Source organism: Sulfitobacter sp. SK011, assembly GCF_003352065.1.
Lineage (GTDB): Bacteria > Pseudomonadota > Alphaproteobacteria > Rhodobacterales > Rhodobacteraceae > Sulfitobacter.
This window is the reverse complement of sequence record NZ_CP025803.1, coordinates 2,281,368-2,396,710: the sequence shown is the minus strand read 5'-3', so window position 1 is coordinate 2,396,710 and position 115,343 is coordinate 2,281,368. Positions and strand designations below refer to the sequence as shown.

The following is a 115,343-nucleotide window of genomic DNA, read 5'->3' as shown; positions in this document are numbered from 1 at the left end:
ACCCCAAAGCAATGGCTTCTTCTTTCAGGGTTGTGCCGTTCTTATGCGCGGTCTTGGCGACCTTGGTGGCATTATCATAGCCGATGGTGGGGGCCAGCGCGGTCACCAGCATCAGGCTTTCTTTCATCAACTTGTCGATCCGTTCGATGTTGGCCTTGGTGCCCACAACCATGTTGTCGGTAAAGCTGCTGGCGGCGTCACCAAGCAATTGCATCGACTGGATCACATTATAGCTCATCATTGGGTTATAGACGTTCAGTTCAAAATGGCCCTGAGATCCGGCAAAGCCCACAGCCGCGTCATTGCCCATCACATGCGCACAGACCATGGTCAGCGCCTCAGCCTGGGTGGGGTTCACTTTGCCCGGCATGATCGAGGATCCCGGCTCGTTCTCGGGCAAGATCAATTCGCCCAGACCGGAACGCGGGCCGGATCCCAGCAACCGCATGTCGTTGGCAATTTTGAACAAGGACGCGGCAACGGTTTTCAAGGCACCTGAAAACATCACCATGGCGTCATGGGCGGCCAGCGCCTCAAACTTGTTGGGGGCGGTGACAAAGGGCAGGCCGGTGATCGCGGCGATTTCATGTGCGACTTTTTCAGCAAAGCCTTTGCGGGTGTTCAACCCGGTGCCCACGGCAGTGCCCCCTTGGGCCAACTCATAGATATCCGGCAAACAGGCCTCGACCCGCGCGATTCCTTTGGCGACCTGATGCGCATAGCCGCCAAATTCCTGACCCAATGTCAGCGGTGTAGCATCTTGGGTATGGGTGCGGCCGATTTTGATGATGTCTTTGAATTCGTCAGATTTCTTCGCCAATGCGCCGTGCAATTTGCGCAGGCCCGGCAACAGCGTGTCACGCGCCACCATTGCGATGGCCACATGCATCGCGGTGGGGAATGTATCGTTTGATGATTGGCCCATGTTGCAGTGATCATTGGGGTGCACCGGCGTTTTGGAGCCCATCGTGCCGCCCATCATCTCAATCGCGCGGTTCGAGATCACCTCGTTGGCGTTCATGTTCGATTGGGTGCCAGACCCGGTCTGCCAGACAACAAGCGGAAAATTATCGTCAAACTTGCCGTCGATCACCTCTTGCGCGGCGGCCTGGATGGCGGGGGCCAGATCGGCGTCCAGATCGCCGAACCCCAGATTGACCTCGGCGCAGGCTTTCTTGATCACCCCCAGCGCGCGCACGATTGCGATCGGCTGGCGTTCCCACCCGATTGGGAAGTTCATGATCGAGCGTTGGGTCTGCGCGCCCCAGTATTTGTCGGAAGGAACCTCAAGGGGGCCAAAGCTGTCAGTTTCTGTGCGGGTATCGGCCATGATGCGGCTCCTCGTCTGGCAAATGTGTCAAAAGCGGTGTAGCGCCCCGCGCCAGCCTGCGCAATCAGCCGATGGTGCCCATGCAGTTCAAATTATTTGCGAAAGGAATCAAGCGACACGATCTGGGCGTCCTTGACCGGCTCTTCTTCGACTTCAAGCTCATGTTCATGGACCTGCTTCAACTCGGTGCCCTTGTCGGATGTTTTTTCGGGCGCGTCGGAGTCAGTGTTGTCCTGTTCTTCAAAGCGCAGACCAAATTCCACTGACGGGTCCACAAATGTTCGGATTGCGTCATATGGGATATAAAGCGGCTCTGGCGCATCGCCGAAATTGAGGGTGACCGCAAACCCATCCTCGGTGATCTCAAGCTTGTCGTACCAATGTTGCATCACCACGGTCATTTCGCCGGGATAGCGATCAGACAGCCAATCGGCCAGTTCCGCATCCGGATGGGTGGTGTCAAAGGTGATGAAAAAGTGGTGATTTCCCGGCAAGCCCCGCTCGGCAACGTCAAGCAGAACCTTGCGGATCAAACCCCGCATGGCTTCGTGCATCAGGTTGCCATAGTCGATGTCGCGGCCCATGTTCATCTCCAGGTTGGCATAGAACATGATCAGCATACGACATTTGTGGCCGAGGGAAAGGGGGCTTTACGTGACCATTGCAATCCCAAGGGCGGCGATTGCCAGCACAGCCATGGTGGTGACAAATCCGCGTTTTGCAACCAGCATCAGCAGGGCTGCGGCAAGCGTGAAAACGGCGGCCAGGGCATTAAAGCTTCCCAAATCAGGGCCGGGCAGGGCCAGCCACACCTCAGGGGTCACACGGTCAAATATCACATGCAGTGCGAACCAGACTGACAGGTTTGCAATAACCCCGACAACGGCCGCGGTGATGGCACGCAAGGCCCCTGCAAGTCGCGGCTGGGCTGAGATGCGTTCCAGATAGGGACCAGCAAGAAAAATCCATAAAAAGCAGGGGGTGAATGTCACCCAAAGCGCCACAAGCCCCGCCGCAATCGCGCCCATCACACCTGATTGCGCAAAACCGGCCAGCAAAGCGACAAATTCAGTGACAAGGATCAATGGCCCCGGCGTGGTTTCGGCCAGACCAAGTGCGTCAATCATCTGATCCGTGCTGATCCAGCCATAATCCTGCACCACGGTCTGCGTCATATAGGCCAAGACGGCGTAGGCCCCGCCAAAGGTCACAATTGCCAGTTTGGAAAAGAACAAGCCCAGTTGCAGCAAGAAGTCGTTGTCCATGGCCCAGAGCACCGCCAAAGGGGCGGCCCAAAGCCCCCCCCAAATGGCAATGGTGCGCGGTGCATGGCCTGCCTGGAGGGGTAGGGTGTCCACTTCCGGCGGTGCGACGTTGTGGTAAAACATGCCCCAAAGGGCCGCTGCCAGGATGATCAGGGGAAAGGGCAGGCCAACGACAAAAAGTGCCAGGAATGACAGGATGGCCAAGGTCCAGCCCTGGGCACCATGCAACGCCTTTTTCGCGACTTTGCGCAGCGCCTGAAAGACTACAACGATGACGGCTGCCTTGATGCCCAGAAATGCCGCTTGAACCAGTGGCAATTGTCCAAAATAGGCATATCCCAGCGCCAGAACCGCAATCACCAAGGCACCGGGAACCACGAACAGCAGGCCCGCCAGCAGCCCCCCCGGCACGCCGCGCATGCGCCAGCCCGCATAGGTGGCAAGCTGCATCGCCTCTGGTCCGGGCAACAGCATGCACAGGCTCAGCGCGCGCAGATACGCGGCCTCGCTGAGCCAGGGTCGTTCTTCCACCAATTCACGGTGCATCAGGGCGATTTGAGCGGCGGGACCGCCAAATGAAAAAAGACCAATACGGCCATAGACCCGCGCCATGTCCGGCCAGCTTGGTACGCTCATGATTTGCGATCCGCAGGCCAGTCGTGCCGTTCATCGGCCCCATCACGCGCCCAGCGGTACAGCGCATCATAAAGCGTCATACCGGCCTCAAGCTGTTCCAGATCATCGCGGTACTGGCGCGACAGGCCAACCGACAGGGCCAGTAAGCCCGCCGCTTGGGGGGACGTGTCATGGGTATCGGTATCGGCGGCGCGCACGACGGTTGCCAACCTGTCCAGCGCCTCTGTGTGCAGGGCAAATTCATCCAGCATCGTATCAAATGTGCACTTTGGGCCACGATGCGACCAAAACACATCCTCGACATCAAAGGGTGTCGCGCCATAGCGGTCTGCGACGCCCATGACCTCGGCGGGGGATACAAACAGGAACCGCGCATCGGGATCGACAAAGCGCCGGATCAACCATGGACAGGCGATGCGGTCAATCTTGGGGCGGTGCCGGGTCACCCAAAGGGTCGCACCCTCAACCGGGGCGGGCAGGGCGGCGGCGGGAATGCGCGGCGCGCCAGCGTGATCGCGCCAGCCATACATGCCCCCCGACAGATATTCCGCCCGCACCCCATCGGCGCGCAGCCACGCCACCAGTCCCTGGCTCAGCTTGATGCCCTTTTGACAGACAACGACACAAGGCCGCCCTTTCAGGCGCGCCTTTAGGCCTGGCAAATCCTTGTGCGGGTGGCGAAACGATCCGGGGATCAGAAACGGGTCTGCGTCAAAATCGGGATCAATTGAGATATCAACGATGACCGGCGCATCGGGGGTGCCGATCAGGCGCAACAATTGGGGAACAGTGATTTCATTTGGGGCAGCCATGGCATGCATCCTTTAAAGTTTTGGAAACATGCGAACCTCTGGCTGTCGCCTCACGGGGCGTTCGCGGTGATCCCCATGGCACCAGCATCGGTGAATTGGCGCTTAAGTCAAGCCTCAGCGGTAGAATCGGATCGCGGCGACGGCCACGTCGGCCTCAAATTCGCGACCGATGGCAACGATGCCAATGCGGCGCACTTCAGCGGGGTCAAAGGTGGCGTCGGTCTTGTGCGGGGTGATATCGCTGAACGGAATGCGGAGCGTTGTCCATTCAGGTGATGCGACAAATTCCGTGCGGAACGACTGCCAGGGCCGGGTCAGGGCGTCCGTGCGCAGACGCAGGTCATAGGCCTCTCCATTGCCAAAAACCTCTATCTCAAGCCCGGTGTGTTCAGAGGCGTCAAATCCGGTCCCATCCGACAAAAGATCAAACGCCATTTGAACAAAGCCGCCGTTGTTGTCGAGTGAGACGGCACCAGTAAGCCGGGTGGCGTTACGGCCCGCAACGTTTAGCGTACTAATCTGCCCGGTGGACACACCGCCCATCACGGTGTCGGCCACGAATTCCCAGTCAGGTTTGAGGTCCAAGGCGGTGTCCTTTGCGAATACAGGCGCGCCAATCGACAGAGTGGTGGCCAACAGAAGAGAGATAAACAATCTTATCATCCCCCAAATCTAGGGTGCACAGAGATCAAGGAAAGGTGTGAAAGTGCAGGTTTCTGTTGCCAGGTACCTGCGAACCCCGCCTTAGGTCGCTAAACGCAAGGACTTAATTTTCAGTCGTTAGTACCGCTTACGCGGCCATCGCAACTGGAGCACTATTGTTATTTGCAATTGTACTTTTTACGCCGATAACGGTGGCAGTCAGCCGAAACAAAGCAACATCTTTAGACGTTCGTCGATCCTATTTCGACCCCATGATCCCCAAATAAAGGATATTGGTGGAGTCGCCGGGTACCGCCCCCGGGTCCGAACCGCTTATTACATGCGCGTTTATGTCCATAGTCCCGAAGGACAAGATGAATATGGGGCAGAACCGGCAAAGTTTCAAGGGGCCGCTTATTTTCAAGGGGCCGCTTATGACGTGTCAGACGATGGGGCATGCACCGCAGCACTTGCCGCACGTTTGGCAAACACGTTTTGCGCCAGCGTTTGGGTCTCTCGCTCAAGTGCTTCAAGGCAATGGGCGCTGGCGTCACCGTCTTGCGCCTCAATTGCGTCGGCAATATCGGTGTGCAGTGCGATGATACGTGCGCGGTCGCGGGCGGTGAAGGTGATCATGTTCATCAATGGTTGCATGCCCTCAACCGCGCCGGCCAATTGGTAGCTCAGCACCGGATTGTCGGCACCGTCCACCAGCGCGCGATGAAACGCCACGTCTGAGGCACAAAACGCCTCATCCGTCAGGCCAGGCTGCGATTGCCGGTGAATTTCGGCGCGCATGGTTGCCAAATGATCGGCGGTACGCCGGGCCGCCGACATCGACGCGCAAGCGCGCTCTAGCGTATAGCGGGCCTCGCAGGCGGTGGCGAAACTGACCGCGTTCATCGAAATAAGGAGCGTTGAGGTGGTGATCTGCTGGGCCTGTGCCGCCTCAAAGCTGAGCCGCGCCACAAATGCGCCGCCTGTGGCCCCCCGCTGAGTGCGGATCAGTGATTGGGCCGCAAGCCGTTTCAGCGCCTCGCGCACGGTGGGGCGGGACACTTTGAATTGTTCGGCCAGTTCTGCCTCGGAGGGCAGGCGTTCATCAACAATCAGACGCCCTTCGACAATGGCATCACGGATCGCGCTGGCAATCTGTGCCGATAAATCGGCGGGATTGGTGGGGTCAATTTTCATATGTCTTACATTTAATGTTTGCCCGAAGTCTAAATGTCTGACATTAATTTCACAAGCGTGTTGAATCGGACAATTTCATGAACCCAGTTCTGCGATCTTCCCTTTGGCTGGCCTTTTTTGGGCTGGTGCTGGCGGCGTGGTGGATGATGTACGCCATGGCCATGCAGATGGACGTCGATCTGCTGGGACGTCCCGGTGAAATGGGTGAGGCGATGCGCGCCATGGACCCGCGCATGCCAATGTACATGCCGATGGCAAATTTCGGACCTTTGTTTGTGATGTGGGGCGCGATGATGGCGGCGATGATGTTGCCGACGTTGGTGCCCACGTTGCGCAGCTATGAGGACCTGATGATCAGTGCCAATGGCACGCGCGCCGGATGGCTAGGGGTGTTGCTTGGGTATTTTGCAATCTGGCTGTGCTTTGCGGCGCTGATCGCTGCGGTGCAACTGGCGCTGCTCTTTGCCGGGGTGATTGACATGCTGGGCATCGCGCGTTCCCGGTGGACTGCTGCGGCATTGTTGCTGGCGGTGGGCCTCTTTCAATTCACCCGCACAAAAGAGATTTGCCACGGCGTTTGCCATTCCCCGATGATGTATTTCATCGGCAACTGGCGCGCAGGATTTGCGGGCGGGTTGCGCATGGGCCTCGGCCTTGGGGTCTATTGCGCCTTGTGCTGCTGGGGTTTCATGGCGCTGGGATTTGCGGGCGGGGTGATGAACCTGGCCTGGATGGGGTTGGCCACGCTCTTTATGGTGGTGGAAAAACTGCCGCAGATTGGCCATCATGTAACAAAACCAATGGGTGTGATCCTGATCCTCGGCGCGTGCGTCGTAGCGGGCTGGCCCCTTATTTCAGGAGGATAAGATGCCACCAAAGAAAAGACCCGACGCGGATCGGCTGCCCATTTCACAGCGGATTGACCAGCGCATGCCGAACCCCAAGCGGCGACAATCGGCCCCGACAGAATGGGCGATCAAGGGCGAGCTTTTCCTGAACTGCTCGTGCACTGTGTTTTGCCCCTGCGTGGTGTCGCTGGGCGCGCATCCCCCGACCGAGGGGCATTGTCATGCCTGGATGGCCATTGCGATTGATGAGGGCCATTACGAAGGAGAGGACCTGAGCGGGCTGAACGTGGGCCTGCTGGTCGATATTCCCGGCCGTATGGGCGAGGGCAACTGGAAGGTCGCGGCATATGTCGATGAGCGCGCCAGTGGCAAAGCCTACAACGGCATCCTGCAGATATTTAGCGGTGCGGCAGGTGGCACCACCGGCCTCTTCACCATGCTGGTGTCCGAGATTATTGGGGCCGAACGCGCCCCGGTCGAAATCACCCGCGAAGGGAACAAGCGTTCCATCGCAATTGGCCGAAAAATTCAGGGTGAGATTGAAATGCTGGCAGGTAAAAGTCCCGATCATCCGGTGATGGTCAGCAACTCCAAATACTGGATGGGCCCCGATATCATTGCCGCCAAGGGCCTCAAAAGCCGGGTGCGCGATTATGGCCGGGTCTGGGCGTTTGACGGGTTGTCGGCAGAGATTTGCCCGATAGACTGGAAAGGCCCCAATCCATGATCGAGCCGGCCTATATTCGTACAATGGCGCGGTATAATACCTGGCAAAACAATCAGTTGATGAGCATTCTTAAGCTGATGCCTGAAGAAGAACTGATGTTGGATCGGGGGGCGTTCTTTGGGTCGATTATGAGCACGATCAATCATTTGCTGTGGGGGGATATGCTGTGGCTCAATCGATTTGATCCCACAACGGCCGCCCCTCAATGCGAACCTGCTGATGGCCACAAGATGTTTCCGACCATCGGCACCTGGAGCGCTGAGCGCTTTCGCACAGATGGTTTGATCAGGCTCTGGGCAGAGCGGGTCAAAGCGGTGCACCTGCACGGCGATCTGTCATGGTATTCAGGCGCGATGAAACAGGATTTTTCGCTGCCCCTTGCGATGTGCATCATGCAGTTTTTCAACCACCAGACCCACCACCGCGGTCAGGTCCACGCCATGCTGACAGCAACCGGGCGTGATGCCCCGGTCACTGATCTCGTTTTTATGCCAGAGGATATGTAATGGCACTCATTTCCCCGTCCCGCCGCCTGCGCCGGACACCTTTCTCCGATGGCGTTGAGGCGGCAGGAGTCAAAGCCTATACAACCTATAACCACATGTTGTTGCCCACGGTGTTCGAGAGTGTTGAGTTTGATTATCACCACCTCAAAAAAGCGGTTCAGGTGTGGGATGTCGCCTGTGAACGTCAGGTCGAGCTGCGCGGTCCGGATGCGGCCAAGCTGATGCAGATGCTGACCCCTCGTGATCTGCGTGGCATGTTGCCGGGGCGGTGTTTTTATGTGCCGATTGTCGATGAAACAGGCGGCATGCTCAATGATCCGGTCGCGGTAAAGCTCGCTGAGGATCGGTGGTGGATATCCATTGCAGACAGCGATCTGATGCTCTGGGTCAAAGGCATTGCCAACGGCTATCGGCTGGATGTGCTGGTCGATGAGCCCGATGTCAGCCCCTTGGGTGTGCAGGGTCCCAAAGCCGATGACCTGATGGCACGGGTGTTTGGCGACGCGGTGCGCGACATCAAATTCTTTCGGTTTGGCATGTTTGACTTTCAGGGCCGCCAGATGGTGGTGGCGCGGTCCGGCTATTCCAAACAAGGCGGGTTCGAGATCTATGTCGAGGGCAGCGATATTGGCATGCCGCTTTGGAATGCGCTGTTTGAGGCGGGCAAGGATCTGGATGTGCGGGCCGGGTGTCCCAATCTGATCGAACGGATCGAGGCCGGATTGCTGAGCTATGGCAACGACATGACGGACGACAACACCCCGCACGAATGCGGCTTGGGTCGGTTTTGCGACACCCAGACCGCGATTGGCTGTATTGGCCGCGATGCGCTGTTGCGCGTGGCCAAGGAAGGGCCAAACCAGCAGATCAGGCCGATTGAAATCGCAGGTGGCAAAGTGCCGGGTTGTGATCGGGCCTGGCCGGTTTTGGCAGATGGCAAGCCTGTGGGTCAGGTCAGCTCGGCGGCGTGGTCACCGGATTTTGATGTGAATGTGGCGATCGGGATGGTGCGGATGACCCATTGGGATGCCGGCACAAAACTTGAGGTGCATACGCCCGGCGGTGTTCGGGACGCGGTGGTGCGGGACAAATTCTGGCTCTGACGCGCGTTGCGACGTCGGATTTGTGTATTTTTGGAACAATGAAGCGGGGCGAAACCGCAAAAAGGAGATGACATGTTCAAGGCGTTGGTGGTGAACAAGGACGATGAGGGCAAGACACATGCGGGCGTGACCGAGATCAGCCTGGATCAATTGCCGCATGGAGACGTGACCGTTGCGGTTGAATATTCGACTGTGAATTACAAGGATGGGCTGTGCATTGGGCCGGGGGGCGGTCTGGTGCGCAATTATCCGCATGTGCCGGGCATTGATTTTGCGGGCACTGTCGAGGCATCTGAGGATGATCGCTATAACCCCGGTGACAAGGTTGTGCTGACCGGGTGGCGCGTTGGTGAGGCCCATTGGGGTGGATACAGCCAAAAGGCGCGGGTCAAGGCCGATTGGTTGGTGCCCCTGCCAGACGGGCTTGATACCCGTCAGGCGATGGCTGTTGGCACGGCAGGTTTCACCGCAATGCTGGCGGTGATGGCGCTTGAGGATCACGGGATCAAAAGCGGTCCGGTGCTGGTCTGTGGTGCTGCAGGCGGTGTGGGGTCTGTTGCCACCGCGATTTTGGCCAATCTGGGCCACGAGGTGGCAGGGGTGACCGGGCGGCCCGAGACAGCCGATTATCTGACATCGCTGGGGGCCACCCAGATTGTGGCACGCGAGGACCTGGCTGAAACCGTGAAGCGCCCGCTTGAGGGGGAAACATGGGGGGGCTGTGTTGATGCCGTGGGCGGTGCCATGCTGGCGCGGGTTTTGGGGCAGATGCAATATGGTGCCTCTGTTGCCGCTGTTGGTTTGGCTGGCGGTGCAGGGTTGCCTGCCACAGTGATCCCGTTCCTGCTGCGCGGTGTGAACTTGCTTGGCATCGACAGTGTTTTGCAGCCCTATGACAACCGGGTCCGCGCCTGGGCCAGAATTGCCAAGGATCTGCCGATGGACAAGCTTGAGGCGATGGTACAGCCCGCAACATTGAGCGACTTGCCGAAACTGGGGGCTGACATCCTGAAAGGCCAGGTCAAAGGCCGCGTGGTTGTCGATGTAAATGCCTGATGTAGCGCCCTGTGCTGTGCCGCCGGGCGCGCTGTTGCAGCGCTATGTGGGGCAGGCGGGGCATTACACCGATTGTTTTGAGACAAGGCTGCGCGATGATGTGACGTTGGATGCATTCATTTCGGCGTTCTACACCACATGGCTCTTTGGTCTTGAACGGGCGGTCCTGACCCTGGCGCTGCGCCGCCGGATCCATGACCGCGACGTTGCAGCGTTGGCATCGGGTGGCGCGGATCGGTTTGCCGCCTGGACGGTAGAATCACGTACACCTGATCAAATTCTGCTCTGCGACCTCAGGGGGGGCACGCGGTCTTATCTGGCTGTTGAGCCGCGCGCGGATGGGGGCACCCGGCTGCTTTTTGGGTCGGCTGTAGTGCCGTCCAAATCGGGCAAGCTGGGCTTTGGCGTAAAACTATTGATCCCGGTGCACCGGTTCTATTCAACCGCATTGCTGCGCGCCGCGTGTCGCAAATTGCCATGATGCCTTGAACCTCGTAAGACGACCGCGACACAACAGTGGAGGCCCCCATGAGCACCTATGACAATGACAACATCTTTGCCAAGATTTTGCGGGGGGAAATCCCCAGTTTCAAGGTCTATGAGGATGACGATACCTATTGCTTCATGGACATCATGCCGCGCAGCGATGGCCATTGTCTGGTGATCCCCAAAACACCTTGCCGCAATATCTTGGATGCGACTCCGGCACAATTGGCGGCCTGTATGGCGACGGTGAACAAGGTCGCCAATGCATGTATGATCGCGTTCGGTGCGGACGGGATCACCTTGCAGCAGTTCAACGAGGCCGCAGGCGGCCAAGAGGTGTTTCACCTGCATTTTCACATCCTGCCCCGGCACGATGGGCAACGGATGCGACCCGCCGGCACGATGGGTGATATGGATACCATCAAGGGGCATGCAGAGGCGATTGCAAAAGCCTTGGGCTGAATGCCTGATTTGCGAGAGATGCTTGCCAAGGGATGACCCAAATCATCAGCTCGATATTTTGGGGCACCAGCCTTGAAATATCGTCTGTGCAGTGCAGCTATTCGGTGTGGTGCGGCGATCAGATGACACTCATGGATCGGCCATTCGATAGAAAATTTTGGGGCTGTAGCAATGATTGATCTGTCTTCTTTCGGCCTCTCCGATGCTGTGGTGGCACTTGCCATCCTATGTCTCATGTTCGCGCTCTTTGTTTCAGAACGCTTTCCTACAGAGGTTGTGGCGATTGCAGGCGTGGCCGCGATGTTGATTTTCGACGTGCTTGCTTATGAAGACGCGCTGACCGCACTTTCAAACCCTGCGCCCTGGACCATCGGGGCGATGTTCATCATTGCCGGAGGGCTGGTGCGCACCGGGACGCTGGAATTGTTTACCCGGCTGGTCGAGGCGCGCGCCAGCACCAGTCCGGGAATTGCCATTGCCATGCTGCTGGCTTTTGCTGTGGTGGCGTCGGCGTTCATGAACAACACGCCTGTCGTGCTGGTGCTGATCCCGGTCTTTGTGCAGCTTGCCCGCAAGCTCAAGGTTTCCGCCAGCAAGCTGTTAATCCCGCTGTCTTACGCCTCCATCCTTGGGGGTACTCTGACGCTGATAGGCACCTCGACCAACCTGTTGGTTGACGGCGTGGCGCGCGCGCACGGTCTGCAACCATTCTCGATATTCGAAGTGACACCGCTGGCGGTGTTTCTTGTTGGTTGGGGCATGATCTATCTTCGGTTCGTCGCACCACGGCTGTTGCCCGACCGCGAAAGCATGGCGACACTCTTGTCTGACCACGAGAAGAAGAAGTTCTTTACCGAGGTCGCAATCCCCGATGACAGCACGCTGATCGGCGCAAATGTCACCGAGGTGGAGGCGTTTCAGCGCGAAGGTGTGAGGCTGGTTGACGTGCTGCGTGGCGATGTCTCGTTGCGGCGCGATCTGAAGGGGGTCACGATCCATGCGGGCGACCGCGTGGTGTTGCGCACCCCTATGGCAGAATTGCTGGGGCTGCAGGCGGATCCCAAGGTGCGACTGGTCGACACGCTGAGTTCGCGCAGGAGCACAACCGTCGAGGTGCTGATCACGCCGGGGGCCACGCTGGTGGGCAGGTCACTTGGCCAATCGCAGTTGCGCCGCAGATATGGTGTGTACCCGCTGGCGGTGCACCGGCGGAACAGGAACATCAGCGGCCAGCTTGATCAATTCGTTCTGCAGGTCGGGGATACGGTGCTTCTTGAGGGGGCACCGGAGGACATTAACCGCCTCGCGGATGATGCCGGTCTGGTGAACATCAACCAACCACTGGTGCGTGCCTATCGGCGCAGCCATGCGCCACTGGCCACCGCCGCATTGATTGGCATTGTTGCGTTGGCGGCTTTTGCGGTCGCACCGATCCTGTTTCTGGCGGTGATAGCGGTCGCCTTCGTATTTCTTACCCGGTGCATCGACGCTGACGAGGCTTTCTCATTTGTCGATGGCCGTCTGCTGGTGCTGATCTTTTCGATGCTCGCCGTTGGGGTTGGGCTCGAATCCTCTGGTGCCGTGGGGCTGGTGGTCAATGCAGCGGTGCCATACTTGCAGTCGATGCCACCGTTTCTGATCATCTGGTCGCTTTATCTGCTGACCTCGATCCTGACCGAGATGGTTTCCAACAACTCGGTCGCCGTGGTCATCACCCCGTTGGCGATCAGTCTTGCTGAAGCACTTGGACTAGATGCGCGACCGTTGATTGTTGCGGTGATGGTTGCGGCGTCTGCCAGTTTCGCGACACCCATTGGCTATCAGACCAACACGATGATCTATGGTCCGGGCGGCTATCGCTTTACCGATTTCATGCGGGTCGGCATCCCGCTGAGCCTGAGCGTGGGGCTTTTGGCGTCGACCCTCATTCCCTTCATCTGGCCACTTCAGGGTGTCCAATAGAGAAGCCGTGTTGGATCGAATGGCGATCGCGGTGATTGCCTGAGAGAACCGCAGACGACCAATCCAGACCTGCGAGCGAACATCCATTTCCGCGTCATGACAATTTGCGCGACTTGGGCTACCGTGGTCGCCAAGGGCGGAGGGAAATCCAATGGAATACTATGATGTCGACGTTTATGCGCGAAAGGTGACAACACATTCGCCCGAAGCGCAGCTTTGGTTCAATCGGGGGCTGGTGTGGTGCTACGCGTACTTTCACGACGAAGCGGTCACCTGTTTTCAGAATGCAATCAGCGCCGATCCCGGCTGTGCCATGGCGCATTGGGGTGTCGCCTATGCCATTGGTCCAAATTACAACATGCCGTGGGAACGGCGCGATACGGCGATGCGCCGGGAGTCGCTGGCAGCCGCCTATGACGCCACGCAGGCCGCCTTGGCTTTGGTCGATACAGTCAGCGCATCGGAACGCGCGCTGATTGAGGCATTGCCAGCCCGCTTTCCAAAACGGGAGCCTGAGAAGATAGAGGTCATGCGCGGCTGGAACGACGATTTTGCAGCGGCGATGCGGGGCGTTCACGAGGCATATCCCGAAGACCTTGATCTCAGGGCGATATTTGTCGAAGCGATCATTAACCGGACGCCTTGGAACATGTGGGATCAAACCACTGGCACCCCTGCGGAAAATGCAGGCACCCTCGAGGCGCAGGCGGTCTTGGAAAAGGCGCTGAACGACATGCCAGAGGCGATGGTCCATCCAGGCATTCTGCATCTTTATGTGCATCTGATGGAAATGTCGCCGTTTCCGGAAAAAGCGCTCAAGGCTGGTGATGCCCTGCGGGTCTTGGTACCGGACGCCGGGCACCTTATTCACATGGCATCGCATATCGACATTCAGTGCGGACACTACCGCGATGTTTTTTACTGGAATTGGCAGGCGACAAAGGTCGACAGGAAGGCGTTGGAGCGCCGGGGTGTCTATACGCTTTATACCGGGTATCGCATCCACAACTACCATTTTGCAGTTTACGGGGCGATGTTCCTTGGTCAATTCGAACCCGCCTGGAAGGCCGCACGGGAACTTGTTGAGATAACGCCGGAAGAGTTGCTGCGGGTTCCGTCACCCCCGTTCGCAGACTTTTTTGAAAGCTATATGGCGATCTGGGTTCATGTGCTGATCCGGTTTGGCCGATGGAAACAGATCATTGATGAGCCGTTGCCCGAGGACGGAAAGCTTTATGCCAACCTCACCGCGACGCTGCATTATGCAAAAGGCGTGGCGCATGCCGCGGGCGGCAATGTGGATGAGGCCGAGGCAGAAAAGCAACTTTTTATGGCTGCCCGCGACCGCATGCCAGAGGCGCGGCGCATGCACAATGTGCTGTGTCTTGATCAGCTTGCGGTGGCTGAGGCGATGCTGGATGGCGAAATCGAGTATCGGAAGCAAAACTATGACGTGGCGTTCGCCCGTCTGCGCGATGCCGTGGCGCTTGAGGATGCGCTGCCCTATGACGAGCCGTGGGGCTGGATGCAGCCCACCCGCCACGCTTTGGGAGCGTTGCTGCTTGAACAGGGGCGGGTTGATGAGGCCGAAGCGGTGTACCGCGAAGATCTGGGTTTGGGCGGCACCTTAAGCCGTGCGCAAACCCACCCCGACAACGTATGGAGCCTGCGCGGGCTGAACGACTGCCTGTCGGCCAAGGGCGGCGCGGACACACTGGAAGCCCGGCTGATTGCACAGCGTCTGGCGCTCGCGGAAAGCCGTGCGGATCGCACGGTGGGCGCGTCCTGTTTCTGCGCGCAGGCGGCTGAGTAACGGCGACCTTTCAATGTCAGGCTGGTATTGGGTCGCACTGTTTAGGACCTTCGCCCCTCACATAAAAAGCGGCACCCGTTTGCCCGGACGCCGCATTCTTTTCTTGGGATCAACGCTTACTCAGCAGGTTGTGCGCTTGCTGAGCCTTCGGGCTGGCCCGCACGGTCGCGACGACCGTCGTTATACATCGCCTTGATCAGTGAGATGACCATGCCCACCATCACGATGGTAAAGGGCAGGGCACCGATGATCATGGCGTTCTGCAGGGCCGAAAGACCACCACCGCCCGCCAGCAACAATGTCCCGATCACCAGCGTCAGGATCACACCCCAGATGATGCGGTGTTTGACACCTGTTTCCTCGGCACCGCCGGACATGATGGTGTTCATCACCAGGATGCCGGAGTCAGCGGAAGTCACAAGGAACGTCATGATCAGCACCACACACATCACGATCAGCGCCTGAAGCAAACCGCCCGAGATCATCTGTTCCAGCGTTACAAAGAGCTTCGCCGAATTAGATGCGCCAACGATGGCGGCCTTGGCTTCTTCGCTGTTCAAGGACAGATCAATTGCTGTGCCGCCCAGGATGGTCATCCATGCGAAACACACCAGCGCCGGTGCAATGACCGCGCCGAGCACGAATTCACGTACCGAACGGCCTTTGGAGATGCGCGCAAGGAACAAGCCCACAAAAGGCGAGAACGCGATCCACCATGCCCAATAGAACGTGGTCCAGCCCGCTTGCCACCCGAACAGACGGCCTTCTGTACCGGCGGCATAGGCAGCGGCAATGTCAGCCTCTGGCAAGGATTTTGCGGCTTCCGGCAAGCCTTCGGTAAAGCCTGCAAAGCTGCCCCATGGGTTTGTCGCCCCGGAATAGACCGAAGCGATGTCTTCGGCCCCAAGTGCCTGAACGGCGGCGGGGGCGTTGGCGGCAAATGCGCCTGCATCAACCGGGCTATAGGCAGAGAAGCTGATCGAGACAAAGTTGAGTATGTAGTCCACCAGCGCCGATGCATAGGTGGTCATGGCAAAGAGGAATGAGCCAAAGATCACAAACGTCAAAAGCAGGATCAGCGACAGCACCAGGTTGATGTTCGACAACCACTTAACGCCGCGTCCAACACCCGATACCGCAGACAGGATCGACAGCGCCATGATACAGGCAAGCGCCACAATCAGACCTGTTTTGGTGGCGGTTGGTGCGTCACCCGTTGTGTCCATCAACCAGCCTGCGCCAGTGATCGCATAAACGCCGTCAACCAGTTGGCTGACACCGAAACCGATGGTCACAGAAACACCAAGGATTGTGGCAACAACACCCAACACGTCGATCACGTGACCGAAAATCCCATTGGCAAATCTGCCAATCAGAGGCGTCAGTGCCGACCGAATCGTCAGCGGCATGCCGCGTGTATAGGCGTAATAGGCAAGGCTAAGGCCCGTCACCACATAGATCGCCCAGGCATGAAAGCCGTAGTGCGCAAAGGTGTAGCGGTACGCAGATTGCAACGCGTCCTCACTGTTGGGGGCCAGGTCAGAGGACAACAGAACGGGGTTCGATCCCCAAAGGCCGAGGGGTTCGGCGGTGGCGAATGTCATCAGACCGACACCCAAACCTGCACCAAACATCATCGAGAACCATGAAAAGTTGCTGAACTCGGGCTTTTGGCCCGGTGTACCCAGCACACGTCGGCCGGTGGAGGGGATGATCGCGACAACAAATAGAAAAAAGGCAAACATGCCGACCGCGAGAATATAGAAGGTATTAAAGCTCAAAAGCAGCGATGTGTTCACTGCGGAAAGCATTTCACCCGCATTCAGCGGGAAGACCAGCGCCCAAAGCACCAGCAAAACCATGCTGATCTTGGATATGAGCGCGATCGGAAGGCTGTAGCCATGATAGAAGCCGCCATCTTGTGTATTGATGTCGAGCTCCGTGAATGGAGGTTTAACTGACATTTTATTTAAGTCCCTGTTTTGTGGTCCGGTCGTTCTTTGCAACCAGATGTTGTTATCTTAGCACATTTTTGCACAAAAAATAAACACCCCGATGCGCACAGAACTCTTGGTGGATCGTCGTGTCCAAAGTGGTGTCAGGGTAAACTTTTCATCAGGTCAGTTTGGGTGGCAAACGACATCACGGGTGCGAAACCGACCTTAAACGACGATCTCGCATCGGATTAAGCAAGGGTCGAGGCTGTTTTCGATATGTCTGTTTGTGACGCGGCAATGTCCTTTTTTCGTGATCCGGAAGACCCGAGTGATGAGGCATTCACCAAGGTGAGCGGGGCAGGTACGGCGCTATCTTGACCAAGTTTGCGGCCCCGCAAAACCGGGTTGGTACCGACTGTGAGACCATCTGTAAGGGCCGTTCAGAATTGGCCCGCGTAAGGATGGCTTGATCGACGTTGTTGCCGCTGACACCACCAGGTCGCACCCTGCCGAGCAATGGGGCTGTCATGTCAAAATCAAACGCCCCGGCGCTTGCGTATCCCAGCCTTTGTCCTAAGTTGGCCCCATGACATTAGATACCGCATGGGTGCGCGCCCAATTTCCCGCATTTGCCGAACCTTCACTCAAGGGTCAGGCGTTTTTTGAAAACGCTGGTGGGTCCTATACCTGCAAGCAGGTTATTGATCGGCTGTTCCGGTTTTACACCCAACGCAAGGTTCAGCCCTACGGACCCTATGAACCCAGTGTGCTGGGGGGGCAGGAAATGGACGAAGCACGTGCCCGCATGGCGGCGATTTTGGGCGTTATTGGGGATGAGCTGAGCTTTGGGCCCTCGACCACGCAAAACACCTATGTTCTGGCACAGGCGTTTGGCCAGATGTTGGAACCCGGTGAGGCGATTGTGGTTACCAATCAGGATCACGAGGCCAACACTGGTCCATGGCGTCGGTTGGCGGATCGGGGCATTGAGATCCGCGAATGGTGCATTGACCCCGACACCGGGCATCTGGACACCGCAGACCTTGAAAATCTGCTGGATGAAAAGGTGCGTCTGGTGTGTTTTCCGCATTGCTCAAACGTCGTGGGGCAGGTGAACCCGGTGACAGAAATTACCGCGCTTTCCCATGCGGCCGGTGCATTTGTCTGCGTTGACGGCGTATCTTATGCGCCGCATGGTTTTGTCGATGTGGGGGCGCTGGGGCCGGATATCTACCTGTTTTCGGCCTATAAAACCTATGGGCCACATCAGGGGTTGATGGTCATCCGGCGCGCGCTTGCGGAACTCTTGCCAAATCAGGGCCATGTTTTTAACGGCGGTTCGCTTTACAAGCGCTTTACGCCTGCCGGACCCGACCATGCACAGATTGCGGCCTGCGCGGGGATGGCAGATTACATTGACGCGGCCTATGCCCATCATGTCGGCGGCGATGCAGGCCCGGCGGCGCGTGGCGCTGCTGTCCATCATCTGATGCGCGCCCATGAAACCGAGTTGCTGCAACCGCTGCTTGACGGGGTGAAATCACGCAATTCAGTGCGCCTGATTGGCCCCTCTGAGGCAACGGACCGTGCGCCAACAGTTGCTCTGGCCCTGAACCGCCCCGGCGCAGATGTGGCCAAGGCGCTGGTGAAACATGGAATTATGGCAGGGGGCGGCGATTTTTACGCAGGCCGCGCGCTGAGCGCGATGGGCGTCGATGCGGCCAAGGGGGTTTTGCGCCTCAGTTTCACCCATTACACAACCCACGAAGAGGTCTATCAGCTTTTGACTGCCTTGGATGAAGTTTTGTGAAACCAATGCCTTGAATGATCCGCGTCTGCCCTAGATCGTAGCAAAAGGGAAAAGGGGTCAACGGCAATGGATGACACAAAACCGATCATTTTGTGGTTCCGGCGGGATTTGCGGCTGAGCGATCATGCGGCGCTGACTGCGGCATGCGAGACCGGGCGTCCGGTGATCCCGGTGTTCATTTACGATGGTTTGGTCGAAACGCTTGAGGCAGCCCCGAAGTGGCGGCTTGGGCTCGGATTGCAAGCGCTAAGCAAAACACTTGCCGACAAGGGCAGCCGCCTGATCCTACGCCGCGACGGCAGGGCGCTGAAGGCGCTGCGCGCGCTTGTGGCACAGACCGGTGCCACCTCGATCTATTGGTCACGGCTTTATGATCCTGAGGCTGTGGCCCGCGACACCTCCATCAAAGAAGCGTTCAAGGTCGAAGGGATCGAAGCGCGGTCGTTTGGTGGCCATCTGATGTTTGAGCCCTGGACCGTTGAAACCAAAACAGGCGGATTTTACCGGGTCTACACACCGTTTTGGAATGCGGTAAAAAACGTTGGGGTGGATACGCCACGTCCTACGCCACGCGACATCCGCCCGCCTCAAGATTGGCCAGAAAGTGATACGCTGGACGATTGGCAAATGGGTGCGGCGATGAACCGAGGGGCCGAGGTCGTGCAGCCCTTTGCCCTTGTTGGTGAACAATCCGCCCAGGGCAGGCTGGGTCACTTCATTGCCGACGTCGTGGATGGCTATGGCGACAATCGCGACATTCCCGGCGTTGATGGCACCTCGGCCCTGTCCGAGAACCTTTCGCTGGGTGAAATCAGTCCGCATCAATGCTGGCACGCAGGCCAAAGAGCCATGCAGGAAGGCAAACGGGGTGCCGAAAAATACCTCAAGGAACTGGTGTGGCGTGAATTTGCCTATCACCTGATGCACCATACGCCCCGGATGCTGGATGGGAACTGGCGCGAGGAATGGGATGCGTTCCCCTGGAAAACCGACGCCGACAGCGCCCATGTGCTTGCCTGGAAACAGGGGCGCACCGGGGTCAGGTTTGTCGACGCCGCGATGCGCGAGCTTTATGTGACAGGCCGCGTGCACAATCGGGCACGGATGATCGTCGCAAGCTATCTGACCAAACACCTGATGACCCACTGGAAAGTCGGGCAGCACTGGTTTGAGCAATGCCTGATTGACTGGGATCCGGCCAGCAACGCGATGGGCTGGCAATGGGTGGCAGGGTCCGGGCCGGATGCATCGCCCTATTTCAGGGTTTTTAACCCCGATACCCAGCTTGATAAGTTTGACAAGCACCGCGATTACGTCAGCCGCTGGATTGCCGAAGGGCGCGCCGACCCGCACAAAGATGCGCTGGCTTTTTTTGATGCGATCCCGCGCAGTTGGAACCTGTCGCCGGATGATCCCTATCCAGACCCAATCGTGACGCTGGATGCCGGCCGCAAGCGGGCACTCGCCGCTTATGAGGAACGCGGATTTTAATATTTGTTAATATTGCAGGGGGCGATAAAGTTGCATCGCCTCGCATGAAAATGAACACCAAGGGGATGTGGGCGTGTATCTAACCAGCACCGAAGGACAGGCAGACCTGCCGCGCTATTTCACGCGGGTCTACGCGATGGCGCGCGACATGCAGCATGGGCGGGTCGATTTTGTCCTGCCCGATGGCCGTACGTTTCGCGCGGATGGCGCGAAACCGGGGCCGGTTGCCGAATTGCGGATCCATAACAACGACCTGTTTGCGCGTCTGATCCGTGAGGGCGACCTTGGCTTTTGCGATGCCTACCTTGATGAATGGTGGTCCACACCCGATTTGCAGGCCTTTATGGACCTGGTGCATGCGGACAACGAGGACATCTATGACGGGTTCCCCGGTATGGGTCTTGTGCGGGTGTTTGAACAGTTCCGGTTCTGGCTGCAACGCAATCACAAAACGCAGGCACGCAAGAACATCAGCTATCACTATGATCTGGGCAATGACTTTTATGGCCTCTGGCTTGATGACACGATGACCTATTCCTCGGCGCTTTTTGAGGATGGCGCGCAGCAATCTTTGGAAGCGGCGCAGACCGCCAAATATGCTTCGATGGTGGATCAGATGGGCGTCGGGCCGGGTGATCACGTGCTTGAAATCGGCTGCGGCTGGGGTGGGTTTGCCGAATATGCCGCCAAGGAACGCGGGCTGCGGGTGACGGGACTGACCATCAGTCAGGAACAGTTTAGCTATGCCAAGGAACGTATTGAAAATGCAGGGCTTTCAGACCTTGTTGATTTCAAGCTGCAAGATTACCGCGACGAACAGGGGACCTATGATGGCATCGCCAGCATCGAGATGTTTGAGGCGGTGGGCGAAAAGTATTGGCCAACTTACTTTGACACCGTCCGCGAGCGGCTGAAACCGGGCAAGGCCGCGACGCTTCAGATCATCACCGTCGATCACCGGCGCTGGGATGTTTACAAACGCGGTGTGGATTTTATCCAAAAGTACATCTTTCCGGGGGGCATGCTGCCCAGCCCAAAGGTGCTGCGTGAACAGGTGGAAAAGGCGGGTCTTGTTGTTGATAGGTCCATCGAATTTGGCAAAAGCTATGACATCACGCTGCGCCGCTGGCACGAAACCTTCAATGCGAAATGGGACCAGATCACCGCAATGGGCTTTGACGACCGGTTTCGCCGTATGTGGAATTTTTACCTCACTTCTTGCGCAGCGACATTTGACAGTGGAAATTGTGATGTAACGCAGATTACGGTGAGGCGACCCATTTAGGGTCGAATGACCGTAAGAGGAGCCTTCCCATGCCCACAGCCGCGCGTTTGGTGGCCGCCATATGTCTGGCGATCGTTGCGTTTATCGTGTCCGGCATGGTGATGCCCTTGATGCCTGAAAGCACCGATTTTGGCTATTTCGTACCACTGAACATCATCATAGGCCTTTTAGCGGGCTGGATCGTCATGGGTCGGCGGGTGGGACGCGGCACCACCGCTGCAATCAACAACGGTCTGACCGGGGTGTTTGTCATGATGCTTTGGGGGATCGGCGTGCAGGCCTGCAACGAAATGGTGCGCCTTGCGATGAAAAACCGCTATGACAACGCGATGGAGGCGATAGTCGCCATCTTTCAAATCGGAGCAGAGTTTGGCCAGATGATCGCAACGGTACCGATTGGGCTGTTTTTGCTCGTCGGGGCAGTGGTCAGCGGTCTTGTGACCGAATATGCCGGCAACCGCTGGCGCTAACCGGATGAAAAACCTGTTTTTTTATGGCACGCTGCGGCATGTGCCCTTGTTGGAAATTGTGATGGGGCGCGGGGCAGGAATGCTTGATGTGACGCCTGCACACCTGCCGGATTTTCTGGTGTCTTCGGTGGCCGAGGGGCCGTTTCCGATGATTGCACCCTCTATCGGCGACAGGGCAGAGGGTCTGTTGGTCCGCGGTCTCAGTGATGATGACATCGCGCGACTGGATTTTTACGAGGGTAGTTTTGCCTATGATCTGGTGCAGGTCGAGCTATCAGATGGGCAGAAGGCCGAGGTCTATGTGCCGCAACCGGGCATGTGGACGCCGGATGGTCCGTGGCTGTTGAGCGCCTGGGAGGCCAAATGGGCTGCCCTTTCTTGCCATGCCGCGGTCGAGGTCATGGGGTATATGGGCGTTAAAACCCGCGATGAGGTGGCGGGGATGTTCCCGATGATCCGCAGACGCGCAGGATCAAAGGTACATGCGGCGAACTCTTTACATGGGGAAAGGACGATGCATGGCAGGGTTGAGGTGATGGATCGCAAACGCAGCTATGCGCATTTCTTTGCCTTGGATGACATCCTGCTGCGACACGAACGGTTTGACGGAAAAATGACCGAACCGCTGGATCGCGCGGTTTTTTTGGGGGCGGACGCCGGGATCGTGCTGCCCTATGATCCGGTCCGGGACCGGGTGCTGCTGGTGGAACAGATACGGATGGGACCGCTTGCGCGCGGTGATGCCTCGGTTTGGCAGTTGGAGCCGATCGCGGGCCACATTGACCCGGGCGAAACACCAGAACAGGCCGTGGTGCGCGAAGCGCAGGAAGAGGCGGGGCTGAGCGTGCGTTCGCTTGAAAAAGTGGCTGAGGTCTATGCGTCGCCGGGCAATTCAACCGAGTTTCATTATATTTTCGTAGGCTTGGCCGATTTGCCGGATGTGGCACAGGGCACAGGTGGCCTGGACAGTGAGGGCGAAGACATCCGTTCGCATTTCCTGAGTTTTGAGGCGCTGATGGCATTGGTCACCGGCTATGGCGCGGGGAATGCACCGCTGGTTTTGGCCGCTTACTGGCTGGCCCACAACCGCGCGAGGTTAAGGTTGAAGGCTTGAGGTTAACTGGGGCTGCGGATACACCAAAGGCAACTTGATTTGGGGGCATCCATGCACGTCGCGAATGATCTGGCGCAGGCCATCGGAAACACACCTTTGATCCGGCTGAGAAAGGCCAGTGAGCAAACCGGTTGCGAAATTTACGGCAAGGCCGAATTCATGAACCCCGGCCAATCCGTCAAAGACCGCGCCGCGCTGTTCATTATTCGTGACGCCGTTGCCAAGGGCACGCTGAAGCCCGGCGGCACCATTGTTGAAGGAACAGCCGGAAACACCGGCATCGGCCTTGCGCTGGTTGGTGCGTCGATGGGGTTCAAAACGGTCATCGTGATCCCCGAAACCCAGTCGCAGGAAAAGAAAGACATGCTGCGGTTGGCGGGCGCAGAACTGGTGCAGGTGCCCGCCGCCCCTTACCGGAACCCCAACAATTTTGTGCGCTATTCAGAACGGCTTGCCAAAGAACTCGCACGCACCACCAATGAAGGCGTGATCTGGGCCAACCAATTTGACAATGTCGCCAACCGTCAGGCCCATATCGAAACAACCGGGCCAGAGATCTGGGAACAAACCGATGGCAAGGTCGACGGATTTTGCTGTGCCGTCGGGTCAGGTGGGACATTGGCTGGCGTTGCAATGGCGCTGCAGCCCAAGGGTGTAAAAATCGCGCTGGCTGATCCTGATGGTGCCGCACTTTACAGCTATTACACGACTGGTGAGCTGGCGAGCGAAGGCGGGTCGATTGCTGAAGGCATCGGGCAGGCGCGCATCACCAAGAACCTCGAAGGATTGAAGCCGGATTTCTGCTATAATGTCTCCGACGCCGAGGCGCTGCCGGTGGTGTTTGATTTGCTGGAACACGAGGGACTGTGTCTGGGTGCGTCATCCGGCATCAACGTTGCCGGGGCCATGCGGATGGCCCGCGATATGGGGCCGGGACATACGATCGTCACCATCCTGTGCGACTTCGGCACTCGGTATCAGTCGAAACTGTTCAATCCTGAATTCCTGGCTGAAAAGGGCCTTCCGACCCCCGGTTGGCTGGACCGCGCGCCTGCCTCGATCCCCGGCGTGTTTGAAGACGTATGAAAAACCTGCTGATCCAAGTTGTGCTGGCGATTGGGTTTGTCGTCACGCTTGTCACCGCGACATTTGCCCAGAATGATCTGAGCGAGGATCTTGAGCGCTACAATGTCCTGGCCCTGCGTGCGGAGGAATCGATCCTAAACGACTCTCTGAGCGATGAGACGTTCGAAGCCATACGCGAGAGGATCGCCGAATACCGCGCGGAATTTGATGCCGCACGAAACGCAAATGCGGACCGGATTGCGACCCTTCGCGAACAGGTGGCCGCCTTGGGAACACCGCCGGAAGGCGATAATGCGGTCCCAGAAGACCCAAGCATTGCGGCCAAACGCGAAGACCTGACTGCGCAGCTCAATGCGTTACTTGCCCCGGTTCAAAAGGCTGAGGCGTCCTTTCTTGAGGCCGATGGGCTGGTGCGGCAAATCGATCAGCTGCTGCGCGACCGACAGACCAACAAGCTTTTGACGATTTCTCCCACGCCACTGAACCCGGTGCATTGGCCGCAGGCATGGGCCGACCTGCAGCGGGCAACCGTTGAGATATGGGCGCAAAATGATCAAAAAGACGGTGCTGAAAGGTGGGATAAATTACGTGAGAATGGCCTGATTGTCGTGTTGTCGATGGTCATCGGCTTGGTGCTGATTGTGCGCGGCCGAAGCTGGGCCACAAGGATCGTGGGGCGGCTGGAACGGTTTGGCGCGCGTGGTTTTGGGATTTGGCGGTTTCTGGTTTCGCTGCTGCGTATTCTCTTTCCGTTGGTGGGCCTGTCGAGCGTTGCACTCTCCGTCGGTGTTACGGGCATTCTGGGCCAGCGTGGCAATGAGGTGCTCATGCTGGTGCCAATCATTGGCGGGTTGATGCTGGGGTTTCGCTGGGTTGCTGAACGGGTTTTCTCAAAAGCTGATGATGAGGCGCTGCTGCTGCTCAGCCAATTGGCGCGCAAAAAGGCACGGTCCTGTGTCAGTGTGATCACTGTCGCGATCATCATTGATGTGGTCCTGACCCAGATACTTGAGGGGTCCGACCCGGCACCCAGCACAGTCCCGGTCATTGCCTTGATCACCTATCTGATCATCTGTTTCGCCCTGTATCAGCTTGGCGTCATTTTGAAGGGGTACACAGAGCCATCTGAACCAGAACAAACCGGGGCGGAAGCGCGTGTGTCAACACACACCAAAGTGGTCCGCAGCATTGGCGTCGGGGCCATCGTGGTGTCCTGTCTGACACCTGTTCTGATTGGCTTTGGCTATCTCGGTGTCGCTGAGGCGATACTGCAACCCTATGTCATGTCGATTGTCATTTTTGGCCTGTTGATGACGCTGCAACGATTCCTGACCGATGTCTATGGCGCAATCACAGGGCAGGGCATTCAGGCACGTGATGCGCTGATGTCGGTCGTTTTTGGCATTGTCTTGTTGCTTCTGGCGTTGCCGGTTCTGGCGCTGCTTTGGGGGGCGCGGCCCACGGACCTTTCTGAGCTGTGGACAGCTGTTGGCCGTGGGTTCGCCGTTGGTGAAAGCCGGATTTCGCCCACCGATTTCCTGAAATTCGCAATAATCTTTGTTGTGGGCTACGTCCTGACGCGGCTCATTCAAAGCATGTTGCGCAGCAACGTTTTGCCGAAAACCAAGATAGATATCGGCGGTCAGAATGCGATTGTTTCGGGGCTGGGTTATGTCGGTATTTTTCTTGCGGCATTGGCTGCCATCACCGGTGCGGGCATTGATCTGTCATCGCTTGCAATTGTCGCTGGTGCATTGTCGGTCGGCATTGGTTTTGGCTTGCAGAACATCGTCAGCAACTTCGTATCTGGCATTATCCTGTTGATCGAACGCCCGATCTCACAAGGGGACTGGATCGAGGTTGGTGGCCAGATGGGCTATGTGCGCGACATCTCTGTCCGGTCCACCCGGATTGAAACCTTTGACCGCACGGATGTGATCGTGCCCAACGCGGATTTGGTCAGTGGGACCGTCACGAATTATACCCGTGGCAACACAGTGGGACGTGTCATCGTTTCAGTTGGCGTGGCGTACGGCACCGACACCCGGCGGGTCGACAAGATCCTTCAGGAAATCGCCGAAGCTCAGCCCATGGTATTGAGCACTCCGCCGCCGAACGTTGTGTTCATGAATTTTGGTGCAGACGCATTGGAGTTTGAGGTTCGGATGATGCTGAGGGATGTGAACTGGATGATGATTGTCAAAAATGACGTGAACCACGCCATCGCCGAACGATTTGCTGCAGAAAAGATCGAGATACCCTTTGCACAGCGTGATCTGTGGATCCGTAACCCGGAGGCGCTGACCGGGGCAGGGCCGCTCAAAGCGACAAAGACACCAAAAGGCAAGACTGCTACATGACCCGGATGCTGTTTCGCAATGATGCCTATCTGCGCGATGCCCCGGCGCAGGTTGCGGGACATACCGCAGAGGGCGGTCTGGTGTTGGACGCGACAGTTTTTTATCCAACCGGCGGTGGGCAACCCGGCGATTCGGGATGGATTGAATGGGATGGCAAGCGCCTTGTCATCGCCACCGCCGTCAAAGGGGAGGGCGATACTATTGTTCTGGTCCCGTCCGAGCCGGTCAGCCTGCCCCCGGTCGGGGCGCATGTGGTTCAGGTGCTTGATTGGGACCGGCGCTACAAACACATGCGGGTCCATACGGCGCTGCATTTGTTGTCTGTCGTGATCGCGTTTGGCGTGACGGGGGGGCAGATTTCCGCAACCCACGGACGTTTGGATTTTGACATGCCGGACGCGCCACAGGACCGCGACGCGATTGAGGGCGACCTGAATGATCTGGTGTCAGTGGACGCACGCGTCAGCGAAGACTGGATCACCGCAGCCGCCCTCGCGGCGGCACCGCATCTGGTCAAGACGATGGCTGTGCAGCCGCCAAAGGATGCAGGCGACATCAGGTTGATCCGTATCGGAGAAGGTGAAAATCGCATTGATCTGCAACCCTGCGGCGGTACGCATGTGGCGCGCACAGGCGAGATCGGGGCATTGAGGTTGGGCAAGATCGAGAAAAAAGGCAGGCTGAACCGACGCGTTTATGTTCATCTCGACAGCTGACACAGCAGGCGCAGGGCTTGTGCCGATTTCCCTCTTGCAAGTTGGCCCCGCCCCACGCTAAACCCCCGCTCACGGATCGGTGGCCGAGTGGTCGAAGGCGCACGCCTGGAAAGTGTGTAGGCGGGAGACCGTCTCCAGGGTTCGAATCCCTGTCGATCCGCCATTTGCCCTGTTTCCTTATTCCCTGTCCAAATTGCCTAAAATTTGCGGGCAATTGCGGTGGCTTGCGACACCCGTTCCCGAACACAGACGCGCCGGATCGGTCACTCTAGCTGACGGAATCCGCTATGTCTCAGTGGCCTCAAAATGGCGGTCCGCCTTTGCCTGATTTCCTTGTTACTGACCAATTTACAGGGAATTTTGCCTATCTAGTGCAATTCGACGAGGAAACCTTCGGATTTACAGCAGCTGCAAGACGGTTGTTACCAACCTCCAAGAACTCCTTCGACCAAGAGTGATACAGGCTTTCGGCGATCCCTTCGCAGCGGCACAAGGCTGCAATGCTCTCCTCACCCCGAGGGTCGACCAGGACGCCCTGGACCTGTCGCGCTTCCGTGCCGCTCCTTTGATAGCATAATGTGCAGCAAAGGAGACGAACTATGGGCACAGGAAGAACGGATGAATTCCGCAAGGATGCAGTGCGAATTGCGCTGACGAGCGGGCTGACACGGCGACAAGTTGGGGATGATTTAGGCGTTGGGCTTTCGACGTTGAACAAGTGGGTGAACGCGCACCGCGACACGGATGTGGTCTCGCCCTAGGATCGCGAGCTTGCGCGCGAGAACGAACGACTTCGTCGCGAGATCCGTATCCTCAAGGAGGAGAGGGATATATTAAACAAAGCCACCTATTACCCGACAGGCGAGTACGCAGCAATCTGCCGAGAGGGCAGTTCTTCGCGAGCCAAAAGCCATGAGGTTTCGGGTCGTTGAAGAATGAGCCATGTCGCGCCATTGGTCGGAGCGACAATGGCGAATGCGGGGCCTTCCCGATAGAGCGGCTGTGCCAGGTCATGAATGTCAGCCCGCGCGGGTTGCGGGCGTTCCGCAGCCGTCCAGCCAACCGCAGGCAGCGCATGGATATGATCGTTCTGGCGCACATCAAGAAACAGTCGCGTCTGAGCCTGGGTAGCTACGGCAGGCCCCGCATGACCGAAGAGCTGAAGGAGGTCGGCATCGATGTGGGGCCACGCCGGGTTGGGCGTTTGATGCGCGAAAAGGCGATCACCGTTGAAAGAACGCGCAAGTTCAAGGCGACCACAGACAGCGATCATACGTTCAACATCGCCCCGAACCTGCTGGATCGCGACTTCAAAGCAGATCAGCCGAACCAGAAATGGGCTGGCGACATCAGCTATGTCTGGACGCGCGAAGGCTGGCTGTATCTGGCGGTGATCCTCGATCTGCATTCCAGGCGTGTCATTGGTTGGGCCCCCTCTCATCGAAACTGCGTTTCGACTGCCGGGCAGTGGTCAGCAATCGCATGAAGCGTGACTTGGCGATCCGGGCCCTGAAAATGGCCATCGCCTTCCGAGCGCCACCCAAAGGCTGCATCTTCCACAGCGACAGGGGCAGCCAATGCTGTTAGCATGATTACCAGAAGATCCTGCGCCAACATGGCTTCAAAGTCTCCATGAGCGGTAAAGGTAATTGTTATGACAATGCGGCCGTCGAGACGTTCTTCAAAACCCCTCCTCTCGGTGAATATAATTATTCACCTACCGGGCAAGGCAAGGCCGAGCTGATCTGGCGGCGGTCATGGGCAACCAAGCGGCAAGCCGAGATGGCGATCTTCGAATACATCAATGGCTTCTACAATCCACGTCGAAGGCACTCAGCATTGGGCTGGAAAAGCCCGGTCGCCTTCGAAAGGAAAGTGGCTTAAACGAGCACCGGGGGCGGCACGGAAGCGCGGCAGGTCCACCCCTACCGGGGACACTTTGGATAGCACAGCTCTATGAAGATATGCTTGAAACAGTAGTTCGGTATCGGACCACGCGGCTTGATGGGTGAACCCTGTCGGAAATGCCATACAACAACGGAGGCGAGGCGTCAGGTCGGTGTTTGGAGCCGCATTTGAGCCGGATGGCTCAACCCATACCTTGGTGAGAACAGCAAGGTCGAGCGGCATTCTACCGAGGTGAAATGTCAAAGTGAAGCACATCCTCGCGGTGGCCGAGTTTGGTGTAAAGCGCTATTGCGGGGTCATCACCGTGATCTGCCTGAACAAAGACGACCCATCCGCCGCGCTCCCTGGCGATCGCTTTCACGGCCTCGATGAGTTGGGTTGCGATGCCCCGTCTGCGATGCTCGGGCGCGACCGCCAGATCATAGATGTAGAACTCCGAGCGTTCGCGCTCGAATTTCAGTAACTCGTAGGCCACAAGTCCACCGACAACGGTTTTGCCCTCTGTCGCAACAAGCATGACCACCTCGTCGCGTGACAGGATCTGCATGCGATAGGCCGGTCCTGGGCGGGCATTGCCATAGGTTTCAATGTCGTCAAAGACCTGCCCGAACAGGTCAAGCAGAGAGCCGAACATATCCGCGTCACCGGCCCGAAGCCGTTTGATGATGGGCAGTTGATCAGGTTGTTGCATTTGAAAAATTGTACCTTTTCGCTGGCAGGGCGACAATAACAGCGTTGTTCCGCCGTAAAACGACAGGTGCCATAGCCGCGCTACAAGTTGATTGGCAGGAGTGTCAGGTGAAGCAACAAGGGGGGCACGTCAGCACCGTTGAAAAACAACCATGCCTTGGGCCTAGCGCCCTCAATTCGATCATAAAAAATCGCAGTTGACCGAAAATGATCACCTTTGTATGATCATTTAAGAGCATTTGGGGGGTGAGTGCTTTGGAAAGCAGCAATCGGTCACATTTAGTCGGGTCTGTCCAATGAGCGAGGCCCTGGATCTGTCGGGCGTCAGACGCCGTAAAATCGCACGCATTGTCGAAGAACGCGGCTCTGTTGGGGTAAAGGATCTGTCCGAGGAATTCGGCGTGTCCGACGTGACCATCCGGCGTGATCTCAAAGAATTGGGCCAGCAGGGGGTTGTCACGCGGACCCATGGTGGCGTGATGATCAATTCAAGTATCATTGCTGACCTCTCGAACGAAGAACGCAAAACCGTCGGGCACCTTGAGAAAAAGCGGATCGGCGAAGTGGCCATCGACATGCTCTCGGACGAAGAGGTGGTGTATCTGGATGCAGGGACAACCGCGCTGGCGATTGCGGTTCAGGCCCATCGCAAACCCGGCTGTCACTATGTCACGACCTGTCTTGGGATTGCGACACAGTTGATGGAACAGGACATCAAGAGCTTTTACCTTATCGGCGGGGCGTATCGCGGCACCAACGATTCCTTTACCGGTACGCTGGCGATTTCTGCGCTGCGCTCGTTGTCGTTTGACGTCGCTTTCCTGTGCTGTTCTGGCATTGATATCGCCCGTCGGTCGATCTCAATCGGTGATGAAGTATACAGTCAGATCCAAAAAGAGGCGATTGCGTCATCTCGCCGAAACATTGTTGTGGCACATCACGAAAAGGTTTCAACAAACGGTTTCGTCCACACGGCTAATTTTGATCAGTTGGATTGCATCATCACAGGCGCGGGTCTGGATGAACACAGTCTTGCCCAACTGAAAAGCGCGGATATTGAGGTATTGCTGGCATGAACGAAAACGGTGTCTCCATCGAAGTCAAGAAACTGCGCAAAAGCTGGGGTCCCGTTGAGGTCTTGAAAGAGGTCGATTTTGGCATTGAGGCGGGTGGTTTTCTGACGCTGCTCGGCCCCTCTGGATGTGGGAAAAGCACGCTGCTTCGGTTGATCTGCGGGCTGGACGAAGTGAGCGGCGGACGGGTTTTGATTGACGGCAAGGACGTGACCAACAAGGCGGCCGCCGCGCGGAACCTTGGCATGGTCTTCCAGAACTATGCGCTGTTCCCGCATATGACCATCAAGGAAAACATCGCATATGGCCTGAAGATCCGGAAGGTTCCGGCAGACGAAAAGAAAAAGCAGATCGACCGGGTTGCTGAGCTTATGGCGCTTGGAAGTCTCCTTGACCGCAGACCGGCGCAGCTTTCGGGTGGGCAACAGCAGCGCGTGGCTCTGGCAAGGGTGCTGGTCTCGGGGCGGCCACTGGTGCTGATGGATGAACCACTGTCCAATCTCGACGCCAAACTGCGCGTCGAAATACGCAGCGAAATTCGGTCTCTGAACAAAAAATTGGGCATCACCATCGTCTATGTGACCCACGATCAAAGCGAGGCATTGTCGATGTCCGATCGGGTTGTGTTGATGAACGCGGGGGAGGTGTCGCAGATAGGGACACCGAAAGACCTTTATGAGCATCCCGCCAACACATTTTCAGCCACGTTTATCGGGACGCCGCCGACAAATATCCTGGAATCGTCCGAGGTGGCCTTTCCTGCCAATCTCAAGATCACCGGGGTTCAGGATGTGTCAGCCTGCCAGTTTGGCATCAGACCTGAAAGCCTGACCTTTCCCGGCGACGATTGCGAATTCCGGGTGAAGGCGCGTGTGCAGAGCGTTGAATACGAGGGCAAAGTTTTTCTGATCCATCTGATGACGACCGCTGGCACGCGCATGGTGCTGTCGCACCCCGGTGGATCTGTTCCCGAGGAAGGTGAGGAAATTACCGTGGGCTGGGACCGCGCATCGACGCATGTGTTTTTGAAGAGTGACGGAAAGGCAGCCGCAATCGCGCGCTGAACGACTGGGATCGGGAGTATCCCATTTCATAAACAAGGAGGAGAAAACGATGACTTTTAGACAGACTTCGGCGATGCCGTTGGTGATGAGCGCCCTGATTGCTGGCGGTGCGAGCAGCGTGCAGGCTGCTGATCTGGAATTCTATTTCCCGGTTGGTGTGAACGCACCTGCGGTTGCCACAATCGAGGAACTGACCAATGAATGGGCCGCGCAGAACCCCGAACACACCGTAAAAGCGGTCTATGCGGGCAACTACGAGGAAACAACAACCAAGGCGCTGACAGCAGCGCAGGCGGGCGAACCGCCGCAGGTTGCGGTTCTTTTGGCAATTGATCTGTTTACGCTTGTTGAAGAGGACGTGATCCTGCCGATCTCGGACATTGCCAACACGGCGGAAGACAAGGCGTGGATGGATGGCTTTTATCCCGGTTTCATGGCTGATGCGACGTTCGAAGGCAAAATCTATGGCATCCCGTTCCAGCGCTCGACGCCGGTTTTCTATTACAACAAGGATGCCTTCCGCGCAGCTGGTCTTGATCCTGAAACGCCGCCCAAAACCTGGGATGAGATGATCGAGATGGGCAAGCAGCTGGTGGTTAAGGATGCAAGCGGCAACGTGACCCAGTGGGGAACACGGATCCCGACACTTGGCCTTGGCGGGGCATGGCTTTTCGGTGGGTTGGTTGTTTCAAAAGGTGACGTTCTGTCGACCGAAACAGGGATCGAAGCCCGGCTTAACACACCAGCCACCGTCGCGTCGTTGGAATTTCTGCAGCAGCTCTCTGCGGAAGGGGTGATGGCACCGGGCGGCATTTCCTGGGGCGACACCCCAAAGGCCTTTCTGGAAGGTCAGACCGCGTCGATCTGGACGTCGACCGGCAATCTTGCCTTTATTAATGACAACGCCGAATTCGATTGGGGCGTTGGTTTTCTGCCCGGTGGTGACGGACCCGGAGCCCCCGTTGGTGGCGGTAACTTCTATGTCTTCAGTGACACAACGGAAGAAGAGCGCGTCGCGGCAATGGACTTTATCAAGTTCATGACCGCACCCGCAAATGCCGCCCGCTGGAGCATTGCAACGGGCTATGTCGCACCGCGCGCCGACACCTGGGAGACGCCGGAAATGAAGGCCTATGCCGCAGAATTGCCACAGGCTCTTGTGGCGCTTGACCAGATGCCTTTCGCCTACCGCGAATTTGCAACTTTCCAACGTGCGAAGGTCACGCAGTATCTTGTTGACGCGATCGAAAGCGTTGTGACCGGTGGCAGCACCGCCCAAGAGGCGCTGGCCAAGGCGCAGGAAGGGGCCGACGCGGTTCTGGGCGACTACAACTAAGGCGTTCTCAAAACGCTTCCCGCTTTCGCGCACCCTGATCAGCGTGCGCGAAGGCACCACCCATCCGTGAAGAGAAATGGACAGTCATGAACAAGCGTCTGCCTTTGGGCCTCGGGATTATTCTGTTGGTGTTGCCGTGTTCGCTGCTGGTGGCGTTCACCCATTATCCGGCGGTGCGCGCCTTGATAAATTCGCTTTGGAACAACGCAAGTTCGCGCCGTCCGTCAAAGTTTGTCGGGATCGAGAATTACGAGGCGCTGATCGCTGATGACAAGCTGATGCAGGTCCTGACCAACAGTGGCCTTTACGCCCTTGGGACCATCCCGCTTGCCATAATTCTGTCTATCAGCATGGCCTTGCTGGTGAATTCAAAACTGCCTGCCACGGGCCTGATGCGCTTGTCATTCTTTATGCCGACAATGTTGCCGCTGGTGGCGGTGGCAAACATCTGGCTGTTCTTTTACGCGCCGGGCATCGGCCTTGCTTCGCAGATCATGAACTTCTTTGGGCTGCCGACTATCAACTTTCTTGGCAGCACCGAAACATCACTGGCATCGATGATGGTGGTGGCGATCTGGAAAGAGGCAGGGCTGTTCATGATCTTCTATCTTGCGGCCCTCCAGGCGGTGCCTGACAACCTCAAGGATGCCGCGCGACTTGAAGGCGCGGGCCCGGTTCGGGTTTTCATTGATGTTGTGTTTCCGCTGCTGCGGCCCACCACCATCTTTGTCGCTGTGAACGCCCTGATCAATGCCTTCCGGCTTGTTGACCACATCATCGTCATGACCAAGGGCGGACCTGATAATTCAAGCGCGCTGCTGTTGTACTACATCTACGAGGTCACCTTCCGGCAACGCGATTTCGCCTATGGCGCGACGCTGACTGTGCTGATGGTGGCGATCCTCGGCATCCTCGCGGCCTTCCAGTTCTGGGTCCTAGATAGAAAGACGCATTACCAATGACCAAGGGATTGAACAGGATACTTACGACAACACTGGCCTTTGTGCTGGCAGGTCTTTGGGGGCTTCCATTTCTCTATTCGGTTTGGACAGCCTTTCACGAAGAGAAATATTCCGCCAATTTCAAATGGAACGCGCCCCTGACGCTTGAGAACTTTGTGCAGGCATGGAATGCGGCCCCGTTTGCGCTGTATTTTCTCAACACATTCATCCTGATTACCATCGTCATTATCGCAAATTTCATTCTGTGCACACTCGTGGCCTATGCTTTTGTGCGCTACCGGTTTCGATGGGCGGGCTTTGCGTTTGCCCTTGTGATGGTGCAGCTTCTGATTTCGCCCGAGATCCTCATTGTGGAGAATTATCTGACGCTGTCCCGTATCGGTTTGACCGACACGATCATCGGGATCGCGCTGCCTTATCTGAATTCGGCCTTTGGTATTTTTCTGTTGCGCCAGACTTTCATGAGCGTGCCCAAGTCGCTGGACGAAGCCGCGCAGCTTGAAGGCGCAGGGGCGTGGCGGGTCTTGTGGAACGTCTATGTCCCGCTGGCCAAACCGGTTTACCTTGCCTATGGGCTGGTTTCGATCAGCTTTCACTGGAACAACTTTCTGTGGCCTCTCATTGTCACCAATTCGCCCGAAGTGCGCCCGGTGACCGTCGGCCTCAGCGTTTTCGCCACGGTGGAAAGCGGTGTTGAGTGGTCGCTTGTAAACGCAGCGACGTTGATGACGACCGCGCCGCTGATCATCGCCTTCCTCATCTTCCAGCGCCAGTTCGTCGCGAACTTTATGCGCGCCGGGATCAAGTAAACCAACGCTTCGGTCCAATCTTCAGTGGCCGATGACGGAGACATGCATGCGATTTGCCCATCTGAGCGATCTACATCTCAGTCAACTCCCGGTGGCGGGTGTATCTGCCGACGCTGACGCCATTCTTGACCATCTTGTTCAGGACGTGCGACGGATCAGCGAAATACTCGATTTTGTTGTCGTCTCTGGCGACATGACCGACGACGCTGATCCGGCGTCATTTCGCCAGTTTGAGAACCTCTTCGCGTCAATCGGTCTGCCTGTTTATATCGTGCCGGGCAACCATGACGGCCCGGCGGGCTATTATCAGTACCGCGACGGATCGGAACAGTTTGCGGCATGGGACATTTCCAACCGGACTGTCGAGTTGCCGGATGTGCGCCTGATCGGTCTCGACACGTGTATCGAAGGGGAACCAACCGGCAGGATCGACCCCAAAGCGTTTGAATTGATCGAGCAGGAGGTCGCGCAGCGCGACGTAGCGCCTCTGGTCATCGTCATGCACCATCCGCCGGTGCCCCCCGGTCTGCACGATTTTGACGTGGTGGCGCAGCTTGACGGGTGTGACAAGCTGCTTGAGATTATTCAAAGGGCAGGGACCTCACAAATCATCCTGTCTGGCCATGTGCACCGCCCCTATCAAGGGCGCAGCCATGGGATAGCGTGTTTTGTGGCTGGCAGCCCGACCAGCGCCTACACTTCGGATGTGCCGTTCGGTGCCTCGCCGATCCGACCAAAAGGGCTGCAGGATTTTTACTTTGTCCACGAGATTGACAAGACGGGCCGCCATGTTGTCACGCCACAGCATTTTCCCTATGCGGGGCGCGACGGCCCCAGGCGGACATGACGCTCACCTCAGGACAGATTGATGATCTGATCAACGTCGTGCGCGAAACCGGCCGCCGCGAAATCATGCCACATTTTCGCAACCTCGCGCCAGACAGCGTGCAGATCAAGGCAGATATCAAGGACCTTGTGACCGATGCAGACCGGGCCGCAGAACGGGCGATTGCCACGGCCACAGCAAAAATATTGCCGCAGGCGGTCTTTGTTGGTGAAGAAGCGGTGGCCGACCGACCGGAACTTCTTGAGGCAATGGGGGACGCAGACACCAGTGTGATTGTCGATCCGATTGACGGCACTGCAAACTTTGTCGCGGGTCTTGCTGTTTTCGGAACAATCCTCGCGGTTGTTGAAAATGGCGAAACGACCTTTGGCCTGCTGTATGATCCTGTGCTGGACGACTGGATTTATGCGATCCGCGGTCAGGGTGCCTATTTCATGCGCGATGGAAAGGTCCCTCGCAAGGTGGCACCGCGACCGGAACGGCCGCTTGACATGGCCAAAGGGTTTTTGCCTTTGGACAACTATGCAGCGCAAGATCGGACAAGGGTCATGCGTGCCTTTGAACCGGTCTGCCAGATTGAGGATGTGCGCTGTTCGTGTCACGAATACCGCATGCTGGCATCGGGTCAGGCGGATTTCCTTCGCTCTGTTAAGTTGAACCCATGGGATCACGCCGCAGGGATTTTGATTTTGCAAGAAGCCGGTGGATGGGCAGAGGTCAATGGGGGTCAGGACTATACGCCGAACCTGCACAAAGGCAGCGTTATTGCCGCAAGCTGCAGAGAAGTTGGGAAACGTGTCAGGCAGCTGTCGACTTGCCTGCTCTGACGTGGCATCGCTTTGTTTTTGGTGTACGATCAATCCAAGTCGCCTGTGGCTGGGTTGGGCACTGCCGGGACGAACTGCGGAAATGCCATCCTAAAACGGCGAGGAACGAATGTTAGAAAACACGTTTTTCATTCTACTCAATCTGGCGAGTGCTGCTGCACTTCTCATCTGGTCTGTGCGCCTTGTTCGCACGGGATTTGAGCGCGCATTCGGCGGTCAATTGCGGCGCTGGCTGCAGTTGTCAACGTCCAGCCGGTTCACGGCAGCAGGCTGCGGAAGCATTGCGGCGATCCTGTTGCAAAGCTCGACTGCGGTCGCTGTCCTCATTGCCGGCTTCATGTCGGCCGGAACGATCAATGGCATTGTCGGTCTGACGATTTTGCTGGGGGCTGACCTTGGCTCTGCGATCGTGGCAAAACTTCTCAATTCGTCGCTGTCCTTGGTCGCACCTGTGCTGCTGCTGGGGGGTGTGATCACTTTCCTGCGCAGTGCTCGGCGTCGCCCCCGCCAGTTTGGCCGTATCGCCATCGGTCTTGCACTTTTGTTCATGTCGCTTGACCTGATCCGCGCGGCCAGTCGCCCGATGATCGAAAGCGCGCAAAGCCAGAGTGTCATACTCTACCTTGCTGACGAGACCGCAGCGGCCTTTCTGGTGGCAGCATTGTTTGCCTGGCTGGTGCATTCCAGTGTCGCAGCGGTGCTGTTGTTCGTGACCATGGCTGGACAGGGGATCATACCCGCCGAAGCGGCCTTTGCCATGGTGCTGGGCGCAAATCTGGGCGGGTCCTTCATCGCGCTGGTGCTGACGCTCAAGTCTGGTGTGATGGTGCGCAGGGCGGTGTTGGCAAATCTGATCTTAAGGGGCGGCGGTGCGGCAGGTCTGCTTTATTTGCTCTCGGCTGTTCCGGATCTATCGTCCTATCTTGGATCGAAACCAGCACAACAGGCGCTGAACCTTCATTTGGTCTTTAATGCGACGTTGCTGCTTGTGTGCCTGCCGCTTGTCGGCCCGCTGTTTCGCGCGGTGTCGCTTATCGTTCCGGATATTTCAGCCGAAGCCGAAGCCGCCGCGCGCGGCACAGCGCTTGATCCCGACGCGCTGGACCAACCCAAGCGTGCGTTTTCCTGTGCCCTGCGCGAGCTGGTGTATATCGGCGGACGGGTGGAGGCCATGCTTCGTAATGTCTTGCCGCTTTACAGCAGTTTTGATGAAATGGCGGCGTCGGCGATCCGGGCAGAAAACCAAGATGTCGCTGAGCGGTCGCTCAAATTGCGGATCTACCTGGCAAGCATTCGTGGCAACGACAGTGAGGACAAAATCGGAACGCGGGCCATTGAACTTGCCGGTATTGCCGCGAACCTGGAATCGGCGGCGGATATGATTTCTCGCAAGATGGTCATGCTGGCCGAAACAATGAACCAGGAGAACCTCAAGTTCTCGAAGGAGGGCTGGAAAGATGTGACCGGGTTTCACGACACGGTCTATCGCAATGTTCAGCTTTCGATCTCTGTTCTGATGAACGAGGATCCGTCGCTGGCCCGCATGCTGGTCGAGCAGAAAGAAACCGTGCGCGAGGTCGCCCAAAGGATGGAAAAGCAGCACCTCTATCGATTGAAAGAAGGCCTGTCAGAGTCCATCGAAACCAGCAGCATCCACTTGGATCTGCTGCGGGCGCTGAAGGCGGTGAATACCAGCTTTGCCATGATCGCCTATCCGGTGCTGAGCGACAGTGGTGAACTGCTGGGCAGCAGATTGGCAGCAAACTAGGGCTGCATGATCTGATGCCGATCTGAAAGGTCCGATGACGCCATCAATGGAAGGCCGTTTTTCATGACGAATACCGCGCTCCCTGATCAGCCACACCGCCGGTTCAATCCACTTAAAGGCGATTGGGTTCTTGTGTCACCACATCGCGGCAACAGACCCTGGCAAGGTCAGGCGGAAAGCCCGACACCAAAAGACAAACCAGCGCATGACCCGAACTGCTATCTATGCGCTGGCAACACGCGCGCGACCGGACAGATCAACCCCGATTACGCCGGCCCATATGTCTTTCCCAATGACTATCCAGCGCTGCTGACGGATACGCCCTTGGTCGATTTCGCTGCGGACCCGCTGTTTCAGGCCCAAAATGTAAGAGGCACCTCGCGGGTCATCTGTTTTTCAGAGCGTCATGACCTGACGCTTCCTGAGCTGTCCGTCCCTTCGATCCGCAAGATTGTTGATGTGTGGAGCAAACAATCTGCAGAGCTTGGCGCGCAATTTGCATGGGTTGCCATTTTCGAGAACAAGGGGGCCGCCATGGGCTGTTCCAACCCGCATCCCCACGGTCAGGTCTGGGCATCGAATTTCATTCCCAACGAAATTCGGACCGAGGATCTGTGCCAGAAAAATTTCCTTGCCGATCATGGCACCAACCTGCTGTTGTCATATGCGCAGCGAGAGGCGCGCCTGAACGAACGGATCGTGGTCCAGAACCCGCATTGGATTGCTGTTGTTCCCTACTGGGCGACATGGCCGTTTGAAACACTGCTGATGCCGACGCGCCATGTTGTGCGACTGACCGACCTTTCAGAAGATGAACGTGATGCCCTCGCTGATATTCTACAGCGGCTTTGTACGCGCTATGACAATCTTTTCAGCACAGAATTTCCATATTCGATGGGCTGGCACGGGGCACCGCCGATGGCCAGCGATACGGAGCACTGGCAATTGCATGCGCATTTCTATCCCCCCTTGCTCAGATCCGCGAGCATCCGGAAGTTCATGGTGGGCTATGAAATGCTGGCTGAGGCGCAGCGTGATCTCACAGCAGAAAAAGCCGCCGCTATCCTTCGCGATCAATCGGAGGTCCATTATTTGGCGTCAGGGCAGTGATAAACCGTGGCGATAAGCCAATGAGATAGCGGGGTTCAGTTCGCGCATTTTTTGAACGCCAACAGGAATTTGTCGGCGACACCGGCGGTGCGCCTATTTTGCCGCGTTCAGTATCTGCAAGAGGTCCGGTTGAGACAGCTGGAAAGGGTTGCCCTTCATGGATGATGCGGTGGCGGCGGCCTCGGCAACCTCGGGGAAGTCCGCCAAAGCCAAACCCATATCCTGCAACCCGCGAAGACCCATGTCCTGAGACCAGCGGCGCAGCTCACGTATGGGGTCTGCGGTGTTGTCTTTTGCAAAGTGGTCCGCGATTTGCTGTACCACCCATTGCAGACGGGTGTGCACATCTGTCTCCTGTTTTGCATTGCGCTGATGGGATTGCAAAACTGCAGGAAGCAGAGCACCACAGATTTCCCCATGCGGCGCATTGGTTTTTCCGCCAATCACCCCCGCAAATCCGTGCACAGCGCCCAGCCCGGCGTTCGCCAGAGCAAGGCCACCGCAGGTGCTGACCCAGGCCATGCTGTCCCACGCGTCGGGCGCATCGTTTTCAACAAGGGTGCGCAGTACACCAAGACCGGTTGGAATCGCAGCCCGGCACAGGGCGTCCGTCATCGGGTTTGCCTTGACCGAAAGGTAGGGTTCGATCACTTGCGTGACGGCATCCAGACCTGAGGCAAGAGTAACATGCCTTGGCGCGCCCTGCATCAGATTGGCGTCAATGATCGCAATGTCGGGTACCATGCGGGGATCACGAAGGCTGACTTTGAGGCCTCGATCCGGCACCGAGATGACCGCATTTTTGGTCACTTCCGCGCCTGTGCCTGCCGTGGTTGGCAGCGCGATCATCGGCACTGGTGGATGCTCCAATTGCCGTCCATCGCCGACAACCTCAAGATAGTTGCGCGGGGCACCGGGGCAGAGGATCAGCGCGGTCAGAGCCTTGGCAAAGTCAATCACCGACCCGCCGCCCAAGGCGATCACAACATCAGGCTGAAACCCCTTCAGCTGGTCCAGCGCCAGCTCAATATCCGGCAAGGATGGCTCGCGCAGACAGCTTATCGTTTTTGTCGTCAGGCCAGCGTCATTGCACGCATCAATGAGCCATTTTGCCCGCGCCGCACTGGCCCCATGCACCAACAAGACGGCGTTCCCGAAACCTGCCGCCAATGTGGGTGTCTGTTGGCTTTGACCGCGTCCAAAGTGGATTGTTTGCGGGCCACTGAATGAAAACATCTGCCTCACTTCTTGCAAAACACGCTATTCGAAAGGTTTTTCTGCGCGTCCGTATCATCCCGAACATTTGCTGCGTCTGCGAACCCGAGATTGTCGTCAAAAGCGCTTTTCGTCATTGCCAACCCTAAAACCCCAAGGTGGCCTGAACGGCCTTCTTCCAGGATGCGTATTTCGTCTCTCGTTGAATCTCGTCCATTGTCGGATTGAATTGTGTGTCCTGTGTCCAGGACGCCGCAAAGGTCTGCTGATCCGGGTACACCCCGGCGCGCATACCAGCGAGCCATGCAACCCCAAGTGCTGTGGTTTCCTGGTTCTTGGGACGGTCCACGGGGGCTGCAATAATGTCAGACAGAAATTGCATCGCCCAGTCACTTGCGGCCATGCCGCCATCCACCCGCAACGTGGGCTGAACCCCTGTTGCCTGCCAGTCTGCCGCCATCGCTTCGAGCAGGTCGCGCGTCTGATACCCTACGCTTTCAAGGGCGGCCTTGGCCATTTCGGCGGGCCCGGTCCCGCGGGTCAGGCCAAATACAGCACCGCGGCAATCAGGGTTCCAATAAGGCGCGCCCAACCCGACAAAGGCGGGCACAAGCACGACATTTTGATGCGGGTCCGCCTGTTCGGCCAGTCCTTGGGTTTCGGCCGCATCCTTGATGATCTGCAGGCCATCGCGCAACCATTGCACCACTGCACCGGCGACAAAGATTGACCCTTCGAGGGCATAGGTTGGCTTTCCATCCAACTGATAGGCGATCGTTGTCAGCAGCCGGTTCTCCGACACAACGGGCGTTTCGCCGGTATTCAGAAGGGCAAAGCACCCGGTGCCGTAGGTCGATTTCAACATCCCCGGTTCAAAGCAGGCCTGCCCGATGGTCGCGGCCTGCTGATCCCCGGCGACGCCATGGATCGGGATTTCCGCGCCAAACAAATCTGACTGCGTGTGCCCAAAATCAGCGGCGCAGTCTTTCACCTCAGGCAACATTTGCATCGGTATGTCGAGCAGTTTGCATATCGTGCTGCTCCACCGTCCTTTGTGAATGTCATAAAGCATCGTGCGCGCGGCGTTCGTGGCATCGGTGGCGTGAACCGCACCGCCAGTGAGCTTCCAGATCAGGAAACTGTCGACTGTGCCAAACAACAACTCGCCATTGGCAGCACGTTTGCGCACGCCCTCGACGTTGTTCAAAATCCACGCGAGCTTGGTGCTTGAGAAATAGGGATCAAGCAAAAGCCCGGTGCGGGCGGTGATCATCGCTTCATGTCCGCCGTCGCGCAGGGTGCGGCATTGCTCTGCGGTGCGGCGGTCTTGCCAGACGATGGCATTGTGAATGGGGTCGCCGGTATTCTTGTCCCAGACAACCACGGTTTCGCGCTGATTGGTGATCCCGATCGCGGTGATCTGTGACGCTGAAATGCCGCAGCGTTCGATCGCCCCGCGGCATGTGGCGGTGGTTGTATCCCACAGATCGTGGGGGTCATGTTCAACCCAGCCGGAGTCGGGGAAATGTTGCGGAAACTGTTCTTGTGCACTGGCGACAGCCGTCATCGTGCTGTCAAACAAGATCGCACGGGTCGATGTCGTACCTTGGTCGATGGCCAGAACATAGGTCATTTTGGATCCCCCGTTTCTTTGGGTTGCAAACAGCGGCCGCCTTGGAAAGCAGCCGCTGATCTTATCAACTGGAACAGGTCCAGCTGATAATTTGCTTCGTTAGTTATGCAATGTGTTTGGGGCCGACCGTCTGGCCCCAAACGAAAGACTTACTGCCAGGATTTGATCAGCTCGTCATAAGAGATCGTAACCGGATCTTCGTCTTCGTTTTCCAGTTTTGCCTTGGGCGAACCGGGCTGCTCAAGCCAGTAGGACGGATCCCGTTCTTCGTTCATAACCGGACCAATGTCGCCTTGCACACCTGCACGCTCCAGACGGATCAGGACTTTTTCCTGATCTGCGCACAATGCGTCGAGTGCTTCTTGTGGTGTCTTGGCACCCGACATTGCGTCGCCAATGTTCTGCCACCACAGCTGAGCTAGCTTCGGATAGTCAGGAACGTTGGTGCCGGTTGGCGACCACTGAACCCGTGCTGGTGAGCGATAGAATTCGATCAATCCACCCAGTTTTGGCGCACGCTCTGTAAAGCTCTCATGCTGGATCGTCGATTCACGAATGAACGTCAGGCCAACATGGCTTTTCTTTACGTCGACAGTTTTGGATGTCACGAACTGCGCGTAAAGCCACGCCGCCTGTGCACGATCAACTGGTGTGGATTCCATCAGCGTCCATGAACCAGCATCCTGATAGCCGATCTTGGTTCCCTCAACCCAATATGCACCATGCGGCGAAGGTGCCATGCGCCACTTTGGCGTGCCATCTTCGTTCATCACGGGCAGATCAGGTTCTACTGACGCGGCAGTAAAGGCCGTGTACCAGAACATCTGCTGTGCGATATTGCCCTGCGCAGGAATTGGGCCTGCTTCAGAGAACGTCATACCAGCGGCGGCTGGAGGAGAGTACTTTTCCAGCCATTCGATTGCTTTGGTCACAGCATAGACTGCTGCCGGGCCGTTGGTCGCACCACCACGGGCAACACAGGAACCTACGGGCTGTGAATTTTCATTCACCCGGATGCCCCATTCGTCCACAGGCAGGCCGTTCGGCTCACCAATGTCGCCGGCACCGGCCATGGAAAGCCACGCATCAGTATAGCGCCAACCCAATGAGGGGTCTTTCTTGCCGTAGTCCATGTTGCCAAAGACTTCGCCTTCGACACCAAGACGCGACAGGTCACGCCCGGTAAAGAATTCAGCGATGTCCTCGTAGGCCGACCAGTTGACCGGAACACCCAGATCGTAGCCATACTTTTCTTTGAAGTCGGCCTTGTTCTGCTCGTCGTTGAACCAGTCATAGCGGAACCAATACAAGTTCGCGAACTGCTGGTCAGGCAATTGATAGACTTTGCCATCCGGGCCAGTTGTGAACGACAGACCGATGAAGTCCGCCAGATCGAGGTTCGGGTTGGTGACAGCCGCACCGTCGCCGGCCATCCAGTCGGTCAGGTTGCGGGCCTGCTGGTAGCGCCAATGGGTGCCAATCAGATCGCTGTCGTTGATATAGGCGTCATAGATGTTTTCGCCCGACTGCATCTGGGTCTGCAGCTTTTCAACAACGTCACCTTCACCGATCAGGTCATGGGTGACCTTGATGCCGGTGATCGCTTCGAACGCAGGTGCCAGAACGGTGGACTCATACGTGTGGGTCCCAATCGTTTCTGACACAACGTTGATCGACATGCCCGCATAGGGTGCTGCCGCATCGACAAAAAACTGAAGTTCAGCTTCCTGTTCGGCGCGCGACAGCGTCGACATATCCCCGATTTCGCTGTCAAGGAATGCCTTGGCGGCATCCATGTCAGCGAACGCAGGTGCGGCAAGCATGCAAGCAGCAAGACCTATCGCAGTGGTTCCTTTAAGTCGCAAGTTCATGAGTGTTCCTCCCTTATTGAGAACAGTAAAGGCAGCCCGGTTCTTGCACACCGGCCCCCCCCTTCGATTAAACCCAGCGGAAAACCGCTATGGCGTAAAACAGACTTACAATCAGCGCACCCCATTGGGGGGCATCGAGCAGTCCGAGCCAGGCCAGATTGATAAAAGCCGAGCCCAATAGCGTGATGAACAACCTGTCACCCCGCGTCGTTTCGATCCGAAGAATACCGTTGCGCGGCACTTCGGGATATTTGATTGCCAGGATCGTAAAGGTGATCAGCGTGGCCGCGATGATGCCGAAGAAAGCGGCGGTGGGCCAAGTCCAAGCCATCCATTCCATATTGTTTTCTCCCTTTCGTTTCTTACACGCGGCCCAGGGCAAAACCCTTGGCAATGTAGTTGCGGACAAAGTAGATCACCAAGGTGCCGGGCAGGATTGTCAGAACACCCGCCGCGGCCAAGACGCCCCAATCAATCCCTGCGGCACCGACGGTGCGGGTCATTGTTGCCGCAATCGGTTTGGCATCCACGCTGGTCAGCGTCCGGCTAAGCAGCAATTCAACCCAGCTGAACATGAACAGAAAGAACGCGGTGACACCGATCCCCGAGGCTACAAGCGGCGTGAAAATCCGCAAGAAGAACCGGGGAAACGAATAGCCGTCGATATAGGCGGTCTCGTCAATTTCCTTGGGCACACCGCGCATGAACCCCTCAAGAATCCAGACCGCCAGGGGCACGTTGAACAGACAGTGCGCCAGGGCCACGGCAATGTGCGTATCAAACAGCCCAACTGAGCTGTAAAGCTGAAAGAACGGCAGCGCGAAAACTGCAGGTGGGGCCATCCGGTTGGTCAACAGCCAAAAGAACAGATGCTTGTCCCCCATGAAAGTATAGCGGCTAAAGGCATACGCAGCGGGCAGGGCGACGAGAAGTGAGATGACCATGTTCATCACAACATAGGCCATCGAATTGAGGTAGCCTGTGTACCATGACGCATCGGTCAGGATTGTCACGTAATTGTCGAACGTGAGGTTGCGTGGCCATAAGGTAAAGCTGTTCAGGATCTCCGAGTTGGTCTTGAGGCTCATTGTCAACAACCAGTAAATCGGCAGCAGCAAAAACAGCAGATAGAGACCCATGACGATGGCGTTGCCCTTGATTTTGGGCAATCCAATGCTGCGTGACTTTGGGGCGGAAACTGTAAAATCAGACATTAGTGGCCATCCCTTTTGTCAAGGTTCGTCATCACTGTGTAGAACACGTAAGAGACCAGCAGGATCACGAGGTAATACATGATCGAGAACGCCGCAGCAGGGCCAAGGTCAAACTGTCCCAGCGCCATCTTGACCAGATCAATCGACAAGAATGTGGTCGAGTTGCCGGGCCCACCCCCTGTCACCACGAAAGGCTCGGTGTAGATCATGAAGCTGTCCATGAACCGCAAAAGGATCGCAATCATCAGAACGCCCATGATTTTGGGCAGCTCGATAAAGCGGAATACCTTCCAGCGGCTGGCCTGATCAATTTTGGCGGCCTGATAATAGGCGTCAGGAATGGATTGCAGGCCGGCATAGGCCAACAGGGCAACAAGCGATGTCCAGTGCCAGACATCCATCACGATGACCGTGATCCATGCGGCATAGAAGTCTTGCGTATAGTTATAGTCGATGCCCAGTGCGGCAAGCGTGTAGCCAAGCAGGCCAATATCGACACGTCCGAAAATCTGCCAGATCGTGCCCACCACATTCCATGGAATGAGCAGCGGCAAAGACATCAGCACCAGGCACAACGAGGCCCAAACACCCTTTTTGGGCATGTTCAGCGCGACAAAAATACCAAGTGGAATTTCGATGGCCAGAATGATCGCGGAAAAGACGATCTGGCGGCCCAATGCGTCCCACATGCGTTGCGACGATAACATCTCTTTGAACCAATCAAGGCCTGCCCAAAAAAACTGGTTGTTGCCGAATGTGTCCTGCACCGAATAGTTGACGACTGTCATCAGCGGGATCACGGCTGAAAAGGCGACGAGCAAAAGAACGGGCAGAATGAGGAACCATGCCTTTTGATTGACTGTCTTATTCATGGTGCGTTCCTCTGGGCATTGTGGGCGGCAAAAGGGGGTTGGGCAGGGTCATATCAGGCCGCCTTGGGCGCGACGCGCCAGCTGTCGGAATAGACGTTGATGCCCGCCATATCGAAAACAACGCGGTTCATATCGGGGGAAATGTTTGCACTTTCCGGGGCGAGGATGTTGATCTCAGTCCCATGGAAATCGGCGCGCACGATCTTGTGGCGGCCGACATCTTCCACCCGCCTGATCGTCACTGGCAATCCTTCATCGCCAGAGCTGAGCGAGGTGAATTCAGGGCGCACACCAAGCTCGACTTTGCCTGTCGGGGTTCCAAACCCCTTGCCCAGCGAAATCTCTGTGCCTGCGACAACGGCCTTGTCGCCGTTCACCTTGGCCTCGAGGACATTCATGCCTGGCGAGCCGATGAAGTAGCCAACAAAGGTATGCTCTGGCTGCTCAAATAGCTGCTGAGGTGTTCCCATTTGCACAACGCGGCCGTCGAACATCACGACAACTTTGTCAGCAAAGGTCAACGCCTCGGTCTGATCGTGGGTCACATAGATCATCGTGTGACCAAATTCATGATGCAGGGATTTAAGTTGCGTGCGCAGTTCCCATTTCATGTGCGGGTCAATGACGGTCAGCGGTTCATCAAAAAGCAGCGCATTCACATCTTCGCGTACCATGCCACGGCCCAAAGATATCTTTTGCTTGGCATCCGCCGTCAGCCCACGCGCCTTGCGGTCAAGCGTGGCCTCCATGCCGATCATCGCCGCAATTTGTTGAACCCGGTCGCGCACATAGGCGGCATCGGCACCCCGATTGCGCAGCGGGAATGCCAGATTGTCGCGCACTGTCATGGTGTCATAGACCACGGGAAACTGGAAAACTTGCGCAATATTGCGTTGCGTGGTCGGGGACATGGTGACGTCGCGGTCATTAAACAGGATACGTCCCTGGCTTGGATGCAGCAGGCCGGAAATGATGTTCAATAGTGTGGACTTGCCGCACCCGGATGACCCCAGCAGCGCATAGGCTTCGCCATCAATCCAATCGTGGTTGAGCTCTTTGAGGGCATAGTCCTCTTCGCTCGTGGGATTTGGAAGATAGGAATGCGCCAGATTTTCGAGGGTTATTTTTGCCATTATTGAGGTCCCTCAGGCTGCGGTTGCATATGAGGCAGGGGCGACTGAAGTGCCGTCTTCTGCAAAGATGTAAACATGTTCCGGGCTCAGATAGACGTCCAATGGCGCGCCAATTTTCAAATCCTTGACCCCATGGATCAGTCCGACCCAGCTTTCGCCCTGATGATCGAGGTGGATGAATGTCTCGGATCCTGTGATTTCGGTCACGTGCAGTTTTGCACTGAATTCCAACGCATCTGCGCTCTGTTTTTTCAGCTCCAGATGGTTCGGACGGAACCCGGCGAGATAGCTGCCGTCCTCCAACCCCGCAAGCGCACCGGAAGCTGCTGAGGCCTGACCTTCCCCGAAAATGATCCTGTCACCTGATTTCCGAATTTTGAGAAAATTCATCGGCGGATCAGAAAACACCCGCGCTGTCGTGGCGTTGACGGGCTGTCTGTACACAAGCGGCGTCTTTCCAAATTGGGTGATCCGGCCTTCCCACATCGTGGCGGTATTGCCACCCAGCAACAGGGCTTCTTCGGGTTCGGTTGTGGCGTAGACAAAGATGGAGCCGGCTTCTTCAAAAATCTTCGGGATCTCGGCACGCAACTCTTCGCGCAGCTTGTAGTCAAGGTTCGCCAAAGGTTCATCCAGCAAAACCAGGCCGGCGTCTTTCACCAGCGCACGCGCCAGCGCGCAGCGTTGTTGTTGGCCACCCGAAAGCTCCAGCGGTTTGCGATCAAGAAATGCAGAGAGTTTCATAAGGTCCGCGGCTTTCTTGACAGCCACATCAATCTGATCTTTCGACTGCCCCAAAAGGCGCATCGGACTGGCAATGTTTTCATAGACCGTCATCGACGGATAATTGATGAATTGCTGATAGACCATCGCAACGCCCCGGTCTTGAACGCGCATGCCTGTCACGTCCTTGCCTTCCCAGATCACCTTGCCACGGTTGGGCACATCGAGACCCGCCATCAAACGCATCAACGACGTCTTGCCAGATGACGTTGGCCCAAGCAGCACGTTCATGGTGCCGGCCTGAAGTTCCAGATCGGTCCGATGAATATGTGTCTGGCCGTTCACGACCTTGGTCACGCCCTCTAGAACAAGTGACATTTCTCTCTCCCTTTCGCAGATTACCCTGCGTGTTGCTGCAACAGATCGGCGGTCGATTTTGCCATCCATCCATCCAGCACGTCGATTTCTTTCTTCGTGAGCCTGAGGCCCAGTTTGGACCGCCGCCAGATGATGTCATCAGCGCTGCGTACGTATTCGTTTCGGATAAGCCAGTTCACTTCCCGTTCGGTCAGATTGGCCCCAAAATCCTGCCCAAGGTCAGCTTGGGTTTTTGCATCGCCAAGGACATCAAACGCATCCAGGCCATAGGCCTTGACCAGACGTGAAACCCAGCGCGCATTCAGGAAGGGATACTGCGTTTTCAGCCGCTCCATCAGCGCGGCAACACCATCCACCGGAAAATCACCGCCGGGCAGGGGCACGCCAGCCGTCCATGGATCCCCGGTCTGTGGGAAAAACGGTGCGATCTTTTCCAGCGCGGTTTCTGCCAGCCTGCGATAGGTCGTAATCTTTCCACCAAACACATTCAGGATCGGCGCACCGGCAGATTTATCGACCTTCAGAACATAGTCGCGGGTCGCAGCCGTCGCCGAGGTTGCGCCATCATTGTAAAGCGGGCGCACGCCCGAATAGGTCCAGACGACATCGTCGGTCGTGACCGGCTTTTTCAGGTACTTGGACGCAAACTTGATCAGGTAATCCTGTTCCTCGGGGGTGCAGACCGGTTTTTGATTGACGTCTTCATGGTCGGCATCCGTGGTCCCGATCAATGTGAAATCGGTCTCGTAGGGAATCGTGAAAATGATCCGTCCGTCTTCACCCTGAAAGAAATAACACTTGTCGTGGTCATAAAGCTTGGGCGTCACAACATGGCTGCCGCGCACCAACCGCACACCTTCGGTGGAATTGATCCGAACCGTGTTGCGAATGATATCCTCGACCCAAGGGCCGCCCGCATTCACCAACATGCGCGCCGTGACCATCCGGCGTTTGCCGCTTTCGTTTTCTTCAAGTGTGATCTGCCAGGTGCCATCAACCTGTTCTGCGGAAATGACCTTGGTGCGCACATTGATCTTCGCGCCACGTGCTTCGGCGTCACGGGCATTGAGAACGACCAGTCTGCTGTCTTCAATCCAGCAGTCAGAATATTCGTAGGCTTTTTCAAACCGTTCCTGCAGCGGCGCACCTTCTGGCGTTCCCGCCAGTTTGAGCGATGTTGTGCCCTTCAGAATCTTGCGCCCGCCCAGATTGTCATACAAGAACAGACCAAACCGGATAAGCCATGACGGACGCCTCCCTTTCATCCAGGGCATCACAATACTCAGCACTTTTGATGTTGGCGTATCGCCCTCGAACCGCATGTCTTTGTGGTACGGCAGGACAAACCGCATCGGCCAAGAAATGTGTGGCATCGCCTTGAGCAGGGTCTCCCGCTCAATCAATGCTTCGCGGACAAGGCGGACTTCCCAGTATTCCAGATACCGCAATCCGCCGTGAAAAAGCTTTGTGGAGGCGGAGGAGGTGGCAGATGCCAGGTCGTTCATTTCGGCCAGCTCAACACTCAGTCCACGGCCAACCGCGTCACGGGCAATGCCACATCCATTGATGCCCCCGCCAATGACGAAAAGATCGACAATTTCCTGATTTTCACGCTGATCCAATGAAGCCCCCCGCATTCATGACCGACGCAGCCTCCCAGCTTGCGGTGCTAAATCAATCAACACCATCCCGCGGTACAAGGCAATAACGAATGTTCGTTTATTTTCGGTATTGCGTAAGGCCTTGAAAAATATGTGCCTTATTGTTCGAATATTCCCGTATTTGACCAATTCCTCCAATATCCTGCGAATCGGGCACTTGACGCTGCGTCCGGACTGCTGATTGTTTAGGCACATAAATGCCCCGCAGGTGCGCGGTTTGGGTTTGGGTGCGGCAAAGGGAAAGTGATGGTCTCGAATTTTAGACAGAAAGAGATACTCGAACTTGCGCGCAAGGAAGGTAAAGTCACGGTCGATGGTCTGGCCGGGCTATACGATGTCACTGTCCAGACGATCCGGCGCGATTTGTCCGATTTGGCGGATAGCGGTCGGCTTGAGCGTGTCCATGGCGGTGCCGTTGTCCCGTCGGGTGTGGTCAATATCCTCTATGAAGAACGCCGCCGGCTTAATGAGGCCGGCAAGAAGGCGATTGGTGTGAAATGCGCGCAGGCGATACCGCACGGTGCGTCGGTCTTTATGAACATCGGGACAACCACGGAAGCCGTCGCGCGCGAGCTCCTGGACCACGAGAACCTTCTAGTTGTGACCAACAACCTCAACATCGCAAACATTCTGGCCGCCAATCACAGCTGTGAAATCATTCTGGCGGGCGGTGTTCTGCGGCGCGCTGATGGGGGCATTGTCGGCGGGCTGACGGTGGACATGGTCAAGCAATTCAAATTCGACTACTCGGTCCTTGGCTGTTCGGCCATTGATGTGGATGGTGACCTGCTTGATTTTGACGGGCAGGAAGTGATTGTCAGCAACACGGCGATTCAACGATCACGCAAGGTGATGGTTGTTGCGGATCACCTAAAATTCGAGCGTAAGGCACCGCTGACCATCTGCTCCCTTGCTGATGTTGCGGTTATTTTTACGGATGCCAAGTTACCCGGTGAATTGTCCGCAAGATGCGACGCTTGGGGCACCCGTGTCATAACTGCATGAGGGTTGGGGGCACTGTTCTTGTGCATGGCCGGGTTAACCCTGTCGTCTGGCTCAAATACCTTGAGCCTGATTAAACAAAACTGATCGAAACCTTTGCCGCGCAGCAAGGCAAGCTTTGATGGTCGTGAGATCGATGTGCCGGTGGATTGTCGCAGCGTTTTCGTAGGGCAGCACGGTCACCAGACCTTTCCGATTAAGGACCCCTTCACAACTTGCAGCCATAAAGGTCGGGGACGCCACGTGGATTTACACACCTTTAGGCACGTGCCGTCTGGGAATTGGAAAGTCACCGTTTTTCATGATGAAACGAGTTGTAATTGTCGACGATTCACGCGCCATGCGCGCCTGGCTGCGGGCCGTTCTGGATCGGGATCCACGGCTCAACGTGGTGGGTGAAGCGGAAAATGCCAATCAAGCCCGCCAGATCATCAAAGAAACAAAACCTGACGTGATCACTCTGGACATTCACATGCCGGGCATGAGTGGGCTTGAGTTTTTGTCACGTCTCATGCGGCTTCATCCCTTGCCCGTTGTCATGGTGTCAGCAGCAACCAAATTCGGTTCAGAAGCCACAATCACTGCCCTGATGAACGGCGCGGTTGACTGCATTTTGAAACCGACAGGTGGCACAGATGCCAAAACCAGTCGGGATATGGCGCGGCGGGTTTTTTCCGCCGCATGCAGCAGTGTCAGACCGTCAGGGAAAGCTCACTCTTTCGCCGCCCCCACCTTGCAGCCGCCTGATGGCGGGCCGCAGCCCATTATTCTGATCGGTGCCTCAACCGGTGGTGTCAGAGCGCTTGAGGTCGTCTTGCGGGATTTGAGCCCTGATGGCCCGCCGGTTGTGATCGTTCAGCATATGCCGGCGACGTTTTTGATCAGTTTTTCAAAACTGCTCAACCGGAAGCTTGATCAGGATGTCGGACTGGCAACTGACGGTGGGTGTCTTGGTGCAGGGCAGATAGTCTTGGCCCCCGAACAGGGTTTTCACACTGAGATCAATCGCCGAAATGGCAGATGGGTCACGTACCTTAGACCCAATAACGAACGGGTCGCACATTGCCCGTCAGTGGACGCGCTTTTTTCCTCGGCGACACCGTTTGGTCATGATGTGATTGGCGTGATTTTGACCGGCTTGGGCCGGGACGGGGCCGAAGGGTTGCTGCAACTGCATCGCTCAGGGGCGCAGACCATCGGCCAGAATGAAGAAACAAGCGTGGTTTTCGGGATGCCCAGAGCGGCCTGGGAATTCGGTGCCGTTGATCATCAACTGCCGCTTGAACATATTGGTCAAGCGATCAACGCAGCAGTTGAAAAGCATGGCCGACGGCCGCACCGTTTGGTCAGATGATCAGTATGTGGTTTTCATAACCTAAGGTGAATACGCCATAACGGTTGGTCCCGATGCAACCATCTCGACGGTGCTGGGGTCCTGCGTGGCGGGTTGTTTGTGGGATTGGATCGCAGGGGTTGGCGGCATGAACCACATGTTGATCACCGCCGGCAAGCAACAAGATGCGCGGTGCAATGGCCCAGTATGTTCGTTCTGGGGAATGTCCGGGGCCGTTCGCCAACAGACCGTCAGGGAAACAAGCCTTATCGTTGAACCACAAGTGCTGACCCTGCAACCCAAGGGGCATGGGATAGAGCTTCTTTGAGGACATTCTGCGGTTTTGGGGGGCATGCGGTGGTCGTCGACAATTGGTTTGACCTAGGTAACGCATGAACAACGCAGTGATTACGCCAAAGTATATGCCTGAGTAATCTAAAACAGATCGAGATCACCAGATCCATCGTTACTGGTTTCAGAGCCTGCCGGGATCTTTCGCGAACAGACCAAGACCTTTGTGTCGTTGAGGGTGAGCTTGGCGCTGATCTCGGCAGCGATGGGGAAGGTGAGCGAGCCAGTACCCTCAGTATGCCCCAACAACAACGCCAACCTGGCGAGGTCTTCCAGCGATTGACGCAGATAATCAAGGCTTTGCAGGTGGATAATCACCTGTGCAAGCTGGGGCGTCTTTGCGCATAATTCTTCACCAATTTCATGTTCCAGTTTACGGACCTGAACCCCCAATGTTCCAAGGTAAGCAGACAGCCGGATCATCACATCAGAAAGCGCCTCGGCGTCGGCGGACTGAACCAGTGAGGGCGTCAAAGTCTGCCCACCACCGCTTCGATGCAGGTGCGCAGGGCGTCCGGCTGAAAAGGCTTTTTAAGAAAGTTGTTCATGCCCAATTTCTTGCCGTAATCAACGATCTTTTGCTCTGCGTTTCCAGTAATCAGGACAAACCCAACACCCTTTGTTTTTGGTGCACCGCGCAAGTGTTGCAACAAGTGCAGACCATCCATTTCTGGCATGTTGTAGTCTGAAATCACCAGGTGAACAGGATGCTTGGCAAGAGCCAGCAACGCCTGTTTGCCATTTTCCGCAGTTGTAATGTTACGCACGCCAAAGCCGTCCAGAGCTTGCGTGATCAACCCGCGACTGGTTGACATATCATCCACCACCATGATCCTGATTTGATCGCGCAGTGCCATAACTTGGTTCCTTTTCGGTTTTCTGATTGCGCCAGGCGGTTACCCGGCCATGCGCCGGTAGCTGGTGGGCCCGGAACACTCAAACCCAAATGCTGCCGGATCACCGATGCGTTCGGAATGGCCCAAGAACAGCAAGCCGCCCGGCGTCAACGCTTCTCTAAACCGCGGCCATAATCGGGTTTGTGTTTCGAGATCGAAATAGATGACAACATTTCGGCAAAAGATCGCATCAAATCGCCCCTGCATTGGCCAGGAATTCAGCAGATTGAGTTCATTGAAGCGGATCAGCCTTTTCACGCTGGCTTTGGTGATAAAGGTCTCTTCGCCATCGATTTCAGGGCCTGCGTCAAAGAACTTGGTCAGTTTTTCCGGCGCAATGCCCGTCGTGAACCTCTTGGGATAGCAGCCCCGTCTGGCAAAACTGACGACCTCTGTATCGATATCGGTTGCGAGAATGCGCAGGTCGTGATCGGCAATTTCAGGGCAGATTTCGAGCAAGCGGATTGCAGCTGAAACGGCTTCTTGACCATTGGAACATCCCGCCGACCAAATGCGCATCCTGCCCCCGGCGCGCAGCAGCGATAAGGCGGCGCGTACGCGGGTGCAAAGCGCGTCGAAATGATGATCCTCTCGAAAGAAATGAGAGACGTTGGTCGTCAACGCAGAAATGAGTTGTTTGCGTTCGCCTCGGCCGCGTTCGGAATAAACGAAGTCACAATAGTCGGAAAACTCGGACAATTTTAATGCCAGCAACCGACGCCTGAGACGCGATTGGATCATCGTGGTCTTTTCTTCAACCAACGTCAGGCCACTTTCGCGATAGGCCAAATCGGCAATGGCCCGAAAACTCACCTTGTCCAGTTCCGCCTGCGGTTTCGTCATGCCGCAGCACTTTCTGACGGCGCAATCACACTGGCAAGGTCAAGGACCCGGATCAGGCGGTCGTCTATCAAAGTCAACGCGCTGACGACGTTGGGTACACCGCCGCTGTTCATGTCCGGCGGCCGTTGCAGGTCTTGTGCGGTGAGTGCAATGATGTCAGACACCGCATCAACCATAAGCCCGGTCATTTTGTCCTTAAGCATGACAACGATGATGACGTTCCGGTCGGTTTTTTCACATGGTGGCAGACCAAGACGTGCACCCAAATCCATCACCGGCAGCACGGTCCCACGCAAGTTGATGACCCCTTTCATGAAATGCGGCGCGTGGGGCAGGGGCGTTGCGCGCGTCCATCCGCGGATTTCCCGGACCGACATGATGTCGAGGGAATATTCCTGATCTGCGAGCCGAAACGTCAACAGCTCAATTGTCGTTGATGTGCATGCGTCGCTCATGCCAAGGCTCCTGCGTCAAGGATTGGCGGGCGCGGTGCGGAGTGCTGTCCTGCGTTGGAAATGATGTCCGAAGGGTCAAGGATCAGTGCAATCTGACCATCCCCGAGTATCGTCGCTGCTGCAACGCCGGGCGCACGGTAAAAGCTCTCATCAAGACCCTTGATCACAACCTGACGCTGATCGAGGATATTGTCGATGATCAGGGCCGCGCGGTTGCCGTCCTCATGCGCGACCAGCAGGATGACCGCCTCATCAAAGCTGGGAAGCGGAGGTCGGTAGCCAAGTTCCAGACCCAGATCAAAAAGCGGTACCAAGGTGCCGCGCACGCGTACCACAGTGGTGCCGGGGCGGACCATTTCAACATCGTTCTCGGTAACGGTCAGTGTTTCAATGACCAGATTGAGCGGTAGGACCAGGGTTTCGCCCGCGACCTCAACAACCATGCCCTCAAGCACGGCCAGGGTCAGGGGCAGCGAAATGGAAAAAGTTGTACCAGTTCCAGGTACCGACTGTATGGTTATCCGACCACCAAGGGCCTGGATGGCGGTGCGCACGACGTCCATGCCAACGCCGCGACCTGACAGCTCTGACACGACGCTTGACGTGGAAAAGCCTGGCAGAAACAGCAAGTTATCGATCTCTGTTTCACTGAGCTGTGAGTCTGCGGGGACAAGACCTTTATCGGTTGCGATCTGCAGGACCTTGGATCGGTTGATCCCGGCACCATCATCGGCAATTTCGATGATCACCCTGCCGGAACGGTGCGCGGCGCTAAGCCTGATTTCGCCTTGTGGGGGCTTGCCGGCGGCGATACGTGCCTGCGTTGTCTCCAGCCCATGATCGACCGCATTGCGGATCATATGCGTCAAAGGATGAGCCAGCCGTTCAATAACTGTCTTGTCCACTTCCGTGTCTTCACCTTGGGTATAGAGACGCACGTCTTTCGCCAGGGCACCTGAGGTTTCGCGTGTGATGCGGGACATGCGCTGAAACAACGACTTGACCGGCTGGGCCCGGATCATCATGACACTGTCCTGAATATCTCTGGTCAGGCGCTGAAATTCTTCCAGACCACTCATCGCGTCCGAATAGGGGGGCAGGCCTGATTGCTCAAGGCTTTGGCTCAGCATGGCTTGGTTGATGACCAATTCGCCCACCAGATTGACCAGCCTTTCAATGCGGTCAAGATCGACGCGTACCATTGATTTGGGTGGAGCGGTGATCGGACCGGACCTTTCTGATGGGGCAGGGATGTTAGACGGGCGTCCATTGTTCGGTTTCTCAGCCGTCCCCGGGCTTAGAGCGGTTGAATTCTGAGTTGTCTCAGCATCGGTATTGTCAGAGTTCTGGTCACTGCCCAGCTCAATCTGAAGGCTGCATTGGCCTTCCACAAATTCAAAGACAGAGGTGATTTCTGACGCATCGGCATTGGTTTCGAGCCAGATCGTCCAAGTTATGGTGGGAAGCTCCGGAACCAGAAATTGCAAGTCGGGTATCTTGCTGAGATCTGCGGTGACGATTGCAGAGCCCAGACTGCTCAGGTTTCTCAACAGTACAAATGGCTCGTTCCCGGTTTCAAAGAGTTCTGGAAAAGGGGTGAACGTCACGACATAGCAATGTCGATCTGGTGACTTTGGCATGGCGTCAGAAGTGCCAAGGGAATCCGGGTCGCCCGTGTCGTCATCCCCAAGACTGAGGTCAAGCGACAGGGGCATCGGTTGAAAATCGATTGCGTCCCCATTCAAGGGTTCAGCTGTCACATCATCACCCAGCAGGTCGTCCAGTTTGGCCACCAAAGTTGCAGTCTCTGCATCGGGGAAAGATGTGCTGTCACGACTGGCAAGGACCAGATCGCTCAGGTGGTCTGCTGCCTGATAGAAAAGCTTTAACGTGCTAGGATCAATTTGCAGGTGGCCCGACCGGACCTCGACCAGAACCGTTTCAAAACTATGTGCAAACCGCACCAATGCGTCGAGCCCAAAGGCCCCCGCGCCACCTTTCACTGAATGGACAGCCCTAAAGACGACATTGATCGTTTCGCTGTCGCTCTGGCCTTCCTCAATGGTCCGAAGACCGTCCTGCAATGCCTCGATCAGCTCGTCACACTCGATAAAGAATGAGGCGCGGATTTCAGCGAGTGGATCAATCTGCGAGTTCATCCAGCGATCCCGTTATCCCGCAACCATGTGCAGCGCTTTGACCAGTTTTTCAGGATCGAAGGGCTTGACGATCCAACCGGTTGCACCCGCCTGCCGCGCGCGCTGTTTCAGATCGGGGGCGGCTTCGGTGGTCAGGACAAGGATTGGTGTGGCGCGATGTTTTTCCTGTCCGCGTACTGCGACGATGAAGCCAAAGCCATCCATGCGCGGCATGTTGATGTCCGTTATGATGGCATCCGGCGCTATGCCATCCAGAACCTCAATACCATGGACGCCGTCGTCAGCTGTGTGCACCGTAAATCCCGCGGGCAGCAGCGCCAGACGGATCATGTCGCGCATGGTGCGGCTGTCATCGACGGCAAGTATGTTGAGTGTCATTCGGACCCTTCCATGATCATTTCCGGGGTCATGCCCATTGCGGCGAGTTGGCCCAGAACGCGGTCGCTTGGTTCGGCCAATGTGAAATCATGGCCGCCTGCGCGCGCGGAATTGGCGGCGGCAATCAGCGTTTGCGCGCAAAGCGCCCCCAATTGGGTCACCTTGGCGAGGCTGACGATCACGTCCTTGCCCGCACATGCCATCAGATCATCATGCAATTGCGGGACAGCGGACAGATCAAGCTTGCCTTCCAGCGATAAGGTCTCAGCCATCACAGGTTGGCATGTGGGTGGGTGTGATCAGGTCCATTTCAGGCATTCCGCTGGTTCTTCGGCTGTGCCTGTTCTAAAGGGCGGTCCGTTAATTACGCGTTACTTCCCAAGAATTTTCCACCACGCGTCGACCAAGGTCGTGCGTATAAAACGGAAAAAGCCCCCGGCGCGACGGCACCAGGGGCTTTTGCTGAAAAGAAAGGTTCTGTCTTAGCCGCGGCGTCTGCCGCCGACCCGGCCCGCGCGCCCCCGGCCTTCCTGGCCTGCTTTGGGGGCCACCTTGTTGAACTTGATCCAGTCGCCGCCGTGCGGGTCGCGATCAAACAAGAAGTTGGCAGCGCGGATTGCTTCCATTTCCTTGCCCGCACGCGGCAAGGTGGAACCCATACCGAACAGTTGCACAAAGACTTCGTCGTCCATGTCTTCGGGCAGAATGATCCCGGTTGCGGCAATCTCGGCCTTTTTCTCGGCGATCTTGGCCGCATTCACCGGCAGGCCAACAGGGTTCATGATCGCAGACGTCATGCCCGCACCCATTGCCATGGGCAGGAACGCATTGTTGATGCCATGGCGGTTGGGCAAGCCAAAGCTGATGTTGGACGCGCCACAGGTCGTGTTCACACCCAGTTCTTCGCGCAGGCGGCGCACCAGCGTGAACACCTGATGGCCGGCTGTCGCCATCGCGCCAATGGGCATCACCAGCGGATCCACCACGATGTCATGCGCGGGAATGCCAAAATCAGCGGCCCGTTCGACAATCTTTTTGGCCACGGCAAAGCGCACATCCGGGTCCTCAGAGATGCCTGTGTCATCGTTGGAAATCGCCACCACCGGCACATTGTATTTCTTGACCAGCGGCAAAACCAGTTCCAGCCGCTCTTCTTCGCCGGTGACTGAGTTCAACAGTGGCCGACCTTCACAGGCCTTCAGCCCGTTTTCAAGCGCACCCGGCACTGAGCTGTCGATACAGATCGGGATATCGACAACGGACTGCACGATCTTGATCATTTCGGGCATCAGCATCGGCTCAACAAAGTTGTTGTCGGCATAGCGGGGGTCTTCTGCCATCTTGTTTGAGAACACCGCACCGGAGTTCACGTCCAGAATGTTTGCGCCCGCAGCCATCTGCGCAATCGCGTCTGCCTCGACACGGCTGAAATCGCCGCGCTCCAACTCTTCGGCCAAAATCTTGCGGCCTGTGGGGTTGATCCGTTCGCCGATCACACAGAAGGGCTGATCAAAGCCGATGATGGCGGTCTTGGTTTTGGATTCGACAATTGTGCGGGTCATTGTTGGTTTGTCCTTTAGACGGCGTTTGCAGGTTGGGCAGCGTCGCCACCGTTTTCGATGGCCCATGTGGCATTGGTCTTGATCCCGCCCAGCGGAAAGAAATGCACATGAGAGATGTTAAAGTCAGGGTTGGCCGCTTTGTGCAGGGCCAGTTCACTGATCACATCTGTGGGTTCATAAGGCAACAGCAGCTTGGTGACATCCAACGCCCGTTTTTGCAGAACTTTGAGCGATGGCCCAACCCCGCAGGCAATGGCAAATTTGATCAGCGTTTGCAGCTTGGCCGGGCCCGCGATACCGATGTGAACGGGCAGGGTGATGCCAGCCTCTTTCAGGCTGTCGGCCCATGCGATGATCGGCTTGGCCTCGAATGCAAATTGCGTGGCAATGGCCATCTTGGCATCCGTGCGGGTCTGGAATTCGTTTTTCCATTTCAGCGCGGCAGTCACACCTGTCATGGTGCCGTCGGTGTCAATGTCTCGGTTGCCCTCCGGGTGGCCCGCGACATGCAGACGCTCAAATCCTGCCTGATCAAACAGGCCGGTTTCCATCAGCTGCATTGAATCGCTGAAATCGCCATGCGGGCTTGTCACGCCACCGGCCAGCAGCAGCGCCTGTTTGACGTCTGCCTCACCCTGATAGCGGCCGATCCAATCGGCCAGCGTCGCTTTGTCCTTGATGATGCGCGCGGGAAAATGCGGCATCACCCGATATCCATCCGCATTCAGGCGTTTGGCGGTGGCGACCATGTCTTCGATCGGGGTGCCTTCGATATGGGCGATATAGACGCGGGTCCCATCTGGCAGCAGCGTGCGGAAATCCTCAACCTTCTCGGCGGTGCGTGGCATCACCTCGATGGAGTAATCCTGCAAGAACGCTTCGATCTCTGCGGTGGGCAGAACGGGGGCGGGTGCCTCCTTGCGGCGGAAATTCAGTAAAGCCATGATGTTATCCTTGAACATGGGCGATCAGGCCCAACCGTCGTTGTCAATTAGCGCCTTGATCCGGGCTCGGTCAAATTCTGCATCAATGCGCGCGGCCTCGGCGTCGGCCACGGCGTCATCGCTGTCGCCTGCGACCTCAACAGGGTCTGCCTTGCGCCATTCCGCCAGATACGCATCGGTATCCTCGGCACCAATTTTCATGGCGGCGCGGTCAATTGCCTGCTCAAAACGCTCGGGCAGCTGACGTTTTGCGCCGCGACGCCCCTTGCCGACAATAACCTGTGCAGGAATATCGCGCCAATAGACGATGATGACCTGTGGCATGATGATTCCCTCTCCGGGTGGATGACCCTGCGCCTTCTGTAATCCAAGCGGGCAAGTTGACGATGGCGGTTTTCGACAGAACACGGACCTTCCGCGACTTGCAACGGAGTGTACCGCGTCAGCATACCAATCGCGAGGGCGGTGCTGGCTCGAATTCTTCACCATGATTATGAGAAATCCGTCAGGCCCTTCCGCATGACCCGTGATCACGCTTGCGCGGGCGCGTGCCAACCATTACGTTGAACCCAACTCGATATGAAAGGCGCGACACATGGCGCCACAGCGTCCCAAAGGTGCGGGGGCGCTCGAAAAGGACACGATACCGGCTCTGAGCCCCGCGCCAGTTCCGCCCAGATCGTCCGAACTCTATGCGGCCCTCGATCTGGGTACAAATAGTTGCCGCATGTTGATCGCGCAGCCCAAGGGCAGCGGTTTTCATGTTGTCGACAGTTTTTCCAAGTCCGTCCAATTGGGATCGGGTCTGGAAAAGACCGGGCGATTGTCGCGCGGATCCATGGCGCGTACCATTCAGGCATTGCGCATTTGTCAGCAAAAACTGCGCCGCAACAAAGTCCGCCGAATGCGGTTGGTCGCGACCGAAGCCTGCCGTCGGGCGCTGAACGGTGAAGAATTCATGAAGCGCATTCACCGCGAAACGGGTTTGCGGCTCGACATCATCAAACCCGAGGAAGAGGCGCAGCTTGCGGTGATTTCCTGCGCGCCGCTGGTCAACCGCAAGACCGAGAACCTGTTGGTGGTGGACATTGGCGGCGGGTCTACCGAACTTGTCTGGATCGACATCAAACATGTGCCCAAGGCGGATCGCGCCCAATCCATCATGCGGCTGCATTCGGGGTTTTCCCAAGCGCTCTCTGACATTCCCGCGGCCAAAGTGGTGGACTGGATTTCTGTGCCATTGGGGGTGGCGACCTTGCGGGATCAGTTTTCCGATGTCGAAGATGATGCGGCGCGGTTTGCCTTGATGAGCTGGTTTTTTGAAGAAAATTTGACGGAGTTCACGCCCTATCAATCCGCGCAGCCGCAGGAACGGTTTCAGATTGTCGGCACTTCCGGCACCGTGACGACGGTGGCGGCCAGCCATCTGGGGCTCAAACGATATGACCGGACCAAGGTGGACGGCTTGCGCATGAGCAGTCAACAAATAGATAAGGTGATCCATTCGTATCTTGCGATGGGGCCGGGAGGCAGGCGGGCAGATCCGCGCATTGGGCAGGACCGCTCGGCGCTGATCATGTCGGGGGTCGCCATTTTGCAGGCCTTGATGCGGTGCTGGCCCACGGACCGGTTGTCAGTTGCAGATCGCGGTCTGCGCGAAGGGCTGCTATATGCGCAGATGAGCGCCGATGGCGTATTGGAAGAAGGTAAATACTGATGACCAAGACACCTGATGGCAAGAACACTTCGGGGCGCGGACAGCGGGACCTCAAGGTCAAGGTCAAGTCGGCGCGCGGGCGCAAGCTTAGCTCGACGCGCTGGTTGCAACGGCAGTTGAACGACCCTTATGTCAAACGCGCCAAAGCCGAAGGCTATCGCGGACGCGCGGCCTTTAAGATATTGGAACTGGATGATAAATTCCGGTTCCTCGTGCCCGGAGCGCGGATTGTCGATCTGGGCTGCGCGCCCGGTGGCTGGTGTCAGGTTGCGGTTAAACGTTGCAACGTGCTGGGCGAACGTGGCGGCAAGGCGGTTGGCACAATTCTGGGCATTGATCTGCAGGAGATGGAGCCGATTGCAGGCTGTGAGCTGCATCAGCTCGACTTTATGGAAGACGACGCAGATCTCAAGGTCAAGGAACTGCTGGGCGGCAAGGCAGATGTGGTGATGTCCGACATGGCGGCCTCGGCCTCGGGCCACAAACAGACCGACCATTTGCGCATCATCGCTCTTTGTGAGGCGGCGGCTTATTTCGCCTTTGATGTCCTGGAAGAAGGCGGGACATTTGTCGCAAAAGTTCTTGCGGGCGGGGCCGAAGGTGACTTGCAAAAACTGCTCAAACAACGGTTCGAAAAAGTAGCAAATATCAAACCGCCAGCAAGCCGATCCGACAGTTCTGAAAAATTTGTCGTGGCGACCGGGTTCAAAGGGGCTGCGTAAGCCGATTATCAGCCTTCCGGATATTCAAAACATCCAAAGACGTTCTTCTTAGGCCAGCTTGTGTTTTCCTGTCCCGGTGCGGCCCAGTTTTAATCCAAAGGCATCCCTGATGCAGGCGCTGCCAGGCAAGCGTATGTTATTTCGTGTTGGGTCTGGGCAACCGCAAGGAATGCACTGCGTTTGTTAATATCTGTTGCGCAACATCGGCATCCAACTTCTTTACCGCGGTGATCTTGACCCGTTTTATGGTGCGCGTCGCCTGTTGGGTTTGGCGCAAAAGCTCAAACATGCGGGCGTGGCGTGGATTGGATGGATCGTGCAGATGCGACATGATCTTGGTTCTTATCTCTTACAAGTGAACACTTAGTTTAGATCATGATTGGGGCAGTCTGGTGACGCGATTGAGACAGTAATAGGCCTTTGGCGGCTGGCCAGTGAAGCCAATACCGCCTCAACGCTGCTTTCTTATGTTGGCGACATCCCACGCAACCGTTCTGATCTGCGCCGCAAAAGCTCAAGGGTTGTCAGCAGCATGATTGAGATTACGACCAGCAATGTTGCAACCGCCAGAATGGTCGGGCTGATCTGTTCGCGCAGGCCGGTAAACATCTGCCATGGCAGGGTTTTCTGGCCGGCAGAGCCAACAAAGAGCACCACAACAACTTCATCAAAGGACGTGATGAAAGCAAACAAGCCACCCGAAATCACACCCGGCAAAATTAACGGCATCTGCACCTTGAAGAAGGTTCGCACCGGACTTGCCCCCATATTGGCGGCCGCGCGGGTCAGCGAATTGTCAAACCCCACAAGCGTTGCCGTCACGGTGATGATTACGAACGGAATGCCGAGGGCCGCATGCGCCAGAACCACCCCGATATAGGTCCCCTGAAGGCCAATACGGCTGTAGAAAAAGTACATGCCCGCAGCTGAAATGATCAGTGGCACAATCATCGGTGAGATCAGCACAGCCATGATCGCGCGGCGGAACGGTACATGCGGCTGGCTCAACCCGATTGCAGCGAGGGTACCAAAGCCAACCGACAAAAGCGTGGCGACAGGGGCAATGCGGATCGAGTTGCGCACCGCATTCTGCCAGTCCTGATTGTTAAAGAAATCGCGATAATGCTTGAGGGAATAGCCCTCTGGATCAAAGCGCAACATCTCTGGTGTAAAGGTAAAGAAATCCTGCGCATTGAAGCTGAGCGGCATCACGACGATTATCGGTGTGATCAAAAAGATAAAGATCATCCCACAGATCACGCGGAACGCGTAGTGCCATAACACCTGACTGGGTGTGAGATAAGGCGCGAGCTTGGCGCGGTAACGCCCTTCGTAAAGCCAAAAGCTGAGCCAGCCAAAGAACCAGCCGAACGCACCCCCGATGAGAAAGCCGGGCAAGCCGCCGACCCAGGCACCGGCAAGGGCCGTCAACACAAAGAGACCCCAGCGTCCGGTGCGTTCGCTCGGGATCAGTTTGGTCAGGACATAGGCAATCCCCGCCATCAACGCGGCGCCAATGATCACCCCCAAAAGACCGCTGCCTTGCGCGGTGCCGACGAGCAGACCGGCGAATGCGCCAAAAGCGGCAACCACGGGCAGGTAGAAGTTAACAGGTGTGCGCGAAACGGGTGTCAAAGCAACCATCTGATCAACCTCCCAGCTTGACGTTGTCGATGCCGACAATCTTGTCATAGGCATAATAAAGCATCATCACCGCAGCGAGCAGGATCGCACCCAGTGCCGCCCCCAGACCCCAGTTCAGCGAACTTGATATGTGATAGGCGATCCGGTTTGAAATGAACGTACCCGAGGTACCGCCAACGATTTCCGGCGTGATGTAATAGCCGATGGCTAGGATGAAGACGAGGATCGACCCCGCCCCGATGCCCGGCACCGATTGCGGGAAATACACCCGCCAGAACGCGGTCCAGTTGGTGGCCCCCAATGACTTGGCCGCACGCAGATAGGTCTGCGGGATCGTGGCCATCACCGAATAAAGCGGCAGGATCATGAACGGCAGCAGGATATGCGTCATCGCGATGATCGTGCCGGTCTGGTTGTTGATCAGCGCCAATCGATCGTCGGTACCAACTATCCCAAGCCAGACAAGCGTGTCGTTGATCACACCTTGTTGCTGCAACATCACCTTCCAGGCCGATGTGCGCACCAGCAGCGATGTCCAGAATGGCAACAGCACGAGGATCATCAACAGGTTCGCCGTGCGCGCGGGCAGGTTCGCCAAAATCCACGCGACAGGATAACCAAGCAAGATGCAAGATCCGGTGATCATCACCGACATGACCATCGTCCGCCAAAACAGCTTGAGATAAATCTGTTGGTTTTCGGGGCGCATTTGGGGGCCGCTGGGTGATTTTTGCATATCAATGGCATTCAGAAAATAGCCGTTGGTAATCGTTGGCGAGTAGGTGTGGATTGTCTGCCAGACTTTGGGATTAACCCAGTCTTTGTCGATCTCCTTGAACGCGGCAACAAAATCAACCGTTTCAAAGCTTTCAGCGGCGGCCGCGGCCTCCTGCAACTCTGCCGCGGCGGGGCCTGCATAATTGCCCAGTGATGCGGCACCTTCTGCTGTCAGGTCGTCGTAAAGCGATGAATAAATCAAGGCCCAGGGGTCTTCCTTGGCCAGATTGTCCTCGTCGACGGTTTGGACGAAAGTCGCATATCCACGGAACTTGGCAGAGGTCTCCGGCAGAATCTCTTCGATGCCGTCACGCAATTCGAAACGCGGTTGTTTGGCGTTTGATTTTGGGTCCCAGCCCGCCATCTCTTCAAGCCATTGGTCCGACCCCATGAGGGCATTCCAGTTTTCGCCGTCTTTCCAGAATGCATTCAGGTCCTCGAATTGATCCTGATAGACTTCGCCCATGTCCTCGACCTTGCGACCGGACTTGCGAAACAAGGACGACATGCCGGTGAGTTCGTAGTTCAGGCGTCCCCCAAGCACTGTGTGGGTTTTGCCCTCTTGTGCGATGAACATGTCTTCGTAAAACGCTTTGAAAACATTGGCATCCGGCGGTGCCGGGCTTTCGGGGTCCCATTCTTGCAACAAGGTGGTCGTGCGCGGCAGCGTCTCTGACACGATGTCGTTTTCAACCGAGCGAAACAGCATGTCGGCAATGGGGGCCACAAATGTGACCAGCACAAAGATCAGCAAGGGCGCGATAAGTGCCAGGGCGCGAAGTTTCTGCAACCGCAGGGCGCGATTCAAAGATTTCTTGAGCGGGGTGCCATCTGCGGCAAGGACCGGACCTTTTGTGGTTGTATCGCTCATGTCATCCCCGTTCGGATTGGTTCAAGTCAGAAAAATGGAAAAACAAATAGGAGGGTGGAAGGGGCCACTACAGCCCCTTCCAAGTAACGTTTATTGCGTCAACCATGCCTGGAATTTCGCATCAAGATCGTCGCGATAATCTGCCCACCATGAATAGTTGTTCACGAATGTGTTCTCTGCGTTCGCCGGATCGGTTGGCATATGCGGGCCCATGTCGATACCGAGGGTCGCATGTTGGCCAACCAGCGGTGCCGAAGACATACGTGCCGGACCATAGCTGATGTACTTCGCCTGATCTGCCAGGCGCTGCGTGTCTGTCGCGAACATGACATAGTCTTTCACCCGCGCAAGACGATCGTCTGGCAATCCGGCGGGGATGACCCAACCGTCAAGGTCAAACATCTGCCAATCCCACGCCATGCCGATCGGCTGGCTTTGTTCGACGATGGCGGAAAACAGACGACCGTTATAAGACGATGCCATGAAGACTTCGCCATCGGCCAGAAGCTGAATCGGTTCGGCAGCGGCTGACCACCAGATCGTCTGATCCTTGATGGTTGCAAGCTTGTCGAGCGCCTTTTGCTGACCCTCGTCTGTCTCAAGAGTGTCATAAACATCTTCATATGCAACGCCGTCACAAATCAGCGCCCACTCCATGTTCGCGATTGGCTGCTTGTTGAGCGCGCGTTTGCCCGGATACTTTTCCAGGTCGAACACGTCGCACGCCCCTGTTGGGGCCTCAGTGCCTGCAGGGACCATGTCGGTGCGATAGCCGAATGTGGTCGAGAAGACGATTTGCGGAATGAAGCAGTCGCTGACAATCATATCGCCGAAATCATCCGAAGCAGAGGTGCCATCAGGTGCCGCTGCCAACAGTTCATCTGGATCATATTCCATCGCCAGACCTTCGTCGCACAGACGAATGGCATCCGCCGCTTCGACGTCGACAAGATCCCAAGTCACGTTTCCTGCTTCTTTCATGGCGCGCAGCTTGGCGACAGCCTCGGGCGAGGATTCATCATTGATGATCTTAGTGCCCGTGTTTGCGGAATAGGGGTCGTGATAGGCGTTCTGCTGTGACGCTGAATAGGCACCACCCCAGCTTACGATGGTCATTTCGCTGGCCATGTGGCCATCAGCAAAAGACATACCTGCTGCCGCAATCGTAAGTGCAGAGGTTGCCATAAGCGTTTTGGTCAATTTCATTTAGGTTCTCCCAGTTCTTACCCGATAAACTCGTAAAGGCAGTGACGTCGGGTTTGATCACCGCCCCTTATTCATCGCGCCCGGTGATGGGGCGGCGACATGACGCGCGCGCCTAAGCGTCCAGCGCGCGGCAATCTTCGGCCTGCCAACCGATTTCGACGGTTGTACCAGGTTCCAAACGCACCTGATTGGGCGCGTTGCGGGTTTTGACGATAAAATTATCATTGCCAGCCACCCGCAGGCGGGTGCGGAAAATATCACCCATATAGATGAATTCCAGCACCTCAGCCTTGAGCGTATGGGAGCCTTTTTTCAAACGCTCCTTTTGGAATTCAACCCGTTCAGGACGGATCGAGACCTGCGTGCGTTCACCGGCCTTGCTGACGTTCACGGGCTTGGCATCGATCAGGCTGCCATCATCCAGTTGGATCAAGGCAACATCGCCGTTTATCTCTTTCACAACGCCCTGTAGCGTGTTGTTTTCGCCGATAAATTGCGCAACAAAGCTGTTTTGTGGTTCTTCATAAAGCTCATCTGGTGGCGCAAGTTGCTGGATGCGGCCATCTTCAAACACAGCGACCCGGTCTGACATGGTCAAAGCTTCGGTCTGATCGTGGGTCACGTAAACAACGGTGATGCCCAGATTGTCAGCGATGTGTTTGATTTCAAACTGCATATGTTCGCGCAGTTGTTTGTCGAGAGCACCCAAAGGTTCGTCCATAAGAACCAGGTCAGGTTCAAAGACCAATGCACGGCTCAGGGCGACACGCTGTTGTTGACCACCGGACAGTTGGGCAGGGCGACGGCCGCCGAATTCACCCATTTGCACCATATCAAGCGCGCGTTTCACCTTCGCTTCGCGATCGGATTTGCTCATGTTGCGCACTTCCAGAGGGAAGGACAGGTTTTCCGCAATCGTCATGTGGGGAAAGAGCGCATAGTTCTGGAAAACCATGCCGATACCGCGTTTGTGGGGCGAGATGTTGTTGATTGGCTTGCCATCCAACAGTATGTCACCATGCGTCGCGGTCTCAAACCCGGCGAGCATCATCAGACAGGTGGTTTTACCAGACCCTGAGGGCCCAAGCATTGTCAGAAACTCGCCTTTTCCAATCGAAAGGTTAAGGTCTTTAACGACGAGGTTCTCGCCATCGTAACTCTTTTGAACGCGGTCAAAAACGACGAAACCGTCGCGAGTGGCTTTTTCAGACAAGCGGCACCTCCCCAGGTGAAAATGTCCTGCCTTTTTTGGCAGATTTGGTGAAAGAGAACACAGGATAAGATGCTTTGCAACAGGTTTGACTACCCAAAAGTCCTGTATTTGCCGAAGAATTCAGCGTTTTTCACTCTTTGCCTAAGACTTCGACAACTGCTCTCGTTGTCTTGGTAATAATTTCATCGGCTTCCATTGTGGTGAGACAGAAAGGCGGGGCAAACCCCAGAATATCTCCTTGTGGCATGGCACGACCGATCACGCCTTTTGCGAGCAATGATGCGGTGATTTGCGGGCCAATTTTCTGATCGGTGGCAAAGAATTCTCGGGTGGGTCTGTCTTTGACAAACTCGAGTGCACAGAGCATCCCGTCGCCGCGAATGTCACCCACGTTCGGATGTGATCCAAGGGCTTCACCCAGACCTTCCTTGAGGTATGCGCCCACAGTGCGGGCGTTTTCAATGAGGTTCAGATCGTCGATCAAACGCAGATTGGCCACACCTGCGGCCGCCCCGATCGGATGCGCCGAATAGGTCCAGCCATGGCCAAGCGGGCCGTTTTCATCGGTGCCGTCCTCCAGTACTTTCCAGACTTTCGCAGACACAATCGACCCCGACAGCGGTGCATAGGCCGATGTGAGGCCCTTGGCGATGGTCATGAAATCAGGTTTCATTCCATAGTGATCCGACCCGAACATGCTGCCCAAACGGCCAAATCCAGTGACTACTTCATCCGCGATCAGCAAGATATCATGCTTGTCCAGCACCGCCTGAATGGCTTGCCAATATCCATCGGGCGGTGGGACAATGCCGCCTGTGCCCAAGACCGGTTCGCCGATAAAGGCTGCGATGGTGTCAGCGCCTTCGGCTGCAATCAGATCCTCTAGTTTCTGAACGCAATCGGCGACAAATTCGGCCTCCGTCTGGTTCAGATCGTCGCGGCGAAAGAAATCAGGCGCTTGGGTGTGGACCACGCCGGACAGCGGCAGGTCAAATTTGCGGTGAAACAGCTCAAGCCCGGTCAGCGATCCGGTCATCAATCCAGACCCGTGATACCCGCGCCACCGGCTGATGATCTTCTTTTTTTCTGGGCGGCCAAGGATGTTGTTGTAGTACCAGATCAGCTTGATGTTGGTTTCATTGGCGTCTGATCCGCCCAGCCCGAAATAGACCTTTGACATATGCTTGGGCGCGCGGTCCATGACCATCTTGGCCAAGGTAATGGAGGTTTCGGTGCTGTGGCCCGCATAGGCGTGGTAATAGGACAACTGGCCTGCCTGCGCAGCAATCGCATCGGTAATCTCGCGCCGGCCGTACCCTGCGTTGACGCAATAAAGCCCTGCAAACCCGTCCAAAATCCGGTTGCCATCACGGTCGATGATATGGCTGCCTTGTGCCCCGGCAATGATCCGGGATGCGCTGTCACCACGGGCATGCTGTGCCAGATGAGTTGAAGGGTGGAAGAAACTTTCCCGGTCCCATTTGTCCAATACGTCGTTCGTCAGCATGCCTTTAAGCCTTTTTAGTCGATGATATTCGCCTCTGGTCCATAGGCAAATTTCGTTATGTTTTCTGTCTGGTTGCCGCCCACGATCAGGATGTCGTGTTCGCGGTATCCGCCTGCTCCGGGGGTGCCTTCGGGGATCCAGATCATCGGCTCCATCGACACCACCATGCCCGGTTCCAGCACGGTATCAATGTCTTCGCGCAGTTCCAACCCGGCCTCGCGCCCGTAGTAGTGCGACAGGATGCCAAACGAATGGCCATAGCCAAAGGACCGATACTGCAACAGGCCCTGATCGGCAAAGAAGCGGTTGATTTCGTCGCAGATGCCCGAACAGGTGGCCCCCGGTCGGATCAGCGACAGGCCCAGTTCATGGGCCGCTACATTTGCTTCCCACATCTTGAGCGATGCTGTGTCAGGTGCGCCCATGAACAAGGTGCGTTCCAAGGCGGTGTAATAACCCGAGATCATCGGAAAGGCGTTCAGGCTCAGGATATCGCCCTTTTGCAGCTTGCGGGTGGTGACGGGATTGTGCGCGCCATCGGTGTTCAGACCTGACTGAAACCAGACCCAGCTGTCGCGCAATTCGCTGTTGGGGTGGGCGCGGGCGATCTCAAGCTCCATCGCGTCGCGGCCTGCAATTGCCACATCAATCTCGCGGGTGCCTTCCGTGATCGCAGCGCGGATCGCGTCGCCGCCGTGGTCTGCTATCCGCGCACCTTCGCGGATCAAAGCAATTTCCTCTTCGGATTTGACCATCCGCGCGGCCATCGTTGCCGGGGCGACATCGACCAGTTCAGGTGCGCCCAGCATGTCATTGAGGGTCTCACGAGACGCAAGGGTCATGTGATCGGCTTCGATCCCCAACCTTTTGGCACCCTTGATCAGGCTGGCCACAGCGCGCCAATAATTGTTGCGCGTCCAATCGGTGTATATCACGTTGTCGGCAAATGACCGGCGCCACGGCTGACCGGCATCAATGTTGGCCGACACAGTTGTGCAGGCACCTTGGGTCACCACACAGCCATAGGGCCGGCCAAAGCTGCAATAAAGAAACCCTGAATAATAGGCGATGTTGTGCATCGAGGTCAGCAGCACAGCGGGGATGTCGCGCTCTGCCATGATCTCGCGCAGCTTTGTCTGGCGGCGCAGGTATTCGGTATCCGAGAACGGCAAAGGGGCTTTTTCGCCGTTGTGGCTGGTAAAGAATTTGACCCGGTCAGTGATGGCGGTGTCGTGATTGTCGGTCATCCAAGTATCCTCAATTCGGGACGGGCGCATAAGCGGCCGATCAAACAAAAAATATCCGGGCGTACAGGATTGATGGCCAGATGGCCAATGGTATGACGAGGGTGCGACGCCATCGCGTGTCATATGGCGTGAATCGTTAAGGGGTGGGTCAGATTCTGTCAACGCACCAAAATATCGTTTGTGAATTGCGAACGAATGGATGATCGTTTGAGGCAGGCCGCAAAGGACAGCTGATCATGAGTGACATGAACCCAACCCCGTTTTCGCCCTCTGAGTACGAACGCAGATTGGCCAAGACGCGCGGCGCGATGGCCGAAGCGGGTCTCGACGTGCTGATTGCCACTGATCCATCCAATCAGGCGTGGCTCACCGGCTATGACGGCTGGTCGTTCTATGTGCATCAGGCGGTGATTGTCCCGCTGGAAGGCAAACCGTTCTGGTGGGGCAGACGGCAGGACGCCAATGGGGCCGTGCGCACGGTCGATCGGAGTAAAACGGATGTTGAATTCTATACCGATGATTATGTGCAATCGACGGAACGCCACCCGATGCAGGATCTGTCGGCCAAGCTGGCAGCGCGGGGTCTGGCGTCCGGGACCATTGGCGTTGAAATGGATAATTACTATTTTTCGGCAAAGGCTTATACGACGCTGCTCACCTCACTTCCTGACGCCAAGATCATGGATGCCACTGCGCTCGTGAACTGGCAAAGGGCGATCAAATCGCATGAAGAATTGGAGTTCATGCGCAAGGCCGCGCGGATATCGGACAAGATCATCCGATTTGCACTGGACCGGGCCGAACCGGGGGTGCGCAAGAATGAACTGGCCGCAGAGATTTATGCCGCAGGGATCAGTGGCGTTGAAGATATATGGGGTGATTACCCCGCGATTGTGCCCCTGATGCCCAGCGGATCAGACGCCGCCGCACCGCATATAACGTGGAATGGTGATGAGATGAAAACCGGTGAAGCGACGTTTTTTGAACTTGCCGGCTGTTATCGGCGCTACCATGTGCCGCTGTCGCGCACGGTGTTTCTTGGCACGCCACCCGATCATATCAAACGCGGGGAAGAGGCGGTTGTCGAGGGGCTTGAAGCGGGGCTGCAAGCAGCACGGGCGGGCAACCGGACCTGCGACATTGCCAATGCACTTGGCGATGCGATGGACCGCGCCGGGATCGAACGCGGCGCGCGCTGTGGTTATTCCATCGGCCTGAGCTACCCCCCTGATTGGGGCGAACGCACCATGTCATTGCGTCCCGAGGATCAGAGAGTCCTGCAACCCGGTATGACATTCCATTTCATGCCAGGTCTGTGGATGGACAATTGGGGGCTTGAAATCACCGAAAGTATTCTGATCACCGACGATGGCCCTGCAAGCACGTTTTGCAACATTGAACGCAAGCTCTTTATCAAGGACTGACCCGCGTGGACCATCTTGAAACCAGCATAAGCGTCCTGTCTGACCTCATTGCATTTCCCACGGTGTCGACGGACAGCAACCTTGCGATCATTGATTATCTTGCGGACCAACTGACTGCGGTCGGTGCCGAGGTCACGCGGTATCATGATGCAAGCGGCGGCAAGGCCAATCTTTATGCCACGCTGGGGCCAGAGCGGGCAGGGGGTATCTTGCTGGCAGGTCATACCGATGTGGTTCCGGTGACCGAGCAACGCTGGTCGAGCGACCCGTTCGAGATGACATCAGATAAGGGACGCCTCTATGGGCGGGGCACCTGTGACATGAAAGGGTTTATCGCGGCCTGCATCGCGCTGGCCCCCGCATTTGCACGGTCGGCGACACGGCGACCCGTCCATTTTGCGTTTACCTATGATGAGGAAACGGGATGCCTGGGTGCCGCTGATCTGGCACAGCATCTGGCGGCGCGCGATGACCGTCCGTCGCTTGCCATCATCGGTGAACCGACATCCATGCGCCTGATCGAAGGGCACAAGGGCTGTTGTGAATATTCCACCCACTTCACCGGGCGCGAGGGGCACGGGTCACAGCCGGAACTGGGGGTGAATGCCGTGGAATATGCGGTGCGCTATATCAACCGGCTGATGGACTTGCGGGCGGATTTACAGAGTCGCGCCCCCAAGAACAGTACCTTTGATCCGCCCTACAGCACGATCAACGTGGGGGCCTTGCATGGCGGAATTGCCCACAACGTCATCCCGGGGCTGGCGACGGTGGATTGGGAAACACGACCTGTTCAATCCGGCGATCTGGCGCATGTGAAAACCACCATGCAGCGCTATTGCGACGACGTGCTTTTGCCACAGATGCAGGCGGTCTGGACTGGCGCGGATATTGTGACCGAAACCATCGGTGAAACGGTGGGGCTTGCGCCGATGACAGATAATGAGGCGCGCGATCTGGTGATGGAACTCACCGGCACAAATGGCACAGATGTGGTGTCATTCGGCACCGAGGCGGGGTTATTCCAAAGCCTTGGCATGGCCGCACTGGTCTGTGGGCCGGGGTCCATCGAACAGGCGCATAAACCGGACGAATATATTGAAATCAGTCAGTTATCGTCTTGTGTTGACATGCTCGAACGGCTGAGCGCGCGGCTAGGCTAGCTCAATCCCGGCCAGATGCGCCATGTGCCATGCCAGCACCTGATTGCTGGAAAACACGGGCTTGCCCAAAGCCGCTTCGATCCTGGGAATGACATCAAGCGTGCGCAGATTGGTGCATGATATGAACACAGCCTCAACCTCGTCTGACGCGCCCAGGGCCATTGCCGCATCAAAAAGCGATTGCTGCGAGATTTTGGCGACCTTGGTTTCTTCGCCTTCGTCAAAGGACCCAAACACAGGCGTCATGACGCCTCGGGTGTTCAGGGCGTTCCGCAACGTCTGGCTGACGGTTTCGATGTAGGGTGACAGGAACGCGATGCGCGATATGCCCTTGGCCTCGCAGATCGCCACCAATGCGCTGAGCGGTTCGGTCACATGGCGCGCGGAACAGCCCGTTTTGACCTGTTCGGCAATCTTGTCCGGGCCAATAACCGCCGTTCCTGAGGTACATCCATAGCCGACCACATCATATTTCAGCGCCGTCGGCAAAAGGCCCGCTGCGGCGGGCAGGGCGGCGGACATGCTGGCGAGGGTATCGGGGGTGACATCCAGACCGCTTGGCACGCGGGTCACATAAAGGCTGATGTCCGGGGCAGCAAAGAGGCGGCGAAAGTCGTGTTCAATGGTCTCATCCGATTGCAAGACCACAAGGCCCAATGTAGCGCGGGTGCCGATAGGGCCTTCGAGGGTATAGGAAAAGGCAGGCATCATCAGCTCCTCACAAGATGGGCAGGTCTGCGCTGGCACGGGGCGACAGGAATTCTGGTGCGCCAGCGGTGATCACGATATCTTCTTCATGCACCAGAATGCGGCCCGGTGCCACATCAATGCCGGGTTCCAGGGTCAGCACCATCCCTTCCTCAAGAACGGTATCATCGCCCGCAATGAACGAGGGCCATTCGGTCAGTTGCATGCCCAATCCATGGCCCAACCGCCCGGCCTCTGACCCGCCGGCACCGCCTGTCACGATCTTGTCCATGGCGTGAAAAATATCGGATGCCCGCGCACCGGGCCGTGCGGCGTCGGCCCCGGCCTGAACCGCCTCCATCAGCCTCGCCTGCGCTGCTTTCGCGGCATCACTGGGCGGACCAATGGCAAAATTGCGATCAAAATCACAGAAATACCCATCCCAGACCAGCCCGGTATCCAGCATCAGGATATCACCGGGAAGCAATGGATCAGGTGTGGCGGGTGAAATCACATCTGCATAGCCATCTGGCCCGGCCCCGCCCGCCAAATACGGCACCCAGTCGGCACCTTCCTCAAGGCACAGGCCCTGAAACCGCCGAAACACCTGATCAAGCGGCACACCTGCGCCCGCTATTTCGCCCACCCGCGCAAAGGCGCGTCCGGAGATCTGGCAGGCGTAGCGAATTTTGGCAATTTCAAGCTCGGATTTCACCATCCGAAGGGCGCGCATGATCCCAGCGTCGCCCGTGATGGCATTTTTGGACACCAGCGCCTTTAGACGCGTAATATCGTCATAGGGCATGCGCACATGGGTCTCGTGGCCCGAAGGCATGCCGATGGATCCGCCATCGCCGCATATTTCCAGCAGCGTATCTGCCAGCAAGGACACGCCATCATCGACCAGATCGGGGGCTGACCATGTGCGGATATCGGTGATCCAGGTTTTGCCCATCAGGGCCGCGCCGATGGACGGGATCACCGCCACAGGGTCGCCGGACGCAGGCACAATCAGGAACCAGGGGCGCGTCGGGCTTTCCCAGAACCGGGTCAGGTATCCGGTGAAATAACGCACCTCGGGTTCGGTGGTGAGCACCAAGGCCGAAAGGCCAGAGGCTTTCATCATCGTCTGGGCGCGGGCCGCGCGTTGTTTATATTCTGCGGTTGGGAACCCGCGTTCGGGCGAAGTGATTGGCGACATCAGGTGCGTCCTTGCGTAATCTGGTTTCTTACTTTGGGGTGATCGCCCGAAAACAGCAAATGAAATAGAAGGCGTGGTAGTTTCCACAAAGGAATGGCATAGGGATCGCAATCAAATCGGGTCGCGACCTGCGATCCGGACCTATGACCAAAGGACAGCGATCTAAAATGTGCCCTGCACCTGTCAGCAAAACCCAGGAACGCGGGTTTATCATTCCCATCGGTGGGGGTGAGGACCGCATCAAAGAAATGCAAATCCATCGCAAGTTTGTCGAGCTTTCGGGCGGCAAAGATGCGTTTATTGTGGTGATCCCAACCGCGTCGATGCTTGAGGAAACGGGTCCGGATTATCACCGTATCTTTTCAGAACTTGGCGCGGGCAAGGTTGAGTATTTGCCGATCAACCACCGCGCGGATTGCGATAATCCTGAGTTTTCGCAAATGCTGGATGATGCCACGGGCATTTTCATGACGGGCGGCAATCAATTGCGGTTGTCAGCCATACTGGGCGGGACCTTGGTGGTGCAAAAAATCAGACGTGCCAATGCCGCGGGGGTCCCGGTTGCGGGCACATCGGCGGGCGCGTCGATCATGTCAGAGCACATGGTCGCGGGCGGGCAGGGTAACGAAAGCCCGGCTGAGGGCACCGTGTCCCTGGCCCCCGGTATCGGTCTGACGAATGCGGTGATCATCGACCAGCATTTCACCCAGCGCAATCGGCTGGGCCGATTGCTGACCGCGACGTCTTTTAACCCCTTTTTGATCGGGCTTGGCATTGACGAAGATACCGCCGCCTTCATCGGCCCCGACAATGTGTTGGAAGTTGTCGGCAGCGGGACAGTCACCGTGGTGGACGCCAACCATCTGACCCATTCGTCGATGTGGGCTGCAAACCCGGGCGAGGCACTGAGCCTGCTTGGACTTCGTCTTGACGTTTTGGGCGAGGGGTGCCGTTATGACCTGACGGCCCATATTGCCTATGCGCCGGATAAACATATGGCATTCTGTTCTCTGCCTGCGGCGGATGAAAACACGTCCGATTGACGGGATGCCCTGAACCGGTGAGGAAACACGCGTGAAGATAGTCTCGACCAATGTTTTTGTCGGCCCCAACGTCTGGGCAGGTTTTCCGGTCATCCGGCATGTCATTGACTTAGGACTTCTGGAAGACTGGCCTTCGGCCAAGATTGGCACAACCTTCATTGACGGGTTGATTGCGGCATTGCCGGGACTTGCCGAGCACGGCTGTTCTTATAGCGAGGCGGGTGGGTTCATTCGCCGGCTGCGTGAGGACGAAGGCACATGGCTGGGCCATGTTCTGGAGCATTGCGCGCTTGAGGTGCAGAATGTTGCCGGCACCGATGTGACCTTTGGCCGGACGCGCGGCACCGGCGCACTTGGTCATTACAACATGGTCTATCAATACCGCCAGCGCGATGTCGGTCTGGCGGCGGGCGATCTGGCCTTGCGGTTGTTGATGCATCTGCTGCCGGACGACTTGAAGGCGCAGCTGGACTACAAATTCGACCCGGATTTCGATTGGGACGACGAATTGCGCAGCTTTGTGCTGCATGCGCAGCGCAAGGAATTTGGCCCCTCAACCGGTTCGCTGGTCAAAGCCGCCGAAGACCGTGACATTCCCTGGATCCGCCTGAACCAAGGCTCTCTTGTGCAATTCGGTCATGGCAAATTTCAACGCCGCATTCAGGCGACCATCACCTCTGAGACCAAGCATATCGCGGTTGAGATTTCCTGCGACAAGGAAGACACCCACAACCTGCTCAACGATCTGGGCCTGCCTGTGCCCCAGCAACGCATGGTCTATAGCCCGCGTGGCGCGGTTGAGGCCGCCAAAACCATTGGCCATCCCGTCGTGCTCAAGCCGCTGGATGCCAACCACGGGCGCGGCGTGTCGATCAATCTGCGTACCGACGAAGAGGTCGAGGCCGGCTTTGCCGAGGCCAAGGAACATTCCAGAAGCAGCGCCATTCTGGTTGAAAGTTTTATCACCGGGTTTGACCACCGCATGCTGGTGGTCAACAACAAGCTGGTTGCGGTCGCCAAGCGGGTGCCGGGCCACGTGATCGGCGATGGCAAAAGCACGATCAGCGAATTGGTCGACATCGTGAACCAGGACCCCAGGCGCGGGATTGGCCACCAAAAGGTGCTGACCATGCTCGAGATCGACAATCAGGCAAAGCGCCTGATCGCTGATGCCGGTCATACGGTTGAAAGTGTACTGCCAAAGGGAGAGGTGTTTTACCTGCGTTCCACCGCGAACCTGTCGACAGGTGGCACGGCGATCGATCTGACCGATGTGGTGCACCCTGACAACCGCGATATGGCCGAACGCGCGATCATGGCCGTGGGCCTTGATGTGGGCGGCGTCGATTTCCTGATCGACGACATCACGCAGTCTTACAAAGATATTGGTGGTGCAATTGTTGAAGTGAACGCCGCACCGGGGTTCCGGATGCACGTGGCCCCATCTGAAGGACAACCGCGAGATGTCTCGGGCAGGGTGATCGACATGTTGTTCCCGCTGGGACAGGAAAGCCGTATTCCCATTGCAGCGATCACCGGGACCAATGGCAAGACCACAACCTCGCGGATGCTGGCGCATATCATGAAAGCCAGCGGCAAGATCGTTGGCCTGACCTCAACCGATGGTGTCTATGTCGATGGCAAGCTGAGCGTCAAAGGCGACATGACCGGCCCCAAGTCCGCGCAAATCGTGCTGCGCGATCCCAAGGTCGATTTTGCCGTGATGGAAACCGCGCGGGGCGGGCTGGTGCGCAGTGGTCTGGGCTATCAAAGGTCCAATGTGGCGGCCTGTCTCAATGTCTCGGCCGACCATCTGGGTCTTGGTGGCATTGACACGGTCGAGGAACTGGCCGTGGTCAAACGCGTCGTGATCGAAAGTGCAACGGACGTGGCCGTGCTGAACGCGGACGACATCAACTGCCTGAAAATGGCCCCTTATGCGGATGTGAAGTCGATCCTTTATGTCACCGCGAACCCCGGCCATTCGCTGGTCAAGGACCACATCAAGGCCGGCGGCAAGGCGATCGTGCTGGAAAGTGCTATGAACGGCGACATGCTGACGATCTACGACAACGGTTTGCACATGCCGGTTTTGTGGTCGCATCTGATCCCCGCCACGCTTGAAGGCAAGGCGATGCACAACGTGCAAAACGCCATGTTCGCCGCCGCGATGGCCTATTGCTTTGGCGTCGATCTGGACAATATCCGCCATGGGTTGCGCACCTTTGACACCAGCTATTTCCAGGCACCGGGGCGGATGAACGTCTTTGACGAACATCCCTTTAAGGTGATCCTTGATTATGCCCATAACCCTGCCGCCTTTGGGGCAATGGCCGATCTGGCGGACCGGATGGACGTCAAGGGGCGGCGCATTGCTGTTCTGGCCGTGCCGGGTGACCGCCGCGATCAGGACGTGGCCGACGCGGCGCGTATTCTGGCCGGGCATTTTGACCACTACATTTGCAAGGCCGACGACAACCGCCGCCGCCGTGGACATGATGAAATCCCACAGATGCTGCGCAGGGAACTGATCAGCAACGGCGTGGCCGAGGATGCCATCACCGTGATCCCCGACGAAACCGAAGCGGTAGACGCCGGTCTTGAAATGGCAGGGCAGGGCGATCTGCTGGTGATCTTTGGCGATAATTCTGCGCGCTGCTGGAAACAGATCATCTATTTCAATGCCCCTCAGGTTGATGACGATGCACCTCCTGTTGTGCCAGTCCCCGCACCTGCCTCGTTTGAAGAGGTGTTTGACAACGACCAGAACATTGTCAGCGATGCGCGTGGTGTGTTGTTGGCCAAGGTCCAAGTCGAAGATGCCGATTGACGCCGATTGGCACCGGGGGGACGCGTGATGGACCGCATTGAAGCGTTAGAAGACGCGCTGACACTCACCTGGGCACCGCTGGATCATGTCCGCATCTCTGACGCGCGCCGTCTGACGGGACCGGGGATGATATGGGACCATCCAGGGGCGGTCATTGATGCGTTTGTGCAGGGGGATGCCGGCGTCGTCGCCGATGCCTGGGGTCGCCATGCCCGCCGGGTTTTGGATGCCTGTGGCTGGCCACAAGAACAGGTTGCCACTCGGCTGTTTCAGGGTGGTGTAAACCTCGCCCTCTCGGCACCGATGGATCAGCTTTATTCGGCGATATTTGTCGCTCAAACCGCTTGGCATCTCTGTGCTGCCGAGCTTTCGGGCACGGCACCACAGGCGTTTGACGCGATGATTGCCGATCTCAAATCAGTAATGGCGCAAGAGGCTGACCCGGCTTTGATTGCGTTGATCCGTGCAGCGGCAGAGCATGACGTTGATGTGCTCAGCGATGATGACGCGGTGTCGATTGGCCATGGGATCGGTGCGCAGACTTGGCCGATCGGTGAAATCCCAACGCCCGAAGATGTGGATTGGACAGCGCTGCACGACATCCCCGTCGCGTTCATCACCGGCACCAATGGCAAAACTACCACAACGCGCCTGTGCACCGCAATCGCGCAGGCCGCCGGTAAAATGGCGGGGCTGACCTCGACCGATATGGTGCGGGTGGGGGATGATATTCTGGACCGTGGTGATTATTCCGGGCCCGGCGGCGCACGCATGCTGTTGCGTGACACCCGCGTTGAAATCGCCTGTCTTGAGGTGGCGCGTGGTGGGATCTTGCGGCGCGGCCTGCCCACCAGACGCGCCCGCGTTGCCGCTGTCACCAATGTCGCGCGCGATCACCTTGGGGAATACGGCGTGAATACGGTGGCCGAACTGGCGCAAGCCAAGTTTGCAGTGCACCGCACATTGCCTGCGGATGGCATTCTGGTTCTGAATGCAGATGACCCTGTCAGCGTGGTCGAGGCTGCACATGTGGACAAAACCATTTGCTGGTTTTCTCTGAGGTCTGACGCCCCTCAAATCGTTCAGGCACAAACCAAGGGGACGCCATGTGCCTATCTCGCCGAAGGCGACCTGATCTATTTTGACGGATCGACGGCAACAACGGTAATGGCGGTCGCGAATGCGCCCATTACGTTGGGTGGGGCTGCACAATACAATGTTCAGAATGTTCTGGCCGCCATTTGTGTGTCCGTGGCGCTGGGTATCCCTTGGGCTGCGATCACATCAGGGTTAAAGGGCTTTCGGCCCGATGCGCGCGACAATCCCGGTCGCTGCAATGAATTTGAATTCAATGGTGCACGGGTCTTTGTCGATTTTGCCCATAACGTCCACTCCATATCAGCCATATCGGGGACGCTGGCATCGCTCACCGCAAAGCGCCGCTATTTGATGCAAAGCCACCCCGGCGACCGGTCTGATGAGGATATCCGTGCAGGTACCACCGCAGCGCTGATGTTTCGTCCAGACAGCATGGTTGCGGCCGAACTGCCCAACCATTTGCGCGGCCGTGAGCCGGGAGACGTGCCAGACCTGATTGCAGCGGCGGCAAAGGCCGGTGGCCTTGCCCAGATCGACCGCGCCGCCACCCCGGCAATCGGCGCGCGCATGATCCTTGATCAACTGCACCCCGGCGATGTCGCGCTGTTGCTGGTCCTATCGGACCGCGACGAGGTGTTCGAAATGTTGCAGGGGGCCAAAGCGCAATGAAAAGGCGCAGCTGAGGGGATGTGGCGGAGAAACAGGGATTCGAACCCTGGGAACCCGTGAAGGCTCAACGGTTTTCGAGACCGCCCCGTTCGACCACTCCGGCATTTCTCCGCGGGGGTCTGGACGGTCCGTCTAGTGCGGTTTGCGCGTTCAGGCAAGAGGGGTTCTGCCCATCACCTGACCACACGGGGATTTTCATTGCCCTTGGCCGCAGATGACCTAAGCTTGCATATAAACTGATACTCAAGGACTTCCCAATGCGCGCTTTTTATCGTTCTTCTTTTCTTGCCTTCTGCCTCATCGTGTCTGCGGCGCTCAGCAGTCTGAGCACGGCGGCAAATGCGGCGGACCTGGATCGGCTTGAGGCGTTTTTGGAAGTCACCGGCTTTGACGTGGCGCTGGAAAGCATTCGGTTATCCGCAGATTCCGCGCCGCAAATGTTGGGAATGCAGGCCGAGGATTTTGGGTCTGAATGGTCCCGTCTGGTGCGCGAAGTGTTTGCGACCGACATCATGCATGACATGGCGCTGGAAATCCTGGGCAACACGCTCAGCGATGCGCAACTGACCCATGCGGCGGATTTCTATGCCAGCGATCTGGGCAAACGGTTGGTCGAGGTCGAGAACAAGTCGCATATGATCGAAGAAGACGGGTTGAAGTCTGAAAGCGGGACCGAGATCGTTGACGGGCTGGTCCGGATTGGCAGCCCGCGCGTGGCACTTTTGAACAGGCTCAACTCCGCCTCGAATGCTGAGGACACGTCGATCCGGGCCATTCAGGAAGTTCAGATCAGATTCCTGCTGGCCGCCGCGGCCGCAGGTGTGATCGAATTGCGCATGGAAGAACCCGACCTGCGCGAGGCGATGCGCAATCAGCAAGATGAATTGCGCACGTCGATCCGGGCAAATGCGCTGGCCACGTCTGCCTATACCTATCAGGCGTTTTCTGATGATGAGGTGGCCGCCTACGCCGACGCACTGGAAGAACCGATCATGCAAGAGGTTTATGCGCTGATGAATGCGGTGCAATTTGAAATCATGGCAAACCGGTTCGAGGCCGTCGCCGACCGGTTGGCGGACATGCAGCCCAGTCAGGATCTGTGAGCATGCAGCGTCTTTTGCCGTCGGTAGCAAACCTGCGTCTTGCTTTGATCTGGCCGTTGTTTGTGTTGATGACGGGGCCTGCGCTGGCCGATGCGCGACTGACGGTGCTGGTTGATGTGCTCAAACTGCCGGAAGCCGCGCAGATTCTGCGCGAAGAAGGGCTGAGCCACGCCACTGAGTTGGATGTTGATATGCTGGGGGGGCGAGGTGGCCCCGGCTGGGACATTCAGATCGGTGCCATCTATGACACCGCTCGTATGGTCGAGACAGTGCGCCGCGCTTTGGAAAGTGAATTGCAGGAGCCGGATCTGTCGGCAGAACTGGAACAGACAATTGATTTCTTTGCCTCGGAGCTGGGCAGCAAAATCGTATCGCTGGAAAATTCCGCACGCGCTGCCATTCTGGACGATGACGTCGAGGAAGCGGCCCGCGCGCGGTATATGGCACTGGAAGGGACCGATGACGCGCGTCTTGAGTTGATCCGGGGCTTTGTCGAAAGCGGCGATATGATCAACCGCAATGTCACGTCGGCGATGAATTCGAACTATCAGTTTCTGCGCGGGTTGACCGATGGTCGGGCAACCCAGATGAGCGACGAAGAGATTCTGGCCGATGTGGCAGAGGACCTAGACGAGATTACCGACGACACGGTGTCATGGCTTTATGGCTATCTGCTGCTGGCCTATCATCCGCTCAGCGATGCGGAGCTGCAGGCATATCTGACCTATTCGCAGACCAAAGCGGGGCAGGCGCTGAACCGGGGGCTGTTCGACGGGTTTGGCAAGGCCTATGAAGACATCTCCTATGCCTTGGGGCGCGCTGTGGCACTCAACATGACCGCAGAAGAGCTTTGAACGGCTTGCATGCAGTCTGAAACCCATATGAGCATTGACTAACGCTGTTTATCTGACGAAACCTGCTTGACTTGAGCAGCGCTTCGACTGATAAGCCCGCATCCCGGCGGGTTCGCTTGCAACGGGATGTTTTTTAATGACGCCCCATGGGCGCGCTGTTCGAGGTGGATCAGGTCAATCGGGCCGATCCAAAACGCCCATAACGGGGACCACAGAACGCGGATGAAAGTAAAGGAAGACGCAATGTTTGCGGTCATCAAGACTGGCGGTAAGCAATACAAAGTGGCCTCTGGCGATATGCTGCGGGTCGAACGTATTGCGGCAAATGCCGGTGATAAGGTTCAATTCAACGACGTGCTGATGCTGGGCGGCGACAAGCCGGTTCTCGGTGCGCCCATGGTCAAAGACGCCGGCGTTCAGGCTGAAGTCGTCGATCAGATCAAAGGCGAAAAGGTAATTAACTTTGTTAAGCGCCGTCGGAAACACTCCTCCAAGCGCACCAAAGGTCACCGCCAAAAGCTGACTTTGGTCAAGATTACGGACATCTTGTCGTCCGGTGCAGGCAAATCCGGTGTTGAAGCCGCGATTGGAACGGGCTCTGTCAGTGCCGCAGCTGTTGCCGCCATAAACGAGCGTTATACGTTCAACCGTGGTGATCAGGCGGAAATGAAAAAGCGCGTGAAAACTGGTGAAGCGGAAGAGAAATCTGCAAAGCCGGTCAAGGCCAAGAAAGCCGAGCCGAAGGCAGAGAAAAAAGCTGAAGCCAAGACCGAGAAGAAAGCTGCTCCCAAAGCCAAAGCGGCCAAGGGTGGCGATGATCTGAGCCAGATTTCTGGTGTTGGTCCGGTAATCGTGAAAAAGCTGCACGGCGAAGGCGTCACAACATTTGCACAGATTGCAAAGTGGACAGACGCGGACGTGGAAGCGATTGAAGAGAAACTGTCATTCAAAGGTCGTGTCGGTCGTGAAGACTGGATCGCACAGGCCAAAGAATTGGCTAAAGGCTAAGGAGAGACCAGATGGCACATAAAAAAGCAGGCGGTTCATCCCGTAACGGGCGCGACTCAGCTGGTCGTCGCCTTGGTGTAAAGAAATACGGCGGCGAAGCTGTCATTCCAGGCAACATCGTTGTGCGTCAGCGCGGCACCAAGTTCTGGCCGGGCGAAGGCGTGGGCATGGGCAAGGATCACACAATCTTTGCAACCGTGGATGGCAATGTCCAATTCCACAAGGGCCTGAAAAACCGCACATTTATTTCGGTCCTTCCGGTGGCGGAGGCCGCTGAATAAGCCCGACCCCGTAAGGTTATCAAAAATTCAGGGATCGGCGAAAACGCCGGTCCCTTTTTCATTTTATGCACGTGTTTCAAAAAGGAGCGGTGCGATGCAATTGAGCCAAACCCGCCCGACGCTGAAAGAGGGACACGTGCGTTTGCGTGGTCCACGTGCACAGGATGCCGCTGCACGGTTCAAGCTGGGCAATGTGCCGGAAATTCATCACATGTTTGGCGCGGATCCCGCAAATGTGACCCCGATCACCAAGGCACATGCGACCGCATGGCTGCACGCACAAGAGGTGGAGCCGCTGGCGTGGATCATTGAGTATCGACGCCGCATGGTTGGCGCTGTCAGGCTACATTCTGTGATCCCGCATCTTTACAAGGCCGAGCTTGCCATCGGTATTCTTGATCCCAAATACCTCAGCAAGGGCATTGGCACCATGGCGCTGCGGTTGCTTGCTGCCTATGCGTTCGGCCCGCTTTTCCTGCGGCGTTTGAGCCTGCGTGTGGTTTCCTATAACGACCGTGCCATTGCCGCCTTCAAAAAGGTCGGCTTTGTCGAAGAGGGCCGCGAACGCGAAGCAGGGCGGGTGGCGGCAGCATGGCATGATGATGTGATCATGGGCCTGCTGGCACGCGATTTTGCCAAGGTGGGACGCGCGTAATGTCGGTTGCCATCACCTCATTTGCGGTCTTCGCGGCCTCGCAGATTGGCACGCCGGGGCCTGCAAACATGGCTCTGCTGGCCACCGGCGCGCGCTTTGGTTTTCGCGCGGCGCTGCCGTTTGTGGCCGGTGTCGCGTTGGGCAAACAGCTTGTCATCTGGCCCGTCGGCTATGGCCTGATGGAACTCAGCGCCCGCGCGCCTTGGGTGTTCGAGATGCTGAAATACGCCTCGGCTGCCTATATCATCTGGCTGGCGTGGAAAGTGGCAAACCTGCGTCTGGGCCAGGAACGCAGCACAGACGGTGTTCCCGGTTTTGCAGCCGGGCTGATCGTGCACCCCCTGAACCCCAAAGCGTGGGCGATGATTGTGGGTGGGTTTACTGCCTTTGTCGGCCCTGATACGTCAAGCTTTACTGCGACACTCACCATCGCTGCGGTATTGCTGGCCTGTCAGGTCATCTTGCATCCCATGTGGACACTTGCAGGTGATCGGATTGCAAAGACCGTGGCAGGAACGGCCGCGGAACCCTATCTTATGTGGACATTGGCGGCACTTACTGTCGCTTCTGTTGTTTTCGTACTGTTCGGAGGAGGAACATGACGATGAAAATACAGCCTATTGTCAACCAGCCGGTGATCGAAACCGAACGCTTTGACCTGCGCCCAATGCAGCGATCCGATCTGGGTTTGATCGAGATGTATGCCAGTGACCCCCGTGTCGCGATGACCACGTCGAGCATCCCGCATCCATTGCCCCCCGGCACCATCGACGCCTTCATCACCCGCGCCTTGAGCGAGCCGCGTGATGAAGATGTGTGGGTGATGGATGGGCTTAAATCGGGCGGTGCCGAAGTGATGGGTGTTATTACCCTGTCCCGGCTCGATCGCAACCAGACTGAGGTTGGGTATTGGGTTGCTCCGGCATTCTGGAACACCCATCTGGCATCCGATGCCGTAAAGGCGCTTGTCACGACGAACCCGCTGGGCAATGACACGATGTTTGCGTCCGTCTACCATGACAACCCCGCGTCAGCCAAAGTGCTGACCAATGCGGGTTTTGTCTATCTCGGTGATGCGGAAACCTATTGTCTGGCCCGCGATGCTGCCGTACCCACCTGGACCTATAGCCGCAAGCTTTAGCCCTCCTTTTTAAAGGCCACCGCCATGAAGTTCCTCGACCTGTGCAAAGTCTACATCCGATCCGGCGCGGGCGGCGGGGGCTGCGTGTCGTTTCGGCGCGAGAAATATATCGAATATGGCGGGCCGGACGGCGGTGACGGCGGCAGTGGCGGATCGGTCTGGGCCGAAGCGGTCGATGGCCTGAACACACTGATCGATTTTCGCTATCAGCAGCACTTTTTTGCCAAGAACGGCCAGCCCGGTATGGGACGGCAGCGCACCGGCAAAGACGGTGACGATATTGTCTTGCGGGTGCCTGTGGGCACCGAGATCATGGACGAGGATCAGGAAACCGTGTTGGTCGACATGACCGAACTTGGGCAGCGCGTCGAACTGGCGCGCGGTGGCAACGGCGGTTTCGGTAACCTGCATTTCAAATCGGCAACCAATCAGGCACCCCGGCGCGCCAACGCGGGTCAGGACGGCGTGGAACGGACGCTGTGGCTGCGGTTGAAACTGATTGCGGATGTCGGGCTGCTGGGGCTGCCCAATGCTGGCAAATCAACGTTTCTGGCCGCGACCTCCAATGCACGGCCCAAAATTGCGGATTATCCGTTCACCACGCTGCACCCCAATCTGGGCGTTGTGGGCGTAGACAACACCGAATTTGTGGTTGCTGACATTCCCGGTCTGATTGAGGGCGCGTCCGAAGGGCGCGGCCTTGGTGATCTGTTTCTTGGCCATGTGGAGCGGTGCGCAGTTTTGCTGCATCTGGTTGATGGCACCTCAGAAACCGTGGCGCAGGATTATCAGACCATCATTACAGAACTTGAAAAATACGGCGGTGATCTGGCTGAAAAACCGCGGATCACGGTGCTCAACAAAGTTGATGCGTTGGACGAAGAAGAGCGCACAAGTGCTTTGAAAGCATTGAAGAAAGCCAGCGGCGGTGATGTGATGATGATGTCGGGCGTTGCGGGCGAAGGCGTCACAGAGGTGTTGCGCGCCCTGCGCGGTCAGATTGACGATGACCGCCTGCGCCATCGACCCGTAGAAGAAGCGGCACCATGGCAACCCTGAGCGCTGCCAAACGGGTTGTCATCAAAATCGGGTCGGCCTTGCTGGTCGACCGCAAAACCGGTGCATTGCGCTCCGATTGGCTGGTGGGGCTGGCACAGGATGTGGCCTGGCTGAAATCGCTCGGACATGACGTTGTGCTGGTTTCATCAGGCTCCATCGCCTTGGGGCGCGGGGTTCTGGGCCTGCCGGTGACGACATTGGCGCTTGAACAATCGCAAGCCGCCGCTGCGGTGGGGCAGATCCGACTGGCGCGGGCCTATGAAGAGGTTCTGGCCCCGCATAACATCACCACCGCGCAGGTGCTGGTTACCTTGGAAGACAGCGCCGACCGCCGCCGCTATCTGAACAGCCGCGCCACCATGGAACAATTGCTGAGCCTGGGTGTGGTCCCGATTGTGAACGAAAACGATACCGTTGCGACGGATGAAATCCGCTTTGGGGACAATGACCGTCTGGCGGCACAGATTGCGGTCACGGTGGGCGCGGATCAGTTGATCCTGCTGTCCGATGTCGACGGGTTTTACAGTGCAAACCCGACCGAGGATGCCACCGCGACCCGGTATGCGCAGATCGACACCATCACCGCCGAGATTGAGGCGATGGCGGGCGATGCGGGTTCTGGATTGTCCAAGGGCGGCATGAAAACCAAGTTGATGGCCGCCAAAACCGCAACAGCGGCGGGGTGTGCCATGGCGATCACCGAAGGGTCGGTGATGCGGCCTTTGACGGCGCTGGAACAGGGCGCAAATGCCACATGGTTCACCGCGCAAACCGATCCGCAAGCGGCGCGCAAACGCTGGATTGCGGCGATGAAACCGCGCGGGTCCGTCACCCTGGATGCGGGCGCTGTGGCGGCTCTGGCGCGCGGAAAATCATTGCTGCCTGCGGGGATCAGTGCGGTTGCAGGCCCCTTTGAGCGCGGGGATAGCGTGGCATTGCTGGACCAGACGGGACGGGCAATTGGCTATGGGCTGACCAGATATTCATCGGCTGAGGCGACGCAGATAAAGGGCTATAAATCTGCTGAAATCGAAGCGATATTGGGCTATCCGGGACGGGCTGCGCTGATCCACCGTGATGATATGGCAGTTTAAAGGGCAGTGGTAAGATTATGGAAAATATAGATAATATTCCTGAACTCATGGCGGATATCGGGCGGCGCGCCAAACAGGCCGCTGCCGAACTTGCCAGCGCCGGCGCGCACGCCAAGCGCGCCGCGCTGATGGGTGCCGCAGATTCCGTCTGGGCCAGCCGGGCGGATATTCTGGCCGCCAACGCAAAGGATATGGCCTTTGGCCGCGACAAGGGTCTGTCGGACGCCATGATGGACCGCCTGATGCTGGATGAAGCGCGCATTCAAGGCATGGTCGACGGGCTGCGTAGTGTTGCCGAACAGGCCGATCCGGTGGGCGAAGTGATGGCCGAGTGGGATCAACCTTCGGGCCTGCACATCAAGCGGGTGCGCACGCCCCTAGGCGTCATCGGTGTGATCTATGAATCGCGCCCCAACGTAACAGCGGATGCCGGTGCATTGTGCCTCAAGGCAGGCAACGCGGTGATCCTGCGGGGCGGGTCCGAAGGCTTCCATTCCTCCCGCGCGATCCATGCCTGCTTGCAGCAAGGCTTGCGTGATGCCGATCTGCCCGAAGATGCCGTGCAACTGGTGCCGACCCGCGACCGGGCGGCAGTCAGCGCGATGCTGACCATGACCGACACCATTGATGTGATTGTGCCGCGTGGCGGCAAGGGCCTGGTCGGGCTGGTCCAGCGCGAGGCACGGGTGCCGGTCTTTGCGCATCTTGAAGGCATTGTGCACATCTACATCGACAAAGACGCCGACCCTGAAAAGGCGCTTAAGGTTGTGATGAATGCCAAGACCCGGCGCACAGGTATTTGTGGTGCGGCAGAATGTCTGTTGATCCATGAAAAGGTTGCCAAGACAATTGGCCAGGGTGTGATCCGTGCCCTGATTGATGCTGGTGTTGAGGTGCGGGTGGATCAGTCGCTGGGGCACATTCCCGGCACCACACCGGCGAAGGATGACGATTGGGGGCGCGAATATCTGGACATGATCATTGCCGCCAAGACGGTGACAGATGTGAATGATGCCATCGCCCACATCCGCAAGTATGGTTCAAACCACACTGATTGTATCCTGAGCGAAGATGCCGCAACCGTTCAGCAGTTCATGAACCAACTTGATAGCGCAATTTTGATGCACAACGCCTCAACCCAGTTTGCCGATGGCGGTGAATTCGGCATGGGCGCAGAGATTGGCATTGCCACCGGCAAGATGCATGCCCGTGGGCCGGTTGGGGCGGCGCAACTGACCAGTTTTAAATATCTGGTGACGGGTGACGGCACCATAAGGGCGTAAATTCAGAACTGAATGGTGACGCTGGTGTCGTTCGAGGATGATCTGATACGTCTGCCGTCATCACCTGCGATTTTTGGCAAAAGCGCAAATTGAACATGGGCGGGCTGCAGTGACGTATCGGGCGATTGTTCGGCCAAAATCCCCCAAAGGGTCGGATCGACGTTCAACTTGTCTGCCGTGCCTTTGAGCATCCATTTGCCCTCAGCCTCGGACACTTCGGCGCGACCGCCGTATGGCATCGCTGTCTCAAGACACATGATCGCGAGAAAGGCCAACCGTACTGCGGCGCGCGGCTGCGGCTCCTCTGGCAGCCACTCAAGTGTCAGCCGGCTGTCTTGATAGAGATCCCGCAGGATCGAGGTGATCTCCGCACGTCCAACCATCTGATGCCCGGCGGCCCCAAAACCGATCCTGAAAAACCGAATGCGGGCGCTGGCATTATCGACGCTGGTCCCGATCAACTCCATCTCTGGACCGGCAGGCGGATTGTCGGCCATCGACAGCAACTCCAGCCCATTGTTGATCGCGCCAATCGGCGATATCAGATCATGACAAATACGGCTGCCGATCAGGGTGGCCAGGTTGATGTTGTCCTGCACAATCACAGGCTCAACCCCGCGAAAGGAGCCCAAATGGACGATCTTAATGCGATTTTGACCCCCGGCATGCTGGTCCGAAATCCAGATCGACCAGAATGGGGTGTGGGACAGGTCCAAAGCAATGTTTCAGGCAAAGTGACGGTGAATTTCAGGGACGAAGGTAAGATTGTCATTGACAGCTTTCGTGTTGGTTTGATGCCTGTCTTTGACGACGCACCTTGATTAAGACGTAACGTGCTTGAAGCTTATAGCGTGCATTTCTGTCGTCAATACAACTTATACATGTAATTGCGCATCTCCGAAAAATATGTGCGTATTGCACTTGAACAACTGATTGCCTAAGAGGTTTCAACAGGCACCGAGAGGGTTGCAAAAGGCCAATGGCCCATGCAGTTGCAGCAGATTTTCACGTAAAGTTGGCACAGACGGCTGAAGAGCTGCGGGCCGCGCAGCGGCTGCGGTATCAGGTGTTTGTCCGAGAACTGGGGGGCGGCGGCGCGCTGGTGGACCACGATGCAGAGCTGGAAAAAGACGAGCTGGACCCGTTTTTTGACCATCTTTTGCTTTACGATCAGCGCACCGGGGCCGTTGTCGGTGTCTATCGTTTGATGCGGCCAGAGAAAGCCCGCGACGCTGGACGGTTCTATTCTGAAGGCGAATATGATCTGGCACCGCTTCTGGCATCCGGTCGGCGCATCCTGGAACTTGGTCGGTCGTGTTTGCACCCTGATTACCGGGGCGGCATGGCGATGCATCACCTCTGGGCCGCGCTGGCGCAATATGTGGCCCAACACCGCATTGAGGTATTATTCGGGGTCGCGAGTTTTCATGGCACCGACATCGCGGCCCTGTCACAGCCCTTGTCGCTGTTGCACCACCGTCATCTGGCACCACCTGAACTGCGGGTCAGGACATTGGATAAATCTTTCCAGAACATGAACTTGATTGACGAGGCTCATCTGGACCGGCGTGCCGCGATGATGCAAATTCCGAGCCTGATCAAAGCCTATCTGCGCCTTGGTGGATGTGTGGGCGAGGGGGCTTATGTGGACCATGCGTTCAATACCGTCGATGTGTGCCTGATCATGGACACCAACCAAATGAGCGCCCGTCAGGCCCGCATCTATGGCGGGGGGCCGCAATGACCCAGACGTGGGACAGTGGTGACCTGCCGGTTTTGCCGCGCATAACGGTCGCGGGCTGGATACGGGTTTTCCTGCGGGGGCTGGCGCTGGCTGTGCTGGTGTTTGGCGGTCTGGCGGTTTTGGTGCTGGTGCGGATGGTTGAACGGCCACTCTTCGGGGTGAACCGTCCGGTGACGCCCCATATCACTCAATTCGTCTGCCGCATGGCGTTTTTAATCTTGGGCATTTCCCATCATGTTCAGGGATCGCCGATGGCCGCGCGCGGTGCAGTCGTGGCAAACCATACGTCATGGCTTGATATATTTGCGTTGAATGTTGCCAAGCGGATCTATTTTGTCTCAAAATCCGAAGTGGCGGGGTGGCCCGGCATCGGTTGGCTGGCCCGCGCCACTGGAACTGTGTTTATCGAGCGCAATCCGTCCAAAGCGCATGAGCAGACCGAGGTTTTCCACACCCGACTTTTTGCTGGCCACAAGTTGCTTTTCTTTCCGGAAGGGACCAGCACGGATGGTTTGCAGGTGCTGCCCTTTAAGACAACGTTGTTTCAGGCATTTTTTGAGCCGAGTTTACGGGATGAAATTTCCGTTCAGCCGGTCACAGTTATGTATCGCGCTCCACCGGGCATGGACGCGCGTTTTTACGGGTGGTGGGGGGATATGACCTTTGGGTCGCATCTTGTTGCAACGCTTGCACAGGCGCGGCAAGGAAGCGTGACGATTTTCTACCATCCGCCTTTGAAAGTTGCTGATTTCGCCAATCGCAAGTTGCTGGCGCTGGCTTGCGAACGGGCCGTCAGGGCGGCCCATTCGGATTTTTTGGATCAGGCCTGAAACGCCTGCATTATTTGGTGTGCGCGAACGCCGCGTCCGGGACCTGGCCCAATGCCCCGTCTACATTCCATTCCATGGTCAGGCAGGCAGACCCCTTGCGTTGGAAATAGGTTGCCTCAAGGGCGTACCATCCGGCCTCAGGCACCTCGACTTCTGTCACGCCCGAAGGTTCGCAGGCATGAACATCATCGTAAAACGCAACTTCCTGACCGCCAACAGTCAACACCAGACCATCGTTACTGAGGGTATCAACCTCAAAAGTGCCGGGCGCATCAAAGCGGATAAATCCACTGATTGCGGCGACCACTTTCTGGGCGGACTTTGATGTCATTGTCAGATCACCCTCATTGTTGTCTTCATAAGACAATCCCTTGATCGGTTTCCCTTCGCTGGCGTCCTGCAATGCCTCTGTCGCCTCCTCCAGCGTGCGCACGCTTTTGTAGGCGTAAGAAACGGCCAGCCCCGGTGCCAGGTCGCCTGCGTCAGGCTGTGGATCTGCGGGCGTCAAGGTCAGCGGTTCAGCATAGGCTGCCACGGCCAAAAAAGATGCCGCGATTGCAGTGGTAAAGATGTTCATCTGATATTCCCCATTGTCATTGTTCTTTTATATAACTCTGCGCGAAGACGATTGGTTGCGCCCGTCACATTTGCGTGAACCAGCAAAGACCAGTCGCTGTGTGCTGTCAAAGGTTAAATCGACCCTTGCACAGTGTTCTGCAGCACCCTATACGCCACCTCACTTAAACCCGCAGTCGGGGTTGGGCTTGCTTGGGGAGACATTCCAAGACGTCCGCCGGTTGGCACCACATGGTGTCATACCCCCGATGAGGCTAAACCGGAAAGGTATAAAGACATGGCTCTTCCTGAGTTCTCCATGCGCCAACTGCTTGAAGCAGGCGTACACTTTGGCCACCAGACGCAGCGCTGGAACCCACGTATGGGTCCGTATATTTACGGCGCGCGCAACGGCATTCACATCATGGACCTGACACAGACTGTTCCAATGCTGGATCAGGCACTGCAAGTCATCCGTGACACCGTCGCCAAGGGCGGCAGCATTCTTTTTGTCGGGACAAAGCGTCAGGCAGCACAGCCGGTCGCAGAGGCCGCTGAAAAATGCGCTCAGTATTACATGAACCACCGCTGGCTGGGTGGCACGCTGACCAACTGGCAGACGGTGTCAAAGTCGATCCAGCGCCTCAAGCATATCGACGAGCAAGCCGAAGTCGGCTTTGCCGGTCTGACCAAGAAAGAACGTCTTGGCATGGAACGCGATCAGGGCAAGCTTCAGGCTTCTTTGGGTGGTATCCGCGAAATGGGTGGCCGTCCTGACCTGATCTTTGTGATCGACGTGAAAAAAGAAGCGCTGGCCATTGCCGAAGCCAACAAGCTGGGTATCCCGGTTGTGGCTGTGGTTGACACCAATTGCTCACCTGACGGCGTTGATTACCTGATCCCGGGCAACGATGACGCGGCGCGCGCCATTGGCCTTTACTGCGATCTGGCGGCACGTGCCGCTCTTGACGGCATGTCAGCCCAACTGGGTGCAGCAGGCGTTGATCTGGGCGCAATGGAAGAAGCACCCGCTGAAGAAGCGCTGGCTGAAGATGCACCAGCAGCATCAACAGGCGTGGAAGTTGGCAATGCCTCCTCTGAAACAGTGGCTGATGACGTTATGTCGAAAGACGCGGTTTTGGACATCGAATCCAAAAAAGAGACAGTGGCAGACGCCAAGTCCTGATCTGATACCGCCGGATGCATCCGGCGGCGTCGATTTTATAACGTGGGGCAGGGATGACCTGCCCCAACACCTCATTTGAAACAGGAGACCCCGAAGATGGCAATCACAGCATCTATGGTCAAAGAACTGCGCGACAGCACTGGCGCAGGCATGATGGACGCCAAAAAGGCACTGACAGAAACAGACGGCGATATGGAAGCAGCCGTCGATTGGCTGCGCACCAAGGGATTGGCCAAAGCGGCCAAGAAATCCGGTCGTACTGCTGCCGAAGGTCTTGTTGCGGTCAAAGTCGACGGTGGCCGCGGCGTTGCGGTTGAAGTGAACTCTGAAACCGATTTTGTTGGCAAGAACTCTGATTTTCAGAAAATGGTTGCCGGGATTGCTGACGTTGCAGTTTCCGCATCCGATGTCGATGCGTTGAAAGCGGCGGACATGGGTGGCAAATCCGTCGAACAGACCGTGACAGACGCGGTTGCCGTGATCGGTGAGAACATGTCGGTACGCCGCATGGCCGCTATCGAAGGCGACACCGTTGTGTCCTACGTGCATAACGCAGCAGCCCCCGGCATGGGCAAAATCGGTGTTCTGGTCGCCATGACCGGCGGCGATGAAGGTTTTGGCAAACAGGTTGCAATGCACATTGCAGCCGTGAACCCGGCGTCCTTGTCCGAGGCAGATCTTGACCCATCCGTGGTCGAAAAAGAGAAAACAGTTCAGATGGACATCGCCCGCGAATCCGGCAAGCCTGAAGCTGTCATCGAAAAGATGATCGTCGGTCGGATGAAGAAATACATGTCCGAAGTGACGCTGCTGAATCAGGCCTTTGTTGTGAACCCTGACCTGACCGTCGAAGATGCGGCCAAAGAAGCAGGTGCCACAATCACCGGATTTGTACGTCTCGAAGTGGGTGAGGGCATCGAAGTCATCAAAGAAGATTTCGCAGCCGAAGTGGCCAAAGCCGCCAAAGGCTAAGCTTACCACACAAAAATATCTGAAACGGGGTGCAGCGATGCGCCCCGTTTTTTGTTTTGAGATCGGACTGCGGACGCTTGGGCTTGTTCAATTTATTGAATAGGATTGATCACCATGTCAGATCGGAAATTGTATCTGGGTCCACTGACCGACAACCGACGCTGGGACAAGTTCGTGGCGCGCCCGGATGATGTCTATGTCGTCACCCCACCGAAATGCGGGACCACATGGATGCAAACCATCGTGGCGCTGCTTTTTTCCGGCGACCCTGACGTCGAACCAGAGCTATCGGTGAAGATGCCATGGATCGACATTCGCATCCGCGAAATGGACGAGGTTGCTGACCGGCTTGAAGCAATGCCGCATCGTCGGAGTGTCAAAAGTCACACGCCGATGGACGGTCTGCCGTACCGCGAGGATGGGCAATATCTGTTGGTTTTCCGCCATCCTCTGGATGCGCATTTTTCCTATCGCAAACACGTGCGGAATATCCCGGTGAAGGGATTTGAACTCTTTTATCCAGAGGACGAGGACAACGAGGTGATATTCCGCCGCTTTCTGGATGGCGGGGCCGAAGGTTTTGACATGGATGCAATGCCGCTGGCGCATATACTGCAGCACTATAAGGCGGCTCTTGCGCTGGCGGATCGCCCCAATGTGTCCTTGTTTCACTACGCTGACATGACCCGGGATCTGGCTGGGACGATGGCAAAGGTTGCGCAGTTGCTGGGCATCTCACATCCGCCCGATGTGATGTCTGCCTTGGTGTCCGCTGCCACGTTTGACAATATGAAGACCCATGCAGAGCGATACGCGCCCTCTGGTGGCAAAGGTTTTATGAAGTCTGATTCTGATTTCTTTCACAGTGGTACAAGCGGGAAATGGCAAGGCAAACTGACCTCGGACCAGTTAAGGGCCTATGACGTGGCGATGGACAGCGCCTTGGATCCGGCGGCGCGCGGTTGGCTTGAGTATGGCAGTGGGGGTGGCACGAACCAGTGAAGTAGGGTCGGGCAGGTCCATGGCAACTCATGAACCTGCCCTAATCGCCCATACGGTACAATATGCTCGGGGAGGAGCCGGGCGTGTATGTAAAGTCCGGTCAGTCAGGCGAACAATATGCCAGCTGATCGCGGCGACCTGAAAGAGCCCCTTTATGTCAGGGATTTGCGGGCCGTTGTTCCTAGGGAAAATCCGTTTTGCAGGAACAAGATTACTATGCGTCAACTTGAAATAAATGACCAGTAGGGGATTCCTTACCTTGCGCATTTTTATTGCGTTTCAGACGTCCATCACAAACATTTGGTTCGCAAATGACGCCTTCAACACGGCCTGGGCCGTTGTCTCGACCGCCAGCGCATCCCGTGCGAGGCGCAGATGCTTTTCAACCGTGGCGGTGGTCAGTCCCATCAGTACGGCGATATCCTGCATGGTCTTGCCGTCGCCGACCCATTCCAGCGCCTCACGTTGGCGCGGCGTCAAGGCACGGCTGGGCGTGCTGTAGGGCAGGGTGAGGATCTTGAGATGTGCAATGTCGTTCATCAGTTGAATATCACTGCCATGCTCGGCCCAAACCGCATCAACTTCACCCTGAGACATGCCGGGCTTCGCGGTCAGCGCAATTGCACCTTTTGAGCGGTTGGAGATCGATTTGAAGCTCACGGTATAGCCGGCGTGCACACCAATGTGCCGATTGAATTCAACCACACGCTCTTCCGCAGGGGTCATGGCGCGTTCACGGGTCATTTCATGTAGAACAGCCCAACTGCACGCCCCATCATGCGCGAGCGCCCATTGCACCATAGGCGCGTGGAAATACAGGCCGCCATGCAGAAATTCGTCCGTGTATTCGCGGGTGTGGTTGGTCAGGATAACAAAATCTTCGGGATCGCCCAAAGATGTTGAAGTGCGATACCTTGTGAACCCATAAATCAGCCGGTCAAAGCCGTATTCGGCCATTCGTTGCGTATGCGTTTCCCAAAGTTGCTCCAGCGACGGGCAGCGCGCAATGGCGTGAAGGTACGCCCGTAAGCTCATGATTTCAAAAGATGATCTGACAGCGCGTCCAGAGCCATCTCATATCCTTTGGCCCCGAATCCGCAGATTTGACCCAGTGCGACAGGAGCAATGTAGGAGGTATGCCGAAATTCCTCGCGGGCATGGATATTGCTCAGATGAACCTCAACAACGGGCAGTTCAACGGATGCGATCGCGTCCATGAGCGCAATGGACGTGTGGGTCAATGCGCCGGCATTGAGGATAATCGCACCATGGGTGCCTTTGGCGGCATGAATCAGATCGATCAGGATGCCTTCGTGGTTGGATTGCTCAAAGGCAATTGTCAGGCCTAGGCGCTGCGCCGCAGTTTCGCACAGCTCATTGATGTCCGCCAAGGTCGTCTTGCCATATACTTCGGGCTGGCGCGAGCCCAGCAGGTTTAGGTTGGGACCATTGAGGATCATAACAGAAGGCATGGGTCAGAACTCACTTTGTTTCTGCGCAGTTAACGTGTGCGACGTCCGCGTGTCCAGTAGGGTGACGATCTGAGATGGTGTTGCCAAGCGTGTAAGGGTGTACTGCCGGTGTGGGTTTTTTTAATGACCATAGTACTCATAATCAGTATTATGTAAATAAATGATATGCCGAGTTACTGCAAAATCAGATACTTGCTGCATCACCCTAATGCGTAGCCCGCACCGCGAACGGTGCGGATTGGGTCCTTGCCGCCATGTTTGGTGAGCGTTTTGCGCAATCTGGCGATGTGCACGTCGACCGTGCGTGTATCGACATAGATATCGCGGCCCCACACGTGGTCGAGCAATTGGTCGCGGCTAAAAACCCGGCCCGGCTTTTCCAACAGCGTCACCAGCAGCCTATATTCGGTCGGCCCTAGTTTGAGGTCATGCGCGCCACGGCTGACCCAGTGGCGTTCAGGATCAAGGGTGATGTCCTGATACGTGAGCGATGCACCAGCCGCCGCCGGACGTGACCGGCGCAGTTGTGTGCGCACGCGCGCCATCAGCTCTTTCAGCGAATACGGTTTGATAACATAATCATCTGCACCGGTCTCCAGTCCGCGGACGGCATCGACGTCTTCTGATCTGGCGGACAGCATGATGACCGGAATGCCGCGGGTTTCCTCGCGGGTTTTGATCTGGCGGCACACTTCAAGTCCGCTCATCAGCGGCATCATCCAATCAAGGATCATCAGATCCGGCCTTGCTTCGGCCACCAGCAGCATGGCTTCTTCGCCATTCTCGGCGCGGCGCACGATGTATCCTTCGGCCTCAAGGTTATAGGCCAGAACCTCGCGTTGGGCCGGTTCATCTTCGACCAGCAGGACCTGGGGTTGGCTCACTGACATGTCACTCAAGCCTTTGGCCGAATTGAGGTTTGATCTGCTTTTGGCCGTGCTTCTTCGGGGTGCTGTCCGGTTACCAGATAGACCACCTGTTCTGCAATCGACGTCACAAGATCACCCATCCGTTCGGTGTTTTTGGCGATGAAATGCAGGTGCATACAGGCCGTGATATTGCGCGGATCTTCCATCATGAATGTCAGGAATTCGCGGAACAAGGCGTTGTACATCTGGTCCACATCTTCGTCGCGTCCAATGACATCCATCGCCAATTCGGCATCGCGTTGGATATAGGCATCCAGCGCGTCTTTGAGCATGCCTTCAACCGTGCGCGCCATGCGTCTGATCGAACCAGCACCGTCGTTCACCGGGTCGATCTGCGACAGCACGCCAGTGCGCTTGGCCATGTTTTTAGCATAGTCTCCAATGCGTTCCAGGCTGGCGCTAATCTTTATCACGCTCAGGATCAGACGCAAATCAATGGCAGTGGGTGCCCGCAGCGCAATCACCCGTGCTGCCCGTTCATTGATCAGGTCTTCGAGCGCATCAATGGCCTTGTCCCCTGCCCGCACTTTATCTGCAAGTTCATCGTCGCGGGTTTCGAGCGATTGCGCGGCAAGGCGAATGGCGTCTTCGACCAGACCGCCCATTTTCATGATCTGGGCCTGAACGGCCTCCAAATCACGGTCAAAGGCAGACGCAATATGTTGATCTTGCATGATATTATCCAATCCGGCCGGTAATGTAGGATTCTGTGCGGGGGTCCTCGGGTGAGGTAAAGATTTTGTCGGTCTCACCAAACTCCACCAGATGTCCAAGGTGGAAAAACGCGGTTTTCTGGCTGACGCGGGCGGCTTGCTGCATCGAGTGCGTGACGATCACCACCGAGAAATTCGTGCGCAATTCATCAATCAGTTCTTCAACCTGTGCGGTCGCAATCGGGTCCAGTGCAGAGCACGGTTCGTCCATCAGCAACACCTCGGGTTCGGTTGCAACCGCGCGGGCAATGCACAGGCGTTGTTGCTGGCCCCCTGACAAGCCTGTGCCGGGCGCTTGCAAGCGGTTTTTCACTTCGTTCCAGATCGCGGCACGTTTAAGTGCGCGTTCAACAATCTCGTCCAAGTCGTTCTTATTGCGGGCCAATCCATGAATTCGCGGGCCATATGCCACATTGTCATAGATGGATTTGGGGAACGGGTTCGGTTTTTGAAACACCATGCCGACCTTGGCGCGCAATTGCACTGGATCAACAGCGCGATCATAGATGTCTTCGCCGTCAATGCGGATGTCACCCGTGACGCGACACACATCAATTGTGTCGTTCATCCTGTTGATACAACGCAGAAATGTCGATTTGCCACAGCCTGAAGGACCGATGAAGGCGGTCACGGTCTTGTCCTCTATGTCGACGCTCACGTCCTTGATTGCGTGATTGTCGCCGTAATAGACCTGCACGTCGCGGGCTGCGATCTTGACGGGTTTGGTTGTCACGTCATTCTCCGGTATTAGGTGGTCTTTCATGGATGCTTCCCTTACCAGCGCCGCTCAAATCGGCGGCGCAGCATGATGGCGATGGCGTTCATTGTGATCAGGAATACCAGCAAGATAATGATACCGCCCCATGCCCGTTCGTAAAAGGCCGGGTCGGCGCGTTTGGCCCATTCATAGATCTGGGCGGGCATGGCAGAGTTTGGGTCAAGCAGGCCCGATGAAATGCTGTCAGGTGCGTTTGACGCGATAAAACCGACCATGCCAATCAGCAACAGCGGCGCCGTTTCACCCAAGGCCTGCGCCAATCCGATGATTGCGCCGGTCAGAATGCCGGGTGCCGCAAGGGGCAGCACGTGGTGGAACACCGATTGCATCTTCGACGCCCCAACCCCCAGTGCCGCATCCCGGATCGAGGGCGGAACGGATTTCAACGATGCGCGGGTTGAAATGATGATCGTCGGCAAGGTCATCAGCGTCAGCACCAGACCACCGACCAATGGGGCCGAGTTTGGCAGATGCATGTAATTGATGAAAACGGCCAGACCAAGGATACCAAAGACGATCGAGGGGACCGCCGCAAGGTTTGAGATGTTCACCTCAATAATGTCGGTGATCCAGTTTTTCGGTGCAAATTCCTCAAGATAGATCGACGCAGCGACGCCAATGGGCAAAGCAAGGACCAGCACAACCAGCATCATAAAGAGCGACCCAATCATGGAGACGCCCATGCCTGCCGCCTCTGGCCGCGCATCCGAGGCATCGGCACCGGTGATGAACGCCAGATTGAATTGCTTTTTCAACGCACCATCGGCGCGCAATTGGTCAACAAGATCAAGTTGTTCCGCGTTGATGTTCTTGTCGTTGGCGATGCTGTCGCGGGTGACCCTGCCTTTAAGGTATCCATCAACGCGGCTGTTGGTCAGAAACCTGAATTCAACGACCTCGCCGATCATTTCAGGATTGGCCAGAACAAAATTACGCAATTGGGCGGCAGCATCTTTTGACAGGATATCGGCCATCGCCTTGGGTTTGAGCCCAGTTTCGATCCCGGCCTGTGCGACTTTCGCCTCAAGGGCTGCGTTCATCAATGGGGCATAGCCAAAGGTGGAGACTTTCTTGATGTCTGCCAGATCGCGATTGCCTTTTTTGTCGAGCTTTTCTGCCGCGAGCTCAACTGGCAGTGTGACAAACGTCTGTTGAAACGCACCTGCCCCGCGTCCGATGATTGTCACCAGCAGAACCGCGAGCATCAGAAGGCCAACCGCGATCGCAGCGATGCCGTACATCTTGAACCGCGCCTCTGCCCGGTTGCGTTTGCGGGTGCGTGCGTCCTGAACCAGCAGGGATTTATGCGCGTTGGTGACATCGGTCATTCGTACTGCTCCCGGTATTTGCGCACGATATAAAGCGCCACAACATTGAGCCCCAGCGTCAGCACAAAGAGCGTCAGACCCAGCGCGAAGGCCACCAGTGTCTCAGGGCTGGCAAAATCGGTGTCGCCGGTCAGCTGGCTGACGATGCGGGTGGTGATGGTTGTCATCGCCTCAAGTGGATTGGCTGATATCCGGGCAATGGCCCCTGCCCCCAGCACCACGATCATGGTCTCGCCAATCGCGCGGCTCGCAGCCAGCAGGATGGCCCCCACAATGCCCGGCAGGGCCGCAGGCAAGATCACCTGACGCACGGTTTCGGAATGTGTCGCGCCAAGGCCAAAGGACCCGTCGCGCAGCGATTGCGGCACCGCGTTGATGATATCGTCAGACAGGGAGGATACGAAAGGGATCAGCATGATGCCCATGACCAGCCCGGCGGTCAGAACGGATGTGGCACCCGACATCCAGTCGACCCCCAAAAGCCCATCTTCGCCCCGGCCAAAGATGCGCACAAGCGTGGGACCAACAGTCAGCAGCGCAAAGAGGCCATAGACGATTGTCGGGATCCCCGCGAGGATTTCGAGCAGCGGTTTGGCCAGACTGCGCACTTTGCTGTTGGCGTATTCACTTAGGTAGATCGCGGCAAAAAGGCCGATGGGCACGGCCACAAGCAAGGCGATGATTGAAATATAAAGCGTACCCCAGAGCAATGGCAGGATCGACAGATCGCTGTCACCACGGAAATTTGGGGCCCAGGTGCTGCCAAGAAAGAAGTCTTTCCAATCGTGCAGGCGGAAAAAGTTGATCGATTCAAACAACATCGAGAAAACGATGCCCACGGTGGTCAGAATGGCCAGTGACGCCGCAGCAATCAGCAGCACCATGATGCCACGCTCGACAACATTGCGCGCGCGAAATGCCGGATCAGCGGCGCGCACGGCGATGGCCGCGCCCAAAACGGCCAGCACCAGCACCACCACAACCATCCAAAGTCGCCCCTGCGCAGAGATGGCACGTGATTTCTGTGCCGCTGCCAGAACATAGGGCTGAACCTCTGAACCCAGCGCCACACCCACATTGCCAAGCGTGGCCCGCAAAGAGGATGGATCGTCCGCCATTGCACCGATTTCGGCTGGCGTCAAAGCGCCTTGCGTCAGGGCGATGTCCAATCCATCCGCAACCCTGCGCACATCCGACAGGATCAGGCTCTGGGTGCCGGCGCTGCTGATTTCACTGGCCGGGATCAGCGGCAGAACCGCGTTCTGGACTACGGTCGGTTGTGCCAAAAGCCAGATCACCATGATGCCAAGTGCCGGGACGGCGGCAAACATCGCTGCCGTCATGCCATAGAAGTTTGGCAGGGAATGCAGATTGCGCGCATCGCCCCCTGCCCGTGCCACCGCCCGTTTGCGGGCCGCAACATAGCCAAGCAAGGCGATGCCCAAAACGGCAAAGATCAAGGCGATTGGTGTGGGGAGGCCAAAAATGGTGGCTGTCATTGCACTGTCTTTCGCGCCTTTGGTTTCTTTGGGCTTGGCATCGGGTGTCGCGTCAACATCAAGGGCCGCAGCTCAACCGCGGCCCTTGGTTTATCAATTTAGACCGGGTCTCAGGAACCACCGCCCATCACGATTTCATCCGCGACGGTGGTTTGGGTATCTGTCAGTGCAGGATCAGAAACCAGACCATATTCCGCCAAAGGACCATCCGGGCCGGCAATTTCATCCGCAACAAAGAACTCGGCATATTCCTTGAGGCCGGGGATCACGCCGATGTGGGCCTTTTTGACGTAAAAGAACAGCGGGCGGGACACCGGGTATTCGCCGGTTGAGATGCTGTCGGTCGAAGGCACGACACCCGACATGGTCGCAACCTGAAGCTTGTCAGTGTTGTTCTCATAGAAGGCGAGGCCAAATACGCCGATGCCGTCCTTGTTGCTTTCGATGCGGGCGAGTGTTTCGGTGTAATCACCGTCGATATCCACCGATTTGCCATCCGTGCGCAGGGCGATACAGGATTTCTCGGCGGCCTTTTTGTCATCGCCATTCACAGCCATGAACGCCTCGAAATCGCCCGTCTCTTCGCAGCCAGCCAGAATGACCTTTTCCTCAAAGACTTCGCGCGTACCATGCTTGGTGCCGGGAACATAGGCTTGGATAGCCTGTGCCGGGAAATCGGGGTTCACTTCGTTCCACATGGTATAGGGATTGGCGACAATCGCGCCGTCCACGACCACTTCGGCGCTCAGCGCTTTGTACCAGTCGGTCGGGGTGAACTCAAAGCTCGCTCCGGCGACGTCAGAGGCAAATACGATGCCGTCATAGCCGATCTGAACCTCGATGATATCGGTCACACCATTTGCGGCACAGACCTCAACTTCGCTGTCCTTGATCTGACGCGATGCGTTGGCCACGTCGATGGTGTTTTCGCCCACACCTTCGCAGAAACGCTTGAGGCCAGCAGAGGACCCGCCTGATTCAACAACGGGGGTTGGGAAATCAAAATTCTCGCCAAAGGCCTCGGCGACGATAGAGGCATAGGGCAGCACAGTGGAGGACCCGGCGACTTGCACCTGATCACGGGCCGCAGCGGCGGTTGCAGAAACGGCGGCGATCGCCAGCGCGGATGTGGTCATTTTTGCGAAGGACATGATGTCTCCTGTCAGCAGTCTTTATGATCACCCCCATGGTGATCTTGAGGCCCGTTTAGGCGGCTCTCACTGCGCTTTTGTGACAGCGACGTTACAGTTTTATGACAAGCTCCGTGACAGGCGTCAGAAATGGCAAAAATTGCTGCGTTCTGGTCAAATGCCCGCATTCTCCAGCGGTAAAATGACGGTAAATTCTGCGCCCTGCCCCAATTCGCTGGTGATTCTGAGCCGTCCACGGTGTCGGTTCAGGATATGCTTTACAATCGCCAGCCCCAGTCCGGTGCCGCCAAGGGCGCGGCTGCGGTGGCTGTCGGCGCGGTAAAACCGTTCGGTCAGGCGCGGTATGTGCAAAGGGTCAATGCCGGGCCCGTGGTCGGCGACCGTGATGCGCACTGCGGGCGCGCGCAGTGCCGTGTCGTGGGCATGGGTCCGGGCGGTGATATCCACGGTTCCACCAGACCCGCCATATTTGATGGCGTTTTCAACAAGGTTGGTGAAGACCTGCAACAGCTGATCGGCATCGCCAAGCACGGTCAGCGGATCAGACCCCAGATCGGGTTTCAGCGTCACACCGTTGTCCACGGCCAGCGGGTTGAGATTGCGCAATGTGGTTTGCAAAACACTGCCCACGTCGATCTGCGCGGTGGGGCGCACACGTTCTTCGGCCTCAACCCGGCTGAGCGACAACAGATCACCAACCAGCCGGTTCATCCGCTCTGCCTCTCCGGTCATGATGCCAAGAAAGCGATCCCTTGCCGCAGGGTCATCGCGCGCAGGGCCGCCCAATGTTTCGATGAACCCCATAAGTGCGGTCAGCGGCGTGCGCAGCTCATGGCTGACGTTGGCAACAAAATCGCGGCGCATTTGGCCGGCTTGGGTCAGGTGCGTCACATCCTGAAAGCTCAGGATGACAATGCCGGTGTCCGGCATCGCCCGCAAAGATACATCATAGGTGGTGTCGCGTCCGGCATCGCCGGCCAGATAGGGGGCGGTGCGCGCGGTGTGGTCGGCCAGAGTGTGTTCAACCGCTTCGACCAACTGGGGCTGGCGCAGAATGGTGATGAAATGGCGGCCCTTCGCATTGGTCCCGATCAGCGCCTCGGCGGATGGATTGAGGGCAATGATCCGTTCGCTCTTGTCGATGGCCAGTGTCGGCAAAGGTAAGGCCGCCAACAGCTCATAGAGATGCGGTACCGGTGTCATGTTTCAGATCGGTTTAAGGTCGCGCCGAAAGCGTGCCGCGTTGTGCGCGTAATGCACGGCACTGGCGGTCAGCGCCGCAATGGCCTTGTCATCAAGCTGTCGGATCACCTTGCCCGGTGCGCCCATGACCAGCGATCCATCCGGGATCACCTTGTTTTCTGTGATCAATGCACCTGCGCCAATTAGGCAATTCTTGCCAATCCGGGCCCCATTCAGCACTGTGGCCCCCATTCCGATCAGGGAATTATCGCCAATGGTACAGCCGTGCAGCATCACTTTGTGCCCGATTGTGCAATTGGTCCCAATTGTCAGCGGAAACCCCATATCCGTATGAAACACGCAGTTTTCCTGCACGTTACTGCCCCTGCCAACATGGATCACTTCGTTGTCGCCGCGCAGTGTTGAGCCGAACCAGACCGAACTGCCGGCTTCAAGCACAACCTTGCCAATCAGATTTGCGTCCGGGGCAACCCATGCGTCATCATCAATTGTCGGGCGATCGGTTCCCAAAGCATAAAGCGTCATGACAATTCCTCAAACTCCGCCTGCAATTTGCGCACATGGTCATTGAGGTGCGTTTGCTGGCTGCGCCGCAGGCGGCTTGCGATGATGATCGACCTGAGCTGTGCTTCGGTTTTCTCAAGATCATCGTTAATCAGGACAAAATCATAGCCATCCCAATGGCTTATCTCATCCCAGCTTTTTTCCATCCGCCGCGCCACTGTCTTGGCATCATCCTGTGCGCGGGTCAAAAGCCGGTTTCTGAGTTCCGAAATCGAGGGGGGCAGAAGGAAGATCGTCAGCGTGTTCATGCCTTGGGTGGAATTGCGGATTTGCTGTGCGCCCTGCCAGTCAATGTCAAAAAGCACATCTGTGCCGGTCTGCATCGCGGCCAGCACGGGGGCCTTGGGTGAGCCGTAGAAATTCCCGAAAACATGCGCATGTTCAAGCAATTCACGCTCTGCAACCATTCTCTTGAACTCAGGTTCGGACACAAAATGATATTCGCGCCCATTTTCTTCGCCCGGACGGGCGGCGCGCGTGGTGGCCGAAACCGAAAACGAGATCGTCGGATCCCAGGTCCGAAGCGCCCGGGCCAAAGTGGATTTGCCAGCCCCGGAAGGCGAGCTGAGAATGATCAATAACCCCTGTCGGTCCGTCATGTTTTACTCCACATTCTGCACTTGTTCGCGCATCTGGTCGATCACCGCCTTCAGCGCCAGCCCAACGGTCGTCAGCGCTTTGTTCTGCGCCTTGGAACACAGTGTGTTCGCCTCACGGTTGAATTCCTGCATCAGAAAATCCAGCTTGCGGCCCACGGCACCACCCTGCCCCAACAGATCGCGCGCCGCCGAGACATGCGCACCGAGCCGGTCGATTTCTTCGGTGATATCTGATTTCACCGCGATCAATGCCAGTTCCTGTGCGATGCGTGCCTCATCCGCACCTTCGGCATTGTCCATCACCCGGGCCAGATTGCGGCGCAGGGTTGCGGCCATTTCATCTTTGCGGGTGTCGGCAAGGGCTGCGGCCTCGGACGTCAGGCTGGCCACCTGTCCCAGCTGGCTGTCCAGCAGGTCAGCCAACAACGCCCCCTCGCTCTGCCGCATGGCGTCAAAATCTGCCAGCACCGCATCGAAATCGCGCAGCAGCGTGGCGCAAAGGGCGGCAGTGTCCTGCACCTGTGCGGATTGTTCCAGAACGCCGCGCATTGTCACGATGTCTGTGGCCTTGGAGGGGGCCAATGACAGCCCCGCGTCCATCGCCTGTTGTTCGATCTGGTGCAATGCGCTCAGCACGGCGGTCAGTTGGTCGGCATTGACTGTCAGGCCCGTGGCCCCGCCTTCGCGCACAAGACGCAGGTTGCAGGCGATGTTGCCACGGGTCGCGCGGGCGGACAGTTTCTTGCGCAATCCGGCCTCAAGCCCGTCGACCCAGTCGGGCACGCGCAGGCGCAGATCAAGGCCCTTTCCATTCACGGAACGGACCTCCCAACCCCAACTGAACGGCGCGTCTGCACTGCTGGCAGATGCAAATCCTGTCATCGACCTGATCATATGGAGGGTCCTTTTTGGCACGGCGATGCCGTCCCAATACGGGCAAACAAGGGTCGGGAGCAAGCCCCGCCAGCATAGGTTGAGCGCATTAACCGATTAACCAGACGCGCGAAAAAGTCACCAATTGTATCAAAGGCCCGCTATTAAGTTTTTGGTAAGGACTGTGGCCTTGGTGCCGCATGTTGGCGCGATACTGGCAAAATTTCGAGACAAAGTCGCGCAGCCCTGAAACGAAAACAAAGGTAAGGTGAACGCTGATGGACAAGCATGGCCAGAACGCGCAAAATGTTGTCTCTATGTCAGATTATCAATCAGATACCGGGTTTGCCATCATCGCGCAGCTAGAAGCCTATTGGGAGGCGCTGCGGGGCGGTAATCTGTTGCCCAAACGGTCCGAAGTTGATCCACGCGGGATCGAAGCGGCGCTGGAATATGCGTTTATCCTTGAGCGTATTGCACCGGGTATTGCGCGTATGCGGATTGGCGGCAGCCATTTGAACGAGCTTATGGGGATGGAGGTTCGTGGCATGCCGCTGACCGCGTTGTTTGCCCCGAATGCCCGCCGCCAGATTGCTGATGGACTTGAGGATGTGTTTCAGACACCTGCCACTGCCACCCTGCGCCTGACGTCACCCGGTGGGGTCCGGCGTGCAGCGCTTGATGCAAGGATGGTGTTGCTGCCACTTAAAAGCGACTTGGGCGATGTGAGCCGCGCCTTGGGATGTCTGGTCAGCCGTGGCGACATCGGCACCGCCCCGCGTCGTTTTGATCTGATCGAGCAAGAGGTGCGGCCCTTGGTACCGGGCCGGACTGTTACGCGTCTTGACCTTCCTGCGGCCCCTGTGGTCCGACCCGCACCGCATGAGCAAATACCGGGGTTCCGTGCGCCCAAAGCGCCTTTCAAGGGCAAAGAGGGCAAGGCGCGACCGCCGTATTTGCGGCTGGTCAAATCCGACAAGTAAGTTGAGCCATGTGTGGCAAATTGTTGTTACCGGTCAAAACGCCGCTGCGCAGAATGCCAGCGGCGTCGTTGTTTGTTAAATCACCCGATCAATCCCGATCAGCCTTGGCCAGCGGCCTGTGACGCCTGTGATGTGCGGCGGGCTGACAATTCTTCGGCCACCAGGAATGCCAGTTCAAGCGACTGGCTGGCGTTCAGACGCGGATCGCAGGCGGTGTGATACCGGTCTGACAGATCCTCATCACTGACCGCGCGTACGCCGCCTGTGCATTCTGTCACGTCCTGGCCTGTCATCTCAAAATGGACACCGCCGGGCACTGTCCCTTCGGCGGCATGTACGTCAAAGAATTCGCGCACTTCGCGCAGCACCGATTCAAAGGGCCGCGTTTTGTAGCCGCTTGAGGACTTGATGGTGTTGCCGTGCATCGCGTCACAGGTCCACACAACATTTGCGCCCTCTTCCTGCACGGCCTTGATCAGGCGTGGCAGATGATCGCCGACCGATCCGGCCCCGAACCGCGCGATCAGCGTCAGACGCCCGGCCTCGTTTTCGGGGTTCAGCGTTGCCATCAGCTTTTTGAGATCGTCCACTTCCATGCTTGGACCACATTTCAATCCAATGGGGTTCTGAACGCCGCGTGCAAATTCCACATGCGCGCCATCCGGCTGACGGGTGCGGTCCCCGATCCAGATCATGTGACCCGAACCCGCCAGCCATTTGCCGGAGGTCGAATCAAGCCGCGTCAGCGCCTGCTCATATTCCAGCAGCAGCGATTCATGGCTGGTGTAGAACTCCACGGTCGAGAATTCATGGGTTGTGCTTGCGGTGATGCCCGCGGCGGACATGAAATCGATCGTGTCCTGAATGCGGGTGGCAATCTCGCGGTATTTTTCGGCGTCATCGGCATCGGTAAAGCCCAGCGTCCAGGCGTGCACCTGGCTCATGTCGGCAAAACCGCCTGTTGAAAAGGCGCGCAACAGGTTCAGTGTCGCGGCGGCCTGGGTATAGGCCCGCAACATCTTGGTCGGATCAGGAATGCGCGCCTCTGGTGTGAATTCCAGCGCATTGATGATGTCGCCACGGTAGCTTGGCAATTCAACACCGTTGACTGTTTCGGTGGGCGCACTGCGTGGTTTGGCGAATTGGCCGGCCATCCGGCCCAGTTTGACCACCGGCACCTTCGCCCCGTAGGTCAGCACCATTGCCATCTGCAGCATCACTTTGAACGTGTCGCGGATCGCGTCCGAGCTGAATTGCTCAAAGCTTTCGGCGCAATCGCCGCCCTGCAGCAAGAATGCCTCGCCGCGGCTGACAGCGCCGAGGTGCTTTTTCAGTTTCCGCGCCTCGCCGGCAAAGACCAGAACCGGATAACGCGCCAGCTGTGCCTCAACGGCATTCAAGGCGGCTTGATCAGGATAATCGGGCATCTGGATTCGCGGTTTGGTGCGCCAGCTTGCTGTACTCCAATTGGTCATTTGTCATCTCTCCGGTCATTTGCGCAAATGTCAGCGCTATCGTGAGCCTTTCCTATACAAAAACAGGTCAGAAGTGACCAGAACCCAAATTCGACCTCTTGACCTGACCTGACCCACATGAACAAGCTTTGCGGCAGGTCTTGTCGCCAATGACACATGATGACCTAAGAATAATTAAAGAAAGACGTCGCGATGTCAGATGCGCGCCCGGCCACACGGATACCGCCGAACACCGACAAACCGCGCCGGTTTGTTTTTGTGCTGTTAGAGGAATTCACGTTGCTGAGCTTTGCCTCGGCTGTGGAATGTCTGCGGATTGCCAATCGGATGGCATCACGACAGGCCTACACATGGCGAATATTGGGTGAAGGTGGCGACACGATGCAAAGCTCGTCAGGTGCGGTGTTTGCGCTTGATGGTGATCTGGATGAATTGGCGCGCGATGATACGGTGATGATATGCGGCGGCATTGATGTTCAGGCCGCGACCACCAAAAAGCTGCTTGGATGGCTGCGCCGCGAGGCCCGCAAGGGTTTGATGGTCGGGGGCCTGTGCACGGCCGCGTTTACGCTGGCCAAGGCCGGGTTGCTGGACGGTAAAAAAGCGACAATCCATTGGGAGAACCAGGACAGCTTTTCCGAAGAGTTTCCCGAGGTGAAGCTGACCAAGTCGGTTTTTGTTGTGGATGGCAACAGATTGACCACAGCAGGCGGCACATCGTCGATTGACCTGATGCTGAAAATAATTGCCGATGATCTGGGTGAGGACATGGCAAATTCGGTGGCCGATCAACTGATCTATTCGTCGATCCGCACCGATCAGGACACCCAGCGTTTGTCGGTGCCAACCCGCATCGGCGTGCGGCATCCAAAACTGAGCCAGGTCATTCAGATGATGGAAAACAACATCGAAGAACCGATCAGCCCATCGGTGCTGGCACGTGATGTGGGCATGTCCACCCGCCAGCTTGAGCGGTTGTTCCGGCGCTATCTGAACCGCTCGCCCAAGCGCTACTATATGGAATTGCGCCTGCAAAAAGCGCGCAATCTGCTGATGCAGACCGACATGAGCGTGATCAACGTGGCCCTTGCCTGCGGTTTTGCCTCGCCCTCGCATTTCTCAAAATGCTACCGGGCGCATTATGACACCACGCCCTACCGGGAACGCGGTGCCCATGCGGCGCGGTTGTCGATCTGAGGCACCTGCGCTACTCCGCCGGGGTCATCCGGTACACGGTTCCCTGAGGTTCAGAAATAAACCAGATCGCGCCGTTTGGCCCTTCGACGATATCGCGAACCCGGGTTGTTTCGTTTGTTTTGATCTGCGCCACCTCTTGCAGTGGATCGCCGGACAGGCGGCTGATGTAGTCAAACTTCAGCGACCCGACAAAGATGTCGCCCGCCCACTCGGGGAACAACGCACCGGAATAGACCAGCAAACCCGAAGGTGCGATGGACGGGTCCCAATAGAATTCGGGCTGTTCCATACCGTCCTTGGCAGTGCCTTCGCCAATCTTTGCACCGGAATAATGCCGCCCGTAAGATATGACCGGCCAGCCATAGTTTGCACCCTTGATGATGCGGTTCACTTCATCCCCGCCCTTGGCCCCATGTTCGGACACCCACAGATGCCCTGCCCCATCCAACCCTGCCCCCTGCGGATTGCGGTGCCCGTATGACCAGATTTCGGGCTGGACGCCGGAGCGACCCACAAATGGATTGTCCTGGGGGACCGAGCCATCGCGGTTCACCCGCACCACGGTGCCATTATGACGGCTCTGGTCCTGTGCGGCGGGTCTGTCGCCACGTTCGCCAATGGTCACGAACAACGTCCCATCCGGGGCCTCGACGACGCGGGACCCGAAATGACGTCCACCGCTGCTGCCTGCGGCCATCTCAAAAAGCAGGGTCACATTCTCAAGCTTTGTGCCATCGTCTGACAGGCGCGCACTTGCCAATGCGGTCCCGCTACCGCCGCCCGTCTGCGGCTTGGCATAGGTCAGAAACAACACACGCGACCGGTCAAAATCCTGCGCAAGCGTCAGATCCAAAAGCCCGCCTTGACCGTCAAGTGCGACCTCTGGCACCCCTGCGACCTCGGTGCGTTGTCCGCCCCGGTCATAGATCAATTGCCCGCCTTTCTGAGTGATCAAAACGCCGCCATCTGCCAGCGGTGCAATCGCCCAAGGTGCATCCAAACCAGTGACCACGGGGTCAATTCTGACCGAAAGTTCTGCATTTGCGCTGAATGGCAGCATCGCAGAGGTTGTCAGAAACAGCAGGAAATTGGGTAATTTTTTCATCAAACGCATGGATATTCTCCTGTTTTGGATGTGCTTTTCAGGAAATGTAGGCAACTTGGGCAAATAATCCACCAACAGGGTCGTGATGTGAGGCCGGTGCCCGTTGTGATCGGTCAAAAACTCCTTTTCTTTTAAGAAATCACCGCCTAACGTCAGCGGCGAACATCATGTTCCAACAAGGGAGTACCTCATGAAAAAGATGCTTATGGCCACAACGGCTGCGGCACTGCTGGCGACAACGGCCTATGCCGATGGCCACGCAAAAGAAGTTAAACTGGGCATTGAATTTGGTTTCACCGGCCCGATTGAATCGCTGACCGGCCCGATGTCTGCGGGCGCGGAACTGGCGATGAAAGAAGTCACCGACAGCGGCATGCTGCTTGACGGTGCCAAGGTTACGTCGATCCGTGCGGATTCAGGCTGTATCGATAACGGTCTGGCCGTGTCCGGTGCGGAACGCCTGATCGCCGAAGGCGTCAACGGCATCATCGGTGGTGACTGTTCCGGTGTGACAGGTGCGATGCTGCAGAACGTTGCAATCCCGAATGGCATGGTGATGATTTCCCCATCCGCCACGTCCCCCGGTCTGACAACCATGGAAGACAACGGCCTGTTCTTCCGCACCTCCCCATCTGACGCCCGCGAAGGCGAAGTGATGGCGGAAATCCTGATGGAGCGTGGCGTCAAATCCATCGCACTGACCTATACCAACAACGACTATGGCAAGGGTCTGGCCGACGCGATTGAATCGTCGTTCAAGGCTGTTGGTGGCGAAGTGACCATTGTTGCCGCGCACGAAGACGGTAAAGCGGATTATTCTGCCGAAGTGGGCGCGCTGGCCTCTGCCGGTGGTGATCTGCTGGTTGTTGCAGGCTACCTTGACCAAGGTGGTGCGGGCATCATCAAATCCGCACTTGATGCAGGTGCCTGGGAAACATTCGGTCTGCCTGGTGGTATGATCGGTGCGAACCTGCCCGAAACAATCGGCCCTGACCTGAACGGGTCGTACGGTCAGATCGCGGGCTCCGAAGGCAAAGGCATCGATACATTGATCGAAATGGCGGGCGACGCATTTGATGCGACGTCACCTTACACGCCAGAAGCCTATGACGCAGCGGCCCTGTTCCTGCTGGCGATGCAAGCTGCAAATTCCGTTGATCCTGCTGATTACAAGGACAAAATTCTGGAAGTTGCCAACGCACCAGGCGAAAAGATCTATCCCGGTGAACTGGGCAAGGCACTTGAACTGCTCAAGGCAGGCACAGACATTGATTATGTCGGTGCATCGGCTGTCGAACTGATCGGACCGGGTGAGGCCGCTGGCACATACCGTATGATCGAAGTCAGAGACGGCAAGAACGAAACCATCGGCTTCAAGTAAACCTTGATGGCATAGATAATGCAGCCCGCAGCAATGTGGGCTGCATTCATGTATAAGACGACCAATAAATGATCGGCCGACAACGGACCGACACGACGGGGATGGACGCATGAGCCTGGAAAACGAACACATGATTGTGGTCGACGATCTGCACAAGCATTTTGGCGGATTTCGTGCCGTGGATGGCGCAACGCTGACGATTGACCGGGGGTCCATCACGGGCTTGATCGGGCCAAACGGGGCTGGAAAGACTACTCTTTTCAATGTGATCGCCGGCGTTCTTGCACCAACTTCGGGGCGTGTTCTGATGGATGGTGAGAACATCACCGGGCTGCCGCCGCATGAATTGTTTCACAAAGGTCTGCTGCGCACCTTTCAGATTGCCCATGAATTTTCATCGATGACCTGCCGTGAAAACCTAATGATGGTGCCGGGTAATCAATCCGGTGAGACCTTGTGGAACACGTGGTTTGGCACAAAACGCATCGCTGACGAGGAACGCGCCCTGCGCGCCAAGGCTGACGAGGTACTGGAATTCTTGACAGTGGAACATCTGGCCGACCAGAAAGCGGGTCAGATTTCGGGCGGGCAGAAGAAATTGCTTGAGCTTGGCCGCACCATGATGGTCGATGCCAAGATCGTATTTCTGGATGAGGTTGGCGCGGGCGTGAACCGTACGCTGCTCAATACCATCGGCGATGCAATCATCCGGCTTAATCAGGAACGCGGCTATACCTTTGTGGTGATTGAGCACGACATGGAATTTATCGGACGCCTGTGTGATCCGGTGATCTGTATGGCCGAGGGTCATGTGCTGGCCGAGGGCACATTGGCAGATATCAAAGCAAATGAGCAGGTGATCGAGGCCTATCTCGGTACCGGTCTCAAGAATAAGGACAAGGTGGGCGCATGAATTTGCGTGCCCTGAGCATCGCAGGTGCTGCGGCGATCGCCCTGCCCCATGCGGTGGCGGCTTGTGCGCAATTGTCCGAAAATGTCTGGATGTGCGATCGCGATACGGCTTGGGAAGTTGCCGCATGGGACGCTGCGGGCGACGGATCAACGCTTGTTCTGGGCGATCTGGCACTGAGTTTTACCGAAGAATGGCCGGGATTTGAGATTGGCGATGGCCTTGCCACGCTTGAGGAACGCTATGCCACATACGCTGAATGGATCGCGGCCGATGGCGACGCCCCGCTTGAGGTGTTCCAGAACGATCGTCTGACATTTGCCAGCGGCAGCGCGGTTCGGTCGATCCAGAAAGACACCCTTGAGGGGGACACGTTTTTAAGCGCCGTGATGTTGGCCGAGGTCGGCGCGTTCCGGATCATGCTGTACCTTGATGCGCCCGAAACCACCGATATTGCCAACATGGATACCCTGTCGCGGAGCGTTTTGGCGTTACTCCATGACAACTGCGCGGATCCGATTTCCTGCGCGGATGATTACCAGCGGCCTGATCCGGCTGCGAATGAAAGAGGCTGAAATGAGCGACGCTTACAGTGACCGCGGCAACAAGGACTTGTCGATTGGCAATCCCAAGGGGCAAGGCAGTGTCATCCCAAAATCGAGCGGTGAAAGCTTTGCCGCCCCCGGTGGTCCCTTCCTGATTGGCGAAGGTATGACGGCGGGCTATGGCAATGGCCCCGATATCCTGCACGATTGTACCATCGCCGTGGATCAGGGCGAGATTGCAGTGATCGTAGGCCCCAATGGCGCGGGAAAATCGACCGCCATGAAGGCGGTTTTTGGCATGCTTGACATGCGCAAAGGGCACGTCCGGTTGGACGGTGAAGATATCACCAACCTTTCGCCACAAGACCGCGTCGGCAAAGGGATGGGGTTTGTGCCGCAGACTTCGAATATTTTCACGTCGATGACGGTAGAGGAAAACCTTGAAATGGGTGCCTTTATCCGGCGCGATGATTTCAAGGACACGATGGCGCAGGTCTATGACCTGTTCCCGATCCTCAAGGAAAAGCGCTATCAGGCCGCGGGCGAGTTGTCGGGCGGTCAGCGCCAACAGGTCGCCGTGGGCCGTGCGCTGATGACCCAGCCCAAGGTATTGATGCTGGATGAACCGACGGCAGGGGTCAGCCCGATTGTGATGGATGAACTTTTTGACCGCATCATCGAGGTGGCGCGCACCGGGATACCGATTCTGATGGTCGAACAAAAC

Annotated in this window: 110 protein-coding genes, 2 tRNA genes, 1 other RNA gene and 2 pseudogenes (2 of these 115 cut by a window edge); 60 read left to right on the top strand and 55 right to left on the bottom strand. The window is 57.0% G+C overall.

Features of this window, described 5'->3' with window-relative positions; translation table 11 throughout:
• The 7 genes from fumC to C1J02_RS11765 form a co-directional block, all read right to left on the bottom strand.
• Positions 1–1,330, bottom strand: the 5' portion of a protein-coding gene (gene fumC, locus C1J02_RS11795; RefSeq protein WP_114878757.1) for a class II fumarate hydratase. It extends 62 nt beyond the left edge of the window; the window shows 1,330 of its 1,392 coding nt (coding positions 1–1,330); it begins with the start codon at positions 1,328–1,330; its stop codon lies off the left edge, out of view.
• A gap of 92 nt (positions 1,331–1,422) precedes the next feature.
• Complete coding sequence (locus C1J02_RS11790; RefSeq protein ID WP_114880532.1) at positions 1,423–1,914, bottom strand: SspB family protein; 492 nt, start codon at positions 1,912–1,914, stop codon at positions 1,423–1,425.
• A gap of 66 nt (positions 1,915–1,980) precedes the next feature.
• On the bottom strand, positions 1,981–3,231 hold the full coding sequence (gene chrA, locus C1J02_RS11785) for a chromate efflux transporter (protein ID WP_114878756.1): 1,251 nt from the start codon (positions 3,229–3,231) through the stop codon (positions 1,981–1,983).
• Entirely contained in the window at positions 3,228–4,043 is an 816-nt protein-coding gene (locus C1J02_RS11780; protein ID WP_114880531.1) for a sulfurtransferase/chromate resistance protein, read from the bottom strand. Before C1J02_RS11780 ends, chrA begins: the two co-directional genes overlap by 4 nt.
• Positions 4,044–4,157: 114 nt before the next feature.
• The gene (locus C1J02_RS11775) at positions 4,158–4,697 is read right to left on the bottom strand and encodes a CIA30 family protein (protein ID WP_368073755.1); all 540 of its coding nucleotides are present in this window, start codon (positions 4,695–4,697) and stop codon (positions 4,158–4,160) included.
• A 51-nt stretch (positions 4,698–4,748) separates the two neighbouring features.
• Positions 4,749–5,095: a transfer-messenger RNA gene (gene ssrA / locus C1J02_RS11770) on the bottom strand.
• Positions 5,096–5,117: 22 nt separating this feature from the next.
• The gene (locus tag C1J02_RS11765) at positions 5,118–5,879 is read right to left on the bottom strand and encodes a FadR/GntR family transcriptional regulator (protein ID WP_114878754.1); all 762 of its coding nucleotides are present in this window, start codon (positions 5,877–5,879) and stop codon (positions 5,118–5,120) included.
• Between the two features lie 77 nt (positions 5,880–5,956).
• Between C1J02_RS11765 and C1J02_RS11760 the strand changes: the two genes are divergently transcribed.
• The 9 genes from C1J02_RS11760 (at position 5,957) to C1J02_RS11720 (ending at position 14,842) form a co-directional block, all read left to right on the top strand.
• Positions 5,957–6,745: a DUF2182 domain-containing protein gene (locus tag C1J02_RS11760; protein ID WP_114878753.1), complete on the top strand. Its 789-nt coding sequence runs from the start codon at positions 5,957–5,959 to the stop codon at positions 6,743–6,745.
• 1 nt (position 6,746) lies between these two features.
• Positions 6,747–7,454: a DUF1326 domain-containing protein gene (locus C1J02_RS11755; protein ID WP_114878752.1), complete on the top strand. Its 708-nt coding sequence runs from the start codon at positions 6,747–6,749 to the stop codon at positions 7,452–7,454.
• Positions 7,451–7,960 carry a DinB family protein gene (locus tag C1J02_RS11750; protein ID WP_114878751.1) on the top strand — a complete coding sequence of 170 codons (510 nt, stop codon included), beginning with the start codon at positions 7,451–7,453 and terminating at the stop codon, positions 7,958–7,960. The genes C1J02_RS11755 and C1J02_RS11750 overlap by 4 nt, the downstream gene beginning before the upstream one ends.
• Positions 7,960–9,063 carry a dimethylsulfoniopropionate demethylase gene (locus tag C1J02_RS11745; RefSeq protein ID WP_114878750.1) on the top strand — a complete coding sequence of 368 codons (1,104 nt, stop codon included), beginning with the start codon at positions 7,960–7,962 and terminating at the stop codon, positions 9,061–9,063. The genes C1J02_RS11750 and C1J02_RS11745 overlap by 1 nt, the downstream gene beginning before the upstream one ends.
• 72 nt (positions 9,064–9,135) lie before the next feature.
• Entirely contained in the window at positions 9,136–10,119 is a 984-nt protein-coding gene (acuI, locus tag C1J02_RS11740) for an acryloyl-CoA reductase (protein ID WP_114878749.1), read from the top strand.
• A complete protein-coding gene (locus tag C1J02_RS11735; protein ID WP_114878748.1) occupies positions 10,112–10,600 on the top strand; it encodes a hypothetical protein in 489 nt (162 codons plus the stop codon). Before acuI ends, C1J02_RS11735 begins: the two co-directional genes overlap by 8 nt.
• A gap of 47 nt (positions 10,601–10,647) precedes the next feature.
• Entirely contained in the window at positions 10,648–11,067 is a 420-nt protein-coding gene (locus tag C1J02_RS11730) for an HIT family protein (RefSeq protein ID WP_114880530.1), read from the top strand.
• A gap of 171 nt (positions 11,068–11,238) precedes the next feature.
• The gene (locus C1J02_RS11725; RefSeq protein ID WP_114878747.1) at positions 11,239–13,029 is read left to right on the top strand and encodes an SLC13 family permease; all 1,791 of its coding nucleotides are present in this window, start codon (positions 11,239–11,241) and stop codon (positions 13,027–13,029) included.
• Between the two features lie 151 nt (positions 13,030–13,180).
• Entirely contained in the window at positions 13,181–14,842 is a 1,662-nt protein-coding gene (locus C1J02_RS11720) for a hypothetical protein (protein ID WP_114878746.1), read from the top strand.
• A gap of 116 nt (positions 14,843–14,958) precedes the next feature.
• Here the strand turns inward: C1J02_RS11720 and C1J02_RS11715 are convergent, their stop codons facing one another.
• On the bottom strand, positions 14,959–16,806 hold the full coding sequence (locus tag C1J02_RS11715) for a BCCT family transporter (RefSeq protein ID WP_114878745.1): 1,848 nt from the start codon (positions 16,804–16,806) through the stop codon (positions 14,959–14,961).
• 559 nt (positions 16,807–17,365) lie between these two features.
• Between C1J02_RS11715 and C1J02_RS11710 the strand changes: the two genes are divergently transcribed.
• The 9 genes from C1J02_RS11710 to C1J02_RS11670 all read left to right on the top strand — a co-directional run bounded on the left by C1J02_RS11710 (position 17,366) and on the right by C1J02_RS11670 (position 27,274).
• Entirely contained in the window at positions 17,366–18,589 is a 1,224-nt protein-coding gene (locus C1J02_RS11710) for an aminotransferase class V-fold PLP-dependent enzyme (protein WP_114878744.1), read from the top strand.
• Positions 18,590–18,655: 66 nt separating this feature from the next.
• Complete coding sequence (locus C1J02_RS11705; protein ID WP_114878743.1) at positions 18,656–20,080, top strand: deoxyribodipyrimidine photo-lyase; 1,425 nt, start codon at positions 18,656–18,658, stop codon at positions 20,078–20,080.
• A gap of 73 nt (positions 20,081–20,153) precedes the next feature.
• Positions 20,154–21,365: a cyclopropane-fatty-acyl-phospholipid synthase family protein gene (locus tag C1J02_RS11700; RefSeq protein ID WP_114880529.1), complete on the top strand. Its 1,212-nt coding sequence runs from the start codon at positions 20,154–20,156 to the stop codon at positions 21,363–21,365.
• A 29-nt stretch (positions 21,366–21,394) separates the two neighbouring features.
• Entirely contained in the window at positions 21,395–21,835 is a 441-nt protein-coding gene (locus tag C1J02_RS11695; RefSeq protein WP_114878742.1) for a TrgA family protein, read from the top strand.
• 4 nt (positions 21,836–21,839) lie between these two features.
• The gene (locus C1J02_RS11690; protein ID WP_114878741.1) at positions 21,840–22,949 is read left to right on the top strand and encodes an NUDIX domain-containing protein; all 1,110 of its coding nucleotides are present in this window, start codon (positions 21,840–21,842) and stop codon (positions 22,947–22,949) included.
• Between the two features lie 51 nt (positions 22,950–23,000).
• Complete coding sequence (locus C1J02_RS11685; RefSeq protein WP_114878740.1) at positions 23,001–24,035, top strand: cysteine synthase A; 1,035 nt, start codon at positions 23,001–23,003, stop codon at positions 24,033–24,035.
• On the top strand, positions 24,032–26,395 hold the full coding sequence (locus C1J02_RS11680; protein WP_114878739.1) for a DUF3772 domain-containing protein: 2,364 nt from the start codon (positions 24,032–24,034) through the stop codon (positions 26,393–26,395). The genes C1J02_RS11685 and C1J02_RS11680 overlap by 4 nt, the downstream gene beginning before the upstream one ends.
• Positions 26,392–27,111, top strand: a complete 720-nt coding sequence (locus C1J02_RS11675) for an alanyl-tRNA editing protein (protein WP_114878738.1) — start codon at positions 26,392–26,394, stop codon at positions 27,109–27,111. Before C1J02_RS11680 ends, C1J02_RS11675 begins: the two co-directional genes overlap by 4 nt.
• 73 nt (positions 27,112–27,184) lie before the next feature.
• Positions 27,185–27,274, top strand: a tRNA-Ser gene (locus tag C1J02_RS11670).
• Between the two features lie 246 nt (positions 27,275–27,520).
• Here C1J02_RS11670 and C1J02_RS21175 read toward each other — a convergent pair.
• Positions 27,521–27,655 (bottom strand): annotated as a pseudogene (locus C1J02_RS21175) (IS3 family transposase); the annotation flags it as partial.
• 55 nt (positions 27,656–27,710) lie between these two features.
• Between C1J02_RS21175 and C1J02_RS11665 the strand changes: the two are divergent.
• Positions 27,711–28,995: pseudogene (locus C1J02_RS11665) on the top strand (IS3 family transposase).
• A gap of 247 nt (positions 28,996–29,242) precedes the next feature.
• Here C1J02_RS11665 and C1J02_RS11660 read toward each other — a convergent pair.
• Positions 29,243–29,710: an AAC(3)-I family aminoglycoside N-acetyltransferase gene (locus C1J02_RS11660; RefSeq protein ID WP_114878737.1), complete on the bottom strand. Its 468-nt coding sequence runs from the start codon at positions 29,708–29,710 to the stop codon at positions 29,243–29,245.
• Positions 29,711–30,005: 295 nt separating this feature from the next.
• Between C1J02_RS11660 and C1J02_RS11655 the strand changes: the two genes are divergently transcribed.
• The 9 genes from C1J02_RS11655 (at position 30,006) to C1J02_RS11615 (ending at position 39,505) form a co-directional block, all read left to right on the top strand.
• Positions 30,006–30,785: a DeoR/GlpR family DNA-binding transcription regulator gene (locus tag C1J02_RS11655; protein ID WP_114878736.1), complete on the top strand. Its 780-nt coding sequence runs from the start codon at positions 30,006–30,008 to the stop codon at positions 30,783–30,785.
• A complete protein-coding gene (locus C1J02_RS11650) occupies positions 30,782–31,846 on the top strand; it encodes an ABC transporter ATP-binding protein (protein ID WP_114878735.1) in 1,065 nt (354 codons plus the stop codon). The genes C1J02_RS11655 and C1J02_RS11650 overlap by 4 nt, the downstream gene beginning before the upstream one ends.
• 49 nt (positions 31,847–31,895) lie before the next feature.
• Entirely contained in the window at positions 31,896–33,182 is a 1,287-nt protein-coding gene (locus C1J02_RS11645; protein WP_114878734.1) for an ABC transporter substrate-binding protein, read from the top strand.
• A gap of 86 nt (positions 33,183–33,268) precedes the next feature.
• Positions 33,269–34,144 (top strand): carbohydrate ABC transporter permease, encoded by an 876-nt coding sequence (locus tag C1J02_RS11640; protein WP_114878733.1) that lies wholly within the window; start codon positions 33,269–33,271, stop codon positions 34,142–34,144.
• Positions 34,141–34,953 carry a carbohydrate ABC transporter permease gene (locus C1J02_RS11635; protein WP_114878732.1) on the top strand — a complete coding sequence of 271 codons (813 nt, stop codon included), beginning with the start codon at positions 34,141–34,143 and terminating at the stop codon, positions 34,951–34,953. The genes C1J02_RS11640 and C1J02_RS11635 overlap by 4 nt, the downstream gene beginning before the upstream one ends.
• Positions 34,954–34,999: 46 nt before the next feature.
• Positions 35,000–35,800, top strand: a complete 801-nt coding sequence (locus C1J02_RS11630) for a metallophosphoesterase (protein ID WP_162798309.1) — start codon at positions 35,000–35,002, stop codon at positions 35,798–35,800.
• Complete coding sequence (locus C1J02_RS11625; RefSeq protein WP_114878730.1) at positions 35,797–36,627, top strand: inositol monophosphatase; 831 nt, start codon at positions 35,797–35,799, stop codon at positions 36,625–36,627. Before C1J02_RS11630 ends, C1J02_RS11625 begins: the two co-directional genes overlap by 4 nt.
• Before the next feature lie 109 nt (positions 36,628–36,736).
• Entirely contained in the window at positions 36,737–38,395 is a 1,659-nt protein-coding gene (locus C1J02_RS11620) for a Na/Pi cotransporter family protein (protein WP_114878729.1), read from the top strand.
• Between the two features lie 63 nt (positions 38,396–38,458).
• Positions 38,459–39,505, top strand: coding sequence for a UDP-glucose--hexose-1-phosphate uridylyltransferase (locus tag C1J02_RS11615; protein WP_114878728.1), 1,047 nt, complete (start codon positions 38,459–38,461; stop codon positions 39,503–39,505).
• Between the two features lie 93 nt (positions 39,506–39,598).
• Here the strand turns inward: C1J02_RS11615 and C1J02_RS11610 are convergent, their stop codons facing one another.
• From C1J02_RS11610 to glpD, 9 genes are all read right to left on the bottom strand, one after another.
• Positions 39,599–40,741, bottom strand: a complete 1,143-nt coding sequence (locus tag C1J02_RS11610) for an iron-containing alcohol dehydrogenase (RefSeq protein ID WP_114878727.1) — start codon at positions 40,739–40,741, stop codon at positions 39,599–39,601.
• 124 nt (positions 40,742–40,865) lie between these two features.
• Positions 40,866–42,353: a glycerol kinase GlpK gene (gene glpK / locus C1J02_RS11605; RefSeq protein ID WP_114878726.1), complete on the bottom strand. Its 1,488-nt coding sequence runs from the start codon at positions 42,351–42,353 to the stop codon at positions 40,866–40,868.
• 149 nt (positions 42,354–42,502) lie between these two features.
• A complete protein-coding gene (locus C1J02_RS11600) occupies positions 42,503–44,224 on the bottom strand; it encodes an ABC transporter substrate-binding protein (protein ID WP_114878725.1) in 1,722 nt (573 codons plus the stop codon).
• Between the two features lie 67 nt (positions 44,225–44,291).
• Positions 44,292–44,564 carry a DUF2160 domain-containing protein gene (locus C1J02_RS11595; RefSeq protein ID WP_114878724.1) on the bottom strand — a complete coding sequence of 91 codons (273 nt, stop codon included), beginning with the start codon at positions 44,562–44,564 and terminating at the stop codon, positions 44,292–44,294.
• Between the two features lie 22 nt (positions 44,565–44,586).
• Positions 44,587–45,438, bottom strand: coding sequence for a carbohydrate ABC transporter permease (locus C1J02_RS11590; protein WP_114878723.1), 852 nt, complete (start codon positions 45,436–45,438; stop codon positions 44,587–44,589).
• The gene (locus C1J02_RS11585; protein WP_114878722.1) at positions 45,438–46,310 is read right to left on the bottom strand and encodes a carbohydrate ABC transporter permease; all 873 of its coding nucleotides are present in this window, start codon (positions 46,308–46,310) and stop codon (positions 45,438–45,440) included. The genes C1J02_RS11590 and C1J02_RS11585 overlap by 1 nt, the downstream gene beginning before the upstream one ends.
• Before the next feature lie 53 nt (positions 46,311–46,363).
• Entirely contained in the window at positions 46,364–47,443 is a 1,080-nt protein-coding gene (locus C1J02_RS11580) for an ABC transporter ATP-binding protein (protein WP_114878721.1), read from the bottom strand.
• A 12-nt stretch (positions 47,444–47,455) separates the two neighbouring features.
• Complete coding sequence (locus tag C1J02_RS11575; protein ID WP_114878720.1) at positions 47,456–48,544, bottom strand: ABC transporter ATP-binding protein; 1,089 nt, start codon at positions 48,542–48,544, stop codon at positions 47,456–47,458.
• Positions 48,545–48,564: 20 nt separating this feature from the next.
• Positions 48,565–50,166, bottom strand: coding sequence for a glycerol-3-phosphate dehydrogenase (gene glpD / locus C1J02_RS11570; protein WP_254693090.1), 1,602 nt, complete (start codon positions 50,164–50,166; stop codon positions 48,565–48,567).
• Positions 50,167–50,451: 285 nt separating this feature from the next.
• On the opposite strand from glpD, the gene C1J02_RS11565 reads away from it, so the two are divergent.
• From C1J02_RS11565 to C1J02_RS20905, 3 genes are all read left to right on the top strand, one after another.
• The gene (locus C1J02_RS11565) at positions 50,452–51,210 is read left to right on the top strand and encodes a DeoR/GlpR family DNA-binding transcription regulator (RefSeq protein ID WP_114878718.1); all 759 of its coding nucleotides are present in this window, start codon (positions 50,452–50,454) and stop codon (positions 51,208–51,210) included.
• 298 nt (positions 51,211–51,508) lie between these two features.
• Complete coding sequence (gene cheB, locus C1J02_RS11560; RefSeq protein ID WP_114878717.1) at positions 51,509–52,561, top strand: chemotaxis-specific protein-glutamate methyltransferase CheB; 1,053 nt, start codon at positions 51,509–51,511, stop codon at positions 52,559–52,561.
• A 127-nt stretch (positions 52,562–52,688) separates the two neighbouring features.
• Positions 52,689–52,868, top strand: coding sequence for a hypothetical protein (locus C1J02_RS20905; protein ID WP_162798308.1), 180 nt, complete (start codon positions 52,689–52,691; stop codon positions 52,866–52,868).
• Positions 52,869–52,975: 107 nt separating this feature from the next.
• Here the strand turns inward: C1J02_RS20905 and C1J02_RS11550 are convergent, their stop codons facing one another.
• The 10 genes from C1J02_RS11550 to C1J02_RS11505 all read right to left on the bottom strand — a co-directional run bounded on the left by C1J02_RS11550 (position 52,976) and on the right by C1J02_RS11505 (position 60,452).
• Entirely contained in the window at positions 52,976–53,365 is a 390-nt protein-coding gene (locus C1J02_RS11550; protein WP_114878715.1) for a hypothetical protein, read from the bottom strand.
• The gene (locus tag C1J02_RS11545) at positions 53,362–53,748 is read right to left on the bottom strand and encodes a response regulator (protein ID WP_114878714.1); all 387 of its coding nucleotides are present in this window, start codon (positions 53,746–53,748) and stop codon (positions 53,362–53,364) included. Before C1J02_RS11545 ends, C1J02_RS11550 begins: the two co-directional genes overlap by 4 nt.
• A gap of 39 nt (positions 53,749–53,787) precedes the next feature.
• Positions 53,788–54,630: a protein-glutamate O-methyltransferase CheR gene (locus C1J02_RS11540; protein ID WP_114878713.1), complete on the bottom strand. Its 843-nt coding sequence runs from the start codon at positions 54,628–54,630 to the stop codon at positions 53,788–53,790.
• Positions 54,627–55,085, bottom strand: coding sequence for a chemotaxis protein CheW (locus C1J02_RS11535; RefSeq protein ID WP_114878712.1), 459 nt, complete (start codon positions 55,083–55,085; stop codon positions 54,627–54,629). The genes C1J02_RS11540 and C1J02_RS11535 overlap by 4 nt, the downstream gene beginning before the upstream one ends.
• On the bottom strand, positions 55,082–57,244 hold the full coding sequence (locus C1J02_RS11530) for a chemotaxis protein CheA (RefSeq protein WP_114878711.1): 2,163 nt from the start codon (positions 57,242–57,244) through the stop codon (positions 55,082–55,084). The genes C1J02_RS11535 and C1J02_RS11530 overlap by 4 nt, the downstream gene beginning before the upstream one ends.
• A 12-nt stretch (positions 57,245–57,256) precedes the next feature.
• The gene (locus tag C1J02_RS11525) at positions 57,257–57,622 is read right to left on the bottom strand and encodes a response regulator (RefSeq protein WP_114878710.1); all 366 of its coding nucleotides are present in this window, start codon (positions 57,620–57,622) and stop codon (positions 57,257–57,259) included.
• On the bottom strand, positions 57,619–57,894 hold the full coding sequence (locus C1J02_RS11520; protein ID WP_114878709.1) for an STAS domain-containing protein: 276 nt from the start codon (positions 57,892–57,894) through the stop codon (positions 57,619–57,621). Before C1J02_RS11520 ends, C1J02_RS11525 begins: the two co-directional genes overlap by 4 nt.
• 210 nt (positions 57,895–58,104) lie before the next feature.
• Positions 58,105–59,184, bottom strand: coding sequence for a methyltetrahydrofolate cobalamin methyltransferase (locus C1J02_RS11515; protein WP_114878708.1), 1,080 nt, complete (start codon positions 59,182–59,184; stop codon positions 58,105–58,107).
• A gap of 14 nt (positions 59,185–59,198) precedes the next feature.
• Complete coding sequence (locus C1J02_RS11510) at positions 59,199–60,128, bottom strand: methylenetetrahydrofolate reductase (RefSeq protein WP_114880528.1); 930 nt, start codon at positions 60,126–60,128, stop codon at positions 59,199–59,201.
• A 24-nt stretch (positions 60,129–60,152) separates the two neighbouring features.
• Positions 60,153–60,452 (bottom strand): virulence factor, encoded by a 300-nt coding sequence (locus C1J02_RS11505; RefSeq protein ID WP_114878707.1) that lies wholly within the window; start codon positions 60,450–60,452, stop codon positions 60,153–60,155.
• Between the two features lie 271 nt (positions 60,453–60,723).
• Between C1J02_RS11505 and C1J02_RS11500 the strand changes: the two genes are divergently transcribed.
• Together C1J02_RS11500 and C1J02_RS11495 are read left to right on the top strand one after the other, a co-directional pair.
• Positions 60,724–61,845: a Ppx/GppA phosphatase family protein gene (locus C1J02_RS11500; protein WP_114878706.1), complete on the top strand. Its 1,122-nt coding sequence runs from the start codon at positions 60,724–60,726 to the stop codon at positions 61,843–61,845.
• Positions 61,845–62,567, top strand: coding sequence for an RlmE family RNA methyltransferase (locus C1J02_RS11495; RefSeq protein ID WP_114878705.1), 723 nt, complete (start codon positions 61,845–61,847; stop codon positions 62,565–62,567). Before C1J02_RS11500 ends, C1J02_RS11495 begins: the two co-directional genes overlap by 1 nt.
• A gap of 136 nt (positions 62,568–62,703) precedes the next feature.
• Here the strand turns inward: C1J02_RS11495 and C1J02_RS11490 are convergent, their stop codons facing one another.
• The 7 genes from C1J02_RS11490 to C1J02_RS11460 form a co-directional block, all read right to left on the bottom strand.
• Positions 62,704–62,898, bottom strand: coding sequence for a hypothetical protein (locus C1J02_RS11490; protein WP_114878704.1), 195 nt, complete (start codon positions 62,896–62,898; stop codon positions 62,704–62,706).
• A gap of 134 nt (positions 62,899–63,032) precedes the next feature.
• Positions 63,033–64,211: an ABC transporter permease gene (locus C1J02_RS11485; RefSeq protein WP_114878703.1), complete on the bottom strand. Its 1,179-nt coding sequence runs from the start codon at positions 64,209–64,211 to the stop codon at positions 63,033–63,035.
• 4 nt (positions 64,212–64,215) lie between these two features.
• Positions 64,216–65,859: an ABC transporter permease gene (locus C1J02_RS11480; protein ID WP_114878702.1), complete on the bottom strand. Its 1,644-nt coding sequence runs from the start codon at positions 65,857–65,859 to the stop codon at positions 64,216–64,218.
• Positions 65,860–65,949: 90 nt separating this feature from the next.
• Positions 65,950–67,065 (bottom strand): extracellular solute-binding protein, encoded by a 1,116-nt coding sequence (locus C1J02_RS11475; RefSeq protein ID WP_114878701.1) that lies wholly within the window; start codon positions 67,063–67,065, stop codon positions 65,950–65,952.
• A gap of 112 nt (positions 67,066–67,177) precedes the next feature.
• Positions 67,178–68,278, bottom strand: a complete 1,101-nt coding sequence (locus tag C1J02_RS11470; protein WP_114878700.1) for an ABC transporter ATP-binding protein — start codon at positions 68,276–68,278, stop codon at positions 67,178–67,180.
• 130 nt (positions 68,279–68,408) lie between these two features.
• On the bottom strand, positions 68,409–69,785 hold the full coding sequence (locus tag C1J02_RS11465) for an aminotransferase (RefSeq protein WP_114878699.1): 1,377 nt from the start codon (positions 69,783–69,785) through the stop codon (positions 68,409–68,411).
• A 14-nt stretch (positions 69,786–69,799) separates the two neighbouring features.
• Complete coding sequence (locus C1J02_RS11460; protein ID WP_114880527.1) at positions 69,800–71,032, bottom strand: aminopeptidase P family protein; 1,233 nt, start codon at positions 71,030–71,032, stop codon at positions 69,800–69,802.
• Between the two features lie 236 nt (positions 71,033–71,268).
• Here C1J02_RS11460 and C1J02_RS11455 point away from each other — a divergent pair, with 236 nt between their 5' ends.
• On the top strand, positions 71,269–72,456 hold the full coding sequence (locus tag C1J02_RS11455) for a M24 family metallopeptidase (RefSeq protein ID WP_254693089.1): 1,188 nt from the start codon (positions 71,269–71,271) through the stop codon (positions 72,454–72,456).
• Between the two features lie 5 nt (positions 72,457–72,461).
• Positions 72,462–73,619 (top strand): acetylornithine deacetylase, encoded by a 1,158-nt coding sequence (gene argE, locus C1J02_RS11450; RefSeq protein ID WP_114878698.1) that lies wholly within the window; start codon positions 72,462–72,464, stop codon positions 73,617–73,619.
• On the opposite strand, the gene C1J02_RS11445 is transcribed toward argE, so the two are convergent.
• Together C1J02_RS11445 and C1J02_RS11440 are read right to left on the bottom strand one after the other, a co-directional pair.
• On the bottom strand, positions 73,611–74,330 hold the full coding sequence (locus C1J02_RS11445) for an Asp/Glu racemase (RefSeq protein WP_368073754.1): 720 nt from the start codon (positions 74,328–74,330) through the stop codon (positions 73,611–73,613). The two genes, argE and C1J02_RS11445, sit on opposite strands and share 9 nt — an antisense overlap.
• Before the next feature lie 7 nt (positions 74,331–74,337).
• Positions 74,338–75,507, bottom strand: a complete 1,170-nt coding sequence (locus tag C1J02_RS11440; protein WP_114878697.1) for a Xaa-Pro peptidase family protein — start codon at positions 75,505–75,507, stop codon at positions 74,338–74,340.
• 167 nt (positions 75,508–75,674) lie between these two features.
• On the opposite strand from C1J02_RS11440, the gene C1J02_RS11435 reads away from it, so the two are divergent.
• Genes C1J02_RS11435 through C1J02_RS11425 form a run of 3 tightly spaced genes read left to right on the top strand, consistent with a single transcriptional unit; the run spans position 75,675 to position 81,147 of the window.
• Positions 75,675–76,550, top strand: coding sequence for a cyanophycinase (locus C1J02_RS11435; RefSeq protein ID WP_114878696.1), 876 nt, complete (start codon positions 75,675–75,677; stop codon positions 76,548–76,550).
• A 31-nt stretch (positions 76,551–76,581) separates the two neighbouring features.
• Positions 76,582–79,380, top strand: a complete 2,799-nt coding sequence (gene cphA, locus C1J02_RS11430) for a cyanophycin synthetase (RefSeq protein WP_114878695.1) — start codon at positions 76,582–76,584, stop codon at positions 79,378–79,380.
• Between the two features lie 27 nt (positions 79,381–79,407).
• Positions 79,408–81,147: a Mur ligase family protein gene (locus C1J02_RS11425; protein ID WP_114878694.1), complete on the top strand. Its 1,740-nt coding sequence runs from the start codon at positions 79,408–79,410 to the stop codon at positions 81,145–81,147.
• Between the two features lie 21 nt (positions 81,148–81,168).
• Here the strand turns inward: C1J02_RS11425 and C1J02_RS11420 are convergent.
• Positions 81,169–81,258, bottom strand: a tRNA-Ser gene (locus C1J02_RS11420).
• A 146-nt stretch (positions 81,259–81,404) separates the two neighbouring features.
• On the opposite strand from C1J02_RS11420, the gene C1J02_RS11415 reads away from it, so the two are divergent.
• The 10 genes from C1J02_RS11415 (at position 81,405) to C1J02_RS11370 (ending at position 89,625) form a co-directional block, all read left to right on the top strand.
• Positions 81,405–82,250, top strand: coding sequence for a DUF2059 domain-containing protein (locus tag C1J02_RS11415; RefSeq protein WP_114878693.1), 846 nt, complete (start codon positions 81,405–81,407; stop codon positions 82,248–82,250).
• A 2-nt stretch (positions 82,251–82,252) separates the two neighbouring features.
• A complete protein-coding gene (locus C1J02_RS11410; protein ID WP_254693088.1) occupies positions 82,253–83,104 on the top strand; it encodes a DUF2059 domain-containing protein in 852 nt (283 codons plus the stop codon).
• Between the two features lie 243 nt (positions 83,105–83,347).
• Positions 83,348–84,112: a 50S ribosomal protein L21 gene (locus C1J02_RS11405; protein ID WP_114880523.1), complete on the top strand. Its 765-nt coding sequence runs from the start codon at positions 83,348–83,350 to the stop codon at positions 84,110–84,112.
• Positions 84,113–84,123: 11 nt separating this feature from the next.
• Positions 84,124–84,393: a 50S ribosomal protein L27 gene (gene rpmA / locus C1J02_RS11400; RefSeq protein ID WP_114878692.1), complete on the top strand. Its 270-nt coding sequence runs from the start codon at positions 84,124–84,126 to the stop codon at positions 84,391–84,393.
• Positions 84,394–84,487: 94 nt separating this feature from the next.
• Entirely contained in the window at positions 84,488–85,048 is a 561-nt protein-coding gene (locus tag C1J02_RS11395) for a GNAT family N-acetyltransferase (RefSeq protein WP_114878691.1), read from the top strand.
• Positions 85,048–85,650, top strand: a complete 603-nt coding sequence (locus C1J02_RS11390; protein WP_114878690.1) for a LysE family translocator — start codon at positions 85,048–85,050, stop codon at positions 85,648–85,650. Before C1J02_RS11395 ends, C1J02_RS11390 begins: the two co-directional genes overlap by 1 nt.
• 2 nt (positions 85,651–85,652) lie before the next feature.
• Complete coding sequence (locus C1J02_RS11385; protein WP_114878689.1) at positions 85,653–86,189, top strand: GNAT family N-acetyltransferase; 537 nt, start codon at positions 85,653–85,655, stop codon at positions 86,187–86,189.
• 24 nt (positions 86,190–86,213) lie between these two features.
• Positions 86,214–87,248: a GTPase ObgE gene (gene obgE / locus C1J02_RS11380; protein ID WP_114878688.1), complete on the top strand. Its 1,035-nt coding sequence runs from the start codon at positions 86,214–86,216 to the stop codon at positions 87,246–87,248.
• The gene (proB, locus tag C1J02_RS11375; protein ID WP_114878687.1) at positions 87,236–88,342 is read left to right on the top strand and encodes a glutamate 5-kinase; all 1,107 of its coding nucleotides are present in this window, start codon (positions 87,236–87,238) and stop codon (positions 88,340–88,342) included. Before obgE ends, proB begins: the two co-directional genes overlap by 13 nt.
• 17 nt (positions 88,343–88,359) lie before the next feature.
• Complete coding sequence (locus C1J02_RS11370) at positions 88,360–89,625, top strand: glutamate-5-semialdehyde dehydrogenase (RefSeq protein WP_114878686.1); 1,266 nt, start codon at positions 88,360–88,362, stop codon at positions 89,623–89,625.
• A 2-nt stretch (positions 89,626–89,627) separates the two neighbouring features.
• Here the strand turns inward: C1J02_RS11370 and C1J02_RS11365 are convergent, their stop codons facing one another.
• Positions 89,628–90,227, bottom strand: a complete 600-nt coding sequence (locus tag C1J02_RS11365) for a histidine phosphotransferase family protein (RefSeq protein WP_114880522.1) — start codon at positions 90,225–90,227, stop codon at positions 89,628–89,630.
• 30 nt (positions 90,228–90,257) lie between these two features.
• Here C1J02_RS11365 and C1J02_RS11360 point away from each other — a divergent pair, with 30 nt between their 5' ends.
• The 3 genes from C1J02_RS11360 (at position 90,258) to C1J02_RS11350 (ending at position 92,199) form a co-directional block, all read left to right on the top strand.
• On the top strand, positions 90,258–90,446 hold the full coding sequence (locus C1J02_RS11360) for a DUF3553 domain-containing protein (RefSeq protein WP_114878685.1): 189 nt from the start codon (positions 90,258–90,260) through the stop codon (positions 90,444–90,446).
• A gap of 158 nt (positions 90,447–90,604) precedes the next feature.
• Positions 90,605–91,369 carry a GNAT family N-acetyltransferase gene (locus C1J02_RS11355; RefSeq protein WP_114878684.1) on the top strand — a complete coding sequence of 255 codons (765 nt, stop codon included), beginning with the start codon at positions 90,605–90,607 and terminating at the stop codon, positions 91,367–91,369.
• Positions 91,366–92,199, top strand: coding sequence for a 1-acyl-sn-glycerol-3-phosphate acyltransferase (locus tag C1J02_RS11350; RefSeq protein WP_114878683.1), 834 nt, complete (start codon positions 91,366–91,368; stop codon positions 92,197–92,199). Before C1J02_RS11355 ends, C1J02_RS11350 begins: the two co-directional genes overlap by 4 nt.
• A 10-nt stretch (positions 92,200–92,209) precedes the next feature.
• On the opposite strand, the gene C1J02_RS11345 is transcribed toward C1J02_RS11350, so the two are convergent.
• Positions 92,210–92,776 carry a PA14 domain-containing protein gene (locus tag C1J02_RS11345; protein ID WP_114878682.1) on the bottom strand — a complete coding sequence of 189 codons (567 nt, stop codon included), beginning with the start codon at positions 92,774–92,776 and terminating at the stop codon, positions 92,210–92,212.
• Positions 92,777–93,052: 276 nt separating this feature from the next.
• Between C1J02_RS11345 and rpsB the strand changes: the two genes are divergently transcribed.
• The 3 genes from rpsB (at position 93,053) to C1J02_RS11330 (ending at position 95,914) form a co-directional block, all read left to right on the top strand.
• Positions 93,053–93,940: a 30S ribosomal protein S2 gene (rpsB, locus tag C1J02_RS11340; protein ID WP_114878681.1), complete on the top strand. Its 888-nt coding sequence runs from the start codon at positions 93,053–93,055 to the stop codon at positions 93,938–93,940.
• A 96-nt stretch (positions 93,941–94,036) separates the two neighbouring features.
• Positions 94,037–94,912 carry a translation elongation factor Ts gene (gene tsf, locus C1J02_RS11335; RefSeq protein ID WP_114878680.1) on the top strand — a complete coding sequence of 292 codons (876 nt, stop codon included), beginning with the start codon at positions 94,037–94,039 and terminating at the stop codon, positions 94,910–94,912.
• Positions 94,913–95,026: 114 nt separating this feature from the next.
• Positions 95,027–95,914 carry a sulfotransferase domain-containing protein gene (locus C1J02_RS11330; RefSeq protein ID WP_114878679.1) on the top strand — a complete coding sequence of 296 codons (888 nt, stop codon included), beginning with the start codon at positions 95,027–95,029 and terminating at the stop codon, positions 95,912–95,914.
• A 279-nt stretch (positions 95,915–96,193) separates the two neighbouring features.
• Here the strand turns inward: C1J02_RS11330 and C1J02_RS11325 are convergent, their stop codons facing one another.
• From C1J02_RS11325 to C1J02_RS11270, 12 genes are all read right to left on the bottom strand, one after another.
• A complete protein-coding gene (locus C1J02_RS11325) occupies positions 96,194–96,949 on the bottom strand; it encodes a LuxR family transcriptional regulator (protein ID WP_114878678.1) in 756 nt (251 codons plus the stop codon).
• Positions 96,946–97,386 (bottom strand): type II 3-dehydroquinate dehydratase, encoded by a 441-nt coding sequence (gene aroQ, locus C1J02_RS11320; protein ID WP_114878677.1) that lies wholly within the window; start codon positions 97,384–97,386, stop codon positions 96,946–96,948. The genes C1J02_RS11325 and aroQ overlap by 4 nt, the downstream gene beginning before the upstream one ends.
• Positions 97,387–97,586: 200 nt before the next feature.
• The gene (gene phoB / locus C1J02_RS11315; protein ID WP_114878676.1) at positions 97,587–98,276 is read right to left on the bottom strand and encodes a phosphate regulon transcriptional regulator PhoB; all 690 of its coding nucleotides are present in this window, start codon (positions 98,274–98,276) and stop codon (positions 97,587–97,589) included.
• Between the two features lie 5 nt (positions 98,277–98,281).
• Entirely contained in the window at positions 98,282–98,989 is a 708-nt protein-coding gene (phoU, locus tag C1J02_RS11310; protein WP_114878675.1) for a phosphate signaling complex protein PhoU, read from the bottom strand.
• 4 nt (positions 98,990–98,993) lie between these two features.
• Entirely contained in the window at positions 98,994–99,791 is a 798-nt protein-coding gene (gene pstB, locus C1J02_RS11305; protein ID WP_114878674.1) for a phosphate ABC transporter ATP-binding protein PstB, read from the bottom strand.
• Between the two features lie 11 nt (positions 99,792–99,802).
• Positions 99,803–101,134 carry a phosphate ABC transporter permease PstA gene (gene pstA / locus C1J02_RS11300; protein WP_114878673.1) on the bottom strand — a complete coding sequence of 444 codons (1,332 nt, stop codon included), beginning with the start codon at positions 101,132–101,134 and terminating at the stop codon, positions 99,803–99,805.
• Positions 101,131–102,633 (bottom strand): phosphate ABC transporter permease subunit PstC, encoded by a 1,503-nt coding sequence (pstC, locus tag C1J02_RS11295; RefSeq protein WP_114878672.1) that lies wholly within the window; start codon positions 102,631–102,633, stop codon positions 101,131–101,133. Before pstC ends, pstA begins: the two co-directional genes overlap by 4 nt.
• A 110-nt stretch (positions 102,634–102,743) precedes the next feature.
• Complete coding sequence (locus C1J02_RS11290; RefSeq protein WP_114878671.1) at positions 102,744–103,784, bottom strand: substrate-binding domain-containing protein; 1,041 nt, start codon at positions 103,782–103,784, stop codon at positions 102,744–102,746.
• 153 nt (positions 103,785–103,937) lie between these two features.
• A complete protein-coding gene (locus C1J02_RS11285; RefSeq protein WP_114878670.1) occupies positions 103,938–104,987 on the bottom strand; it encodes an ATP-binding protein in 1,050 nt (349 codons plus the stop codon).
• A gap of 3 nt (positions 104,988–104,990) precedes the next feature.
• Positions 104,991–105,512 (bottom strand): gamma carbonic anhydrase family protein, encoded by a 522-nt coding sequence (locus tag C1J02_RS11280; RefSeq protein WP_114878669.1) that lies wholly within the window; start codon positions 105,510–105,512, stop codon positions 104,991–104,993.
• Positions 105,509–106,150, bottom strand: a complete 642-nt coding sequence (gmk, locus tag C1J02_RS11275; RefSeq protein WP_114878668.1) for a guanylate kinase — start codon at positions 106,148–106,150, stop codon at positions 105,509–105,511. Before gmk ends, C1J02_RS11280 begins: the two co-directional genes overlap by 4 nt.
• A 3-nt stretch (positions 106,151–106,153) precedes the next feature.
• Complete coding sequence (locus tag C1J02_RS11270) at positions 106,154–107,044, bottom strand: YicC/YloC family endoribonuclease (protein ID WP_114878667.1); 891 nt, start codon at positions 107,042–107,044, stop codon at positions 106,154–106,156.
• Between the two features lie 257 nt (positions 107,045–107,301).
• Here C1J02_RS11270 and C1J02_RS11265 point away from each other — a divergent pair, with 257 nt between their 5' ends.
• A complete protein-coding gene (locus C1J02_RS11265; protein WP_114878666.1) occupies positions 107,302–108,006 on the top strand; it encodes a PAS domain-containing protein in 705 nt (234 codons plus the stop codon).
• A 98-nt stretch (positions 108,007–108,104) separates the two neighbouring features.
• On the opposite strand, the gene C1J02_RS11260 is transcribed toward C1J02_RS11265, so the two are convergent.
• The gene (locus tag C1J02_RS11260; RefSeq protein WP_114878665.1) at positions 108,105–109,481 is read right to left on the bottom strand and encodes a class II 3-deoxy-7-phosphoheptulonate synthase; all 1,377 of its coding nucleotides are present in this window, start codon (positions 109,479–109,481) and stop codon (positions 108,105–108,107) included.
• 192 nt (positions 109,482–109,673) lie between these two features.
• Here C1J02_RS11260 and C1J02_RS11255 point away from each other — a divergent pair, with 192 nt between their 5' ends.
• The gene (locus C1J02_RS11255; RefSeq protein WP_114878664.1) at positions 109,674–110,678 is read left to right on the top strand and encodes a GlxA family transcriptional regulator; all 1,005 of its coding nucleotides are present in this window, start codon (positions 109,674–109,676) and stop codon (positions 110,676–110,678) included.
• Between the two features lie 10 nt (positions 110,679–110,688).
• Here the strand turns inward: C1J02_RS11255 and C1J02_RS11250 are convergent, their stop codons facing one another.
• Positions 110,689–111,783, bottom strand: coding sequence for a PQQ-dependent sugar dehydrogenase (locus C1J02_RS11250; protein WP_114880521.1), 1,095 nt, complete (start codon positions 111,781–111,783; stop codon positions 110,689–110,691).
• Positions 111,784–111,973: 190 nt separating this feature from the next.
• Here C1J02_RS11250 and C1J02_RS11245 point away from each other — a divergent pair, with 190 nt between their 5' ends.
• From C1J02_RS11245 to C1J02_RS11230, 4 genes are all read left to right on the top strand, one after another.
• Positions 111,974–113,164: an ABC transporter substrate-binding protein gene (locus C1J02_RS11245; protein ID WP_114878663.1), complete on the top strand. Its 1,191-nt coding sequence runs from the start codon at positions 111,974–111,976 to the stop codon at positions 113,162–113,164.
• Between the two features lie 130 nt (positions 113,165–113,294).
• Complete coding sequence (locus C1J02_RS11240) at positions 113,295–114,077, top strand: ABC transporter ATP-binding protein (protein WP_114880520.1); 783 nt, start codon at positions 113,295–113,297, stop codon at positions 114,075–114,077.
• Entirely contained in the window at positions 114,074–114,649 is a 576-nt protein-coding gene (locus tag C1J02_RS11235) for a hypothetical protein (protein ID WP_114878662.1), read from the top strand. Before C1J02_RS11240 ends, C1J02_RS11235 begins: the two co-directional genes overlap by 4 nt.
• 1 nt (position 114,650) lies before the next feature.
• Positions 114,651–115,343, top strand: partial view of an ABC transporter ATP-binding protein gene (locus C1J02_RS11230; protein WP_114878661.1) — the 5' portion only. 126 nt of this gene lie beyond the right edge of the window; the window shows 693 of its 819 coding nt (coding positions 1–693); its start codon is at positions 114,651–114,653; its stop codon lies off the right edge, out of view.

Coding starts and splice junctions, on each gene's coding strand:
- C1J02_RS11640 (WP_114878733.1), top strand. CDS start 33,269: ATGAACAAGCGTCTGCCTTTGGGCCTCGGGATTATTCTGTTGGTGTTG.
- pstB (WP_114878674.1), bottom strand. CDS start 99,791: ATGAAAGACCACCTAATACCGGAGAATGACGTGACAACCAAACCCGTC.
- C1J02_RS11485 (WP_114878703.1), bottom strand. CDS start 64,211: ATGGTTGCTTTGACACCCGTTTCGCGCACACCTGTTAACTTCTACCTG.
- obgE (WP_114878688.1), top strand. CDS start 86,214: ATGAAGTTCCTCGACCTGTGCAAAGTCTACATCCGATCCGGCGCGGGC.
- rpmA (WP_114878692.1), top strand. CDS start 84,124: ATGGCACATAAAAAAGCAGGCGGTTCATCCCGTAACGGGCGCGACTCA.
- C1J02_RS11600 (WP_114878725.1), bottom strand. CDS start 44,224: ATGAACTTGCGACTTAAAGGAACCACTGCGATAGGTCTTGCTGCTTGC.
- C1J02_RS11495 (WP_114878705.1), top strand. CDS start 61,845: ATGACCAAGACACCTGATGGCAAGAACACTTCGGGGCGCGGACAGCGG.
- C1J02_RS11610 (WP_114878727.1), bottom strand. CDS start 40,741: ATGTTTTCATTCAGTGGCCCGCAAACAATCCACTTTGGACGCGGTCAA.
- C1J02_RS11255 (WP_114878664.1), top strand. CDS start 109,674: ATGTCAGATGCGCGCCCGGCCACACGGATACCGCCGAACACCGACAAA.
- C1J02_RS11565 (WP_114878718.1), top strand. CDS start 50,452: ATGGTCTCGAATTTTAGACAGAAAGAGATACTCGAACTTGCGCGCAAG.
- C1J02_RS11390 (WP_114878690.1), top strand. CDS start 85,048: ATGTCGGTTGCCATCACCTCATTTGCGGTCTTCGCGGCCTCGCAGATT.
- rpsB (WP_114878681.1), top strand. CDS start 93,053: ATGGCTCTTCCTGAGTTCTCCATGCGCCAACTGCTTGAAGCAGGCGTA.
- gmk (WP_114878668.1), bottom strand. CDS start 106,150: ATGACGGACCGACAGGGGTTATTGATCATTCTCAGCTCGCCTTCCGGG.
- C1J02_RS11270 (WP_114878667.1), bottom strand. CDS start 107,044: ATGATCAGGTCGATGACAGGATTTGCATCTGCCAGCAGTGCAGACGCG.
- C1J02_RS11435 (WP_114878696.1), top strand. CDS start 75,675: ATGTGCCCTGCACCTGTCAGCAAAACCCAGGAACGCGGGTTTATCATT.
- C1J02_RS11725 (WP_114878747.1), top strand. CDS start 11,239: ATGATTGATCTGTCTTCTTTCGGCCTCTCCGATGCTGTGGTGGCACTT.
- C1J02_RS11415 (WP_114878693.1), top strand. CDS start 81,405: ATGCGCGCTTTTTATCGTTCTTCTTTTCTTGCCTTCTGCCTCATCGTG.
- C1J02_RS11540 (WP_114878713.1), bottom strand. CDS start 54,630: ATGACGAAACCGCAGGCGGAACTGGACAAGGTGAGTTTTCGGGCCATT.
- C1J02_RS11505 (WP_114878707.1), bottom strand. CDS start 60,452: ATGCCACAGGTCATCATCGTCTATTGGCGCGATATTCCTGCACAGGTT.
- C1J02_RS11360 (WP_114878685.1), top strand. CDS start 90,258: ATGGACGATCTTAATGCGATTTTGACCCCCGGCATGCTGGTCCGAAAT.
- C1J02_RS11395 (WP_114878691.1), top strand. CDS start 84,488: ATGCAATTGAGCCAAACCCGCCCGACGCTGAAAGAGGGACACGTGCGT.
- pstA (WP_114878673.1), bottom strand. CDS start 101,134: ATGACCGATGTCACCAACGCGCATAAATCCCTGCTGGTTCAGGACGCA.
- C1J02_RS11245 (WP_114878663.1), top strand. CDS start 111,974: ATGAAAAAGATGCTTATGGCCACAACGGCTGCGGCACTGCTGGCGACA.
- C1J02_RS11650 (WP_114878735.1), top strand. CDS start 30,782: ATGAACGAAAACGGTGTCTCCATCGAAGTCAAGAAACTGCGCAAAAGC.
- C1J02_RS11260 (WP_114878665.1), bottom strand. CDS start 109,481: ATGACCAATTGGAGTACAGCAAGCTGGCGCACCAAACCGCGAATCCAG.
- C1J02_RS11705 (WP_114878743.1), top strand. CDS start 18,656: ATGGATGACACAAAACCGATCATTTTGTGGTTCCGGCGGGATTTGCGG.
- C1J02_RS11460 (WP_114880527.1), bottom strand. CDS start 71,032: ATGACCGACAATCACGACACCGCCATCACTGACCGGGTCAAATTCTTT.
- C1J02_RS11595 (WP_114878724.1), bottom strand. CDS start 44,564: ATGGAATGGATGGCTTGGACTTGGCCCACCGCCGCTTTCTTCGGCATC.
- C1J02_RS11660 (WP_114878737.1), bottom strand. CDS start 29,710: ATGCAACAACCTGATCAACTGCCCATCATCAAACGGCTTCGGGCCGGT.
- C1J02_RS11695 (WP_114878742.1), top strand. CDS start 21,395: ATGCCCACAGCCGCGCGTTTGGTGGCCGCCATATGTCTGGCGATCGTT.
- C1J02_RS11720 (WP_114878746.1), top strand. CDS start 13,181: ATGGAATACTATGATGTCGACGTTTATGCGCGAAAGGTGACAACACAT.
- C1J02_RS11620 (WP_114878729.1), top strand. CDS start 36,737: ATGTTAGAAAACACGTTTTTCATTCTACTCAATCTGGCGAGTGCTGCT.
- C1J02_RS11280 (WP_114878669.1), bottom strand. CDS start 105,512: ATGACGCTTTATGCTTTGGGAACCGATCGCCCGACAATTGATGATGAC.
- C1J02_RS11755 (WP_114878752.1), top strand. CDS start 6,747: ATGCCACCAAAGAAAAGACCCGACGCGGATCGGCTGCCCATTTCACAG.
- C1J02_RS11530 (WP_114878711.1), bottom strand. CDS start 57,244: ATGAACTCGCAGATTGATCCACTCGCTGAAATCCGCGCCTCATTCTTT.
- C1J02_RS11520 (WP_114878709.1), bottom strand. CDS start 57,894: ATGGCTGAGACCTTATCGCTGGAAGGCAAGCTTGATCTGTCCGCTGTC.
- C1J02_RS11385 (WP_114878689.1), top strand. CDS start 85,653: ATGAAAATACAGCCTATTGTCAACCAGCCGGTGATCGAAACCGAACGC.
- C1J02_RS11345 (WP_114878682.1), bottom strand. CDS start 92,776: ATGAACATCTTTACCACTGCAATCGCGGCATCTTTTTTGGCCGTGGCA.
- C1J02_RS11710 (WP_114878744.1), top strand. CDS start 17,366: ATGACATTAGATACCGCATGGGTGCGCGCCCAATTTCCCGCATTTGCC.
- C1J02_RS11635 (WP_114878732.1), top strand. CDS start 34,141: ATGACCAAGGGATTGAACAGGATACTTACGACAACACTGGCCTTTGTG.
- proB (WP_114878687.1), top strand. CDS start 87,236: ATGGCAACCCTGAGCGCTGCCAAACGGGTTGTCATCAAAATCGGGTCG.
- acuI (WP_114878749.1), top strand. CDS start 9,136: ATGTTCAAGGCGTTGGTGGTGAACAAGGACGATGAGGGCAAGACACAT.
- C1J02_RS11235 (WP_114878662.1), top strand. CDS start 114,074: ATGAATTTGCGTGCCCTGAGCATCGCAGGTGCTGCGGCGATCGCCCTG.
- C1J02_RS11645 (WP_114878734.1), top strand. CDS start 31,896: ATGACTTTTAGACAGACTTCGGCGATGCCGTTGGTGATGAGCGCCCTG.
- C1J02_RS11265 (WP_114878666.1), top strand. CDS start 107,302: ATGGACAAGCATGGCCAGAACGCGCAAAATGTTGTCTCTATGTCAGAT.
- C1J02_RS11510 (WP_114880528.1), bottom strand. CDS start 60,128: ATGGCTTTACTGAATTTCCGCCGCAAGGAGGCACCCGCCCCCGTTCTG.
- C1J02_RS11525 (WP_114878710.1), bottom strand. CDS start 57,622: ATGACACTCAACATACTTGCCGTCGATGACAGCCGCACCATGCGCGAC.
- C1J02_RS11330 (WP_114878679.1), top strand. CDS start 95,027: ATGTCAGATCGGAAATTGTATCTGGGTCCACTGACCGACAACCGACGC.
- C1J02_RS11615 (WP_114878728.1), top strand. CDS start 38,459: ATGACGAATACCGCGCTCCCTGATCAGCCACACCGCCGGTTCAATCCA.
- C1J02_RS11750 (WP_114878751.1), top strand. CDS start 7,451: ATGATCGAGCCGGCCTATATTCGTACAATGGCGCGGTATAATACCTGG.
- C1J02_RS11675 (WP_114878738.1), top strand. CDS start 26,392: ATGACCCGGATGCTGTTTCGCAATGATGCCTATCTGCGCGATGCCCCG.
- C1J02_RS11515 (WP_114878708.1), bottom strand. CDS start 59,184: ATGACCCGCACAATTGTCGAATCCAAAACCAAGACCGCCATCATCGGC.
- C1J02_RS11630 (WP_162798309.1), top strand. CDS start 35,000: ATGCGATTTGCCCATCTGAGCGATCTACATCTCAGTCAACTCCCGGTG.
- C1J02_RS11440 (WP_114878697.1), bottom strand. CDS start 75,507: ATGTCGCCAATCACTTCGCCCGAACGCGGGTTCCCAACCGCAGAATAT.
- C1J02_RS11590 (WP_114878723.1), bottom strand. CDS start 45,438: ATGTCTGATTTTACAGTTTCCGCCCCAAAGTCACGCAGCATTGGATTG.
- glpK (WP_114878726.1), bottom strand. CDS start 42,353: ATGACCTATGTTCTGGCCATCGACCAAGGTACGACATCGACCCGTGCG.
- C1J02_RS11715 (WP_114878745.1), bottom strand. CDS start 16,806: ATGTCAGTTAAACCTCCATTCACGGAGCTCGACATCAATACACAAGAT.
- C1J02_RS11480 (WP_114878702.1), bottom strand. CDS start 65,859: ATGAGCGATACAACCACAAAAGGTCCGGTCCTTGCCGCAGATGGCACC.
- C1J02_RS11285 (WP_114878670.1), bottom strand. CDS start 104,987: ATGACACCGGTACCGCATCTCTATGAGCTGTTGGCGGCCTTACCTTTG.
- pstC (WP_114878672.1), bottom strand. CDS start 102,633: ATGACAGCCACCATTTTTGGCCTCCCCACACCAATCGCCTTGATCTTT.
- cheB (WP_114878717.1), top strand. CDS start 51,509: ATGATGAAACGAGTTGTAATTGTCGACGATTCACGCGCCATGCGCGCC.
- chrA (WP_114878756.1), bottom strand. CDS start 3,231: ATGAGCGTACCAAGCTGGCCGGACATGGCGCGGGTCTATGGCCGTATT.
- tsf (WP_114878680.1), top strand. CDS start 94,037: ATGGCAATCACAGCATCTATGGTCAAAGAACTGCGCGACAGCACTGGC.
- C1J02_RS11325 (WP_114878678.1), bottom strand. CDS start 96,949: ATGAGCTTACGGGCGTACCTTCACGCCATTGCGCGCTGCCCGTCGCTG.
- C1J02_RS11475 (WP_114878701.1), bottom strand. CDS start 67,065: ATGAAATTGACCAAAACGCTTATGGCAACCTCTGCACTTACGATTGCG.
- aroQ (WP_114878677.1), bottom strand. CDS start 97,386: ATGCCTTCTGTTATGATCCTCAATGGTCCCAACCTAAACCTGCTGGGC.
- C1J02_RS11735 (WP_114878748.1), top strand. CDS start 10,112: ATGCCTGATGTAGCGCCCTGTGCTGTGCCGCCGGGCGCGCTGTTGCAG.
- C1J02_RS11445 (WP_368073754.1), bottom strand. CDS start 74,330: ATGATGCCTGCCTTTTCCTATACCCTCGAAGGCCCTATCGGCACCCGC.
- C1J02_RS11790 (WP_114880532.1), bottom strand. CDS start 1,914: ATGGGCCGCGACATCGACTATGGCAACCTGATGCACGAAGCCATGCGG.
- C1J02_RS11290 (WP_114878671.1), bottom strand. CDS start 103,784: ATGTCCTTCGCAAAAATGACCACATCCGCGCTGGCGATCGCCGCCGTT.
- C1J02_RS11455 (WP_254693089.1), top strand. CDS start 71,269: ATGAGTGACATGAACCCAACCCCGTTTTCGCCCTCTGAGTACGAACGC.
- C1J02_RS11355 (WP_114878684.1), top strand. CDS start 90,605: ATGGCCCATGCAGTTGCAGCAGATTTTCACGTAAAGTTGGCACAGACG.
- C1J02_RS11500 (WP_114878706.1), top strand. CDS start 60,724: ATGGCGCCACAGCGTCCCAAAGGTGCGGGGGCGCTCGAAAAGGACACG.
- C1J02_RS20905 (WP_162798308.1), top strand. CDS start 52,689: ATGAACCACATGTTGATCACCGCCGGCAAGCAACAAGATGCGCGGTGC.
- phoU (WP_114878675.1), bottom strand. CDS start 98,989: ATGCAAGATCAACATATTGCGTCTGCCTTTGACCGTGATTTGGAGGCC.
- C1J02_RS11240 (WP_114880520.1), top strand. CDS start 113,295: ATGATTGTGGTCGACGATCTGCACAAGCATTTTGGCGGATTTCGTGCC.
- C1J02_RS11765 (WP_114878754.1), bottom strand. CDS start 5,879: ATGAAAATTGACCCCACCAATCCCGCCGATTTATCGGCACAGATTGCC.
- phoB (WP_114878676.1), bottom strand. CDS start 98,276: ATGTCAGTGAGCCAACCCCAGGTCCTGCTGGTCGAAGATGAACCGGCC.
- C1J02_RS11250 (WP_114880521.1), bottom strand. CDS start 111,783: ATGAAAAAATTACCCAATTTCCTGCTGTTTCTGACAACCTCTGCGATG.
- C1J02_RS11410 (WP_254693088.1), top strand. CDS start 82,253: ATGCAGCGTCTTTTGCCGTCGGTAGCAAACCTGCGTCTTGCTTTGATC.
- C1J02_RS11425 (WP_114878694.1), top strand. CDS start 79,408: ATGGACCGCATTGAAGCGTTAGAAGACGCGCTGACACTCACCTGGGCA.
- C1J02_RS11545 (WP_114878714.1), bottom strand. CDS start 53,748: ATGGCACTGCGCGATCAAATCAGGATCATGGTGGTGGATGATATGTCA.
- C1J02_RS11625 (WP_114878730.1), top strand. CDS start 35,797: ATGACGCTCACCTCAGGACAGATTGATGATCTGATCAACGTCGTGCGC.
- C1J02_RS11690 (WP_114878741.1), top strand. CDS start 21,840: ATGAAAAACCTGTTTTTTTATGGCACGCTGCGGCATGTGCCCTTGTTG.
- C1J02_RS11350 (WP_114878683.1), top strand. CDS start 91,366: ATGACCCAGACGTGGGACAGTGGTGACCTGCCGGTTTTGCCGCGCATA.
- C1J02_RS11370 (WP_114878686.1), top strand. CDS start 88,360: ATGGAAAATATAGATAATATTCCTGAACTCATGGCGGATATCGGGCGG.
- C1J02_RS11685 (WP_114878740.1), top strand. CDS start 23,001: ATGCACGTCGCGAATGATCTGGCGCAGGCCATCGGAAACACACCTTTG.
- C1J02_RS11490 (WP_114878704.1), bottom strand. CDS start 62,898: ATGTCGCATCTGCACGATCCATCCAATCCACGCCACGCCCGCATGTTT.
- C1J02_RS11655 (WP_114878736.1), top strand. CDS start 30,006: ATGAGCGAGGCCCTGGATCTGTCGGGCGTCAGACGCCGTAAAATCGCA.
- C1J02_RS11535 (WP_114878712.1), bottom strand. CDS start 55,085: ATGAGCGACGCATGCACATCAACGACAATTGAGCTGTTGACGTTTCGG.
- C1J02_RS11405 (WP_114880523.1), top strand. CDS start 83,348: ATGTTTGCGGTCATCAAGACTGGCGGTAAGCAATACAAAGTGGCCTCT.
- C1J02_RS11760 (WP_114878753.1), top strand. CDS start 5,957: ATGAACCCAGTTCTGCGATCTTCCCTTTGGCTGGCCTTTTTTGGGCTG.
- C1J02_RS11580 (WP_114878721.1), bottom strand. CDS start 47,443: ATGGCAAAAATAACCCTCGAAAATCTGGCGCATTCCTATCTTCCAAAT.
- C1J02_RS11575 (WP_114878720.1), bottom strand. CDS start 48,544: ATGTCACTTGTTCTAGAGGGCGTGACCAAGGTCGTGAACGGCCAGACA.
- C1J02_RS11680 (WP_114878739.1), top strand. CDS start 24,032: ATGAAAAACCTGCTGATCCAAGTTGTGCTGGCGATTGGGTTTGTCGTC.
- C1J02_RS11730 (WP_114880530.1), top strand. CDS start 10,648: ATGAGCACCTATGACAATGACAACATCTTTGCCAAGATTTTGCGGGGG.
- C1J02_RS11745 (WP_114878750.1), top strand. CDS start 7,960: ATGGCACTCATTTCCCCGTCCCGCCGCCTGCGCCGGACACCTTTCTCC.
- C1J02_RS11780 (WP_114880531.1), bottom strand. CDS start 4,043: ATGGCTGCCCCAAATGAAATCACTGTTCCCCAATTGTTGCGCCTGATC.
- C1J02_RS11465 (WP_114878699.1), bottom strand. CDS start 69,785: ATGCTGACGAACGACGTATTGGACAAATGGGACCGGGAAAGTTTCTTC.
- C1J02_RS11585 (WP_114878722.1), bottom strand. CDS start 46,310: ATGAATAAGACAGTCAATCAAAAGGCATGGTTCCTCATTCTGCCCGTT.